General features: G+C 66.1%; 105 protein-coding genes (2 of these 105 cut by a window edge). 52 read left to right on the forward strand and 53 right to left on the reverse strand.

What is annotated here, in order from left to right; genetic code table 11:
- From ST3T6A_RS0109630 to ST3T6A_RS0109645, 4 genes are all read left to right on the forward strand, one after another.
- Positions 1–473, forward strand: partial view of an efflux transporter outer membrane subunit gene (locus tag ST3T6A_RS0109630; RefSeq protein WP_019832704.1) — the 3' portion only. The gene continues 982 nt to the left of window position 1, outside the view; the window shows 473 of its 1,455 coding nt (coding positions 983–1,455); the start codon falls outside the window, past its left edge; it ends in the stop codon at positions 471–473.
- Positions 474–572: 99 nt separating this feature from the next.
- Complete coding sequence (locus tag ST3T6A_RS0109635) at positions 573–1,526, forward strand: aldo/keto reductase (RefSeq protein ID WP_026359576.1); 954 nt, start codon at positions 573–575, stop codon at positions 1,524–1,526.
- A 254-nt stretch (positions 1,527–1,780) separates the two neighbouring features.
- Positions 1,781–2,167: a nuclear transport factor 2 family protein gene (locus tag ST3T6A_RS0109640; RefSeq protein WP_019832706.1), complete on the forward strand. Its 387-nt coding sequence runs from the start codon at positions 1,781–1,783 to the stop codon at positions 2,165–2,167.
- A gap of 450 nt (positions 2,168–2,617) precedes the next feature.
- Positions 2,618–3,250: a tyrosine-type recombinase/integrase gene (locus ST3T6A_RS0109645; protein WP_019832707.1), complete on the forward strand. Its 633-nt coding sequence runs from the start codon at positions 2,618–2,620 to the stop codon at positions 3,248–3,250.
- Between the two features lie 171 nt (positions 3,251–3,421).
- Here ST3T6A_RS0109645 and ST3T6A_RS21125 read toward each other — a convergent pair whose 3' ends face one another.
- The 6 genes from ST3T6A_RS21125 to ST3T6A_RS0109675 form a co-directional block, all read right to left on the reverse strand.
- A complete protein-coding gene (locus ST3T6A_RS21125) occupies positions 3,422–4,639 on the reverse strand; it encodes a DNA cytosine methyltransferase (RefSeq protein ID WP_019832708.1) in 1,218 nt (405 codons plus the stop codon).
- A gap of 87 nt (positions 4,640–4,726) precedes the next feature.
- On the reverse strand, positions 4,727–5,437 hold the full coding sequence (locus ST3T6A_RS0109655; RefSeq protein WP_019832709.1) for a hypothetical protein: 711 nt from the start codon (positions 5,435–5,437) through the stop codon (positions 4,727–4,729).
- A gap of 11 nt (positions 5,438–5,448) precedes the next feature.
- Positions 5,449–6,357, reverse strand: a complete 909-nt coding sequence (locus ST3T6A_RS0109660) for a hypothetical protein (RefSeq protein WP_019832710.1) — start codon at positions 6,355–6,357, stop codon at positions 5,449–5,451.
- Positions 6,354–8,195 (reverse strand): hypothetical protein, encoded by a 1,842-nt coding sequence (locus ST3T6A_RS0109665; RefSeq protein WP_019832711.1) that lies wholly within the window; start codon positions 8,193–8,195, stop codon positions 6,354–6,356. The genes ST3T6A_RS0109660 and ST3T6A_RS0109665 overlap by 4 nt, the downstream gene beginning before the upstream one ends.
- The gene (locus ST3T6A_RS0109670; RefSeq protein WP_083937434.1) at positions 8,195–8,650 is read right to left on the reverse strand and encodes a very short patch repair endonuclease; all 456 of its coding nucleotides are present in this window, start codon (positions 8,648–8,650) and stop codon (positions 8,195–8,197) included. The genes ST3T6A_RS0109665 and ST3T6A_RS0109670 overlap by 1 nt, the downstream gene beginning before the upstream one ends.
- A 5-nt stretch (positions 8,651–8,655) precedes the next feature.
- Entirely contained in the window at positions 8,656–8,880 is a 225-nt protein-coding gene (locus ST3T6A_RS0109675) for a hypothetical protein (RefSeq protein ID WP_037538288.1), read from the reverse strand.
- Between the two features lie 987 nt (positions 8,881–9,867).
- Between ST3T6A_RS0109675 and ST3T6A_RS0109680 the strand changes: the two genes are divergently transcribed.
- The 4 genes from ST3T6A_RS0109680 to ST3T6A_RS19805 all read left to right on the forward strand — a co-directional run bounded on the left by ST3T6A_RS0109680 (position 9,868) and on the right by ST3T6A_RS19805 (position 12,684).
- Complete coding sequence (locus tag ST3T6A_RS0109680; RefSeq protein ID WP_019832714.1) at positions 9,868–10,386, forward strand: hypothetical protein; 519 nt, start codon at positions 9,868–9,870, stop codon at positions 10,384–10,386.
- 16 nt (positions 10,387–10,402) lie between these two features.
- Positions 10,403–11,047, forward strand: a complete 645-nt coding sequence (locus ST3T6A_RS19800; protein ID WP_157602691.1) for a hypothetical protein — start codon at positions 10,403–10,405, stop codon at positions 11,045–11,047.
- A 2-nt stretch (positions 11,048–11,049) separates the two neighbouring features.
- Positions 11,050–11,541: a hypothetical protein gene (locus tag ST3T6A_RS0109690; protein ID WP_019832716.1), complete on the forward strand. Its 492-nt coding sequence runs from the start codon at positions 11,050–11,052 to the stop codon at positions 11,539–11,541.
- A gap of 354 nt (positions 11,542–11,895) precedes the next feature.
- On the forward strand, positions 11,896–12,684 hold the full coding sequence (locus tag ST3T6A_RS19805; RefSeq protein WP_235785765.1) for an AAA family ATPase: 789 nt from the start codon (positions 11,896–11,898) through the stop codon (positions 12,682–12,684).
- Positions 12,685–13,089: 405 nt separating this feature from the next.
- Here the strand turns inward: ST3T6A_RS19805 and ST3T6A_RS0109700 are convergent, their stop codons facing one another.
- The gene (locus tag ST3T6A_RS0109700) at positions 13,090–14,727 is read right to left on the reverse strand and encodes a hypothetical protein (RefSeq protein ID WP_019832718.1); all 1,638 of its coding nucleotides are present in this window, start codon (positions 14,725–14,727) and stop codon (positions 13,090–13,092) included.
- Positions 14,728–15,033: 306 nt separating this feature from the next.
- Here ST3T6A_RS0109700 and ST3T6A_RS0109705 point away from each other — a divergent pair, with 306 nt between their 5' ends.
- The 9 genes from ST3T6A_RS0109705 (at position 15,034) to ST3T6A_RS0109745 (ending at position 26,383) form a co-directional block, all read left to right on the forward strand.
- Positions 15,034–16,440: a sensor histidine kinase gene (locus ST3T6A_RS0109705; RefSeq protein WP_037538197.1), complete on the forward strand. Its 1,407-nt coding sequence runs from the start codon at positions 15,034–15,036 to the stop codon at positions 16,438–16,440.
- A complete protein-coding gene (locus ST3T6A_RS0109710; RefSeq protein WP_157602693.1) occupies positions 16,437–17,009 on the forward strand; it encodes a hypothetical protein in 573 nt (190 codons plus the stop codon). Before ST3T6A_RS0109705 ends, ST3T6A_RS0109710 begins: the two co-directional genes overlap by 4 nt.
- Positions 17,010–17,079: 70 nt before the next feature.
- A complete protein-coding gene (locus ST3T6A_RS0109715) occupies positions 17,080–17,757 on the forward strand; it encodes a response regulator transcription factor (RefSeq protein ID WP_019832721.1) in 678 nt (225 codons plus the stop codon).
- Complete coding sequence (locus ST3T6A_RS0109720; RefSeq protein WP_019832722.1) at positions 17,747–19,102, forward strand: sensor histidine kinase; 1,356 nt, start codon at positions 17,747–17,749, stop codon at positions 19,100–19,102. The genes ST3T6A_RS0109715 and ST3T6A_RS0109720 overlap by 11 nt, the downstream gene beginning before the upstream one ends.
- A gap of 138 nt (positions 19,103–19,240) precedes the next feature.
- The gene (locus ST3T6A_RS19810) at positions 19,241–22,468 is read left to right on the forward strand and encodes an efflux RND transporter permease subunit (protein WP_019832723.1); all 3,228 of its coding nucleotides are present in this window, start codon (positions 19,241–19,243) and stop codon (positions 22,466–22,468) included.
- Complete coding sequence (locus ST3T6A_RS0109730) at positions 22,458–23,621, forward strand: efflux RND transporter periplasmic adaptor subunit (RefSeq protein ID WP_026359578.1); 1,164 nt, start codon at positions 22,458–22,460, stop codon at positions 23,619–23,621. Before ST3T6A_RS19810 ends, ST3T6A_RS0109730 begins: the two co-directional genes overlap by 11 nt.
- 25 nt (positions 23,622–23,646) lie before the next feature.
- Complete coding sequence (locus ST3T6A_RS0109735) at positions 23,647–25,080, forward strand: efflux transporter outer membrane subunit (protein WP_019832725.1); 1,434 nt, start codon at positions 23,647–23,649, stop codon at positions 25,078–25,080.
- Positions 25,081–25,082: 2 nt separating this feature from the next.
- Positions 25,083–25,469, forward strand: a complete 387-nt coding sequence (locus ST3T6A_RS0109740) for a hypothetical protein (protein ID WP_037538200.1) — start codon at positions 25,083–25,085, stop codon at positions 25,467–25,469.
- A gap of 392 nt (positions 25,470–25,861) precedes the next feature.
- Positions 25,862–26,383, forward strand: a complete 522-nt coding sequence (locus ST3T6A_RS0109745) for a GNAT family N-acetyltransferase (RefSeq protein WP_019832727.1) — start codon at positions 25,862–25,864, stop codon at positions 26,381–26,383.
- 3 nt (positions 26,384–26,386) lie between these two features.
- Here the strand turns inward: ST3T6A_RS0109745 and ST3T6A_RS0109750 are convergent, their stop codons facing one another.
- Positions 26,387–27,628, reverse strand: a complete 1,242-nt coding sequence (locus ST3T6A_RS0109750) for a flavin monoamine oxidase family protein (RefSeq protein ID WP_026359580.1) — start codon at positions 27,626–27,628, stop codon at positions 26,387–26,389.
- 210 nt (positions 27,629–27,838) lie between these two features.
- The gene (locus ST3T6A_RS0109755) at positions 27,839–28,342 is read right to left on the reverse strand and encodes a hypothetical protein (protein WP_019832729.1); all 504 of its coding nucleotides are present in this window, start codon (positions 28,340–28,342) and stop codon (positions 27,839–27,841) included.
- A gap of 307 nt (positions 28,343–28,649) precedes the next feature.
- Between ST3T6A_RS0109755 and ST3T6A_RS20835 the strand changes: the two genes are divergently transcribed.
- Entirely contained in the window at positions 28,650–29,219 is a 570-nt protein-coding gene (locus tag ST3T6A_RS20835) for a hypothetical protein (RefSeq protein WP_157602696.1), read from the forward strand.
- A 9-nt stretch (positions 29,220–29,228) separates the two neighbouring features.
- Here ST3T6A_RS20835 and ST3T6A_RS0109765 read toward each other — a convergent pair whose 3' ends face one another.
- The 3 genes from ST3T6A_RS0109765 to ST3T6A_RS0109775 all read right to left on the reverse strand — a co-directional run bounded on the left by ST3T6A_RS0109765 (position 29,229) and on the right by ST3T6A_RS0109775 (position 32,916).
- Positions 29,229–29,993: a LytR/AlgR family response regulator transcription factor gene (locus ST3T6A_RS0109765; protein ID WP_019832731.1), complete on the reverse strand. Its 765-nt coding sequence runs from the start codon at positions 29,991–29,993 to the stop codon at positions 29,229–29,231.
- Positions 29,990–31,126, reverse strand: coding sequence for a sensor histidine kinase (locus tag ST3T6A_RS20840; protein ID WP_019832732.1), 1,137 nt, complete (start codon positions 31,124–31,126; stop codon positions 29,990–29,992). The genes ST3T6A_RS0109765 and ST3T6A_RS20840 overlap by 4 nt, the downstream gene beginning before the upstream one ends.
- A gap of 86 nt (positions 31,127–31,212) precedes the next feature.
- Positions 31,213–32,916, reverse strand: coding sequence for a cytochrome c biogenesis protein DipZ (locus tag ST3T6A_RS0109775; protein ID WP_019832733.1), 1,704 nt, complete (start codon positions 32,914–32,916; stop codon positions 31,213–31,215).
- A gap of 72 nt (positions 32,917–32,988) precedes the next feature.
- On the opposite strand from ST3T6A_RS0109775, the gene ST3T6A_RS0109780 reads away from it, so the two are divergent.
- Positions 32,989–33,696: a M24 family metallopeptidase gene (locus tag ST3T6A_RS0109780; RefSeq protein WP_019832734.1), complete on the forward strand. Its 708-nt coding sequence runs from the start codon at positions 32,989–32,991 to the stop codon at positions 33,694–33,696.
- Between the two features lie 8 nt (positions 33,697–33,704).
- Here ST3T6A_RS0109780 and pncB read toward each other — a convergent pair whose 3' ends face one another.
- From pncB to ST3T6A_RS0109830, 10 genes are all read right to left on the reverse strand, one after another.
- On the reverse strand, positions 33,705–35,009 hold the full coding sequence (gene pncB / locus ST3T6A_RS0109785; RefSeq protein WP_019832735.1) for a nicotinate phosphoribosyltransferase: 1,305 nt from the start codon (positions 35,007–35,009) through the stop codon (positions 33,705–33,707).
- Positions 35,010–35,032: 23 nt separating this feature from the next.
- Positions 35,033–36,622, reverse strand: coding sequence for a sensor histidine kinase (locus ST3T6A_RS19825; protein ID WP_019832736.1), 1,590 nt, complete (start codon positions 36,620–36,622; stop codon positions 35,033–35,035).
- Positions 36,623–36,651: 29 nt separating this feature from the next.
- Complete coding sequence (locus ST3T6A_RS0109795) at positions 36,652–37,002, reverse strand: response regulator transcription factor (RefSeq protein WP_162140523.1); 351 nt, start codon at positions 37,000–37,002, stop codon at positions 36,652–36,654.
- 120 nt (positions 37,003–37,122) lie between these two features.
- Entirely contained in the window at positions 37,123–37,755 is a 633-nt protein-coding gene (locus ST3T6A_RS0109800; RefSeq protein WP_019832738.1) for a response regulator transcription factor, read from the reverse strand.
- Between the two features lie 175 nt (positions 37,756–37,930).
- On the reverse strand, positions 37,931–39,157 hold the full coding sequence (locus ST3T6A_RS0109805) for an epoxide hydrolase family protein (RefSeq protein ID WP_235785766.1): 1,227 nt from the start codon (positions 39,155–39,157) through the stop codon (positions 37,931–37,933).
- A gap of 383 nt (positions 39,158–39,540) precedes the next feature.
- The gene (locus ST3T6A_RS0109810; RefSeq protein ID WP_202804584.1) at positions 39,541–40,686 is read right to left on the reverse strand and encodes an aldose epimerase family protein; all 1,146 of its coding nucleotides are present in this window, start codon (positions 40,684–40,686) and stop codon (positions 39,541–39,543) included.
- Positions 40,687–40,994: 308 nt separating this feature from the next.
- The gene (locus tag ST3T6A_RS21470) at positions 40,995–41,144 is read right to left on the reverse strand and encodes a lmo0937 family membrane protein (RefSeq protein WP_019832741.1); all 150 of its coding nucleotides are present in this window, start codon (positions 41,142–41,144) and stop codon (positions 40,995–40,997) included.
- Positions 41,145–41,225: 81 nt separating this feature from the next.
- A complete protein-coding gene (locus tag ST3T6A_RS0109820) occupies positions 41,226–43,526 on the reverse strand; it encodes a nitric-oxide reductase large subunit (RefSeq protein WP_019832742.1) in 2,301 nt (766 codons plus the stop codon).
- A 454-nt stretch (positions 43,527–43,980) separates the two neighbouring features.
- A complete protein-coding gene (locus tag ST3T6A_RS0109825; protein WP_019832743.1) occupies positions 43,981–45,042 on the reverse strand; it encodes a GSCFA domain-containing protein in 1,062 nt (353 codons plus the stop codon).
- On the reverse strand, positions 45,039–45,905 hold the full coding sequence (locus tag ST3T6A_RS0109830) for a WcbI family polysaccharide biosynthesis putative acetyltransferase (RefSeq protein WP_157602702.1): 867 nt from the start codon (positions 45,903–45,905) through the stop codon (positions 45,039–45,041). The genes ST3T6A_RS0109825 and ST3T6A_RS0109830 overlap by 4 nt, the downstream gene beginning before the upstream one ends.
- Positions 45,906–46,081: 176 nt before the next feature.
- Here ST3T6A_RS0109830 and ST3T6A_RS19830 point away from each other — a divergent pair, with 176 nt between their 5' ends.
- Positions 46,082–47,107: a LacI family DNA-binding transcriptional regulator gene (locus ST3T6A_RS19830; protein ID WP_037538207.1), complete on the forward strand. Its 1,026-nt coding sequence runs from the start codon at positions 46,082–46,084 to the stop codon at positions 47,105–47,107.
- A 72-nt stretch (positions 47,108–47,179) separates the two neighbouring features.
- Positions 47,180–48,331, forward strand: a complete 1,152-nt coding sequence (locus ST3T6A_RS0109840; RefSeq protein ID WP_019832746.1) for an acyltransferase family protein — start codon at positions 47,180–47,182, stop codon at positions 48,329–48,331.
- A gap of 15 nt (positions 48,332–48,346) precedes the next feature.
- On the opposite strand, the gene ST3T6A_RS0109845 is transcribed toward ST3T6A_RS0109840, so the two are convergent.
- From ST3T6A_RS0109845 to ST3T6A_RS0109865, 5 genes are all read right to left on the reverse strand, one after another.
- Positions 48,347–50,527: a glycoside hydrolase family 3 C-terminal domain-containing protein gene (locus tag ST3T6A_RS0109845; protein WP_019832747.1), complete on the reverse strand. Its 2,181-nt coding sequence runs from the start codon at positions 50,525–50,527 to the stop codon at positions 48,347–48,349.
- A 35-nt stretch (positions 50,528–50,562) separates the two neighbouring features.
- Positions 50,563–52,173 (reverse strand): family 43 glycosylhydrolase, encoded by a 1,611-nt coding sequence (locus ST3T6A_RS0109850; RefSeq protein ID WP_019832748.1) that lies wholly within the window; start codon positions 52,171–52,173, stop codon positions 50,563–50,565.
- On the reverse strand, positions 52,173–53,720 hold the full coding sequence (locus ST3T6A_RS0109855) for a GH39 family glycosyl hydrolase (protein WP_019832749.1): 1,548 nt from the start codon (positions 53,718–53,720) through the stop codon (positions 52,173–52,175). The genes ST3T6A_RS0109850 and ST3T6A_RS0109855 overlap by 1 nt, the downstream gene beginning before the upstream one ends.
- 116 nt (positions 53,721–53,836) lie before the next feature.
- A complete protein-coding gene (locus ST3T6A_RS0109860) occupies positions 53,837–56,746 on the reverse strand; it encodes a TonB-dependent receptor (protein ID WP_019832750.1) in 2,910 nt (969 codons plus the stop codon).
- Positions 56,747–57,036: 290 nt separating this feature from the next.
- Positions 57,037–57,933, reverse strand: coding sequence for a LysR family transcriptional regulator (locus tag ST3T6A_RS0109865; protein WP_019832751.1), 897 nt, complete (start codon positions 57,931–57,933; stop codon positions 57,037–57,039).
- A 118-nt stretch (positions 57,934–58,051) separates the two neighbouring features.
- Here ST3T6A_RS0109865 and ST3T6A_RS0109870 point away from each other — a divergent pair, with 118 nt between their 5' ends.
- Together ST3T6A_RS0109870 and ST3T6A_RS0109875 are read left to right on the forward strand one after the other, a co-directional pair.
- Positions 58,052–58,792 (forward strand): SDR family oxidoreductase, encoded by a 741-nt coding sequence (locus tag ST3T6A_RS0109870; protein WP_019832752.1) that lies wholly within the window; start codon positions 58,052–58,054, stop codon positions 58,790–58,792.
- A gap of 34 nt (positions 58,793–58,826) precedes the next feature.
- Complete coding sequence (locus tag ST3T6A_RS0109875) at positions 58,827–59,720, forward strand: SDR family oxidoreductase (RefSeq protein WP_019832753.1); 894 nt, start codon at positions 58,827–58,829, stop codon at positions 59,718–59,720.
- Positions 59,721–59,780: 60 nt separating this feature from the next.
- On the opposite strand, the gene ST3T6A_RS0109880 is transcribed toward ST3T6A_RS0109875, so the two are convergent.
- Complete coding sequence (locus ST3T6A_RS0109880; protein WP_019832754.1) at positions 59,781–60,767, reverse strand: L,D-transpeptidase; 987 nt, start codon at positions 60,765–60,767, stop codon at positions 59,781–59,783.
- A gap of 199 nt (positions 60,768–60,966) precedes the next feature.
- On the opposite strand from ST3T6A_RS0109880, the gene ST3T6A_RS0109885 reads away from it, so the two are divergent.
- The 7 genes from ST3T6A_RS0109885 to ST3T6A_RS0109915 are packed head-to-tail and all read left to right on the forward strand — an operon-like array spanning position 60,967 to position 67,285.
- Positions 60,967–61,629: a hydrolase gene (locus ST3T6A_RS0109885; protein ID WP_019832755.1), complete on the forward strand. Its 663-nt coding sequence runs from the start codon at positions 60,967–60,969 to the stop codon at positions 61,627–61,629.
- A gap of 58 nt (positions 61,630–61,687) precedes the next feature.
- Entirely contained in the window at positions 61,688–61,939 is a 252-nt protein-coding gene (locus ST3T6A_RS0109890) for a DUF1427 family protein (protein WP_019832756.1), read from the forward strand.
- 35 nt (positions 61,940–61,974) lie between these two features.
- Positions 61,975–63,819, forward strand: a complete 1,845-nt coding sequence (locus ST3T6A_RS0109895; protein WP_019832757.1) for an amidohydrolase — start codon at positions 61,975–61,977, stop codon at positions 63,817–63,819.
- Positions 63,820–63,866: 47 nt separating this feature from the next.
- Positions 63,867–64,772, forward strand: coding sequence for a hypothetical protein (locus tag ST3T6A_RS0109900; RefSeq protein ID WP_019832758.1), 906 nt, complete (start codon positions 63,867–63,869; stop codon positions 64,770–64,772).
- On the forward strand, positions 64,769–65,197 hold the full coding sequence (locus tag ST3T6A_RS0109905) for a DoxX family protein (RefSeq protein WP_019832759.1): 429 nt from the start codon (positions 64,769–64,771) through the stop codon (positions 65,195–65,197). Before ST3T6A_RS0109900 ends, ST3T6A_RS0109905 begins: the two co-directional genes overlap by 4 nt.
- Complete coding sequence (locus tag ST3T6A_RS0109910) at positions 65,197–66,579, forward strand: alginate export family protein (protein ID WP_019832760.1); 1,383 nt, start codon at positions 65,197–65,199, stop codon at positions 66,577–66,579. The genes ST3T6A_RS0109905 and ST3T6A_RS0109910 overlap by 1 nt, the downstream gene beginning before the upstream one ends.
- Positions 66,580–66,592: 13 nt before the next feature.
- A complete protein-coding gene (locus tag ST3T6A_RS0109915; protein ID WP_019832761.1) occupies positions 66,593–67,285 on the forward strand; it encodes a YoaK family protein in 693 nt (230 codons plus the stop codon).
- 3 nt (positions 67,286–67,288) lie between these two features.
- On the opposite strand, the gene ST3T6A_RS0109920 is transcribed toward ST3T6A_RS0109915, so the two are convergent.
- A complete protein-coding gene (locus ST3T6A_RS0109920) occupies positions 67,289–68,218 on the reverse strand; it encodes a LysR family transcriptional regulator (RefSeq protein WP_019832762.1) in 930 nt (309 codons plus the stop codon).
- Positions 68,219–68,334: 116 nt separating this feature from the next.
- On the opposite strand from ST3T6A_RS0109920, the gene ST3T6A_RS0109925 reads away from it, so the two are divergent.
- Positions 68,335–69,162: an alpha/beta fold hydrolase gene (locus ST3T6A_RS0109925; protein WP_019832763.1), complete on the forward strand. Its 828-nt coding sequence runs from the start codon at positions 68,335–68,337 to the stop codon at positions 69,160–69,162.
- Here the strand turns inward: ST3T6A_RS0109925 and ST3T6A_RS22230 are convergent.
- From ST3T6A_RS22230 to ST3T6A_RS0109940, 4 genes are all read right to left on the reverse strand, one after another.
- A complete protein-coding gene (locus tag ST3T6A_RS22230) occupies positions 69,081–69,590 on the reverse strand; it encodes a heme-binding protein (RefSeq protein ID WP_083937440.1) in 510 nt (169 codons plus the stop codon). The two genes, ST3T6A_RS0109925 and ST3T6A_RS22230, sit on opposite strands and share 82 nt — an antisense overlap.
- Positions 69,506–69,748: a hypothetical protein gene (locus ST3T6A_RS21700; RefSeq protein WP_162140519.1), complete on the reverse strand. Its 243-nt coding sequence runs from the start codon at positions 69,746–69,748 to the stop codon at positions 69,506–69,508. The genes ST3T6A_RS22230 and ST3T6A_RS21700 overlap by 85 nt, the downstream gene beginning before the upstream one ends.
- A gap of 32 nt (positions 69,749–69,780) precedes the next feature.
- Positions 69,781–69,957: a hypothetical protein gene (locus ST3T6A_RS21475; RefSeq protein WP_019832765.1), complete on the reverse strand. Its 177-nt coding sequence runs from the start codon at positions 69,955–69,957 to the stop codon at positions 69,781–69,783.
- Between the two features lie 98 nt (positions 69,958–70,055).
- Positions 70,056–71,342, reverse strand: a complete 1,287-nt coding sequence (locus ST3T6A_RS0109940; protein WP_019832766.1) for a lipase family alpha/beta hydrolase — start codon at positions 71,340–71,342, stop codon at positions 70,056–70,058.
- A 290-nt stretch (positions 71,343–71,632) separates the two neighbouring features.
- Between ST3T6A_RS0109940 and ST3T6A_RS0109945 the strand changes: the two genes are divergently transcribed.
- Both ST3T6A_RS0109945 and ST3T6A_RS0109950 read left to right on the forward strand, forming a co-directional pair.
- Positions 71,633–72,070, forward strand: coding sequence for a DUF2231 domain-containing protein (locus ST3T6A_RS0109945; protein ID WP_026359585.1), 438 nt, complete (start codon positions 71,633–71,635; stop codon positions 72,068–72,070).
- Entirely contained in the window at positions 72,067–73,386 is a 1,320-nt protein-coding gene (locus ST3T6A_RS0109950) for a PQQ-dependent sugar dehydrogenase (protein WP_019832768.1), read from the forward strand. Before ST3T6A_RS0109945 ends, ST3T6A_RS0109950 begins: the two co-directional genes overlap by 4 nt.
- A gap of 118 nt (positions 73,387–73,504) precedes the next feature.
- Here ST3T6A_RS0109950 and ST3T6A_RS0109955 read toward each other — a convergent pair whose 3' ends face one another.
- From ST3T6A_RS0109955 to ST3T6A_RS0109965, 3 genes are read right to left on the reverse strand one after another with little or no spacing between them, the layout of a single operon-like run.
- Entirely contained in the window at positions 73,505–74,866 is a 1,362-nt protein-coding gene (locus tag ST3T6A_RS0109955) for a Gfo/Idh/MocA family protein (protein WP_019832769.1), read from the reverse strand.
- A 14-nt stretch (positions 74,867–74,880) separates the two neighbouring features.
- Positions 74,881–76,032 (reverse strand): Gfo/Idh/MocA family protein, encoded by a 1,152-nt coding sequence (locus ST3T6A_RS0109960; RefSeq protein ID WP_019832770.1) that lies wholly within the window; start codon positions 76,030–76,032, stop codon positions 74,881–74,883.
- 12 nt (positions 76,033–76,044) lie between these two features.
- Positions 76,045–76,491, reverse strand: coding sequence for a cupin domain-containing protein (locus ST3T6A_RS0109965; protein ID WP_019832771.1), 447 nt, complete (start codon positions 76,489–76,491; stop codon positions 76,045–76,047).
- A gap of 293 nt (positions 76,492–76,784) precedes the next feature.
- On the opposite strand from ST3T6A_RS0109965, the gene ST3T6A_RS0109970 reads away from it, so the two are divergent.
- The 3 genes from ST3T6A_RS0109970 to ST3T6A_RS0109980 all read left to right on the forward strand — a co-directional run bounded on the left by ST3T6A_RS0109970 (position 76,785) and on the right by ST3T6A_RS0109980 (position 79,713).
- The gene (locus ST3T6A_RS0109970; RefSeq protein WP_019832772.1) at positions 76,785–77,933 is read left to right on the forward strand and encodes a PKD domain-containing protein; all 1,149 of its coding nucleotides are present in this window, start codon (positions 76,785–76,787) and stop codon (positions 77,931–77,933) included.
- On the forward strand, positions 77,930–79,306 hold the full coding sequence (locus tag ST3T6A_RS0109975) for a glycoside hydrolase family 28 protein (RefSeq protein WP_019832773.1): 1,377 nt from the start codon (positions 77,930–77,932) through the stop codon (positions 79,304–79,306). The genes ST3T6A_RS0109970 and ST3T6A_RS0109975 overlap by 4 nt, the downstream gene beginning before the upstream one ends.
- A 104-nt stretch (positions 79,307–79,410) precedes the next feature.
- Positions 79,411–79,713, forward strand: coding sequence for a hypothetical protein (locus tag ST3T6A_RS0109980; RefSeq protein ID WP_019832774.1), 303 nt, complete (start codon positions 79,411–79,413; stop codon positions 79,711–79,713).
- Positions 79,714–79,723: 10 nt separating this feature from the next.
- Here the strand turns inward: ST3T6A_RS0109980 and ST3T6A_RS0109985 are convergent, their stop codons facing one another.
- Positions 79,724–81,262, reverse strand: coding sequence for an MFS transporter (locus tag ST3T6A_RS0109985; RefSeq protein WP_019832775.1), 1,539 nt, complete (start codon positions 81,260–81,262; stop codon positions 79,724–79,726).
- Between the two features lie 86 nt (positions 81,263–81,348).
- Here ST3T6A_RS0109985 and ST3T6A_RS0109990 point away from each other — a divergent pair, with 86 nt between their 5' ends.
- Entirely contained in the window at positions 81,349–82,224 is an 876-nt protein-coding gene (locus ST3T6A_RS0109990) for a LysR substrate-binding domain-containing protein (RefSeq protein WP_019832776.1), read from the forward strand.
- A gap of 77 nt (positions 82,225–82,301) precedes the next feature.
- On the opposite strand, the gene ST3T6A_RS0109995 is transcribed toward ST3T6A_RS0109990, so the two are convergent.
- The 5 genes from ST3T6A_RS0109995 to ST3T6A_RS0110015 form a co-directional block, all read right to left on the reverse strand.
- Positions 82,302–83,189: a 2-hydroxy-3-oxopropionate reductase gene (locus ST3T6A_RS0109995; protein ID WP_019832777.1), complete on the reverse strand. Its 888-nt coding sequence runs from the start codon at positions 83,187–83,189 to the stop codon at positions 82,302–82,304.
- 18 nt (positions 83,190–83,207) lie between these two features.
- Positions 83,208–83,990 carry a 2-oxo-tetronate isomerase gene (gene otnI / locus ST3T6A_RS0110000; protein ID WP_019832778.1) on the reverse strand — a complete coding sequence of 261 codons (783 nt, stop codon included), beginning with the start codon at positions 83,988–83,990 and terminating at the stop codon, positions 83,208–83,210.
- The gene (locus ST3T6A_RS0110005) at positions 83,987–85,279 is read right to left on the reverse strand and encodes a glycerate kinase type-2 family protein (protein ID WP_026359586.1); all 1,293 of its coding nucleotides are present in this window, start codon (positions 85,277–85,279) and stop codon (positions 83,987–83,989) included. The genes otnI and ST3T6A_RS0110005 overlap by 4 nt, the downstream gene beginning before the upstream one ends.
- Positions 85,280–85,345: 66 nt before the next feature.
- On the reverse strand, positions 85,346–87,583 hold the full coding sequence (locus ST3T6A_RS0110010) for an alpha-amylase family protein (RefSeq protein WP_019832780.1): 2,238 nt from the start codon (positions 87,581–87,583) through the stop codon (positions 85,346–85,348).
- Between the two features lie 29 nt (positions 87,584–87,612).
- Complete coding sequence (locus ST3T6A_RS0110015; protein ID WP_019832781.1) at positions 87,613–90,402, reverse strand: TonB-dependent receptor domain-containing protein; 2,790 nt, start codon at positions 90,400–90,402, stop codon at positions 87,613–87,615.
- Between the two features lie 192 nt (positions 90,403–90,594).
- Here ST3T6A_RS0110015 and ST3T6A_RS0110020 point away from each other — a divergent pair, with 192 nt between their 5' ends.
- The 4 genes from ST3T6A_RS0110020 to ST3T6A_RS0110035 all read left to right on the forward strand — a co-directional run bounded on the left by ST3T6A_RS0110020 (position 90,595) and on the right by ST3T6A_RS0110035 (position 96,848).
- Positions 90,595–91,383, forward strand: coding sequence for an FCD domain-containing protein (locus ST3T6A_RS0110020; protein ID WP_019832782.1), 789 nt, complete (start codon positions 90,595–90,597; stop codon positions 91,381–91,383).
- Positions 91,384–91,531: 148 nt separating this feature from the next.
- Complete coding sequence (locus ST3T6A_RS0110025; RefSeq protein WP_019832783.1) at positions 91,532–93,139, forward strand: L-lactate permease; 1,608 nt, start codon at positions 91,532–91,534, stop codon at positions 93,137–93,139.
- Positions 93,140–93,390: 251 nt separating this feature from the next.
- Complete coding sequence (locus ST3T6A_RS0110030) at positions 93,391–94,872, forward strand: ATPase domain-containing protein (RefSeq protein ID WP_019832784.1); 1,482 nt, start codon at positions 93,391–93,393, stop codon at positions 94,870–94,872.
- 38 nt (positions 94,873–94,910) lie between these two features.
- Complete coding sequence (locus ST3T6A_RS0110035; protein WP_019832785.1) at positions 94,911–96,848, forward strand: ATP-binding protein; 1,938 nt, start codon at positions 94,911–94,913, stop codon at positions 96,846–96,848.
- Between the two features lie 78 nt (positions 96,849–96,926).
- Here ST3T6A_RS0110035 and ST3T6A_RS0110040 read toward each other — a convergent pair whose 3' ends face one another.
- The 3 genes from ST3T6A_RS0110040 to ST3T6A_RS0110050 all read right to left on the reverse strand — a co-directional run bounded on the left by ST3T6A_RS0110040 (position 96,927) and on the right by ST3T6A_RS0110050 (position 99,130).
- Positions 96,927–98,243, reverse strand: a complete 1,317-nt coding sequence (locus tag ST3T6A_RS0110040) for a chloride channel protein (RefSeq protein ID WP_026359590.1) — start codon at positions 98,241–98,243, stop codon at positions 96,927–96,929.
- 26 nt (positions 98,244–98,269) lie between these two features.
- Positions 98,270–98,788, reverse strand: coding sequence for a DoxX family protein (locus ST3T6A_RS0110045; protein ID WP_019832787.1), 519 nt, complete (start codon positions 98,786–98,788; stop codon positions 98,270–98,272).
- A gap of 69 nt (positions 98,789–98,857) precedes the next feature.
- Positions 98,858–99,130, reverse strand: coding sequence for a BufA1 family periplasmic bufferin-type metallophore (locus ST3T6A_RS0110050; RefSeq protein ID WP_019832788.1), 273 nt, complete (start codon positions 99,128–99,130; stop codon positions 98,858–98,860).
- 210 nt (positions 99,131–99,340) lie between these two features.
- On the opposite strand from ST3T6A_RS0110050, the gene ST3T6A_RS0110055 reads away from it, so the two are divergent.
- The 5 genes from ST3T6A_RS0110055 (at position 99,341) to ST3T6A_RS0110075 (ending at position 102,488) form a co-directional block, all read left to right on the forward strand.
- Positions 99,341–99,883, forward strand: a complete 543-nt coding sequence (locus ST3T6A_RS0110055) for a sigma-70 family RNA polymerase sigma factor (protein WP_019832789.1) — start codon at positions 99,341–99,343, stop codon at positions 99,881–99,883.
- Positions 99,880–100,521: a DUF1109 domain-containing protein gene (locus tag ST3T6A_RS0110060; protein ID WP_019832790.1), complete on the forward strand. Its 642-nt coding sequence runs from the start codon at positions 99,880–99,882 to the stop codon at positions 100,519–100,521. Before ST3T6A_RS0110055 ends, ST3T6A_RS0110060 begins: the two co-directional genes overlap by 4 nt.
- 73 nt (positions 100,522–100,594) lie before the next feature.
- Positions 100,595–100,861, forward strand: coding sequence for a BufA2 family periplasmic bufferin-type metallophore (gene bufA2 / locus ST3T6A_RS0110065; protein WP_019832791.1), 267 nt, complete (start codon positions 100,595–100,597; stop codon positions 100,859–100,861).
- A gap of 50 nt (positions 100,862–100,911) precedes the next feature.
- Complete coding sequence (bufB, locus tag ST3T6A_RS0110070; RefSeq protein ID WP_019832792.1) at positions 100,912–101,745, forward strand: MNIO family bufferin maturase; 834 nt, start codon at positions 100,912–100,914, stop codon at positions 101,743–101,745.
- Complete coding sequence (locus ST3T6A_RS0110075) at positions 101,742–102,488, forward strand: HvfC/BufC N-terminal domain-containing protein (RefSeq protein ID WP_019832793.1); 747 nt, start codon at positions 101,742–101,744, stop codon at positions 102,486–102,488. Before bufB ends, ST3T6A_RS0110075 begins: the two co-directional genes overlap by 4 nt.
- A 52-nt stretch (positions 102,489–102,540) precedes the next feature.
- Here ST3T6A_RS0110075 and ST3T6A_RS0110080 read toward each other — a convergent pair whose 3' ends face one another.
- Positions 102,541–103,170 (reverse strand): CGNR zinc finger domain-containing protein, encoded by a 630-nt coding sequence (locus ST3T6A_RS0110080; RefSeq protein WP_019832794.1) that lies wholly within the window; start codon positions 103,168–103,170, stop codon positions 102,541–102,543.
- Between the two features lie 140 nt (positions 103,171–103,310).
- On the opposite strand from ST3T6A_RS0110080, the gene ST3T6A_RS0110085 reads away from it, so the two are divergent.
- The 3 genes from ST3T6A_RS0110085 (at position 103,311) to ST3T6A_RS0110095 (ending at position 105,515) form a co-directional block, all read left to right on the forward strand.
- Positions 103,311–103,532 carry a hypothetical protein gene (locus ST3T6A_RS0110085; protein WP_019832795.1) on the forward strand — a complete coding sequence of 74 codons (222 nt, stop codon included), beginning with the start codon at positions 103,311–103,313 and terminating at the stop codon, positions 103,530–103,532.
- Between the two features lie 103 nt (positions 103,533–103,635).
- Positions 103,636–104,475: an alpha/beta fold hydrolase gene (locus tag ST3T6A_RS0110090; RefSeq protein ID WP_019832796.1), complete on the forward strand. Its 840-nt coding sequence runs from the start codon at positions 103,636–103,638 to the stop codon at positions 104,473–104,475.
- A gap of 68 nt (positions 104,476–104,543) precedes the next feature.
- Positions 104,544–105,515 carry a zinc-binding alcohol dehydrogenase family protein gene (locus ST3T6A_RS0110095; RefSeq protein ID WP_019832797.1) on the forward strand — a complete coding sequence of 324 codons (972 nt, stop codon included), beginning with the start codon at positions 104,544–104,546 and terminating at the stop codon, positions 105,513–105,515.
- 31 nt (positions 105,516–105,546) lie between these two features.
- Here ST3T6A_RS0110095 and ST3T6A_RS0110100 read toward each other — a convergent pair whose 3' ends face one another.
- The gene (locus ST3T6A_RS0110100; RefSeq protein ID WP_019832798.1) at positions 105,547–106,503 is read right to left on the reverse strand and encodes a cupin domain-containing protein; all 957 of its coding nucleotides are present in this window, start codon (positions 106,501–106,503) and stop codon (positions 105,547–105,549) included.
- A gap of 126 nt (positions 106,504–106,629) precedes the next feature.
- Between ST3T6A_RS0110100 and ST3T6A_RS0110105 the strand changes: the two genes are divergently transcribed.
- Positions 106,630–107,166, forward strand: a complete 537-nt coding sequence (locus ST3T6A_RS0110105; RefSeq protein ID WP_019832799.1) for a carboxymuconolactone decarboxylase family protein — start codon at positions 106,630–106,632, stop codon at positions 107,164–107,166.
- Positions 107,167–107,252: 86 nt separating this feature from the next.
- On the forward strand, positions 107,253–107,747 hold the full coding sequence (locus tag ST3T6A_RS0110110; RefSeq protein WP_019832800.1) for a YkgB family protein: 495 nt from the start codon (positions 107,253–107,255) through the stop codon (positions 107,745–107,747).
- Between the two features lie 37 nt (positions 107,748–107,784).
- Here ST3T6A_RS0110110 and ST3T6A_RS21480 read toward each other — a convergent pair whose 3' ends face one another.
- The 5 genes from ST3T6A_RS21480 to ST3T6A_RS0110130 form a co-directional block, all read right to left on the reverse strand.
- Complete coding sequence (locus ST3T6A_RS21480; RefSeq protein ID WP_019832801.1) at positions 107,785–107,958, reverse strand: hypothetical protein; 174 nt, start codon at positions 107,956–107,958, stop codon at positions 107,785–107,787.
- Between the two features lie 94 nt (positions 107,959–108,052).
- Entirely contained in the window at positions 108,053–108,457 is a 405-nt protein-coding gene (locus tag ST3T6A_RS21485; protein WP_157602710.1) for a hypothetical protein, read from the reverse strand.
- Between the two features lie 266 nt (positions 108,458–108,723).
- Positions 108,724–109,374, reverse strand: coding sequence for a hypothetical protein (locus ST3T6A_RS0110120; RefSeq protein ID WP_019832802.1), 651 nt, complete (start codon positions 109,372–109,374; stop codon positions 108,724–108,726).
- Positions 109,371–109,643, reverse strand: a complete 273-nt coding sequence (locus tag ST3T6A_RS0110125; protein ID WP_019832803.1) for a PadR family transcriptional regulator — start codon at positions 109,641–109,643, stop codon at positions 109,371–109,373. The genes ST3T6A_RS0110120 and ST3T6A_RS0110125 overlap by 4 nt, the downstream gene beginning before the upstream one ends.
- 104 nt (positions 109,644–109,747) lie before the next feature.
- Positions 109,748–110,869 (reverse strand): NADH:flavin oxidoreductase/NADH oxidase, encoded by a 1,122-nt coding sequence (locus ST3T6A_RS0110130; RefSeq protein WP_019832804.1) that lies wholly within the window; start codon positions 110,867–110,869, stop codon positions 109,748–109,750.
- Positions 110,870–111,189: 320 nt separating this feature from the next.
- Between ST3T6A_RS0110130 and ST3T6A_RS21805 the strand changes: the two genes are divergently transcribed.
- Positions 111,190–111,567: a hypothetical protein gene (locus tag ST3T6A_RS21805; protein ID WP_193378625.1), complete on the forward strand. Its 378-nt coding sequence runs from the start codon at positions 111,190–111,192 to the stop codon at positions 111,565–111,567.
- Between the two features lie 41 nt (positions 111,568–111,608).
- Here ST3T6A_RS21805 and ST3T6A_RS21135 read toward each other — a convergent pair whose 3' ends face one another.
- A protein-coding gene (locus ST3T6A_RS21135) for a TolB family protein (protein ID WP_162140524.1) crosses the window boundary here: on the reverse strand, positions 111,609–112,185 show its 3' portion. It continues 329 nt past the right edge of the window; 577 of the gene's 906 nt are visible here — the last part of the coding sequence; its start codon lies off the right edge, out of view; it ends in the stop codon at positions 111,609–111,611.

Genomic DNA, 112,185 nt, shown 5'->3' on the forward strand with positions numbered 1-112,185 from the left:
AGCTCTCGGCCTCGCTGGCCGCGGCGGGGCCGGGCATCGGCACGCTCTGGAGCGTCGCCGGCGGTCTTGCAGCGCCGATCTTCCATGGCGGCACGCTCAAGGCCAATCGCCGCGCCTCGGTCGACGGCTACAAGGCCTCGCTTGCCGACTATCGGCAGACCATCGTCCATTCGCTCGGCCAGGTGGCCGATGTGTTGCAGGCGATCAACCACGATGCCGAGGAATATGCCGCGCAGGAGCACGCCCTCAGCGCCGCCGAGGCCAGCCTCCGGCTGAACCAGGCGGGCTATCGCGCGGGCGAGATCGGCGTGCTTCAGGTGCTCGACGCCCAGCGCGGCTATCAGCGCGCGCTGCTCGGCGAAATTCAGGCGAGGACGGCGCAATATCTCGACGCCGTCCAGCTCTCGGTCGCGCTCGGCGGCAATTCCGATGGCGCCTTCGCACGGAGAACGGCATCCAGCGACGCCCGATAGAGTTCGAAGTCGCTGCAACCGGCCCGTTCGAGAGGCGGGCCACCCCACCGGGCAAACGTCACCCTTTGAGGCGGATGCCCCTGACGCAGGAGCATCACCATGTCCCCCTCTGAAGCCTTCCAACAAACACGGATTCCCTTGCATTCGGGCACGGGCAGCATCCCGGCCATCGGGTTCGGAACGCTGATCGCTGATCCCGCCGCCGCCAAGCAGGCCGTCAAGATCGCACTGGCGACCGGCTTCCGGCACATCGACACGGCGGAACTCTATCGCACCGAGCATGTCGTCGGAGAGGCGCTGCACGAGGCCTTTATCGAGGGCATCGTGCGCCGCGAGGATCTCTTCGTCACCGCGAAGCTGTGGAACAACAATCACCGCCCCGAGCGCGTCGGCCCCGCCTTCGAGGCGAGCCTGCGCCGCCTGCAGCTCGATTATGTCGACGCTTATCTGATCCACACGCCTTTCGCCTTCCCGCCGACCGACGAACAGCATCCGAAGGACGAGCAGGGCCAGCCGATCTACGACACCGGCGTGACGCTGGAGGAAACGTGGCGCGCGATGGAGCGCCTCGTCGACGAGGGCAAAGCGCGTTCCATCGGCCTGTCCGATATTCAGTTGGAGAAGCTGAAGGACATTGTGGGCATCGCCCGGATCAAGCCCGCCGCGGTTCAGGTCGAGGCGCATCCCTATCTGCCCGAATGGGAATTGCTCGAATATTGCCGGCGGCACGGGATCGTCTTGCAGGCGTTCGCGGCGCTCGGCCACGGGATGGAGCCGCGGCTGATCGAGGATCCGGTCATCACCGGAATCGCGCAGCGGATCGGCAAGACCCCGGCGCAGGTTGCTCTGGCATGGGCGGTGCAGCGCGGCACGGCCTTCCTCACCACGTCGGTCACGCCACACCGAATCCGCGAGAATTTCGACATCTCCCCGCTGCCAGAGGATGCGATGGCGGAGATCCGCGAGAATATCGGAATGAGCGTGCGGCTCAACCAGGTCGTGCAGACTGGCGTGCCCGGATTTGTCCCGCCTTCGCCTGGCTCACGGCCGTAGATCGCATCCCTACGCCGCGCTCCCCTCCCATGACCAGCAGGTCAAACAGGGAAGAGCGTGCGGCTGGCGCTTTGGTCGTGGAATGAACGGCTCCTCGCTTGCGAGAGCCGGCAAGTTCAAATTTCGGTCCTTCGGATACTGCGGGCTATAACCGGGGGATCGGGGTGATCCCAGTCTGCCAGACGGCATCGCACGCTGTTCTCTCTGGTGGCGATCCGACATTCTCCCGGTGGATAAAACTCAAGGAGAGAAGGATGGACGACCAGACCATCAGGCTAGCGCTGGAGCACCACTGGAAAGCGTCGGACGCCGGCGATTTCGAAGCCGAACATGCAATCTACCATGATGACGCCGTGCTTGATTATCCGCAGTCGGGCGAACGACTCCGTGGGCGCGACACGATCTGCATGAGCCGTTACCTCCAGCCCAGCAGAAAGCGCTTCAGCGTGCGGCGCATTCTCGGCGGCGATGACCTTTGGATCACGGAATTCACGCTCAGCTATGACGATGTGCCGTCCTACGCCGTGAGCATCATGGAGTTTCGTGCAGGTCGGGTTGTTCACGAGACGCAATATTTCGCTGATCGCTTCGATCCTGCGCCATCGCGAGCCCATCTGGTGGAACATGTGGCCGGCCAATGAAGCCCGTTCGCCGAAGCAGAGCCAACAAGGTGTCTGGACGCTCGAGCGGATGGAAGTTTGGTTTTGCCCGCCCGGGCGAGGGACGTGCGAAGGACAGCTTGTCTCGCGACGTCCCATCAGCCGTCCGTCCAGCGTCTATCAGAATTCCATCCGGTCCTGTTCAGCTGGCAAGGCTCGACTCTCCGGGTCGGCCGTCGCGAGCAGTATTCTCACACCATGAACGGACAGCAGCTCTCAGGCTGCTGGCTTTTCGGGGCATCGAATGGTCGGCATTGCGGCGCGAGCCTGTCCGCCCGCTCGATGCCGATCGAGTGGCGACTTCTGCCCCAACCAGACGTTCGCACGTTGGTCGAGCAATGGCGTGAATGGCGCGATATCTGTCCATCGGCGCGATCGCACTCCCATCTTTCTTTAGGCCGTTGTGGCCGTTGTGGCCGTTGGAGAAGGAAAATGGGAAAGGCACAATATGACCCCGTCGATGCAGGACATCGCGCTTGGAATGCGGGGCTAAAGGTCGGCGCGAAGCGGGCACTGAAGCCAAGGCAAGTCTGGGCAATCAGGTTCTTCCTCGACGAACATCGCCGCATTCGCGATCGGGCGCTGTTCGACCTGGCGATCGACAGCAAGCTGCGCGGTTGCGACGTCGTGAAGGTGAAAATTGGAGACCTTGTCCTAGGCGGGCAAATCCGCACTCGCGCGATCGTCATCCAGGCGAAGACCGGCAAGCCGGTGCAGTTCGAGCTGATGACCGACGCGCGCGCCAGCCTGCTGGCATGGCTGGAACGGCGCGGCGGTGCGCTGAACGACTATGTCTTCCCGAGCAGGATCGATCATACCGGTCACCTCAGCACGCGCCAGTATGCGCGGCTCGTCGACGAGTGGGTTGTCGGCGTCGGGCTTCGGCGGGAAGAGTATAGGACGCACTCGCTTCGGCGCACTAAGGCCTCGATCATTTACAAGGCCACCGGGAACCTGCGCGCGGTGCAGATTCTGCTTGGCCACACCAAGATCGAGAATACCGTTCGCTACCTGGGCGTGGACGTTGAGGACGCTCTGACATTGGCAGAGGGGACCGAGATTTGAACACTCCGGCTCCCCGCCGTTCGCGAGGAGCCGGTCAGGTCTGCGCCTAATCTCAGTCGTTCAGGGCGTCGAGTGCGGAGTTCGATACCGGTCATTCGTTGATCTTCACCGGCCACCGCGACTGGGCCTCGTCGTTTGGGGCGAAGTGAGGCGTTGTGGAGGGGCCGGCTTTTATGCCGCCGATCTCGCACCCACCCGGCTGGCTTCTTCTAAAGCCGCGAGTGCGGTCAGCGCCGCTGTGTATCCGAGAATCGGATGGACAGCGTCCCCGATCCATTTCGCCAGGTTCTTTCGCTTCAGCGGGAGGTCATTCGGCGCAAAGTCGAACCAATCGGGAAAGCCCTGAATACGAGCAGCTTCCCTCGGCGTGATCACTCGTCGCTGAAGCGAATGCACGTAGCGCCCTTGTCCCGGCGTGCCGAAGCCGGTCGTGATCGTTTGAGCGGGTCGATTCCAATGCAACCGGCCGTAAACGGCGGTGTAGGTCGTGCCGTTCTTGTGGCAATCCGGACGCTGATCGTCCGGGAGGTCGTGCAAATCGTTATCGAACAGATAGTCGATACGAGCGATGTTGACTGGTGTGAGGTTGGGTGCGGAGTCGAGCAAGCTTTCGCCTTCCCGATCGACTAGATCACCGATCGCCCATGAAAGCGGCATTGCGGGGGCCGCGAGCCGTTTCCCGGATTGCAGCAGATAATCCGGTTCCAACACGCGACCTTTGACCGCCAGCAGGAAGTGGCGTTGACGCCGCTGTGCGGCTCCCAACTCGTCGGCCTTGAGGACGGCCATCGACACGCCGTATCCGCAGGATCGCAACAGGCCCGCCGCTGTCGCAACGACGTCCGAGTGGGAATTCTGGACGGTCGGTACGTTTTCGAGAAGAACGACTTCCGCACCGAGAGCGACACCGAGCGCCACGGCGGTAACGTAAAGGTCGTTCCTGGGGTCTTGTCGTCGCGTGTGATTGTTGAGATTCGAGTGGCCTTGGCAGGGTGGCCCGGCAATGAACATATCCACTGTGCCGACCCTCCGCAGGTCGGAATGAACGATCTCCGGATCGTACCCGAAGTGCGCGGCCTCGCCGGTATCCACAACATGGAAATCGACCAGCGACGCCACGCTCGTTGCGAGATGCTTTCTCGCACCAAGATTATGCCGGTGGATATGGACGGCCGTCGCATCGGTATCGACGATCGCCGTGAAATCGACCTTGCGACCTACAGCCTCGGCGGCGAGCGCAACGCCAAGTCCGAGGCCGCCGGACCCGCAGAATGCGTCCACTATCTTGAGCGGTTTCGCATCCGTCTCTCCGGAAACTTGCTTGCCTCGAAGTATCGACTGCCAAAAAGCCGCCTCATCCGAAAGTTCGGTATCGGCGACGTCATCCACAGAGGTTTGATGAATAGATCCGTTTGAACGGACTTTTCTCACTATTAGACCATCAACTCTTTCGAACGATTGCTGCAACTGTCGATCTCACTCGGTGCTCTGCGCGAGACGCTCCCACTCCGATTCGATGAACTGGGTAGCCCGCGCCTCGGTCATTACCTCAAACATGAGGTTGGATCGAGCCCTTTTGAGGTGCTTCGCGAAATCCCGGATTTGCGCGATTTTAAGGCGAGGTTTGCGTTTTGCCTTGGCCGGAAACTGAAATTCCAGCAAGGCTCGTGCGAAGGTCCGGACGTCGCCGTAGCCCTGCCGGAACACGTGGCTGCGCCAGAAGTCGATATCGCCGAGCTTCGCCAAGGCGTAGTGATCTTTCGCATTCTGGTCGAAGGCGATCTCCGCCCGGACCCACAAGCGATAGGGCCAATTCTCGCCTGCTCCCCCGACCCCGAAGTTTTGCAGGTTCCGTTTTCCCGCGTAGCGGAGATCAATTGCCTCCTCGCAATGCGTCACGGCCAACCAGATCCAAAACTCCGCGTTCGCCAGCGCTGGATGAGACGGCAAAAGTTTGTGAACTTCGGGCGCGGCCAGAGCTTCGAAAGGACCGCCATCCGATTTGGACTTTACGGGATGCTTGTCCAACAGGGACAGAAGCACAGACCCGACCTCCGCGCCGATCGACTCCCAGTCGGCGTCCAGTCCCTCGTCCCCGAGGCGGGGCGTCGGCAAGCTCGGTTTGTTGTCGCCTTCGGCGAGAAGATATGGGCGGACTTCGGCCTTGCTCAATATCGGATAGGGCATAAAGCGGTCCCTTATAGTGCGCGGACAACCGAAAGACGATCTTGCAAGATCGCTCTCAGTTTAGACGGGCGGGCGCACAGTTTCTTAAGATCGTCGAGCCCTAAAGGCTCGGCATCACCGAGCTGCTTTGCGAGGGTGGCAAGCGGGCTGGACGAATCGATAGTTTCGAGATCCTTCCACTCGTCCACGCTGTCTAGCATTATCGACAAGATGATTTCCGCTGCGAGCATCGGTTGTAGCGCGTCGCCGATCGGCGAGCCGATCATCTTATTATGGGCATCGATATGGATATGGACGGTCGCGACGGAGCTTCCGTCCTCCATCTCACCGGCAATGCCACCGGCGTAATCGACGGCGAAGAACGTCTTGGCCGGATAGCCGGCGGCGATCCAGGCCTCGTCGGTCCTCGTCTGGAGATCGAACAGAGCCGGCATCGTCCGCGAACGGAGAAGAAAGGCCTTGCGGGCGAGCCAGTGGCCGGGAACGAAGGGGGTTCCCGGTGTCGGCTCGCGATCCGTCGAGAGACACAGAGCAAGTGTCAGGAGCAGGTTGCGACCACCGCCGAGCCGTTCGAGCAAGTCCGGCTGGACGGGAATGTCGGCCGGCAGCTCCCCTGAAAGCGGATAACGCGCTACGACTTCGGCACGTTTCAGAAACGAGTGGCGGCCGATCAACACCAGCTCGATGTCGTCAATGGACAGGCCTTCCGGCATCCACAGCGAGGGTTCGACGAGTGTGATATGTACACTCGGTTCGAGTTTCTGAAAATCGATCTCGTCGAGATCGAACGACGTGTCTTCGAACGTATCACCGTTGGCAAACAAGCGAATGCCGGAGTCGTCGAGCGCATTTTCCGCGTTCGCGGTTTCGAAGAAGGGGCGGACGTCCCTCGGTTCGGTCCGATGCCACGCAACGCTCATTGTTCGATCTCCACAGGCTCGACTTCCGGAACGAAGCGAACCGTCCAGAGAGGATCGTAGGCACCCGTTTCGCAATCGAAGTGCGCTCCGTCCGCTTGGGTCAGGTCGAAGACCTTCCAGCCGGGACGCGTCTCGTCTTCCGTCAACTCGACGTTCGCTGTCACGGCGACTTCAAGGGAATCACCGACTGCTCCATCTTCGATAACGGGGCATGTCACGCGGACACGAGCCTTGAGGCTATCGACGTTTTCTTCCGATTTCAGTTTGACGTCGAACGATGCTTTCAGCCGAAGAGAGTTGCCCTCGGCGCTTGCGCGCGGCTCTTGATCGTATGTCAAATGGATCGGTGCGGACGACGGCTCGGGGTTGGGCTGCGGCCCCTTTTTCGTGGGCGTGAGGAAGTTCGCGAGCGTCCTCTCCAATACGGACAGCCGCTTCGGCCGAGGCGGCGGCGGGGGAGAGGCCGTGCCTTGGCATTGCTTGATGGCCCGGCGCACCCCGCTCAGCACCTTATTGACGATTTCGCGTTTCCGACCGGTCTGATCCTGAAGGCGACGCGCATTCCGGTCCCAGCGATCGTGGGCCGGTGGCTCGGCAGCCCGGAGAATGTCGTCGATATCCTCCGCGCCCAAGAACGCTCCCGCCATCGCTGGGGTGCCGACGGACCACTGCCGATAATATGCGACGACCATCAGCGGGCTGCGGATGAGTGCGACCGCATCGACATGATCCTCGTCGACGAGAGGATTGTCCTTCTCATCGCGCTCAAGAACGACGAATCCCGACGTCCCGATGTTCGTGCCTTCCGACTTGTTGAAAGGCCGGTGGAAGGTCCGCCTTCCATCGGGCGGCGATTTTCCGATCGCTGTTTCGAAGGCTTCTAGGAAGGGTTTGAGATCCTCCCGCTTACGCGGGCGCGGGAAAGAAATGTCGCCCTTCGTATCGACGACGCGGATGTCGAGGAGGTTCGAAAGCAAGCGGGGCCACCACCAGTCCTCAATGCCCCGAAGAATTCCAGCGGCATCGACGGCAGCATCCACGATCAGCACCGACGTGCCGAAATCCTCGTCTCCGCGCACGTCGAAGCCGAGCTTGGCCGCGTGCGCGTCCGCCTCGTCATCGCGCAGCGGCTCGACAATCTGATGCGCGTTCGGGCCGTCCTCAGTCACGTCGCGACCGAACCAAGCGCGCCCCGTGAAACCGGCATCGTCATGCTTATGTTTGCGGTAATAGCCGCACCCGAAGAGGATCGACGTCGGGTTGCCGTCGCCATCGGACGTCCGGCTGTAGGCGTAGATAGTGAGGATCGCCGAGTTCGAGCTGTAAACCGACTTTCCGAAGCCGTAGGAGCCGCCCGTTCCGTGCTCGGTATGCTCCTTCCCGCCGTCACCCAAGGACAGCAAGAACCGCGCGAATTTCGAATCCGTATCGCTCGGATCACCGGCCAGGCCGGTGGTGTTGTAGTCGTTCACGAAAAGAAGCGTCATGGGCTTCTTGCCGTTCTGGAGATCGGCGATGCAGTTCGGCTCTTTGAAGCCGAGCTTGGCCTCTCGCTGCGCGATGGCGGTCAAGCCGGCGGCGGCGACGAAAGCCGTCTTATCCTTTCCCGTTATGGCCTTCGCGACGAACTCGACACGCACCTTCTGTTCGCCTTCGGCATGGGCATCGACGCTGTTCTGGATCGCTTCTCGGGCCAGCACCGACGCGGGGGCCATGCCGGACGACGCAAGCGTGTTGGTGAACGCTTCGCCGGTAGCTCCCCCCATCGGCGGATTGTTTTCGAACACCCAATCGCTCGTCGGAAGCGCCGCCTTCAGCTTGATTACGCCCTTCGCCATCACACTCCCTTTTCGACATCCATAGGGCGGGTTTCCACGAGCGCTGCTTCGCCCCGAAGAAAATCCTCCATCTCGACCAGCAGCCTATCAGGCTGCTTCAAACTACACTGCCACACCGTCAGGACCCGCCATCCACTGCCGGTCAGCTCCGCCGCCTTCCTCGCATCGCGTTCCCGATTGGCCGAAATTTTCGCCGCCCAGAATTCCGTTCTCGTCTTCGGCAAGCGCCCCAAACGGCACGAGTGCCCGTGCCAGAAACAGCCGTGTACGAAAAGCACCGCTTTCCGACTGCCGAAAACAAGATCGGGCGTCCCGGGCAATCCCTTCTTGTGAAGCCGGTAGCGCCAGCCTGCGGCATGGAGCAAGCTTCGAACTATCCATTCCGGCTTCGTGTTTTTCGGGCCGACACGCGCCATCAGCGTGCTCCGCTTCTCGGGCGATATCGTGTCAGCCACGGCTCTTATTCGAGACTGAAAGTCTGATCGGACGTTCCGCCGGTCTCAGCGAAGCGCGTTTTCGTGCCGTCGACTGCCTTCTGGAGCGCTTTGACGATCTTTTTGATGTCTTCGTCGGTAAAATCGTATGCCGCACGGTTCGAAAGGTTTCCGATCAGACGAATTTGATCGATCGCCTTCGTAACCCTCTGATTTGCAAGCTGTACGAACTTCTCTCGCTTGTCGCGCATGACCGTCTCCGTGATTCTGTAACGCATAATCCTAAAACCTGCGTCATGAGTCAACGATTTGGCTCAGGATATTTGTCACATTTGTAGAATGTGCTATACATTCTGCAAATGTACTATCTGGACATGGGTGTTTGTGCCATTCTGCCTACGCCGCTTTGCGTGTGGGTGGCCCATCACGATCACGACGACATACGTCGACCATCGATCGGACGGGTGTGTCGGAATCCGATGCCAAAAGGACATCAACCTGTGGATCGTCATCCGCTCACCGCCCCGAGTGACGTTGTGCCATTCGCACGCTGGTTTCCACGAAGCGAGGGAGGCATTGTCGAGCCAGCCTTGGTGTCAACTCTGCACGTCGCCCCCTCGGAGAATGCAGAAGGCTTCGACCCGGCTTTTAAGCTCCGGCTTCGATTGCAGAGTTTGTTCGCTGCCTGAAGCGCCTTGATGGCGCGCATCAGGCTATATTCTTCGCTCGGATGGGGAAATTGACAGAGCGCCCTATGCAATGAGCATCATTAACATCGAAGCGTAATGCTCCCGAGGAGTGTGCTCCTACCGCCAAGACAAAAACTGGAGCGGCAGCTTTCGGCCTGGCTTTCGCGATGAGTAGTGGATCCTTTGTCATCAGCGGCTAACTTAACGAAGGGCGGCTCACCGCGATTGCCTGCCTGAAACCCGCTGGTCGGCAAACGGCCAAGAGCGGACGATCCCTGCGATGGGTCAAACCGCCGATCGGTGGCAAGTTGATGTCCGCTTCAGCGGATGCTCTGCCTAATATTTCCGATCGATGACTGCCCGATCTGAATGGTACGTTGTCACTGACAATTCGGTCGTTGGCACTAATAAAGCCAAGATGTGCCGTGAGGTAATGTGTTTATACCGGATTAGTGTAGGATAAATGAAGTCTATCCCGTTAAATGAAAAAGGGGATGGACCTGAACCGACCCGCTGCGGCTCGGGGATTTCTCCTGACCAAGGTTTTTCATGTTCAACATACAGAGTGCCATTGATGGCGCGCTCACGTCAGCGCGCCTCATCCAGCTGCCGCTCGAAGCGACGGATGCTATCCCTGAACTTTTGACAGGTTCTGTCGGCATGCCCCGCTGTTCGGTTTGCTTGCCCGATCTGCATCTTGTCTTGGCAGCTACCGCAGACGACCACGCAGGACGGTTTCGCGACGCAGTGCGGGTGGCCGCGAACGCGTTCGACAGCAACGTCCTGATGATAGCTCATGGGAAGTGGCCAGAGAGGCTTAATCCGGTCCAGATCTCAGCGCTGCTCAAGTTGAGTAGCGGCCATCTGCTGCTCGACAATCTGCTCTTTTATCGAGATCGCGAAGACGGGCTGTGGTTCATCCCAGCGAACGGTCGAGGCCCTTGGCTCGCCATTGGGCCCGACGGGCTGCATCTCTCGATGACGGCGCCCTACATCGACCAGGATGAGCGGTCGGACGGCCTGTGCCGGGCTGCGGCTCAAATCGTTCGCCTGTGGGGCAGCTACTGAGATGGTACGTCACTCCGTGCCCGCGAAGTTCGCGGGCGGCGCATTTCGCCCAAAGCTTTCGGAGGATGATCCGTTGAGCTGGCTGTATCTCAATCCGGCGATCGAAGGGTTTGAGGCGGCATCAGGATATACGTTCGGCGTGCTTCGTCGCACATTTCGCGGCCGCACGAACAGCGCAGCCGAATTCTGCCGCCTGAAGGCGCAGCCGACCCCGCCTGCGGAGAAAGCAACAGCCATTCCCTGGCCGGTCACCGCGGAGAAAATCGAGGTCTTGCTTCCAACGGGCGCGGATGATCGCTTCCTCGATCCACGATTGCTGGTTGAGGAGATCGATGCCCGCTCGGTGGAGAGCGGGCAGGCCTTGCTCACCTACGTCACCCTCGGCTTTCCCGATGTATGTCGGATCCACGAGGCTTGGGAGAAAACGCGGGCCTTCGTCCGATCAAGCTTTGTCCGGCGGCGCAAGCTGCCTGTGATCCTCGTCCTCCATGTCCCGGCGCGCGCCGGTTCGGACGGCGACGTGCATTGTCATCTGCTGATCTCGCCTCGGCAAATGGATGGGATCGGCCTGCGCGGCTTCGAACGGCGGCTCTGTCACGATGAGGGGCAAGCCATCATCCATGCCGAGTGGCTCGACCATGTTTCGAACTGGGAGGCGTGACGATGGACCAGATCGAACGTGTGGCCCGTATCACGGCAACCAAGGGCTGGGTTGAGGTCGCGAAGCTGCGTGCCATCATCGAGCGAGCCCAAGCCCTACTCGACGAACCGGCCGCCATGACGCGCGCGGCGTCGGACCAGGTTTGTCGTTCCGCCGCTTATGACTGGGAAAAGCAGGAATTGTTCGCGGTCGGGCAGGGCAGGCATCTCTATCGGGGCAGTGTCGCGGACTTTGCGACGGGGGAGGGGCTGACCCAGATCTTCCATGCCAGCTATGCGCGATCCGAGCGCGAATTCCGCCGGATCATGGCGAAGGAACTCCCCGGTTGGCTGGTTGACGGCGCCGTCGTCGCTCGGGACGGGAACACGAAAATCGCCGGCGAGGATCTATTTCTATCGCCAGCGCTTCGTCGCCTTCTCTCGACGACGGAGAATGGGGAGGGGAGTTTTGCTGTCCTCTCGTTCCAGGCGCGCCTCCATACGAACTCGTCGTGATGCGCGGCAACCTGCACGCCGCACAAACTTGAGCGGTTTCCCATTGCAGCCAGGGCGGGCGACCGACCAGTCGGCATTCGATTGCAGCAGACATGCTGCGCATTTCCAGGGCTGCTCTGTGGGGCGGCCCTTCTGCATTTTTTCGGAGTATCCATGGATTTCGACCCTTTGTCACTGGCTCGCCCGGGCCGGCTCCCTCGCGTCCCAAAACGGCTCCCAACAACGGTTTCGGTGACCGTCTGTCCGCGATCTGGCCGTGGGGGGCGGCCTCGCGTCCATGGCGAGCCAACAATCGACACAAGATGGGAAAAGCTCTTTGAGCCTGTCGAGCTGGGCGGCCGACGTTCCATGCGCGTGTCGTCAGCCGACCGCTTCCCTCGCCTCGATGAACTTGTTGCGGGGGCTCCGTGGGCCGAACAGCTTGTACGCGACGTCGAACGCCAATTGCGCACGCAACTGGCGCTTGGGCGCCCCTGGGTGGCGATCGAGCCCGTTCTCCTCGTCGGGCCGCCCGGCGTGGGGAAGACGTGGTTCGCACGTAAACTGGGGGCGGCGCTTGGCATCGCCACGCTGGTGGCGGAGCTCTCTACCATGTCCGACGATCGAATGCTGAGTGGGACAGCAAGCGGATATCAAAGCGCACAGCCCGGCTGGCCGCTTGTCGCAATCGCCGGCACGGGCATCGCCAATCCGCTTCTCATACTCGACGAGATCGACAAGGCAGGCGGCTCGAAGGCTAATGGCCGACCGCACCAGACTCTGCTCTCGATGTTGGAGCCGGCTTCCGCAAAATCTTGGTATGATCAGTGCCTGCTCACTGCGTGCGACATCTCTCACGTCAATTGGATGGCCTGCGGCAATCGCACGGACACGATCCCGGCACCTCTCCTCTCGCGATTCCGGATCGTAGAGGTGCCGCATCCGAAGCCGGCCGATTTCGAGGCCATCCTCGTCTCTCTGATCCGCGACCTTGCCTCCGCCTGGGAGGTGCCACCGAGCCTCCTTCCTGACCTGCCACCGACCGTGCTTCGGTTGCTGCGCCATGCGTTTTTGAGCGAGCCGTCCGTTCGTGACCTTGCTCGAAACGTCCGCGCCGTGTTCGGGGCGCTGTTCGCGGACGGCCATGGTCCGCGCCGGCAGTGAGAGCAGAGCTGGCTCGGCCACCAGCGGCATATGCGGCATCGCTCTCGGCGAAGGGAGCGGCGTCAACATCATGCTGGTTGACTTGGTCCCCAGCTTTCCTCCAGCTGACGCTATCCGTCACCGTCGTGGACACTCCGACGTACAATATGGTGGTACAAAGGTAGGAATATTCAGCAAGAAGGCGCTGCCTAAGCTATTGAATTTGCGTGCTGCATTCGAGAAGTGACGGCTCCCGTTGGGGTCACCATTTCCGGCTTCCCTCGCTTAAAGCCCACCATCCGGTTTTCACGCATTTGCCGATGCAGCGGAGTGGTTATGGCTTGCCTCGACGCGGCTGGAATCCAGGATCGCCGGGAATCAGAGGTATAGGCACGCCGACGCCGTGGCGCCGACGTGCCCCATCGATCAGAACGGATAGTAGCGGAAGCTCAGGAAGCCCATGTTCTGGCTGACCTGCGGCATGCCGCCCACGCCCGCGAAGAGCTGGCGCTGCGTGTAGCTGTACTGGATGCCCACCTGCGCGCGGCCGTAGGAGCCCTGATAGAGCTTCTCCCAGAAACCGGCCGTGAGCTGGCGGATGCGACGGGTGTTGCCGGCGCAGGCGCCGCCTTCGATGAAGCAGCCGCTGTTGTTGGCGGTCGGCAGGCCGACGCCATAGGTGCCGCCGCTCAGGACCTTGCGATTCTCCTGCTCTTCGCCGGCGAAGGCGTAGACATCGAGCATCTTGGTCGCGTGCAGGGTCGCGCCGCCGAGCAGCATGAACTCGTTCAGCGGGTGGATCTGCCCGTCGGCCGAGAAGGTCACGTCGGGCAGGCCGGCCGAGCCATAGCGCCCGATGCCCTTGCCGCCGATGCCGGAGAATTGCGCATCGAGCACGCCCGGCACGATCTGCGCCACGATGCTGCCGCCATAGCCGTAGCCGGTGGCCGTATTGTTGCCGGCGCCGTTCAGGTGCGCGTCGAAGCTGCGCACCAACCCGAAGCCTTCGACATGCACCGCATTGCCCGCGATGTGCGTGTCGTAGGCGACCTTGGCGATGCCGTCCGGCAGATGGTTGAGCGACAGCGTGTTGGCGGCGTCGAAGCCCGAGCCGGCCTGCTGGTTGTTGGTGACGTTGGGCGGCACCGTGCCGGCGAAGGTCGTCTGCGGGTTTTCGGCCGCCACCGCGATCCAGAGCTTGTGATCGAGGAAGTCGCCGGCGAGGCGGATGCCCGGTTGGCGCGCCCAGGCGAAGCCGGGGACGTACTGCGCGTCGATCTGCGGCGGGGTCAGCTCGGCGCGCGGGACGATGCCCTTGGCGTTGGTGGTGAGCAGCGACCAGTTCTGGCCGGCCAGCAGGTGCCAGCCATGATCGCCCTCGTTCCAGTCGATCGTGCCGTAGAGGGTGCGGATGCGCGGATTATAGCTGTTCGACTGGTTGGAGTTGGCGGTCTGCGCGCCGCCCTGGAAGTCGAACTCGCCATACATGCCGAGCTGCACATGCGGATTGACCGCGCCTTCCGCGAGGAAGGAGAGGCGGCTCTGGCGCGCCGAGAAGCGGCCTTCCGAAGTGTGGCTCGCGCGGTTGTTCGGGAAGGGGATCGAGAAGCTCGACGAGATGTCGTTGCCCTGGAAATGCTGGCGGTAGATGCCGGCAAGCTCGAGATAGCCGCCCGGCGTGATGGTGATGCCCTTGAAGTAGAGCTTGCTGTTGTGGTGCTCCTTGTCGATCGCCGAGGCGATCTGGGTGTTCACCTGCTCCTTGGTGACCGGTGGCGTGGCGGCGACCTGCGTCTGCACCGCCTGCACCTCGGTGCGGGTGGCCTGGAGCGCGCTGTTGGTCGATTCGACCTGCGCCTGCGTCGCGACCTGCGAGGTCTTCTGCGCGCCGATCTCGCTGCGCAGCGCCTCGACCTCCTCCTGAAGCGCCTTCACCTGCGCCTGGAGCTGCTGATTGCCTGCCGGCGCCTTGTGGCGCGGCTTGTGCGCGGTGGCGGCGCCGGCGGTGCCTGCCACCAGGATGTTCGCCGCTGCGGCAGCGAGAAGCGCTGAACGCAATTTCATGAAATTTGCCCCTTTGGATGAGTGAACCGGAAGGGGCGCTAGGTAGATCGCATGACTCTTATATTACATGAGAGTCGATGTAAGAAGTGGATTGGCGGAAATCCTCAGTTTCTCGTGATTTTTGATGGAGTGAAATTAATTTCACTTTGCAAGTGCGGATGATTTGAGATGATTGGTGATCTCTAAGTCGAGACTCCATTTCGACTGGCATGGAAATTCATATCGGTGATGGGCATTTTCATGTCTCGCCAGAATCGAGTCATGGGCTGATGCGTGGGGCCGATCCGATCCGGTGCGCGCGCCGTCATGCTCACTGAGCCGCTGCGCTTTCAGGACGTCCGCAACACCAGCACCTTCCGGCTGACGCTGGTGTTCGGTCTGGTCTTCGCGCTCGGCGTGGCCGTGCTCCTGGGGCTGATCTACGAACTCTCCGCCCGCGAGCTGACCAGCCGCAGCGACCGTATCCTCCGCACCGAGGCAGGGCTGCTGAGCGCGGTGCCGGCCGACCAGCTGCCGGATCGCATCCGTACCGAGATCAGCCGCAACACCAGCGGGCTCAACTATTTCGAGCTGAAGGCGATCGACGGCGAGCATGTCGCCGGCAACATCCGCATGTCGCGCGATCCCGCGCCCGATCATGCGAGCGACATCGCCGCCGGTGTGGTGGGGGATCGGCCGATCCGTCTGCTGGCGGTGCGCATGCCTTCGGACGAGACGCTGCTGATCGGGCGGGACATCAGCCCGATCGTCGACCTGCGGCATCGCGTGCTGGCGATCCTGATCTGGAGCGGGCTGGCCACGGCGCTGTCGGTGCTGGTCAGCAGCTTCGCGCTCAGCCTCGCGCCGCTGCGCCGGCTGCGGGATCTGCAACGGGCCAGCCGCGTGATCGCCGCCGGCAATCTGGAAGCGCGGATGCCACTGATGGGGCGTGGCGACGAACTCGATCTGTTCGCCGGCACCGTCAACACGATGGTGGAGGAGGTGGGCCGCGTCGTCGCGCAGGTGAAGGGGGTGACGGACGCCGTCGCCCATGATCTGCGCACGCCGCTCACCCGCGTCCGCAGCCAGCTCTATCGCGTCCGCCAGTCGCCCGGCGTCGAGACGCAGGCGGCGGCAATGATCGAGGCTGCGACCGAGGATCTGGATGTCGTGCTCGACCGCTTCGCCGCGCTGCTGCGCATCTCGGAGCTGGAGGCGCGGGGGCGCCGGGCGGGCTTCGGCGCGATCGACCTCGGCCGCCTCGCGCGTGACGTCTGCGACCTCTACGAGCCGCTCGCCGAGGAGCGATCGGTATCGCTGGAGCTGCTCTCCTCGCCGGAGACGGAGGTGCGGGGCGATGCCAAGCTGCTGTTCGAGGCGGTCAGCAATCTGGTCGACAATGCCATCAAGTTCGTGGCGGAGGGCGGGCATGTGGCGGTGACGGTCGCGGCCGGCCCTCATGGCCCGGTCATCGAAGTTTGCGACGATGGCCCCGGCATCGCCCCGGACGAGCGGCGTGCAGTCCTCCGGCGCTTCCATCGCAGCGCCGACGCTACCGATATTCCCGGCACGGGGCTTGGCCTCAGCGTCGTGGCCGCGATCGTGCATCTGCACGGCTTCGGGCTGGAGTTCGACGATGCGGAGCCCGGCCTCGTCGTCCGTATCCGCTGTGCAGAAGTGCTGGATGGCCGTGAAATTCATTTCACTCGCCAGCCGATGAAAACAGGACGATGAAATCGTCGCTGGTTCATTGTCGAATGGAAGGGCGGTCTTCTTCGGCGTGTCAGCGATCTATCGCCGATTTTATCGACGAACATACGAATGAGATCATGACGAGATCAGGGTGGGAGCGATTCTGCCCGAAGGAGATCATTGTGCGCAAAATCCTTGTGATCGGTGCGATCGCTTCGGCGGCGTTTTCCTTTTCGGCTTATGCGTCGGCCGGCCATGCGTCGGGGCTGAGCTTCCGGGAACTGGAATATCAGGCGCCGCGCGACCCGCTGCTGCCATCCAACGCCGCGATCGGCGACCTGCACCACACGCCTGCCGCCGATCTGGCCCCGGCGGCCGAGGCGCTGAACCAGGCGATCCCGGCCGGCACCTCCCGCGCGGACGCCGAGGCCATGCTGGGCAAGGCCGGCGCGAAATGCCGCGCCGATGGCGCTTCCAGCGAGCGGTGCAGCTATTTCGACGTCGCCACCCGCGACGAATATGTCGATGATGTGCACTGGAACGTGAAGCTCGATCTGGTCAACGACAAGGTCGCCAGCCTCGCGGTGGATCGTCTTTGGTCGCGCCATTGATCGGCTGAAGACGGGAGCCTGATCCGGTTCGGTCCCTTGCCCCCGCCGGCTCAGGCTCTATCCTGCATCCATGGCCCGTATCCTCGTCATCGAAGATGATGTCGCAACCGCACAGGAAATCGCCACGGAGCTGACCGCCCACGGCCATGCGGTGGCGCAGGTGCATGACGGGCAGACCGCGCTCGAAATGGCGATGCGCGAGCCGTTCGATGCGATCACGCTCGATCGCATGTTGCCGGGCATGGATGGCCTCGCCCTCGTCGAGCAGTTGCGCGAGCGGCGTGTCCTGCTGCCGGTGCTGATGATCAGCGCGCTCAGCGACGTGGACGACCGTATCGCGGGCCTGCGCGCGGGCGGCGACGATTATCTCATCAAGCCCTTCGCCTCCAACGAGATGGCGATGCGCGTCGAGGTGTTGCTGCGCCGCCGCCAGCAATCCTCCGAAAGCGCGATCCTGCGCGTGGGTGGCATCGAGCTGGACCTGATCCGCCGCAAGGTGCGTGTGGAGGGCGAGCCGGTGCGGCTGCTCCACATGGAGTTCCGCCTGCTCGAATTCCTCGCCCGCAATGCCGGCGACGTGATGAGCCGGCGGATCATCTTCGAGCAGGTGTGGGGCTATTATTTCGATCCCGGCGCGAATCTCATCAACGTCCATATTGGCCGCCTGCGCAAGAAGCTCGATCGCCCGGACAAGCCCTCCGCCATCGTCACCGTGAAGGGCGAGGGCTATCGGCTCGATGCTGTCTGACCGGCTGCGCTTCCGGGATATCCGCAACACCAGCACCTTTCGGCTGACGCTGCTGCTGGGGCTGGTGGCGGCGATCGGCGTGGTGGCGCTGCTCGGGCTGATCTACGGCCTCTCCGCCCGCGAGCTGGATGCCCGCAGCGATCGCATCCTGCGCGCCGAGGCCGCACGGCTGGAGGGAACGCCGCGCGATCAGCTGCCCGATCGCATCCGGGCGGCGATCCGGCACAGCGTGAGCGGCCTCAACTATTACGGCCTGCTCGATCCCGCGGGGCGGCCGCTGGAGGGCAATCTCAGGGGCTCGTCTGGCTTCGTGCCGGGACATGTGCGCGAGATCGCCGGGCGGCCGGGGCGGCATGGCCCGGTCCGTCTGCTCGCCGAGCGGACCGCGGCGGGCGAGACGATCCTGATCGGCCGCGATATCACGCCTCTGGTGGACCTGCGCCGGCGCGTGTTCGAGGTGCTGACCTTCAGCGGCGTGGTGATCGCGCTGCTGATCCTGATCGCGGGCACGCTGCTGAGCTTCGCGCCGCTGCGCCGTCTCGGGCGGCTTCAGCGCTCCGCCCACAGGATCGCGGCCGGCCATCTGGAGGAACGGATGCCCATCCTCGGGCGCGGCGACGAACTCGATCTGTTCGCCGGCACGGTCAACACGATGGTGGACGAGGTGGGCCGCGTCGTCTCGCAGGTGAAGGCCGTCACCGATGCGGTGGCGCATGATCTGCGCACGCCGCTCACCCGCGTGCGCGCCCAGCTCTACCGCGCCGGCCAGCAGCCGGACATCACGCCGGTGCTGGCGGGCAAGGTGGAGGCGGCGCTGGCCGATCTCGACATGGTGCTGGAACGCTTCGCGGCGCTGCTGCGCATCTCCGAGCTGGAGACGGGGAGCCGTCGTGCCGGCTTCCGCGCCGTCGATCTGCCGGCCCTGGCGCGCACCGCGCTCGATCTCTACGAGCCGCTGGCCGAGGAGCGTGGGATCGCGATGACGCTGGAGGCGGCCGATGGCGCGCAGGTGTTCGGCGACGACAAGCTGCTGTTCGAGGCGGTCGGCAACCTCATCGACAATGCCATCAAGTTCGCGCCGGCCGGTGGCCATGTGGACGTCCGCGTCCTGCGGGCCGGGGATGAGGTCTGGATCGAAATCAGGGACAATGGGCCGGGCATCCCGACCGATCAGCGCAAGGCCGTGCTGCGACGATTCCATCGTGGCGCGGGAAGTGAGGGGATCGAAGGCTCCGGTCTGGGCCTCAGTGTTGTCGTCGCGATCGCGCATCTTCATCAGTTTTCCTTGGAGTTCGATGACGCGAAACCCGGCTTGATTGCGCGGCTTGGCTGCTCAAGCCGCTGATTTTACGCGATACAGTGAAAATCATTTCACTCGCCATTCCCGCCGCGGGGGGCGAATAGGCCTCCCGTCGGCGTTGCGGCGCGGCTCTTAACCCCGCCGTCACGCAGCGTCGGCACCCAGACATCCGCCGGGAAGTCCATGCTTCAGCTCGTCAAGCTTGCGCTGAGCAAGCCGTACACCTTTGTCGTGCTCGCGATCCTGATCCTGCTATCGGGCTCGATCGCGTGGGTGAAGACCCCGACGGATATCTTCCCGGACATCAAGATCCCGGTGATCGCCGCCGTGTGGACCTATCGCGGCCTGCCGCCGCAGGACATGTCCGGCCGCGTCGTCTATTATTACGAGCGGCAGCTCTCCACGACGGTCAACGACATCGACCATATCGAGAGCCAGTCGCTGAACGGCATCGGCATCGTGAAGATCTTCTTCCGCCCCGGCGTCGACATCCGCACCGCGACCGCGCAGGTGACGTCCGTCTCGCAAACGGTGCTGAAGCAGATGCCGCCGGGCATCACGCCGCCGCTGATCCTGAACTACAACGCCTCGACCGTGCCGATCCTTCAGCTCGCGCTGTCCTCGAAGGACCTGTCGGAGCAGAAAATCTTCGATCTCGGGCAGAACTTCATCCGCCCGTCGCTCGCCTCGGTGCAGGGCGCCGCCATCCCGTCGCCTTATGGCGGCAAGGAGCGCCAGATCCAGATCGATCTGAACCCGGCCGCCCTTCAGGCCCGCAAGCTGTCTGCCACTGATGTCGGCCTGGCGCTCGCCGCGCAGAACCAGATCGTCCCGGCGGGCACCACCAAGATCGGCCAGTACGAGTACAACGTCCGCCTCAACAACAGCCCTGAGGTGGTGGACGACCTCAACAACCTGCCGATCAGGACGGTGGACGACACCACCGTTTATATGCGCGACGTCGCCCATGTCCGCGACGGCTCGCCGCCGCAACGCAACGAGGTGCGCGTTGATGGCGGCCGCGCCGTGCTGATGACGGTGCTGAAGTCGGGCTCGGCCTCCACCATCGCGATCGTCGATCAGGTGAAGGCGCTGCTGCCCAAGCTCAAGGAAACGTTGCCGCCGAGCCTCCATGTCCAGCCGCTATCGGACCAGTCGCTGTTCGTGAAGGCGGCGGTGTCGGGCGTGATCCGCGAGGGCGTGATCGCCGCCGCGCTCACCTCGCTGATGATCCTGCTGTTCCTCGGCTCGTGGCGCTCGACCGTCATCATCGCCGCCTCGATCCCGCTGGCCATCCTCGCGGCGGTGGCCGGGCTGTCGGTGGTAGGCGAGACACTCAACATCATGACGCTGGGCGGGCTCGCGCTCGCGGTCGGCATCCTCGTCGACGACGCGACCGTCACCATCGAGAACATCAACTGGCATCTGGAGCAGGGCAAGGCCGTCCGCCAGTCGATCCTCGACGGCGCGGAGCAGATCGTCCGCCCGGCCTTCGTCTCGCTGCTCTGCATCTGCATCGCCTTCGTGCCGATGTTCTTCCTGCCGGGCGTCGCGGGCTTCCTGTTCGCGCCGATGGCGAAGGCGGTGGTGTTCGCGATGATCGCGAGCTTCATCCTGTCGCGCACGCTGGTGCCGACGATGGGCAACTACCTGCTCCGCGACCATGCGACCGAGCACACCGCCGAGATCATGGCGAGTCATGACGCGATGGCGGGCCGCCCGAAGAGCCGCAATCCGTTCCGCCGCTTCCAGCAGGGCTTCGAGGTCCGCTTCGAGAAGGTGCGGGCTTATTATCTGGCGATCCTCGACTTCGCGCTGGCGCGGCGGCGGGCGTTCGTGCCGGCCTTCCTCGCCGTCGTGCTGTTGTCCTTCGCGTTGATCCCGCTGCTGGGGCGCAACTTCTTCCCGACCGTCGATTCCGGCCAGATCAATCTCCACGTCCGCGCGCCGGTTGGCACCCGGATCGAGGAGACGGCGGCGTTGTTCGATCATATCGAGGATCGCATCCGCGGCACGATCCCGGCGGACGAGCTGGGCTCGATCGTCGACAATATCGGCCTGCCGGTGTCGGGCATCAACCGGGCCTATTCCAACACCGGCGGCGTCGGCCCGCAGGACGGCGACATCCTCATCACGCTGACCAAGGATCACCATCCGACCGCCGGCTATGTGAGGGCGCTGCGCAAGGCGCTGCCGGATGCCTTCCCCGGATCGACCTTCTCCTTCCTGCCCGCCGACATCATCAGCCAGATCCTGAACTTCGGCGCGCCGGCGCCGGTCGACGTGATGGTCACGGGGCCGAACGTGAAGGCCAACGAGGCCTATGCCCATGAGCTGGTCGAGAAGATGGGCCATGTCGCGGGCATCGCCGACGTCCGCCTCCAGCAGGCGAGCGACTATCCCGAGCTGGCCTTCGATGTGGACCGCACGCAGGCCGACCGGCTCGGCATCACCGAGAACGACGTGACGCACAGCCTTGCGGTCAACCTCGCGGGCAGCTTCCAGATCGCCCCGGCCTTCTGGCTGAACCCGAAGAACGGCGTCTCCTACCCGATCGTCGTCCAGACCCCGCAATATCGCACCGACACGATGGCGGCGATGAACAACATCCCCGTCACCGGCTCCAAGCCGGGCGATTTCCAGGTGCTGGGCGCGCTGGGCACGATCCATCGCGAGCCGTCGCCGGCGGTGATCTCGCACTATGCGGTGCAGCCGGCTTATGACGTCTACGCCGCGACGCAGGGCCGCGATCTGGGCGCGGTGGCGGGCGACATCCAGAAGATCCTCGACGCCACCAGGGGTGATCTCCCCAAGGGCGCGACCGTCGCGCTCCACGGGCAGGTCGAGACGATGAACACCGCCTTCACCGGGCTGATCCTCGGCCTGCTCGGTGCAATCGTGCTGATCTACCTGCTGATCGTCGTGAACTTCCAGAGCTGGGTCGATCCGGCGGTGATCGTCTCGGCGCTCCCGGCGGCGCTGGCGGGGATCGTGTGGATGCTGTTCGCGACGCACACGCCGCTCTCGGTGCCGGCGCTGACGGGCGCGATCATGTGCATGGGCGTCGCCACCGCCAACTCGGTGCTGGTGGTGAGCTTCGCCCGCGAGCGGCTGGAGGCTGTCGGCGACGCGATGAAGGCGGCGGCCGAGGCGGGCGCCACCCGTTTCCGCCCGGTGCTGATGACCGCGCTCGCGATGATCATCGGCATGGCCCCGATGGCGCTCGGGCTGGGCGAGGGCGGCGAGCAGAACGCGCCGCTCGGCCGCGCAGTCATCGGCGGTCTGATCTGCGCCACCATCGCCACGCTCGTCTTCGTGCCCGTCGTCTTCTCGATCGCCCACCGCAAGCATCGTCCCGCCGACGAGCCCGCGGCCGGCATCGCTCCCGAAGGTTTGGTCTATGCAGAATGAAGCCGTTTCCCATGCCCCGGCCGCACCGCGGGGGTTGAAGATCACCGGCGTCGTGGCGGCCGTCGTCGCGGCGGGCGTGGTCGTGGCGGGCGTCGTCAGCCGGTCGAGCGACGCGCATGAGGCGCAGCACTGGTCCGACGCGCGATCGGTGCCGACCGTCCATCTCGTCGCGGTGAAGACTTCGGCCGCGTCCGACGGGCTGACGCTGCCCGGCACGATGGAGGCATGGAACGCGGCGCGGCTCTATGCGCGCGTCGGCGGCTATGTGAAGGGCTGGTACAAGGATATCGGCGCCGACGTGCCCGCCGGCACGCCGCTCGGCTCGATCGAGACGCCGGAGCTGGACCAGCAGATCGCGCAGGCCCGCGCCGCGCTCGCCAGCGCGCGCGCCGATGCCGCGCTTGCTAGGTCGACGGCGGCGCGGTGGAACGATCTGCTGGCGTCCGCCTCGGTCTCCAAGCAGGAAGCGGACGAGAAGAACGGCAATCTCGCCTCCAAGAATGCCGACGTTCAGGGCGCGGAGGCCAATCTCAACCGGCTGCTCGCGCAGAAGGCCTACGCTACCGTCCGTGCGCCCTTCGCCGGCGTGGTGACGGCGCGCAACGCGGACATCGGCGATCTCGTCGGGCCGGGCGCGAGCAACCAGCAGCCGATGTTCGCTGTCGCCGACGTGCACCGCATCCGCCTCTATGTGAACGTGCCGCAGGCCTATTCCGCGGCGATGCGGCCGGGGCTGGGCGCGACGCTCGGCGTGCCCGACTATCCGGGACGCAGCTTCGACGCGCATGTGATCGGCACCTCGGGCGCGATCGACAGCCGGACGGGCACCTTGCAGGTCCAACTCGTCGCGGAGAACCCCGGCGAGGTGCTCAAGCCCGGCGGCTATGCGCAGGTGAAGTTCGCGGTGCCGGGGCAGGCGGGGACGGTGACGATCCCGTCGAGCACGCTCGTCTTCCGCGCGGCCGGCACGCAGGTGGCGATGGTCGGGCCGGGTGATCGCATCCGTCTCCAGCCGGTGACGCTCGGCCGCGATCTGGGCGGCACGGTGGAGGTGGTGTCGGGCCTCGCGTCCGCTGCGCGTATCGTCGACAATCCGCCGGACTCGATCGCACAAGGCGAGCTGGTCCGCGTCGGCGAGGGTGGCCGTGGCTAAGCGTCGTCGCCTTGTCGCGGGGCTGATGCTGGCGGGCCTGGGGGGCTGCTCCTTCGCACCGGCCTATCATCCGCCATCCGCCCCGGCACCCGTCGCCTACAAGGAGCAGGGGCCGTGGGCGCCCGCCGAACCCGCCAGCCTCTCGGCCGCAGGCGACTGGTGGACGCTGTTCGGCGATGCCACGCTCGACGGCCTCGAACAGCGCATCGGCACCGGCAACCCGACGCTGGCCGGCGCGCTCGGCCGCTATGACGAGGCGAGCGCCTATCTGCGCGAGGCGCGGGCGGGGCTCTTCCCCCATATCGGCCTCGACGCGGACATCACGCGCAACCGCCAGTCCGACAACCGCCCGTTGCGCGGCTCCAACCAGCCGGATCTCTATCCCGCCGACACGGTGGGCGGCGAGGCGGGCTATGAACTCGATCTGTGGGGCCGGGTGCGCAACTCCGTCGCCGCCGGGCGCGCCGAGGCCGAGGCGAGCGCCGACGATCTCGCCGCCATCCGCCTCAGCCTTCAGGGGCAGCTCGCCTCCGGCTATATCGCGCTGCGTGGCTATGATCGGCAGATCGGCCTGCTTTCCGCCACCGTCGATGCCTATGCCAAGGCCGATGCAATGACGCGCCGCCGCTTCGCGGGCGGCATCGCGACGGGCATCGAGACGGGCCAGTCGGGCGCCCAGCTCGCCGAGGCGCAGGCCCAGCTCGCCGACCTGCGCAACGCCCGCGCGCTGACCGAGCATGCCATCGCCAGCCTCGTCGGCACGCCCGCGTCGGACTTCTCGATCAAGGCTGCGTCGACCAGCCTGACCTTGCCGCAGATTCCAGCCGGCCTGCCCTCGACGCTGCTCCAGCGCCGGCCCGACGTCGCCGCCGCCGAGCGCCGCATGTATGCCGCCAACCGCGAGATCGGCGTAGCGCGGGCGGCCTTCTTCCCCTCCATCTCGCTGAGCGGGCAGGGAGGCTTCCAGAACACCGGCCTGCCGGGGCTGTTCACCGCCCCCAACATCTTCTGGTCGGTCGGGCCGAGCGCGGTGCTCAACCTGTTCGACGGCGGCCGCCGTCGCGCGCAGGTCGCCGTCGCGCGGGCCAACTGGACGCAGGCCACGGCGGACTATCGCGGTCATGTCCTGAAGGCGTTTCAGGATGTCGAGGACGGTCTCTCCCAGCTCCACCATCTGGGCGACGAGGCGGTGGCCGAGGATCAGGCCGTGACCCAGGCCGCGCAGGCCGAGCGGCTGTCGCTCAACCGCTATGTGAAGGGCGCGGTCGACTATCTCGACGTCGTGACCGCGCAGACCACGGCGCTGCGCACCCGCCGTCAGGCGATCCAGCTCGAGACGCTCCGCCTTCAGGCGAGCGTCGGCCTCGTCAAGGCGCTGGGTGGCGGCTGGCAGGGCGGTGCCCAGACCGCCGGCACGCAGACATCCCCTTCCCGCACGACCCTTTCGACAGGAGCATGACGATGCCGAACCCCTCCGCCCTGCTGGGCCTCGCCTGCGCGCTCGCCTGCTCGTCGGTGGCGGTTGCGCACGTCCCCGTGCCCGGCTTCGGGGAATTGGAGGGCGGCTATGCGAAAAGCGGCGGGACGGGTGAGGCCCAGCGCCGCCTTGCCGAAGCGATCCCGGTGGGTATGGGCGTCGGCGACGCGCAGGCGATGCTTGTCGGTGCCGGCGCCACATGCCGGAGCGAGCATCGCGCGCCTGATGTGCGGCACTGCCTCTTCCACCAATATTCGCTGGCGGATGGCGCGGCGGATGACATTCGCTGGGCGGTCCGCCTCGATGCTCCGGGTGGCCGTGTACGGACGGTCTCGGTCGATCGTTCCGTCGACCGGCATGGTCCGAACTGACCCGGACGCCGATATTCGCCGTGAGTTTCGCCACCACCGGTCCAGGGACCGGCGGTGACGAGACCTCGCCGATGAGCGGATCGGCGACCCAGCATATGGGGCCGAACGCACGGGGAATGGCGGGGTTAAGGCCATGCCGGCGTCCGTTCGGCCCGCTGATGATGCGGTCATGGCGTTGGGCTGGCTAATGAAATGAATTTCACTCCCCTCGCCACGAAGTCGTACCGTGTCGACGGGGACATATTCGGCCATCCGGCATTAACATTCGTCTGGTGCAGGCAGGGACGAGGCGGGATGGCGGGGAAGATGCACGGGATTTCCGGATCGGTTCATCCTGCGGCAGACTGCGGCGCTCCTCGCGGGCGCCGCGTGCCGTTGCCGGTGGCATCGCAATGATCTTTGCCGAGAGCATCGCGCTGGGGCCGATTCTGCCGGTCGACCTGCCGACCCTGTTTCAGTGGGCGGACAACCCGGACACGGCCCAGTTCAACGAGCCTTATCATCCGCCCAACTGGCAGCGGCAGGAGGCATTCTGGCTCAATACAGAGGAGGATCGCAGCCGCGTCTTCTTCGCCATACGATCGCGGGAGACGACCGACATCGTCGGTTATGTGCAGATCATGCAGATCCACGCGATCCATCGATCCGCGGTTCTCGGCGTCCTGATCGGCCATCCTCGCGATCGCGGAAAGGGCAAGGGGCGCGAGGCGCTGGGGCTGGCCGTCCGCTATTGCTGGAGCCATCTCAATCTCAGCCGGCTGGCGCTGAGCGTCTTCGCCGGCAATGATCGCGCCCTGGGGCTCTATAAGGCGCTCGGCTTTCGGGAAGAGGGCCGGTTGCACCACGCCTATTTCATCGATGGACGGTGGACCGACGTGATCCTGATGGGATTGCTCCGCCCCGATCGCGCGTAACGATCACGACCTCTTCTCCTGCCTCAGGCCCTGCTCGATCCAGTCAGCCGCCTCCAGACCGCTTTTCCAGGCGCCGTGGGCCGTGGAGAAATCCGTGGCGGAGCAAGCCTCGCCGGCGAAGCACAGCCGCTCGTTGACCGGGGTGCGGAGCACCCTTCGGGCATCGGCGCGGCCGGGCAGGGCATGGCTGTAGGAGCCGCCGATCGTGGGCTCATGCGCCCAGCGCGTCGCCCTGATCGGCGTCAGGCCCCGCGCGAAATCGGCGCCGAGCAGGTTGCGCAGCTCCTCGATCGCGAAGGCGGCCGCAGCGGCCTCGCCCTCATTCTCCAGGGCCTGCGCATGGGCGCCGCCGAGGAAGGTCTCGATCACGGGTCGGCCCAGCGGCCGGATATAGTGGCTGCCGGTCGCCGCGCGATCCAGCCGCCCCAGCAGATGCGACTCCGGCGGCACCGAATCCGGGTCGGCGATGGACAGGAACAGCTTGTCGGCCAGCCCGAGCGGCAGGCCGGCGGCGGCATGGAGATGATCGTCCACCGCCGGGGCGAAGCGGATCGCGCCGCGCGCGAGCATGGTGGTCGGCACCGCCACGATCGCGGCGCGGGCGACGATCGGCCCGCCATCGGTCTCCAGCGTCACGTCCCGGCCCTGGACGATCGAGGTCACGCGGGTGCCGAGCGCGATGGGCAGTCCGTGGGCGAGCGATATGATGAACGCCCCATAGCCGCCGGGCAGGCGCCAGTTATTCTCGCTGGCCGCGTCGTCATAAGCGAGGAAGTCAGCGACCGAGAGCCGCTCCAGCTCGGTTCCGTTCATGAAGCTGCTCAACCCGTCGATGAACGGCCGCCAGCGGCCTGCGGCGGCGAGTGCATCTCCGGCCCGGTCGCTCGGCGGCGGCTCGCGACGCAAGGCTTCTCCGAAGCGCTCATAGGCGGCCCAGGCGTCCTGCTGCTCCCTGGCCGGGATGCCGAGATCGCGGAGCTGCTTGTGCCAGGCGCTCTTCCGCCGATCGAGGGGCTCGCCCCTTGCGTCCGCCAGCGCGGCGAGGGGGTTGCGCTCAGCGGAGTGGAGCCAGCCGCAGCCCAGATCGAGCGGCATGCCCGCGATCATGTCCGTGTGCGCCCGCCCGCCGAGCCGGGGAAGGGCCTCGATCAGCAGGATCGAGCGGCCATGCGACGCGAGCCTTCGTGCGGCCGCGATGCCAGCCGCGCCGGCGCCGACGATGGCGACATCCACCCGATCGCTCATGCTGAAGCCACCTCGCCACCCGTCTTCCTGCATCGAGCTTCCATGATGGCGATTTCGGCGCCGATTGCGATACGGTTGAGACATGGACGGCCATGTCGCGTTCCGGTTCGACCTCCACCGCGACCAACGGCTCCTCCCCCCTCGCCAGTCGCGGCGATTATAAGGGCAGGGGCTTCCCTCCAACAATGCTCAAGAAGGCTGAGTGCCCGCTCAGGCCGCCACCGGCGTGCTGCCCGCCGCCTGCGGCGGAAGGCCCTGCTCGATCATGCGGCGCCAGTTGGGGATCGTCACCGCCGAGAGATATTCGCGCTGCATTTCGGCGCTGAGCACCTCCACCATCTGGCAGCCTTCGATCCAGATCTCGACGACCCTGAACTTGCCGCCCCGGTGGCAGATCTTGGCCGGCCAGTTCTCGCGCCGCGCGATCGCCAGCACCTGCCCGGCCTCCAGCGACGTCGCCATCGCGAAGTGGGTGCTGCCGAACCGGCGCCGTTCGCCTTCGATGCCGATGGCGTCCGCCTCCCCCTCGGCCGGGTGCAGCTCGGTGCCGCGCGGATAGACCTCGATCATGGTCGCGCGATCGTCGCCGGCGAAGGCCACCCAGGAGCCGATTCCCACGGGCGGAAATGGCATGGCGGTGCCGCCCCAGAACTCCGCGAGCACCTCGGCGACATGGCTCGGATGATCGGCCTCGATCGAGACGTGAAAGAGCATGATCTTCTCCATTCGGTGGGACGCGCGCGCCGATGGGCGGCGCTGCTGTCGCCAGTGAGCAAAGCCGTGTGCGCCCGTGCCGTCGCGCTCCGTTCGGCGGGGCCGCCGCTTTCGTCGACGAAAATCCGGTGAGGGTGGTCCCGAGAGGTGCCTCGATCCGATCCTGCATCTTGGTCGCAGCCGCGATCATGTTCGTCGCACCGACGCGGCGCCCGCCGGCCCGGTCGCACCCGGGCCGACAGGCGGGGCGTGGATCGCCAGATGCATCCGGGACGACGCCGGCAATGGGCCCGCGCGGAATCCGACGATGGCAGATATGGCGCATTACGATCCCCGTCTTTCGATCGAGCATCCCCGGCTCAGCACGGCATCGCTGGTGGTGCGGACCACGACGCTGGGCCGGCTGGAACGCGATATCGTGTGGCTGTCGCGGTCGGACCCGCGCTCCAGCCTGCGCCCACCCCATTTTCTCGATCGCCTGGCCGAGCGCCTCTTCGGCATCCGGCGGACCAATCCGCTGGCCGATACCCGTCTCGAGGCGTTGCGCCGATATGCGGTGCTGCTGCGCCACGAGGGCCGGATCGGCGAGGAGGAGCATCGGCTTCTGGAGAGCGGCTTCACGCCCGAGCAGTTGGGCGACGTGCGGCGTCTCGTCGCCGCCGGGTGGACGCGGCCGCTCACGACCGCCATTCGGCGCCGCTACATCGCGCTCGCCTGCCTGGTGTTCGCGGTCGAGGTCGGCCTCTATCGTCTCTGCGCGGCCTATCTGAACGACGGCCTGCTGGGGCTGGTCGGCGCGCTGCTGCCGCTCCTGTCGGCGACGCCGCTCGTCACCTTCTTCCGCCGCGACCGGAAGGTCGTGCCGGCGAGGCCCTGACGGCCGGGCTCAGCCGAGGCCGAGCGCCGTCTCCACCGCGGCGACATAGCTCGGCCCGACCTGCACGCTGGTGCCGTCGGTGAGCACGAGGGTCGTGCTTCGGTCGGCCCGCCGGATTTCCGTCACCTTGCTGGGGCGGACGAAGGCGGAGCGGTGGACGCGGATCAGCGGCGTCGCCGCCAGCTTCTCTTCCAGCGCCGACATCGTGATCCGCAGCATGTAGCTGCGCATCTCGGTGTGGAGCAGAACATAGTCGCGCGCGGCCTCGATCCAGTCGATGCAATCGATCGGCACGCGCCGCTGGCCATGCCGCTCGGGCACCCAGATTTCGGGCTCGCCGGCAGCCGTGGCGCGCTCCGCCCGCAGGCTTTCCATCTCGCTTTCGAGCATGCCGACGCGTTGGGCGTCCCTCTGGAGCTGACGGCGGCGGCGGGCGCGATCGGTCGCCTGGCGCAGCCGGTCGAAGCGGACGGGCTTCAGGATATAGTCGGCCGCCTCCAGATCGAAGGCATCGGGGGCATAATGCTCGTGCGCCGTGATGAAGACGATCTCCGGCCGGGGATCGACGCTGATCTGCGCCGCCGTCCACAATCCGTTGCGGCCGGGCATCTGGACGTCGAGGATGACGAGATCGGGCTTCAGCTCGTTGATCCGGGCGAGCGCGGTTTCCCCGTCGCCCGCCTGCCCGACGATCTCGACGTCGTCGATGTCGCCGAACAGCACCGTCAGCCGGTCGAGCGCCAGCGATTCGTCGTCCACGAGCAGCACCCTCATCGGGCAACCTCCCGGTCATGCGGTTCATAGTGTATCGGCAGCCGCAGCGTGACGATATTATCCTGATGGCGGCCATCGAGGAGAGGGCTGGCGCCTCTCCCGTAGAGCGCCCCCAGCCTCGGCCCGATGCATTGGTTCGCCATGTCGAGCAGCCGCGGCGCGCTCCCCAGATCATGGGAGACGTCGACGTGCAGGGCCTCGCCGTCCGCCCATGCCGCGATCATGATGCGCACGCCGCCGGCATTCGAGGTGGCGAAAGCGGTCTCCACCAGCTTCTCGACCAGCGGCTGGATGAGCAGGGGCGGCATGAGCAGCCCCGCCGCAGCGGGATCGCACGCGATGCTGACGCGGACGCGCTCCCCGAAGCGGAGATGCTCGATCCCGGCATAATGCTCGACGGTCGCCAGCTCCTCCTCGACCGGGATCGGCGTCATCGCCTCATGGTTGAAGGAAGCGCGGAGGAAGGCCGAAAGCCTCTCGACGAGGAGATCGGCCTCCTCGTTGCGGCGCGTGACGACCATCGCGGAGATCGCGTTCAGCGTGTTGAAGAGGAAATGCGGGTTGAGCTTGAAACGCAGCGCGGCAAGTTCGGCCTGCTGCTGCGTGGCCAATATGTCGGCGAAGCGGCGTTCCTCGGCACCGCTCCTGCGGCGCGAACAGGCGAACTGGAACAGGGCGAGGTTCACCCCGAAGACGCTGATATAGTTGATCATCGCACCATAGCCGCGCGCCAGATCACGCGGCAGCGCCTCCCAATGCGCTTCCAGATTGTGGGCGACCCAGGCGGTGAAGAGCAGGTCGAAGATCGACTGGATGATCGCGATCACCAGCACGGCCCCCACGAGCAGCGGGACACGGAGGGCGAGAGGCTGGCCGATCGTCGTGCGGAACAGCCAGAAGATCGGCATCGCGAACAGCATCGACACGAAGACGGTCGACCCGTCGAGCGCGACGCTGACGGCTCCCTCGCCGGAATGGCGCTCGATGATGATGGGAAGGTAGATCAGCAGCACGAACAGCCAGAGCGCGATCGTGACGCCGGCCGCGTCGCTCCAGCGCGCCGGGTCGCGCCCGTCGTCTTGATCGAACGGCGTCGCGACGATCCGCGAGGGCGCCTCTCGGGGGAATTCCATCCGCTCTGTCAAACGCAGCGGGCGGCAGGGCACCAATGCGGCGGGACGAAGCCGACGAGCTGCGCGACGAAATTGTCGCGGGCGCCCTAGCCGAAGGTGAAGCTGTAGGCCTCCACGCCCGGATCGAGGAACTCGATGGCGAACAGATGGTCCGCCGCCGTGCTCTTCAGGCGGACGAGCTGGTAGAGCCGCTGCCCGTCGACCATGCCGTTGCCGGCGGCGTCGATGTCGGTGCCATGATCCTCGCCCGGCGCCTTGCTGTCGATGGTGACGCGGAAGCGGATGGGGCGCCCGTCCGCGCCCGGCCCCAGCACCAGATGCAGGTCGCGCGCGTGGAAGCGATAGAGGATGCGGCCGCCGGCCCTGTCCAGCGTCGCATGTTCGGCACCGACCGTCCACGCGCCCGCCAGGCCCCACTCGTTGAGCCCGGCCGGGTGCGCGTCATAGACGGTGGGCTGCCCGCGCACCGTTTCCGGCTGCGAGACGGAGCGCTCCGCCCGCGCATATCCGATATAGGTCTCAGGCGAGGCCACATCGTCGCTGGCGACCGCCTCGACGCCCTTGCCGGCGTCCGTCACCATGCCGCCGAAGCTCTTGCCGGGATGCGCCTCGGCGAGGAGCTGCTGGATGATCCGCTCGGACCCGGCATAGTCGCCTTCGCCGAAATGATGGTGGCGGATGCGGCCCTTCGCATCGATGAAATAATGCGCCGGCCAGTAGTGATTGTCGAAGGCGCGCCAGATCGCGTAATTGTTGTCCACCGCCACCGGATAGTCGATGCCCAGATCGCGGACGGCCTTGCGGACGTTGGCGACGTCCTTCTCGAAGGCGAACTCCGGCGCGTGGACGCCGATCACCACCAGCCCGTCGGCGCGATACTTGTCGGCCCACGCCTTCACATAAGGCAGCGAGCGCAGGCAGTTGATGCAGCTATAGGTCCAGAAGTCGACCAGCACGACCTTGCCCTTGAGCGCCTCCGCGCTCAGCGGTGGCGAGTTGAGCCAGGTCACCGCGCCGTCGAGCGGAGGCATTGCGCCTTCGTCGGCGAGGTCGCTGCGCTCCGTTTTGTCCGCCATCTGGAAGCGGTCGAGCAGGCCCTGCTCGACGCCGTTGGTGCCGGCGAGCGAGGCGCGCGACAGGAAGCCGGTGTCGACGCCCAGAGCGATCACCGCCACCGCCACCAGCACCGCCGCGCCGATCGCGCGCCGCACCCACTCGCCGAGCCCAAGCGAGCGCTTCATCGCCTTGAACAGCCGCCCGCCGATCAGCAGCGCCATGCCAAGCGAGGTCGCCGCCCCCAGCGCATAGGCGAGGAGCAGCAGGCTCGTCCCCACGCTCGCGCCCTGAAGCGCGGCGCCGGTCAGCACCAGGCCGAGGATCGGCCCCGCGCAGGGCGCCCAGAGCAGGCCCGTGGCGATGCCGAGCAGCAGGGATGCGCCCAGCCCCGACCCTTGCGCATCCGCCCGCTGGGAAAGCCGCGCGCCGAAGCCGACCAGCGGCCGCATCAGCCGGTCCGCGAAGGTGGGCAAGAGCAATGTCAGGCCGAACAGCGCGAGCAGCACCAGCGCCACGGCCCGGCCATATTGGTTGGCCTCCACCGCCCAGCCGCCGCCCAGCGCCGCCAGCGTGGCGATGGCCATGAACATCAGCGCCATGCCGACGAGCATGGGCAGGCCGTTGGTCAGGAACGGCCGATCCGCCCGCGCGAACACGAAGGGGAGAACCGGCAGGATGCACGGGCTGATGATGGTCAGGGCGCCGCCGAGATAGGCGATGATGTAAAGCAGCACGGATGGGGTCTCTTGTCAGCGGAACCTGACTCATTTTCGTGCAAGAGGGGGCTGAGGTTACAGCGAGGGCTCATGACAGACATGCCGACCGCCGATGAGGAGCGCGAACGCCACCGGAAGCTGATCGCCGCCGAGGCGAGCGCGCTGGTGCTGCTCGATGCGATCGAAGCGGAGGGGCTCATCGCGCCCGGACGCAGCGAGCGCGAGGTGGAGCAGGATATCCTTCGTCTCGCGGAGGAGCGGTTCGGTGTGGAGAAGCACTGGCACAAGCGGATCGTGCGCGCCGGCGCCAACACGCTGGCCATCGCGGGCGACAATCCGCCGATCCGCATCATCGGCGAGGACGACATGGTGTTCGTCGATCTCGGGCCGGTGTTCGAGGAGTGGGAGGCGGATGTCGGCCGGAGCTATGCGGTGGGCGGCGATCCGCGCAAGGAGGCGCTGGTCGCGGCACTGCCCGTCCAGTTCGAGGCGGTGAAGCGCCATTTCCTGGAGCGGCCGGACATCAGCGGCGCGGACCTTTATGCCTTCGCCTGCCGATCGGCGGAGGGGGCGGGCTGGCGCTTCGGGGGTGCGATCGCAGGCCATCTCGTCGGCGAATTTCCCCACGCCCGCTGGCCCGGCATCAAGCATCACGGCCATATCCGCCCCGAAAACCCGACGAGGATGCGCGATCGGGACGGTTTCGGCCGCGAGCGGCACTGGATCCTGGAAATCCACCTCCTGTCGCCCGACGGCGCGTTCGGCGGCTTCTACGAGCGGCTGCTCCTCGGCGCCTGAGCGGCCGCTCAGACGAGGACCGGGGAGGCCATGTGATCCTCCGCGCCGAAGACACGCAGGTAGCGCGCGATCTCGGCGGGATCGCCCGTTGCCTTGGCCGGGTTGTCGGAGAGCTTCACGGCGGGGCGGCCATTGGCGCTCGTCACCTTGCAGACGAGGGATATCGGCTCGAGCCCCGCCGAGCCGTCCGGGTCGCAGCCGCGGAAATCGTTGGTGAGATTGGTGCCCCAGCCGAAGCTCAGGCGCACCCGCCCGTGGAAATGGCGATAGGTCTCTTCGATCGTGTCGATGTCCATCCCGTCGGAGAAGATGAGCAGCTTGTCCTTCGGGTCGCGGCCGCGCTCCCGCCACCAGCGGATGATCTGCTCGCCGCCTTCGATCGGAGGCGCGCTGTCGGGCCGAAAGCCGGTCCAGTCGGCGACCCAGTCCGGGGCGTCCTTCAGGAAGGCGGTGGTGCCGAAGGCATCGGGCAACACGATCAGCAGGTTCCCGTTATAGTGCTGCCGCCATTCCTCCAGCACCTGATAGGGCGCGCGGGCGAGCGCCCCGTCTCCCTCGGCGAGCGCCGCGGCGACCATCGGCAGCTCATGCGCATTGGTGCCGATCGCCTCCAAGTCGGCATCCATGGCGAGCAGCACGTTGGACGTGCCGATGAAGCGCCGGCCGAGGCCTTCCTTCAGCGCCTCGACACACCAGCGCTGCCACAGGAAGCCATGCCGCCGCCGCGTGCCGAAATCCGAGAGCACGAGATCGGGCAGATCGCGCAGCCGCTCGACCTTCTCCCACAGCTTGGCCTTGGCGCGGGCATAGAGCACGTCGAGCGCGAACTTGCCTTTGTCGCGCATCGCGGCGCGCGAGCGGAGTTCGTTGATGATGGCGAGCGCCGGGATCTCCCACATGGTCGTGTGGGTCCACGGGCCTTCGAAGCGCAGCTCATACTGGCCGTCGACCCTGCGCAACTCATAGTCGGGCAGGCGGAAGTCGGCGAGCCAGGCGATGAAGTCGGGGCTGAACATCTGCTGCCGCCCGTAGAAGCTGTTGCCGGCGAGCCAGATCAGTTCCTTCTTCGAGAAGCGCACCGTGCGGGCATGGTCGAGCTGGGCGCGGAGTTCGCCCTCGTCGATGATGTCGGCGAGCCGGACCGATTTCGTGCGGTTGATGAGCGAGAAGGTCGCCTGCACGTCCGGGTGGATGTGACGGATCATCTGCAACATCAGCAGCTTGTAGAAATCGGTGTCGAGCAGACTGCGGACGATCGGGTCCAGCCGGAAATTATGGTTGTAGGTGCGGGTCGCGATGTCGGTGACAGCCATGGCGTGACTCTTAGCGGATCATGTCATGGAAGGAACGGTGGCTCCGCGGCGGGAAGCGTGAAGGTGAAACGGGCGCCCGTCCGGCCGTTGTCGGCGGCGATGTGCCCGCCATGGGCCTCGATGATGGTGCGGCAGATCGACAGGCCGATGCCGAGGCCGTTCGGCTTGGTCGTCACGAAGCTGTCGAACAGCCTGTCCGCCAGATCGGGCGGAATGCCCGGCCCGCTGTCCTCGATCTCGACCGCCACGCCGCCGCCCGCAGGTGCGGTGGCGCGGATCGTGAGCCGCCGGTCCTGCACGCCATGCTGCCCCATCGCCTGCTGCGCATTGACGGCGAGGTTGATCAGCACCTGCTGAAGCTCGGTCCGGTTGCCGTCGATGAGCGGTATCCGTGGGGCGGCGTCGAAGGTGACGCGAACGTCGTGCGCGTGCAGGTCGCGGCGGAGGAAATCCAGCGTCTCGGCGATCACGTCGCCCACCGCCAGCCGCTCGCGCCCGGCGGACTGGCGGGTCGCCATGCTGCGGATGTGGCGGATCACATCGGCCGCGCGCCGTGCATCGGCCACCATGCGGGAGGCCAGCTCGCGCGCTTCCCCGACATTGGGCTCGGCGCGGCTGAGCCATCTCAGGCTTGCCTCGCCATTGGTCGCGATCGCGGCGAGAGGCTGGTTGACCTCATGGGCGATCGACGCGGTCAGTTCGCCCAGCGTGGCGACACGCGCGGCATGGATATAGTCCGCCTGGATCTGCTGGAGCCTGCGCTCCGCGTTGAGCCGGTCGGTGATGTCGAGCACCCCGAGCGTGACGACACCGCGCTTGCGCGTGTCGGGCGACCAGGCGACCGTGAACATCACGTCGAGGCGGTTGCCGTGATGATCGATAAGCGCGGTTTCGCGCACGAAGCTCGGCTGCTTTTCCAGCGTCGCTACGAGGGAGTCGACGAACACCGGATAGTTTTCCTCCGGCCAGTAGCGCGCGGTGCCATGGCCGACGATCTCGTCCTTCGCGGCGGCGCCGAACATCTCCAGCGTCTTGGCGTTCACGTCGAGCACGCGCGTCGCCTCCATCATCTCACGCACGAACGCCGGCCGTGTGGCGAGATAGGAGCGCAGGTCGGCCACGCCCTGATCGCGCAGCGGAAGGAACATCGCGCCGACGGCGTTGAAGTCGATCTCCCAGAACGACACCGCCATCGCCTCGAACAGGTTTCGGAAACGATATTCGCTGAGCCGGACCGCCTCCTCGTTGGCGTGCTGCTCCGTCACGTCGCGCCCGGTCTCGATGATCCGGCGCGGTGTGCCGTCCTCGCCGCGCTCGATCGACCAGCGCACCTCGATCCGCCTGTCGCGCCCATGCCTGTCGCGGCGGACGAGTTCGCCGGCCCATACGCCATGGGAGAACAGCTCGGCCTTGATCTGCTCCAGATGCTCGGGGGAGCGGCAGGGCAGCAGCTCGTCCAGCCGCCGGGTCAGCGCCTCGGCGCGCGACCAGCCATATTGCGCTTCCGCCGCCGCATTCCATTGCAGGATGGTGCCGTCCAACGCCCGGATGATGATGCTGTCGTGGACGAGATCCAGGATTTCCAGGGCGCCGTCCCCACCGGTTCCGTCCATGGCATGCTCTCGAGCCTGAAGGGCACCCATCATGCGCCGAGAGCGCGGTCCAGACAATCGAGCAGGGCCTGCATCTCGAACGGCTTGTGCAGGAGGCACAGCACGCCGTTCGCTTTCGCTTCCATGGCGCATTTCTCGTCGTCCCGCGCGGTGATGAGGATCACCGGCACGTCATCGCCGCGTTCGCGCAGCCGGCGCGTCATCGCGATCCCGTCCATCCTGGGCAGGTGAATGTCGGTGATGATGCAGGCGGTGGCGCCGTCCCGCTCGGCCAGGAACTCCTCCGCCGAGCCATAGCCGCGGGCTTCCTTCGCCATCGAACGGAGAAACCCGATCAGCGCGTTGCGGAGCGACTCATCGTCCTCGACAATCGAAATCACCTTTTCGGGCGGCACGGACAATAAATCCTGCATTACACATCCGACTAGACTGCCGCAGATGCGCGCCTTGTGCGATTATACGAGTGCCGTCCGCTAGTATACGAACGTATGGTCGGCGGCTCAGGGGCGCTTGATCTGGAGCGCCTCGGCCATGCGGACCAGATCGGGCAAGGTGCGTGCGCCCATCTTGCGCATGGCCGCGCCGCGATGGACCTTGACCGTGATCTCGCTGAGATCGAGATCCCCGGCGGCCTGCTTGTTGAGCCGCCCGGCGGTCACCAGCGCCATCACCTGCTGTTCCCGCGGCGACAGGCTATCGTAACGGTCCCGCAGCGCCTTGAGCGCGGCGCCGGCCTGGCGCGCCTGTCGGTCGTTATCGATCGCTGTCATCACGGCGTCGAGCATGTCCTGATCGCGGAACGGCTTGGGGAGGAAATCCACCGCGCCCGCCTTGATCCCGCGCACCGACATCGGGATGTCGCCATAGCCCGTCATGAAGACGACCGGCAGGCCGATGCCGAGGCTGGCGAGCTGATCCTGGAAATCGAGGCCGTTGATGCCGGGCAGACGCACGTCGAGCACCAGGCAGCCAGGCAGGTCGCCGCGATCAGCCTCGAGAAATTCGCGCGTCGATCCATAGCTGCCGACGACGAGGCCGACCGACCGGAACAGCGATTCCAGCGCAGCACGCAGCGATACATCGTCGTCGACGATGTAGACGATAGCCTGATCGCATTCCGCAGCCGTCGCCACAGGCCGATCTCCCCCGAAAGCGACTGGAAAATGCCATTGCCGGGCCGTTCCGGTCAATCGCATTGGATGCCGGGCGATCCACCCGAAGAGGCACGGCTCATCGGCCGCGTCTTTCGATGAAGCCTATGGCCCGGACGATGGGGGAGGGGGGGCTTGATCGTCCGGGCCGCCGAACTCAGCGCAGCGTCTTGAAGCTGGCGCGGAGTTCGGAAACGAAAAGGGCGGGCTGTTCCCAGGCGGCGAAATGGCCGCCTTTCGGCATCCGGTTATAATGGATGAGATTGGGATAGGCGTGCTCCGCCCAGCTGCGGGGCGCCGTGTAGATCTCATCCGGGAAGGCGCTGATCGCGGTCGGCAGTGTGATGCCCTTGGGCGCGAAGAAGGGGAGCTTGCTCTCCCAATAGAGGCGCGCTGAGGAAACGGCCGTGCCGGTCAGCCAGTAGAGGGTGATGTTGTCGAGAATGTCGTCGGGGGAGAGACCCTCCGGCTGCCCCGCGAAGGAGCGGGCGATCATCCGGTAGCTGCGGATATCGTGATCGAGCATCCATGCGGCGAGACCGATGGGCGAATCCTCCAGCGCATAGAGCGTCTGCGGGCGGTTCCCCATCTCCTGCGCGTAAGCGAGGCCATGCTTGTAGAAATCGTCGAGCTGCTTCCACGCATAGCTCTCGTCGGCCGAGAGGCCGGCGGGGGCAGGCTCGCCATATTGCAGCGCCCGCGCAATGTCGGCGGGCAGCGTCGCCGGCATGTTGGTATGGATGCCGATCAGCCCGGCGGGCTTCAGCAGCGCCATCTGCTCGGTGACGGCATTCCCCCAGTCGCCGCCCTGCGCCACATAGCGCTGGTAGCCGAGCCGGTTCATCAGCACGGTCCAGGCACGGGCGATGCGGATCGGGTCCCAGCCGAGTTCGGCCGGCTTGCCGGAGAAGCCGTGGCCCGGCAGCGACGGGATGACGACATGGAAGGCGTCGGCCGCGGTACCGCCATGCGCTTCCGGGTTGGTGAGAGGTTCGATGACCTTCATCTGCTCGATGATCGATCCCGGCCATCCGTGCGTGATGATGACCGGCAGCGCCTCCGCATGGCGCGAGCGGACGTGGATGAAGTGGATGTCGAGCCCGTCGATCTCGGTCATGAACTGCGGCAGCGCGTTCAGCCGCGCTTCGAGCCGGCGCCAGTCGTAGCCCGTCGCCCAGCGGCGGGCGAGCGTCTGCATGGTCGCGAGCCGGACACCCTGCGTATCGTCGGCAACCACCTCCCGCGAAGGCCAGCGTGTCGCGAGAATCCGCCGGCGGAGGTCCGACAGTGCCTCGTCGGGGAAATGGACCCGGAACGGGCGCAGCCCTTCGCCACCGGCCGGCAGCGCGGCTGTGGCGGATGCGTCGAACCCTCCGTTCGCCATCAAGAGGAGCGTGCCAGCCGATGCTGATGCAGCGATCATCTCGCGACGGCTGGGGCGCGACAATTCGGTTTCCACCTGTCATCTCCTGCTGCATGGGCGGGCGGAGCGATCCGTCCGGCAGAGCCGCTACTTGGATCGAAGAGAGGCGGGCTGCCAGTGTACCCTCGTATAATGATACTTAGGTATCATTGGACGCATGCAGCTAACGTAACTTCCTCCAGATGCTGGATATTTGGAAACTTATCCGCACGATTGATTTTGCATGCGCCTGCGGATTTCTTTCGAGACGGCGATGATAGGCCCGTTCAGCTTCCGGGTACGCGCGGATGTGCCCGGAGGGCCGCGCCGAAGCCGGAGCAGCCCTCCTGTCGCCCGAGAGCGCTTCAGCGTGCCTTGGCGCCGGCCGAGAAGCGGAAGGTGATGTGGTTGGTGTAGGCCTGCCCCGGATCGAGGCGGACCGAGCCGAACGCCGGATGGTTGGGCGTGTCCGGGAACATCTGCGGTTCCAGCACGATGGCATCGCCCTCGCGATAGATATGGCCGGACTTGCCGGTGATCGTGCCGTCGAGGAAGTTGCCCGAATAGAACTGGATGCCCGGCTGCTCGGAGAGCACCTCCATCACGCGGCCCGAGACCGGATCTTCCACGCGCGCCATCACGCGCGGCGCGGCCGCCGCCTTGCGGCTCACCACCCAGTTGTGGTCGTAGCCCCGGCCATAGCGGATCTGCACGTCCGAGGCGTCGCGCACGCGGTCGTTGATCGCGGCCGGCTTGCGGAAGTCGAACACCGTGCCGGCTACCTTGCGGAACTCGCCGGTGGGGATCGCGGTGGCGTCGGTCGGGCTATATTCCTCGGCCGGGATGGTGAGGAGTTCGCCCAGCGCTCCCCGTGCGGAGCCCTCGCCGGCGAGGTTCCAGTAGGTGTGGTTGGAGAGGTTCACCACGGTCGGCTTGTCGGTGGTGGCGCGATAGTCGACCGAAAGATCGCCCTTCTCGTTGAGCGAGTAGGTGGCCGTGGTGGTGAGCGTGCCGGGATAGCCCTGATCGCCGTCCGGGCTCACATAGCGCAGCACCACCTTGGCGACCGGCCCGGAGGAGACGGACACGACCTCCCACACCACCTTGTCGAAGCCCTTGGTGCCGCCATGGAGCGAGTTCGGCCCGTCGTTGACCGGCACCTGATAGGCCTTGCCGTCGAGCGTGAATCGGCCCCTGGCGATGCGATTGGCGACGCGGCCGACGGTCGAGCCGAAATAGCTGGGCTTGTCGAGATAACCCTTCAGGTCGGCATAGCCGAGCACCACGTCCGCCTTGCGGCCCCTCGCATCCGGCACGATGACCGACTGCACCGAGGCGCCGAGCGTGAGCACGGTGGCGCTCATGCCGCTGGCGCTGGTCATGGTCAGCGCCTCGACGGGCTGGGCGTCGGGCATGGTGCCGAAGACGTGGCGCGACACCGTCACCGCGAGCGCGGGGCTGGACAGGGGGGTGGCGATACAGCCCAGCATCGCCAGCGTTCGAAGTCTCATCACACTCCCTCTCATTCTGTTTTCGGCGCCCGCCTGTCCGTTGGACGCGGCCCCACCATCCCGGAAGGCGGTGACAATTGCACCCCATTGCTTGGCGGTCGATGTCGATCATCGAGCCCGAGTCGAGGCAGTCGAGCGCTGGCGAGAGGATTCAGGCGGCCGAAATCAGGCCGGCTGGTCGGCCTGAAAGAAGCGTGCAGGGAGCGGAATGCTGTTTGGGCACGCGTGGCCACGAGGCAGGCGGACGCGTACCGCGCCCGCGCCCTCCATAGGGGGCCGCCGTGACGCGGCCCCCGCTGGTCAATCCGTCACAGGCTTCGGCGGCCGCTGACGAGCTGGACGATCACGACGATGATCGCGACCACCAGCAGCAGGTGAATCAGGCCGCCCGCGACGTGGAAGGCGGTGAAGCCCAGCAGCCACAGAATGACGAGGATGACGGCGATCGTCCAAAGCATCCAATCTCTCCCGTATTATGATTGCGGGAGCCAACCCTTCGCCGCGCGGCGAGTTCCGCGGCGAAGGGTTGGTGCGTCCGATCAATCGGCGGCGCGGAAGCCGTCGATCCACGCCTTGAGCGTCGCGATCACCAGCGGCAGCGCGCCGAACAGGATGAACACCACGTCGCCGGGCATCCGCATCCATTCGAGGAAGCGCGCCTCGGCCCCGCCCGTATAATCGAGGCTGCGGGCATGCCAGTAGCCGGACTGGGTGACATCCCACACCTGCATCACGCCGCCGGGGAAAAGGCTCAGCACCACCATCAGCGCGAGGCCGATGTTCGCACCCCAGAAGCTCGTCTTGATGAAGGGCTCGATCTTCGCCCAGCGCTCCTCGTCGCTGGTCTGGCGCAGCACGAAGCTGGTCAGCGCGATCGCGAGCATCCCGAACACGCCCATCATCGCGGCATGGCCGTGGTTGGGCGTGAGGATGGTGCCGACCTCGAAATAGCTGACGATCGGCAGGTTGATGAGGAAGCCGAAGACGCCCGCCCCGCAGAAGTTCCAGAAGCCGGTCGCCATCAGGAAGTAGAAGGTCCATTTGTGCGGCAGGTTGATCGGCTTGCCGCAGGCGTCGCACTCTCGGCGCGTGGTGCGCACGAAGTCCCACGCATCGAGGGTGAGCAGCGTCAGCGGCACCACCTCCAGCGCCGAGAACATCGCCGAGAGCGCCATGTTCACGTTGGTCTGGCCGGTGAAGTACCAGTGATGCCCGGTACCCATCAGGCCGCCGAGGAAATAGAGGATGGCGTCGAGATAGATGACGCGCAGCGCCGTGTTCCGCGCGGTCAGCCCGAGCTGGTAGAAGAGCAGCGCCACCGTCGTGGTCGCGAAGAATTCGAAGAACCCCTCGACCCACAGGTGGATGATCCAGAAGCGCCAGGTGTCGACCACCGTGAAGTTGGTCTTGGCGCCGTAGAAGAGCGCGGGGACGTAGAACACCGGAATGGCGAGCGCCGCCAGCAGGAAGAGCCGCGCCAGCGGGCGGGCGTTGCTGTCGGGGACGGAGCCCGGTCGCACCGTGTAGAGCAGCAGCGCGAACCAGGCGAACAGCCCCGCCACCAGCAGATATTGCCAGAAGCGGCCGATCTCCAGGAACTCCCAGCCCTGATTGCCGAGCAGGAACCACCAGCGACCGAGCAACCCCGTCATCCCCGCCCACTCGCCGAGCATGCTCGCGCCGATCACCACCGCGAAGGCGCCGAAGATCAGGTTGATGGCCAGCGTGAAGCCCTTGGGCTCGGCGTCGCGCAACGAGCGACCGAGGAAGAGCGCGGCCGCCACATAAGCGGTGGCGATCCAGAAGATGGCGGTCTGGAGGTGCCACGTCCGCATCAGGTTGCTGGGGAAGATGCGTTCGAGCTGGAAGCCGTAGAAGTCGCCCGGCTCCGCCCGATAATGGGCGGTGGCGCCGCCGACGAGCGTCTGCACGAGGAAGAGCAGCGCCACCACGACGAAGAACTTCACCAGCGCACGCTGGCCCTGGCTGGCGGCGCCGGGGATCAGGTGCGGGTGGACATGCGAACGGTTGCTGATCCAGCCGAGATGCTCATAGCGGCCGAAGGCGAGCAGCACGGTGGCGATGCCGCCGAGCAGCATGATGAGGCTAAGCCCGCTCCACAGGAGCGCGCCGCCCGTCGGCGTGTTGCCGACGAAGGGATCGAAGGGGAAGTTGTTGGTGTAGGAATAGGTCGTCCCCGGCCGCCGCGCGACCGACGCCCATGCCGCCCAGCTAATGAAGGCGGAGAATTGGCGCAGCTCGGTCGGGTCGGTGATGAGGTCGGCCTTGAGGCCGCCATTCTTCGCCGGATCGTGGAAATAGGCCTGCCAATAGGGGATTTGCTGGCGATAGGAGGCCGCTTCGGGGGCGGTCAGCGTCAGCGTGTCGGTGGCGGGGTCGAAGCGGTTGGTCTTGAGCGCCTCGGCGGTGGCACCACGGATCGCGCTCTGCCGGACGGCGTCGAGCGCGGCATAGTCCTGCCCATATTGCTGCCGGGCCATGGCGTCGGCCGTGTCGAGACCGAAGCGATGCAGCGCGGCCGCCCCATAATCCGGGCCGAGATAGGCGCCGTGGCCCCAGACCGAGCCATTGTCCATCAGGCCGTATTTGAGGAAGATCTCCTGCCCTGCGCCGATATCGTCACGTGTGAAGAGCAGTTGCCCGCGATCGTCCACCACCTGCGCGGGCGTGGGCGGCGCGTTGCGATAAGACAGCATGGTCACGCCGATCAGGCCGGCGAAACCGATGATCATCACGATCAGGACGGTTCGCACCCACCAGGGCGAGAGAGGCGGGTCGGTAACGTCTGCCTCGGCCGGGATGTCGACAATATGGCTCATATGCTCCTCGCGCTGGCTGTCTGTCGCAGCGAAGCCCAGACTAAAACAAAAGATGAAGATGTGATAGTGTAAGATGGGTGTCTGTATATCGCCCATCTGCATTATCATAGAGCGCTAGATGCTCATTCCATTTGGAGGAATGTATGCATCAAGATCGAGATGACGCATACAATAGCCTTTCCTGGATGGAGCCGACCAATGTCGGCTATCATATCCGGCCGGTCTTCTCTTGATGTGTTCGGGCGTCTCTTGTCGGAAATTGCCATAATCCGACCGCCGCCGGCCGATCATGGAGCGGAGCAGCCAGCGGGAATTTTCCAATCCCCGAAGTGGGTTATGAATGGGGCGATCCCCAACCCGAGGATGATGGTTGGCGATACACGGGCGTCGACAGCCCGGTCGGGGAGGACGCTATGGTCCCGCCGGGCTGGATCGCGTTCCAGCCGAAGAGCGATCAGCCTTCGCCGGAGCGGGCGGCGTCCATCCGTTCCTCGTCGCAGATGACGCCGCTCTGGGGCAGCGCTACATGGCCGAGCCGCGTCAGCGCCTCTTCGCGCGCACCGGCGCCTTCCACATAATGGCGGGTGAAGAGGCGCATCACATGCGCGACTCCGAGCGGGCTCACCGCGCGCCGGTCCTCCTCGAAATAGAGGCCGCCGGTCGGGCTTGCGGTGATGACTTCGTAGGATGGGAAATAGTCGATCCAGTCGTGGCGGCGGACCAGTTGCTCGGCCGCGACGCGCAGCACCGCCTTGGAGTAGGACGTCGAGACGGCGACGTGCCGGGGCTCGTAGGTCGCCGCGAGCGGGACCGGCGAGACGGTGAGGATCACCCGGAGGCTGGGATTGCGCGCCCGCGCCGCGAGGAGGACATTCTCCAGCGCTTCCTCCGTCTCGCCGGCGGAGAAGTTGACGAACTCATGCCGGGTCGGGTCATGTTCCCCGCCCGCGACGCCGGGCGCCAGCGGATAGACCGAGCCATCGGCGCGCGAGCGCCACGCCTCTGTCAGGCCCAGCGTGAAGACCAGATAGTCGGCCGTCTCGAACAGGCTGCGCACGGCGGCGAGATGCTGGGCGCGGTCCCCGGCGACCTGTTCGGCGCTTTCAAAGCCATCGGGCTCCACCGACGGGCGGAAGGGGTCCACCCAGCGGCCCTGGCGATTGCGCCAGGCGCGGTCGTTGGGCTGCCGCTCGCCGAACGCCTCCTGCCAGAGCTGCCAGAGCTGCATCGGCGTGTAGATATTGCCGTACCGGGCGGAGAAGAGGCCATATTGCCGCGCCTCGCGCTCGGCCGGCGGGAGATGCTCGCCGCCTTCCGCCAGCAGGAAGTTGTCCCCCATCGCGCGCAGCCGGCGCGAGATATGCTGCGCGAAGCAGCTCCCGGCGGTCGCCACCCGGTCGCCCGGACGGATCAGGAAGCGCGGCCCGGAAACGGGATCGAACAGATGGCTTTCCACGGCCGCGACGCCGCGGCTCCAGAACTGGCGATCGGGCAGGCCGGCATAGGGATGGCTCATGCGATCTCTCCCCGCATCACCTTGCGGATGGTCTGGAGCCGTGGCTGGTCGGAGGCGAAGGCCCGCAGCCGATGCTTCTCCCATTGCGAGAAGAAGGTGAGGCTGCGCTCCAAATAGTCGACCAGCTCGAACGGCTTGTGCAGGTTGGCGGGCTTGAAGAGATAGCTTCCGGCGACCGCCAGCCGCTCGCCGATCTCGGGATAGACGGGCCAGCTCGTTGCCGAAAGATTGTCGGGCGGCAGCACCACATTCTCGAACACGGCCTTCCCCCGTGCGACGAGCAGGGCCCGCGCCACCTCGAACAGGGCGGCGATGCGGGGATGGTCGATCGTGTGCATGAAGCTGGCGCCGCGGCCCACGACGCGGAACAGGCGGGAGAGATCGATGCCGCACGCGCGATAGCTGTCGAGCATCAGCTGCCGCTGCACGGGCCAGTGCGCGAAATAGCCGGCATGAGCGTAGGTCGTCGCATTGAACCAACGGGAAGCCTCGCGCGCGTCCATCCCTTCCTTGTAGGCGGCGAGCGCGATCATCGAATGATAGGGGCCGACGACGGCGCCCGAAACAGGCTCGCCATCGAGCAGCACATAGCAGCAATCGGGGTGATAGCCGCTGAACTGGAGCGGCGGCAGGATTTCGAAGGGGGGCATGTTCGCGGCGTCGAAACCCGGCAGGGCGACCGCCTCGCCCATCGCGATGATCCGATCGTACGACCGCCAATGTTGGAGGCTCTCCGTCTCCAGCGCCCTGCCGAAGGACCAGATGTCGAGCGCCTCGCATTCGATGTCGCGCGCGAGGGTCTGAATGCAGTTGGAGAGGCCGAAGGACTGGCAATTCCACACCACTAACCAGCGTTCACGCAAGACGTCGCCTCCAGGCCCACTCATCGCCGGCAACCTCGCTAAACGCCCTTGGCGGCGAGCGCCATGCCCGACATGATCCCATCGGCTCTGCCAGCGCGCTCCAGTGGGGATACGCTTGCCCTGACCGGCGCGACAGGGCATCGACACCGGCCAGACCAAGGGATCGCAAGAGCGGCATGGGACGCCCCCGGCAACAGAATGAGCGTGTGACGATACAGGCCGTCGCCCGGCGGGCGGGGGTCTCGACCATGACCGTGTCCAACGTGTTCAACCGCACCGGCAAGGTGGGCGAGGCGACCCGCGCCCGCGTGCTCGCCGCGATCGAGGAGCTGGGCTACGTCCCCAACCAGGCCGCGCGGAGGCTGGGCGGCTCGGCGGTGGCGCGGATCGGGCTGATCTACTCCGACGTGGAGAGCATGTTCATCAACGCCACGCTCGCCGCCGTCGCGGTGGTGGCGGCGGAGAAGGGGCTCCAGCTCCTGATCCGCTCGGCACAGGCCGCCTCGGCGGAGGAGGTGGTGGATCATGCCCGCGCGCTCGTGCGCTCGGGCGCGCAGGCGCTGCTGCTCATCCCGCCCTTCGCGGAGATGCTGGGGGATTCCCCGGCGCTGGCCGGCCTCGGCGTGCCCGCCGCCGCCATCGCGACGGCACTGCCTTTCCCGGCCATCACGACCGTGCGGATCGACAATCGCGCCGCCGCGCGGGATGTGACCCGGCGCCTTCTGGCGCGGGGCCGTCGCCGCATCGCGGTGGTGGCAGGGCCGGCGAGCCACTCGGACAGCCTCGCCCGCCTCGACGGGCATCGCGATGCGCTCAGCGAGCATGGCCTGCCCTTCGCCGCCGAGCTTTGCATCGAGGGCGACTTCAGCTTCGCGTCGGGGCTGCGGGCGGCCGAGCTGCTGCTCGATCTCGATCCCCGCCCGGATGCCATCGTCGCCGCCAATGACGACATGGCTGCCGCCATCCTCTGGGCAGCCCATCGGCGCGGGCTGGACCTGCCGGCCGATCTTGCCGTCACCGGCTTCGACGACACGCTGGTGGCGACGCGGGTGTGGCCCGCGCTGACGACCGTCCGCCAACCCATCCGCGCCATGGCCTCGGAGGCGATCGATCTGCTCGCGCAGGCCGTGCGCGACCCGGAGGGCTATGGCGCGCGCGATGTCGTGTTGCCCTTCACGCTGGTGGAGCGCGCATCGGGCTGAGTATGTCAGCGCTTGAGGTTTATCGATAAATCTATCACAAGAGCCGCCGATATCGCGGGAGAGGGGAACGCTGTGGCGGATGTGGCGGAACGGATCGCCCAGGTGACGACATCGGGCGGAGGCGACGCCTCGCCCGACCGGACGGCCACGGGCAAGCCGCATTTCGAGGTGCTTGACGGGTTGCGCGGCGTCGCCGCCCTGCTGGTCGTGCTGTTCCACATCCAGGGCATCACGGTGAACTGGGACGGCGCCAAGGTCTTCTTCCACCACGCGCCGCTTGCGGTGGACTTCTTCTTCGCGCTCTCGGGCTTCGTGATCGGCTATGCCTATGACGACCGCTGGCCCCGGATGACGGCGGGCCGCTTCTTTGCGCTCCGGCTGATCCGGCTGCACCCGATGGTGATCGTGGGAACGCTGCTGGGTTTCGCCAGCTATATTCTCGATCCCTATGCGGGTGCGGCGCAGGTGGTGTCGTCGGGGGCTTTGCTGATGGCGCTCGTCTTGGGGCTGCTGGCGCTGCCGTCGGGGTCGCTGCCCAATCGGTGGACCGACACGCATCCGCTGAACGGGCCGTGCTGGTCGCTGTTTCAGGAATATCTCGGCAACATCGCCTATGCCCTGGTGCTCCGCCGGCTGCCGACCTGCGTTCTCGGTCTTCTCGCGGCGCTCAGCGCCGTGGTGCTGGCGGTCTGCGCCGTCCATTTCGGCACGCTCGACTGCGGCTCGGGCTGGGATCATCTGTGGATGGCGCCCGTGCGCCTCAGCTTTCCCTTCCTGACGGGGCTCTGGCTCTATCGCGTGCGGGATCGGCTGCCGCGCGTGTCGCTGGGCTATCTGCCGCTCACCATCCTCCTCATCGCGATCGTGGTCTTTCCCACGCTTCCCGAGATCGGCGGCTTCAAGCTCAACGGCGCCTATGAAGCCCTGTGCGTCATCCTGCTGTTTCCCGCGATCATCGTCGCGGGCGCGCATTCCGACGCCGGGCGGGGCCTGATGGGGCTGTGCAAGGCGAGCGGGCGGCTATCCTATCCGATCTACATCACGCACTTCCCCTTCCTGTACGTCTGGATGAACTATGTCGCCAACGCGCACCATTCGCCGCAGCGGATGCTGGTGATCGGCGCGGCGCTGGTGCCATTCCTGCTGCTGGTCGCCTGGGTGGCGCTCACCGTCTGGGACGAGCCGGTCCGCGCCCGCCTGCGTGCCGCCCTGAGGCGTGGCTGAGAGCGGTCAGGGCGGTCAGCGCACCTCGATATCCTGCCGCAGGCGGATGTCGGCGGACGAGCTGCCCGCCATGAGCTGGATGATGCCGGGCTCGACGACGAGGGCTTTCCGCCCCTGATCCCAATAAGCGAGCTGCATGGCCTTGAGCGGTACATGGACCGTCCTCGTCTCGCCGGGCGCCAGATGGACGCGGCGGAACCCGGCCAGTTGCAGCGCCGGCCGCTCGACCCCGGAGTGCGGGTAGCGGACATAGATCTGGGGCACGGCGTCGCCGGCGCGGTGGTCGGTGTTGGTCACGTCGATGGCGACATCAATCCGGCCGTCACGAGCGAGGGTGGCACGATCCGTCCGAAGATGGGCGAAGCGGAAGCTGGTGTAGCTGAGGCCCCAGCCGAAGGGATAAAGCGGCTTCTGCTTCGCATACATGTAGGTCCGGCCGTGGCGGATGTCGTAATCCATCATCGGCGGCAGGTCGGCCATCGATGCGGGCCAGGTGACGATCGTGTGGCCGCCCGGATTATACGCCCCGAACAATACCTGCGCGAGCGCCCAGCCCTCGTCCTGCGAGGCGTGCGCCATGTTGAGGATCGCCGGCACATTCTGCTGCGACCAGTTGATCGTGTAGGGGAAGCTCGACACCAGGACCATGACGGTGTGCGGATTGGCCGCCTTCACCTTCCTGACCAACTCCTCCTCTGCGAGCGTCAGCGTGACGCGGTCGCGTCCTTCGCGGCCGTCGCCGGGATCGGCGCAGGGCTTGGTGCCGGAATCGTCCCATTCGGTGGCCATGTTGGGGCCGCAGGTGGGGTCGTTGCCGACGACGACGATCGCGACGTCCGACGCCTTGGCCGCGGCGACCGCGGCGCCACTCGCATCGTTGGCCGCGTAGTTGACCTTCACCGTGGGGCCGACCGCGTCGCGGATGCCCTGAAGCGGCGTCGTCGCGTGGGGCGGGTGGCCGCCATACCAGTCCCAATGCACGCTGTCGGCGAGCGGGCCGACGACCGCGATCGACTTCAGCCGATCCTTGCGGAGCGGCAGGGCATTGTCCGCATTCTTGAGCAGGACGATCGATTCCAGCGCCAGCTTGCGCGAGACGGCCTGATCGGCCTCGCCGTCCCACGGGGCGGGGCCGTCATGCACAGCGGCGTAGGAGACGCGCTCGGGCGGATCGAGCAGGCCGAGCTTCAGCGTGATGCGGAACTTGCGGCGGAGCGCCTCGTCCAACTCCGCCTCCTTGACCGTGCCATCGCGGACCGCCGCGTGCATCTCGTCCTTATAGGTGTCGAGATACTGGTTGATGCCTGCCTTGAGCGTCGCGACCACGGCATCCTTCTGCGTCGCGAAGCGCTTGTGCGCCGTGACGAGCAGCTTCACCGCCCCGCCGTCGCTGGAGACGACGTTCACGCCCCACAGGTTGATGACGACATCGCGGAGCACCGGGTTGATCGCCATCGGCGTGCCGTTCCAGGCGTTGTAGGAGGCCATCACCCCGCTCGCGCCGGCGTCCTGAAAGGCCATGCGGAAGGGGACGGAATAATATTCCCAGAAGAGCCGCTCGTCGAAATTCGAGCTGGTCGAGGTGCGCTGGTTCTCGTTCGAGTTGGCGAGGAAGTGTTTCAGCAGCGGCGCCGCCTGCCAATATTTCGGATCGTCGCCTTCCAGCCCGCGCGCGAAGGCGGTGGCCATCGTGCCGTTGAGGAAGGGGTCTTCGCCATAGACCTCTTCTGTGCGGCCCCAGCGCGGATCGCGCGCCAGATCGGCCTGCGGGCCCCACAGCATCAGGATCTGGCGGCCATAGCTGGCCGTCTGGGTGATGTAGCGCGCCTCATGCCCCTCGACGCCGCCCGCCTGCCGGACGAGATCGGGATCCCAGCTCGCGCCCATGCCCGGCGGCTGCGGGAATTGCGTGGTGGGGATCGGCGACAATTGCTTCTTGTCGGAGCCGCGCTGGACGACGCCGTGAATCCCCTCGGACGAGCCGAAATTGGGGACGCCGAGGCGCGCCACGCCGGAATTGGTGCTGAGCGCGTCGATCTTCTCGTCGACCGTCATGCGCGACAGGAGGTCGGTGATGCGCTGCTCGGCGGGGAGGTCGGAGTTGCGGAAGGCGGGGGCGGTCTCAGCGATCGCGGCCGTGCCGGCGAGCAGCATCGCCGCGAACCCGATCCCGATGCGCCGTGCGGTCGTCTTCATCCTGCGCCCTTTTCCGTTGGAGATGGATCCGCCCTTCAGGCGAGGATTGTTTCCGCCACGCGCGGCGGGTTGGCCCGATAGCGGAAGTCTCGCAGCCGCACCTCGCCCGAGCCCGCGGCGTAGAGGCCGACGCGCAGGCTGAGAAAACCGCCGAACACATTGTGATGGAGGCCGGACACCTCCATGCGCGTGTCGTGGCGCTGCCAGGTCCGGCCTTCGTCGTAGGAATAATGCCAGGTGACGACATGCTCCTCGTTGCGGAGGCGCAGGCGGAGGCTCCGCGTCTTGTGGGGCTTGCGGCCCCAGGGAAGCTCGTCCGAATATTCGAAGATCTTGAGGGTCTCGGGCGTGAAGCCGAGCCCGACGAACGCCTTCTGGTTGTAGAAGAGCAGCAGGCCGCCTTCGGCCTCGCCGATCAGGTCGAGCGAGATTTCGACCTCGTAGGAACGATCCCCCACGATGCAGGTGAGCGGCGAGGAGTCGGCCGGCGACGTCCCCCGCGCGGCGATGTGGAGGCCATCCGCCCGGTAGGTGGCGCGCGTGGCCTCGTTGGCCTTGGGCTCGTGGAAGGCCCATTGGAGCCCGAGACGATCGGTCGAGAAATCGTCGGAGAGCGGCGGACGCGGCCTGCCCGGCTTGCCGCCCCGCGGCTTGCGGAGCGGGTGCGAGAGATCGCCGCCGAGCGCGCGGAACCAGCCGTCCTCGGTCCACTCGATCGGCTCCAGCAGCGTCTGGCGGCCGAGCGTGCGGAAGCCGTTCTCATAGCCGTGATAGACCATCCACCAGTCGCCGCCCGGCCCCTCGACCGGCGTCGCATGGCCGCGCGACCACCAGGGCTCGGCGGCCGAGCGGGTGCGCACCAGCGGGTTGTGCGGGCAATGCTCCCACGGCCCGTGGACCGAGCGCGAACGCGCGGCGATGACCATGTGGCTGGTCGGTGGACCCGCCGTGCCGCCGACGGCGGTGACGAGATAGAACCAGCCGTTGCGGTGGAGGAGCTTCGGCCCCTCGGGCGCGAAATTCTCGACCACCCAGTCGTCGGGGTAGCGCCACGGCGCATAGGCCTGCTCGAGCGGGCCGTCGGTGGCGAGGCCGTCGTCGGTCAGGCGGATCTTGCGGATGCCGTTGGTGAAGAGATAGCGCCGCCCGTCCTCGCCCACGACATGCCCCGGATCGATGCAGCCCCGGATGCCGAGATCGACCGGATCGCTCCACGGCCCGCGAATGTCGTCGGCCCAGATCGCGTAGATCGACCAGCCGTCCCCCTTCGGATCGGCCGGGATGTAGATGAAATAGCGGCCCTTGTGGCGGACGAGATCGACCGCCCAGATCGGCCCCAGATTCTGGTGCAGCGCCGGGCCGATCGGGGCCCAGTTCACCAGATCGGTCGATTCCCAGATCACCAGCGCCGGATAGGAGAGGAAGGAGGAGAAGGTCATGTAATAGACCTCGCCATCCTTCAGGATCGTCGGATCGGGATGATCGCCCGACACGATCGGGTTGAGGAAGGTGCCGTCGCCAAGGTCGGCCGTCGCGGGGCGCGTGAGGGGGGCCTGCTTCCCCTTGGCCACAGAGCCGGCGAGGGCCGGTGCGGCGGCGGTGCCGGCGAGCAGCCCTTGCATCAGATGGCGGCGGGTGAACGGCATCACTGCGCCGCCCGGTCCATCGAGACGAGCACCACGTCGTTGCTGCGCATCGGCAGCTCGACGCTCGTGCGCCCGTCCGCGCCGACCTCTACGGTGCGGTCGATCTCGGGCGTGTCGCGCGTCAGATCCTGCAACTGGCGGAGCTGCTTGGCGTCGAGGTTCTTGGGCATCCCCATGTCGATATAGGCCGAATAGGCGTCGTTGTGGCGATAGCCGGTCCGGTAGGCGCGCAAATGGTAGCGGCCGGGCGCGAGGTGCGCGAAGGCGAGCTTCGCCGTCGGCGCGGGCGCGTTGGGGACGAGGTGGGTGTAGAAGGGGCGGTTGCTGACCGACTGCTTCGGCTGCTGCCAGTCCCAGACGAGCGCGGTGGTGCGCGTGCCATCGGTCGCGGCCATCACCTGCGTGTCGGTGACGGGAATGGCGCGGCCCTTGATCGCGTTCAGATATTTGTAGGCGAAGAAGGCCGGCTTGCGGATGCCCTCGCGGTTCAGGAGGCCGAAGCCGCCATGGAAGGGCGTTGGCGGCGGGCCGGGCTCCTCGAACAGGTCGGTGTAGGTCCAGTAGCTCATGCCCTGCGCCACGCCCTCCACCGCCTTGAGGCGCGAGAGGATATAGGGGGCGCTTACATAGCTGTCGTGGACGGCGTCGCGCGGGGTGTAGCTGGTGCTCCACTCGGTGAAGTAGAGCGGCAGCGTCGGGAAGGCCGACGCCGCAATCTGGGCGCGCACCTTGCGGACGTCGGAAATCACGGCCTGCGGATCGGCGGAGAGCTTGGTGTCGCTCTCGCCCTTCTCGTCGAGGAAGCCGCCGTCGACGCCATAGCTGTGGGTGGTGACGAAATCGATCGGCGCGCCGGATTTCGCGACATGCGCGAGGAACTCCGGCACCCACGCCGCGCCCGCCGTGGACGGGCCGCCGACCTGGAGATCGGGGTCGATCGCCTTGATGGTGCGGGCGGTCAGATCATAGAGGTCGAAATAGGCCTTTTGGTCGCCACCTTCCCAGAAGCCGCTGAGATTGGGCTCGTTCCACACCTCGAAATACCAGCGGCGCACCTCGTCCACGCCATAGCGCTGCTGCTCACGCCGGACGAAGGCGTCGACCAGCGCGCGCCACGCCTCGGGCTTGGGATGCGAGGTGTTGCCCTTCCAGTAGAAGATGCTGTTGGACGAGGTGGCGAGCGCCTGCGGGGTGAAGCCCAGCTCCACGAAGGGGCGGATGCCCTTGGAGAGCAGATCGTCGTAGAGTTCGTCGATCTTCGTCCAGTCATAGCGGGTCACGCCATTCTCGACGCGCACCGTGCCCAGCACGTCGTGGAAGATCGCGTGGAAGCGGAGATAGCGGAAGCCGAGCTCGTCCACCGCCGTCTTGAGCTGGGCCTGCGAGTCCGGCCGGATCAGCGTGCCCGGATAGTCCGAGCCGACGGAGAGATCGTAGAAGCGGTCGACCGGCTTCTGCGCGCGGGCGACGTCGATGTCGATCGCACGTTCGGCGGGCGCGGCCATCGCAGGCGAAAGGGGAAGCAGCGCGGAGGCTGCGAGCGCCATTCGCCAGACCCGATGATGTGCCCCCCGGCCGCGCTGATCCCGCATATATTCTCCCGTTCGATGATGGAGCGGCGGCGGCACGCCCCGAACGGGACGGCCGCCGCCGGAAGCCGGCCTCAGAAGGTGAGGCGCACCGTCGCCGTGTAGCGGCGGTCGGAGACGAACCAGGCGCGGCCCATCAGGCCGATCGACTGCTTCATCAGCACGCGGTTGGTGGCGTTGGTGAGGTTCTGCGCCTCGACGCCCATCGAAATCTTGTCGTTCAGGAACTTGAAGAAGATCGATCCGTCAAGCTGGCCGTAGGCGGCGTTGTAGACCGGGAGCCCCCACACCACGCAGTGCGCGTTCGCCGCCGTGTCGCACTGCACGCCGTTCGGTGTGATCGGCGAACCGTCCGAACCCTGCGTGCCGTTGACGTTGGTCGAGAGCAGGTAGCGGCTGCGCCAGTTGTAGGCGAGACGCAGCGAGACGATGGCCTTCTCGTAATAGCCGGTCAGGTTGTAGCTGTACTTCGACAGGCCTTCGAGCGGCAGCCTGCCGAAGATCGCGCCGTTGGTGTCCACGCCGTTGGCCGACACGAACGCCGCGCTGTTCGACTGGAGGCTCGACAGGTTCACCTTGGTGCTGCTGTCCACATAGGTGAAGTTCGACGTGATACCGAACCCGCTCAGCCAGCCGGGCAGGAAGGTGAAGGCCTGATTGTAGCCGAGTTCGAGGCCCTTGATGTTCGCCGTGCCGACATTCTGCGGCGCGGTGAGATTATAGGTCACGCCTGCGAACTCGTACGGCGTGGTGACGTTGCGGATGATGTTCGTCAGATGCTTGTAGAACACCGTGCCCGTCAGCGAGCTGGCCTTGCCGAAATACCATTCCAGCGCCCCGTCGAGCTGGGTCGATCGGGTGGGCTTGAGGTTCGGATTGCCCGAGGCCGTCGAGTTGAAGGTGTAGTTGCCGGTCGTCTGGTCATAGGCGGCCGACAGCGGCGTGTAGGCCTGCAAGGTGTTGAAATCCGGCCGGGTCATCGCGCGGGCCGCGGCGAAGCGGGCCTGCAGGGTCGGCGTGATCTTGTAGAGCAGGTTCAGGCTCGGCAGGAAATCGTCATAATGGTTTTTGGCGGTGATGGCCTGCGCCGTGCCGTCGAACACGGGGCCGCCCGGAGGCGCACCGGTGATGGGCGGCGGCTCGACCACGAAGCCGCTGGCGTTGTTCGTCGTATGGACCCAGCGCAGGCCGACATTGCCGCTCAGCGGTATATTGAGGCTGTCGAAGTCGAACTTCAGCGAGCCATAGGCCGCATAGGTCCGCTCGCGCTGGAAGTTGCGCTGCGCGTCGCCGAAGGCGGAAAGCGCGAAGGCCGGGCAGGCGGAGGCCGGGTTGATCTGCTCGCAGAGCTGCGTCGCGATGTCGTGGAGCGCGTAATAGGTGCCCGGATAGCCATTGGCCTGAGACGCCGCCGGGAAGATGACGCTCATCGGCACATTGGCGCCGCCATGGTAGAAATTGCTGCCGAAGTTGAAGTCTTGGCTCGCCAGCGGGAACTGGTCGAGATAGGCCAGCGTCGGGAGCTGCCAGCCGAGCTGCCAGGTCTGGCTGATCGCCTGCCAGTTGTAGGGTGCCTGCTGGTTGTCGGCGTTGGTCCGCGTGACGCGGCCGCCGAAGTGGAAGCTCTTCAGGATGCCGCCGGTGTCGAGGTCATAATCGGCATCGGCGCGCCACGCCCACTCGTTCGCGACGTTCTTGGTGCGCTCGTCCATCGTGAACGCCCAATAATAGTTGGCCGCGTTGTCCAGATAGTTCTGGTCGACCGTGACGCTGGGCACGCCGTGCGTCAGGTCCACCGTCTGGCCGGGCAGGTTCACACCAGTCGCGACCGTGGAATCGAGGCCGTTGTTGGTGGCGTGGACATGCTGCATGTCGAACCGCAGCGTCAGGCGCTCGGTCGGGCGCCACTTGATGTTGCCCGAGATGTCGGTGGTGTTGGAGCGCTGGTCGGCGCTGCGCACGTCGTCGTTGAACGGCATTCCGCCGTCCGCCGGGTTCGGATCGGTCTCGTCGCCCTTCTGGAAGACGCCGTTGTCGTCGAACTGGAACTGCGTGCCGGCGGCCGGCACGATGTTATACGGGTTGGTCTGCGCGAAGATCGCGTGCTCGTCCCAATGGAATTTGTAGCGCGACTGGAAGAAGGTGGCGGACACGTCGAGATTGTCGGCCGGCTTCCACTGCACCGCGCCATAGGCGCCGAAGCGCTGGCGGGTGAAGTCGAGCTGGCGCCAGTCGATGCCCTTGGGGATGTAGACCGTCTTGCCGTCCACGAGATCCTGACGCGGATAATAGGGCTCGACCTGGATGCCGTCGGTGCGCGTCGCGCTGCGGGAATAGGCGACGTCGGCCAGCACGCCGATCTCGCCGATCGGGGTCTGCCAGCGGTTCGAATAGAGCGCGGAGAAGGACGGTTCGAGCTGGTTGCGCAGATCGCCCAGCGTGCCCGAGGCGGAGACGCTGAACACCTCGCCCTTGCTGTCGAACGGCATCCGCGTGCGCAGGTTGACGAGGCCGCCGATGCCGCCCTCGATCAGATCGGCCGAGGGGTTCTTGTAGACGTCGACGCCGGCGAGCAGCTCGGGCGGCACATCCTCGAAGCTCAGCGTGCGGCCGCCATTGGCGCTGAACGCGTCGCGGCCGTTCAGCTCGGAGCGCACGAAGGTGAGGCCGCGCACGTTCACGCCCGAGCCTTCGACCGAGAAGTGATCCGGGTCCGCGCGCGAGATGAAGTGGTCGATGGTGACGCCGGTGATGCGCTGGAGCGTCTCGGTCACGCTGCGGTCGGGCAGCTTGCCGATGTCGTCCGAATTGATCGAGTCGACGATCTGGTCGGCATGGCGCTTGATGCCGAGGGCAGAGTCGATCGAGGCGCGCTGGCCGGTGACGACGATCTCGCTCTGCGTCGGCTGGCCGCCGCCCTGCGGCGTGGTGGCAGCGCTGTCAGTGGATTGGGCGAGAGCGGTACCAGGAAAGCACGCGGCCACGACGGCAATGGAGGCTCCCGCACGCAGCAGGCTTCGCGGCGATCGCGTCCAAAGGGCGCGCGCAAAACTATGAGTATTCATCGATTCTCCCCTCCTCTGTGTTTTCATTTTTAAAAGCCACATTTGTCAGACTTTATTGAGGGTATTGATAGCGCTATCAGCTATCGTGCTGTCAAGGGGTTAGGGCAAAGTCCGGGCCAAGGCGGATTTATCAGCTTATTTGAAGGATTTGTCAGTCATAACTGGACTAGCGTCGCGGCGATCGACTTGGAGAAATGTCGCCGCGTCGTTCAGAAAGCGCGATGACCGGCAAAGCGACGCGCGACCCAGTCGATGAACAGACGCACGCGCGGGGAAAGCTGCCGGTTGCGGGGATAGAGCACCGAGACGGGGGCGGAAGGGACGGGATAAGTTTCCAGAACGCGCACCAGCCGTCCTTCGGCGAGATCGCGCTCGATATGGAACAGCGGCATTTGCGCGAGGCCCAGCCCGAGCAGGACGCCGTCGCGGAAACTCTCCGTGCCGGTCACCGAGAAAGGGGCGGGGACGTTGATCCGCGCCAAGCCGCCTCGCTGCTCGAATTCGAATGGTGTCAGCGCGCCGGTCGTGATCGCGCGAATGCCGACGGTGCGGTGGCGGACGAGATCCTCCGGCGTCTGCGGTGTGGCGTGGCGTGCGAGATAGGCGGGCGCCGCGCAGGTGATCCGGCCGAGCGTCGTCACTGTGCGCGCGACAAGATCGCTGTCGGGCAGCGCGCCATAACGCAGCACGCAGTCGACGCCCTCGCGCACCACATCGACCCAGCGGTCGCTCTCGCTCATCGCGATCTCGATCCCCGGATGCTGATCCAGGAAATCGGGCAGGCCGGGGATGACGAAATGGCGCGCGATCGTGCCCTGCACCTCGATCCGCAGCATCCCTTTCGGGACGGCTCCGAGAAAGGCGCCCTCCGCATCCTCCACATCGTCGAGGATCGCGATGCAGCGCTGATAATAGGCCTCGCCGTCGAGCGTAGGCCGGACCGTGCGCGTAGTGCGCTGGAGAAGGCGGACACCGAGCCGCTCCTCCAGCTGCCGGATCACCTGCGTCGCCGTCGAGCGCGGGACGTCGAGATCGTGCGCCGCCTGCGTGAAACTGCGCCGGTCCACCACCCGCGTGAACAGCCGCATCGCATCCAGCCGGTCCATCTATTATTCCATATTTGCGAACAGTGTCGCTGCTTCTAGCGGGATTATCTTTCCGTCTCCAGAGGGCATCTGGGTCACGTCGATCGGCGGGCGATCGATGCGAACCAGGAGAACGGCCATGGATACGGGCAAGAACAAGGTTGCGATCGTCACCGGCGCCTCGCGGGGCATCGGCGCGGCGATCGCGGAGCGGCTGGCGGCGGATGGCTTCACCGTGGTGGTCAACTATGCCGGCAACGCCACCGAGGCGGAGGCGCTCGTCGCCCGGATCGAGGCGGCCGGGGGCAAGGCGATCTCCGCTCAGGCCGACGTCAGCGATCCGGTCGCCGTCGCGCGCCTGTTCGACGCGACGCAGGCGGCGTTCGGGGGCGTCGACGTGCTGGTCAACAATGCCGGCATCATGAAGCTCGCGACCCTTGCCGACAGCGACGATGCGCTGTTCGACACACAGGTGGCGATCAATCTCAAGGGCGTGTTCAACACGCTGCGCGAGGCGGCCAGGCGGCTGCGCGAGGGCGGACGGATCATCAACCTGTCGTCGAGTGTGGTCGGGCTCCGGCCGGCCTCCTATGCGGTCTATGCCGCCACCAAGGCGGGCGTCGAGGCGATGACGCATGTCCTCACCAAGGAGCTGCGCGGCCGCAACATTACGGTCAACGCGATCGCGCCGGGGCCGACGGCCACCGCCCTGTTCCTCGACGGCAAGCCGCAGGCGGTGATCGACACGCTGACCAAGGCCGCCCCACTCGAACGGCTCGGCCAGCCCGAGGACATCGCGGGCGCCGTCGCCTTCCTCGCCGGCCCGGACGGCGGCTGGATCAACGGCCAGGTGCTGCGCGCGAACGGCGGGATCATCTGAAGCCTCCCCTCCTCATGCCGAAAGGATTTTCCCCATGTCGAACAAGATCATCCTCATCACCGGCGCTTCCAGCGGCTTCGGCCGCCTGACCGCCGAAGCGCTCGCGCGGGCGGGGCACACGGTCTACGCCTCGATGCGCGACATTGCGGGCCGCAACGCGGCGAACGCCGCGGAGATGGCCGCGATCGAGGGCAGCGACCTGCGGCCGATCGAACTGGACGTCCAGTCCGAGGCGTCCGTCGAGGCGGCGGTCGCCCGCATTATCGCCGCGAGCGGGCGCATCGACGTGCTCGTCCACAATGCCGGTCACATGATGTTCGGCCCGGCCGAGAGCTTCACGCCCGAGCAGTTCGCCCAGCAATATGACGTAAACGTGCTCGGCACGCAGCGCGTCAATCGCGCGGTGCTGCTCCATATGCGCGCGGCGAGGCGGGGGCTTCTGATGTGGATCTCCAGCTCCAGCTCGGCGGGCGGCACGCCGCCTTATCTGGCGCCTTATTTCGCCGCCAAGGCCGCGATGGACGCGCTGGCGGTGCAATATGCGCGGGAACTCGCCCGCTGGGGCATCGAGACGACGATCGTGGTGCCGGGCGCCTTCACCAGGGGCACCAACCACTTCGCCCATTCCGGCAGGCCCGCGGACACCGAGCGCCTCAACGCTTATGAGACCGGCCCCTACAAGGGCTTCGGCGAGCAGATACAGGAGGCGTTCGCGGCAATCGTGCCCGACGATGCCGATCCGGCGGACGTCGCGGAGCGGATCGTCGAGGCGGCCGGTATGGATTTCGGAACCCGACCGTTCCGCATCCATGTCGATCCGAGCCAGGATGGCGCGGATGTCGGCTTTACTGTGCTCGACCGTCTGCGCGCCGAGATGCTCCACCGGGTCGGGATGTCCGATCTGCTCCATCCGGCTAGGCTCGCCTGAACGGGGCTGTCGGCGGCGGGGGTTCGCGGATGCGGCCCCCGCCGTCGTCGTCTGCGCGGATCAGGGTGTGGGGGCGATCGCGTCCATGATCGTGATCCGCTGGCCCTCCGAGGCGCCGACGCTGGACGCGGTGACGAGAATGGTCGTGCCCGGCCGGAGCGCCGCCCTGACGGCCGCATAGAAGGCGCGGGGCACGCGGACGCGGTTGATCGTCGCCTCGTCGAGCATGCGCCCGGCATCCTCCTCATGCCCCGGCAGGCCGAGATAGATCCACTTCGGCTTGCCGTCCCGCGTCGAGGACAGGGTGATGACATGCGAGCCCGGATCGTCGTCGTCGATGATCGCCTTGCTGCGGCCGATCTCGATCCCGTTGCGCAGCACGACGATGCGCTGATCCTTCTTGGCGACGATGATCGTGAGCGGGCCGCCGGGCGCGCGTTCCGGCTCCCAGCGATACTCCAGATCGCTGAGATCCTTCACCGCGGTCGGGTTGCCCTTCGCGTCGATGGGAGCGAGCAGGCTGGCTTCGCTGGTGCGGACGTGATCGACGGCGTCGCCCATCACCACCACCGTCGCGCCGAGCGTCGTGATCGCGAACAATTGCTTGGAAAAGCCGAAGGGCAGGTGCACGCAGCCATGGCTTTCCGGGTAGCCCGGCAGGCCGCCCGCGTGGAGCGCGACGCCATCCCAGGTCAGCCGCTGCTGAAAGGGCATGGGTGCGCTGTTGTAGAGGCTGGAGCGGTGGTTGGCGTCCTTCTGGAGGATGGTGAAAACGCCCGTCGGCGTCTCATGGCCGGCCTTGCCCGAGGAGATCGTCGACACCGCGATGCGGACCCCGTTGCGATACACCGTGGCGATCTGGCGTGAGAGGTCGACATAGACGAGCAGCGGCCCTGTCGGCGCGACCTCCGGGGCCCAAACCCACTCGCCGGGTTTCAGATGTTCGGCCTTGCGCGCGAACTCGGGCGGCGAACTCGCGGTCGCGCCCTGGGCATGGGCGATGGCTGGCAGGGCGAGCGTGGCGAGAATCGTGAGAGCGTAACGCATGGCCGCACTTTTCGCGGGAGAGCGGATGCGATCAATCCTCTTTTCGCGGGAAGGTGGAAACAAACCTTTCAAGATATCTGAATGAGACAGAGGATTTTATCCCGGTATTCCATCAGAATAACGACCCCTACCACTGAGGCCACGGCGAACGGGGGCGCTGCTCACCGGGCTGCCGGAGCCAGAAACAGTGGAGATTCCGATGTCCATCACCGCCACCCCGACCCCCGGCAAGTCGCTGCTCTCGCCGACCGATCACGCGCTCATCATGATCGACTTCCAGTCGCAGATGGCGTTCGCCACCAAGTCGATCGACCCGACCATCCTGCGCAACAACGCGGCGCTCGTCGCCAATGCCGCCGCCGGCTTCAAGGTGCCGACGATCCTCACCACCGTCGCCGAGAAGAGCTTTTCCGGCCCGATGTTCAGCGAGGTCACCGCGCCTTTCCCCGGTCAGAAGCTGCTCGACCGCACGTCGATGAACACCTGGGAAGACGCCGCCGTGATCGAGGAGGTCAACCGCATCGGCAAGGAGCGCCTCGTGTTCGCCGGCCTGTGGACGTCGGTCTGTATCGTCGGCCCTGTCGCCTCGGCGATCGATCAGGGCTTCGATGTCTACTTCATCGCCGATGCGTGCGGCGACATCTCGGCCGAGGCGCATGAGCGTGCGGTGCAGCGCATGATCCAGCTCGGCGCGAAGCCGATGACCTCGCTCCAGTATCTGCTCGAGCTGCAGCGCGACTGGGCGCGCACCGAAAGCTACGAGTTCACGACCGGCGTCGCGAAGACGTGGGGCGGCGCCTACGGCATCGGCGTCACCTACGCCAAGACGATGTTCGGCGCCTCCGAAGGGGCGCACGGCTGAAGCCTCCCGCGGGGGCGGTGGACCGCCCCCGCATCCACATCCGACACGGAGGCCCTTCATGAAGCCCTATCTCCTCTCGCTGGCCGCCGGGATATTGGTCGGCGGCATCTATGCCCTGCTCGGAGTGAAGTCCCCGGCGCCGCCGACGATCGCATTGATCGGCCTGCTCGGCATCCTGCTCGGTGAGCAGGCCGTACCGGTGGCGAAGAAGCTGATCCACGGCGAGCCGGTGCTGGCCTTCATCAAGACCGACTGCGCCCGCGAGATTCTTGGCCCGCAGGCCGGGCCGACCCCCAGCCGCGACGCCTGATCCTTTCTCCTCACCTTATCGTCCGGGAGATTCCGATGTCCGATCTCATCCTCGTCAACGCCAAGGTCACCACCCTCGATCGCGCCAACCCCAAAGCCGAGGCGGTGGCGATCCGGGACGGCCATATCCTCGCCGTCGGTTCCGAGCAGGAAGTGCGCGCCGCAGCACCCGAGGCGACCGTGGTCGATGCGGGCGGCCGCCGCCTGATCCCCGGCCTGATCGACAGCCACATCCATGTCATCCGTGGAGGCCTGAACTATAATATGGAGCTGCGCTGGGAAGGCGTCCCCACGCTCGCCGATGCGATGGCCATGCTGAAGACGCAGGCGCAGAATACGCCGGCGCCGCAATGGGTGCGCGTGGTGGGCGGCTTCACCGAGCATCAGTTCGCTGAAAAGCGCCTGCCGACCATCGCCGAGATCAACGAGGCGGCGCCCGACACGCCCGTCTTCATCCTCCACCTCTATGATCGCGCGCTGCTCAATGCGGCGGCGCTCCGGGCGGTGGGCTACACGAAGGACACGCCCAACCCGCCGGGTGGCGAGATCGTCCGCGATGCCGCCGGCAACCCGACCGGGCTGCTGCTCGCCCAGCCCAACGCCACCATCCTCTACGCGACGCTCGCCAAGGGGCCGAAGCTGCCGCAGGAATATCAGCTCAACTCCACCCGCCAGTTCATGCGCGAGCTGAACAGCCTCGGCGTCACCTCGGTGATCGATGCCGGCGGCGGGTCTCAGAATTATCCCGACGATTATGAGGTGATCGAGAAGCTCCACAAGGATGGAGAGCTGACGCTGCGCATCGCCTACAATCTCTTCACCCAGAAGCCGAAGGAGGAGCTGTCCGACTTCGCCAACTGGTCGAAGCAGATCAAGCCGGGCGACGGCGATGACAGCTATCGCCACAATGGCGCGGGCGAGATGCTGGTCTATTCGGCTGCCGACTTCGAGGATTTCCGCGTCGCGCGGCCCGACATGCCGCCGGAGATGGAAGGCGATCTGGAGCCGGTGATCCGCTTGCTCGCCGAGCGTCGCTGGCCGTGGCGGATGCACGCCACCTACGACCAGACGATCGGCCGCGCGCTCGACGTGTTCGAGAAGGTGAACCGCGACATCCCGCTCCAGGGGCTCAACTGGTTCTTCGACCATGCCGAGACGATCTCCGAGCGCAACATCGACCGGATCGCGGCGCTCGGCGGCGGCATCGCGGTCCAGCATCGCATGGCCTATCAGGGTGAATATTTCGTCGAGCGCTATGGCGCCAAGGCGGCGGAAGCGACGCCCCCGATCAAGCGGATGATGGCGGCGGGCCTGCCGGTCGGCGCCGGCACCGATGCCACCCGCGTGGCGAGCTACAACCCGTGGGTCTCGCTCTCCTGGCTGGTGACGTCGAAGACGGTGGGCGGCCTGCGCCTCTATCCGGTCGCCAACCGGCTGGACCGCGAGACGGCGCTGCGCCTCTGGACCGAGGCCAACACCTGGTTCTCGAACGAGCAGGGCAAGAAGGGGCAGATCAAGGCCGGCCAGCTCGCCGATCTCGCGCTCCTCTCGGACGATTATTTCGGCGTGCCCGAGGACGAGATCGTCCACATCCGATCGGTGCTCACCATCCTCGGCGGCAGGATCGTCCACGGCAATGGCGATTACGCGAAGCTCGCGCCGGACCTGCCCAGGCCGATGCCGGACTGGTCCCCGGTGGCGACCTTCGGCGGCTATTGGCAGGCGCCCGCCAGCCGCCAGAAGCTCGCCTCGGCCTGCGGTTGCCACTCATCCTGCTCGGTCCATGGCCATGACCATGCCGCCGCGCTCGGCGCCGACGTGCCGTCCGCCGATCCCCAGAGCTTCTGGGGGGCGCTCGGCTGCGGCTGCTGGGCCGTCTGATCCTCGCTTTCCTTCCTGACATTTCCTCTCATGCAAGGATGATCCTCATGATCCGCTTCCGGAACCTGCTTGCCGCCTCCGCCCTCGGCCTCGCCATGCTGACCACCCCGGCGACCGCCGCCCCCGCCGCCGAAGCCGCGAGCGGCTATGCGGTCGGCCCGCAATATGACACCACCCATGTCTATGTGCCCGAGGATCAGTTCGACAGCTTCGTCACCAGCTTCTCGGCCACCTTCGGCGGCACGACCAGCAAGCAGGGCGTCTTCCAGGTGACGCCCACGACAAGCCAGACCAAGTCGCAGCTCGTGCTGACGCCGGCGGGCACCGTTTCGGTGTTCGGCTTCAAGACACCGATCCCCTATCCCTTCGGCGCCGAGCGCACCGGCTATCTCGTCACCGACATGGATGCCGCCGTCGCCTCGGCGGTGAAGAACGGCGCGACGCGGCTCATCACCACCTTCCCCGATCCGATCGGTCGCGACGTCGTCGTGCAATGGCCGGGCGGCGTGAACATGCAGCTCTACTGGCACACAGCCAAGCCCAACTACGCCCCGCTCGCCACCGTGCCCGAGAACCGCGTCTATCTGACGGCCGATGCCGCCGATGCCTTCGTCCGGCACTGGCTCGCTTATTCGCACGGCAAGGTGACGGCGGATGACCGCAATGTCTCGGGCGCCGAGATCGGCCAGCCGGGCAAGACGATCCGCCGGATCGCGATCGACAGCGGCTATGGCAAGATGCTGGTGCTCGTCTCCGACGGCCAGCTTCCGTGGCCCTATGGCCGCGACATGACCGGCTATCAGGTGAGTGACCTCGCCGCCACGCTGGACAAGGCCAGGGCGGCGGGCGTCGAAACGCTGGTGCCGACCTATGACGCGCTCGGCCGCAAGGCGGCGATCGTGCGCTTCCCCGGCGGCTATATCGCCGAGATCCACCAGGCGGCGGCACGATGAGCCCGGCCCGCACCCCGCGCTTCGTCGAGGCGATCCTCGGCTGGCGCGGGACGGGCTTTGCCGCCCGGCTGGTATTGTGCGGCGCCTATCTGCTGGGCGGCCTCGTCAAGCTCTCGGACTTTCCGGGCGCGGTCGCCGAGCAGGCCCATTTCGGGATGCCGATGCCGGCGCTGTTCGCGGCGCTGACCATCGCGGTGGAGCTGATCGGCCCGGCGCTCATCCTCTCCGGCCGGCTGGTGTGGCTGGGGGCGGGGATGCTCGGCGTGTTCACCGGCTTCGCCGCGATCACCGCCAACGCCTTCTGGACGATGCACGGGCAGGATCGCTTCATGGCCACCAACGCCTTCTTCGAGCATCTGGGGCTCATTGGCGGCTTCGTGCTGGTCGCCATGCTCGCCCTCCGCGCGGACCGGAAGGCCGCCTGATGCGCAGCCTCGCCGCCCTCCTGCTCGGACTGGCGCTGCTGCCCGCCCGCGCGGTGGCGGCCGAGGCGTGGCAGCCGCCGGTGCTCACCACCGAGCGCTATAACGAGGATTGGTCGAACCTCGCCGATCCCGCCAACCGGACCGGGCACTGGACCGAGGGCTTCAAATATATCCCGCTCGACGGTTCGGGCGCCGACTATCTCACCACCGGCGTCGAGATCCGCCTGCGCGACGAGGATTATCACGGCAACTGGACCAACCCGGATGCCCCGAACGACGGCTATCTCTGGGTGCGCGCCATGCCTTATGCCGACCTTCATGTCGGGCAGGTGCGCGCCTTCGTGCAGCCGATCCTGGCGTATGCGGCGGGCGTGCGGCCCTCGGCGAGCCCGATCGACCAGACGCGCACCGATCTGCTCCAGGGCTTCGCGGATGTGGCGTTCGACGTCGGCTCTGGCGCGACGTTGCGACTGCGGGCGGGCCGCGAGATGATCGGCCTCGGCACCGAGCGGCTGGTCGGCACGCGCTATGGCCCCAACGTGCCGCTCGCCTTCGACGGTGGCCGCGCGATTCTCCACAGCGGGCGACTGACCGTGAATGGCTTCTACCTGATGCCCGTTGAGCCGGGGCAGGGGACGTTCGACGATCGCACCTCGTCCAGCCGCGCCTTGTGGGGCGTCTACGCCACGAGGCTGATCGGCGGCGCGGGGGTGGACCTCTATTATCTCGGCTATCGCAACGATCATGCTCGCTTCGAGCAGGGCAACGGCCATGAGCTGCGCCACACGATCGGCGCGCGCTTCTTCGGCAAGGGCGACGGCTGGCACTGGAATTTCGAAGCCATGGGCCAGTTCGGCCGCTTCGACGGTGGCAGCATCGGCGCCTGGTCGATGGCGAGCGAGGTCGGGCGCGGTTTTGCGGCGCTGCCGCTGAAGCCCGATCTCACCGTCCGCTTCAACGTGGCGAGCGGGGACAAGTCGTCGGGCGACCATAAGCTCGGCACCTTCAACGCGCTCTTCCCCAAGGGCAAATATTTCGGCGAGCTGTCGCCGGTCGGCCCCTATAATCTCGTCAATCTTCAGCCCGTGCTGGCGTTCGACCTTGGCGGGGGCGTCTCAACCAGCCTCGCGGGCGCGGCTTATTGGCGCCAGTCGACCGGCGACGGCGTGTACGACATTCCCGGCCACCTGCTGCGCGCCAGCAGCGGCAGCACCGCGCGCTTCGTCGGCAAGGAGGTGGAGGCCAGCGTCGAATGGCGCGCGACCGCTGAACTCACCCTCGGCGCCTCGCTCTCCTGGTTCCAGTCGGGCGCCTTCCTGCGCGAGACGGGCACCGCCAGCAATATCCGCATGACCGGCCTCGAGGCCAATTTCCGCTTCTGAGAAGGACGATCCGATGCCATCCCAGCGTTCGCCGCTTCCCCTGCTCCTGCTGCTCCTCTCGCTGACCACCGGGCTGGTCGATGCGATCAGCGTGCTCGGGCTCGGCAAGGTGTTCACCGCCAACATGACCGGCAACATCGTCTTCCTCGGCTTCGCGGCGGTGGGGACGCCGGGCTTCCGCGTCGCGCCCTATTGCGTGGCGATCGCGGCGTTTCTGATCGGCGCGCTGGTGGCCGGGCGGATCGGCAAGGCCCATGCCGGGCGGCCGCTGCGTCGCTGGCTGATCGCGGCGGCTTCCATCGAGGCGGCGCTGCTGTGGGTCGCCGCGCTCGTCGCGACCGGCTTCGACGTTGCCCGGCAGACCCCTGACGTCCGCCTGTTCGGCATCATCGCGCTGACGGCGGTCGCGATGGGCTTCCGCAACGCCACCATCCGCCAGCTCAAGGTGCCGGACCTCACCACCACCGTGCTCACCCTGACGCTCACCGGCCTCGCCGCAGATTCGAGCGCGGCGGGTGGCGCCAATCCCAACTGGGGGCGTCGCGTCGCCAGCGTCGTCGCCATCTTCGCGGGTGCGGGGATCGGCGCCACGCTCGTGATGCAGGGCGGCCTGATCCCGCCGCTGTTGCTGGCCGGCGCGCTGATCCTCGCCGGCACGCTCGCCTGCGCGCTGCATCCGGAAGCGGGGGAGCCGCACGCGGCCTGAGCCTCAGATATCGGTCATGCCGCTTTCCTCAACGTCCGCCTCGCCCAGTTGCACAAACTGTTCGAGCAGCCACGAGGCGGCGGGGCCGGGGGGCGTATCCCGCCGCCACACGCCGGCGAAGCGATAGGTGCCGCCTGGATGATCGGGCATATGCAGCCGGGTCAGCGTGCCGCCCATCAGATCGCCCTCGATCATCGGCTTGGGCATATTGCCCCAGCCGATCCCCTCGCGGAGCAGTGCGTGCTTGGCGCCGAGATCGGCCAGTCGCCACGTCCGCGGGCTCATCACCGCGAAATCCTGCCCCTCGGTGAAGCGCGAGCGGTCGGTGAGCACGAGCTGGGTATAGTCGCGGCCCGCGCCGGGGGCGATGCGCTCCATGCGCGCGAGCGGGTGGTCGGGCGCCGCGACCGGCACCATCGGCACCGACCCCGCCGACCGGCATTCGACGCCCTCCACCCCGGCGGCCAGCGGCCCCGAGATGCCGATCACGGCGGTACCGTCCAGCACCATCGCGGTCACAGCGCCCAGCGCTTCGGTGTGGAGGCGCAGCGAGACGGTCGGGAACAACTGCGCGAATTCGCGCAGGACGCGCCCCAGCCGGGCGGCCGGCAGCATCACGTCCACGGCGAGATCGACCTCGGCTTCGAGCCCGTCGAGCAGGCCCTTCACCTTGGCGCGCAGGCCGTCCATCCCCTGATGGATCGCCCGAGCCTCGGCGAGGAGCGCGCGGCCGGCGGTGGTGAGCTTCGGCTTGCGAGAGCCCTCCCGCTCGAACAGCAGCAGGCCGAGCTGCGCCTCCAGATTCACGATCCCATAGCTGATGACCGAGACGGCACGGTTGAGCCGCCGTCCGGCTGCGGCGAAGCTGCCCGAATCCACGACCGCGAGAAAGATGCGCAGCTGATCGAAAGTCGGCATCCCCGGATTGGCCATCATTCAACTCCCTGGAACATTTTGGCGAATTTAATCAGGGTAATCTTGAAAGATGGCACTGGCTAGACCGGCTTTACCCCGCAGGCCTGCGGGGGCCTCGAACAGGGAGAAGCATCATGCCGACGATCACCACCAGGGACGAGACCGAGATCTTCTACAAGGACTGGGGGCCCCGTGACGCGCAGCCGATCATGTTCCACCACGGCTGGCCGCTCAGCTCGGACGATTGGGACGCGCAGATGATGTTCTTCCTACAAAAGGGCTTCCGGGTCATCGCGCACGACCGGCGCGGCCATGGCCGCTCGACCCAGTCCGCGACCGGCCATGACATGGACACCTATGTCGCCGATGTGATCGAACTCGCCGACGCGCTCGATCTGAAGAATGCCATCCATGTCGGCCATTCGACCGGCGGCGGCGAGGTCGCGCGCTACGTCGCCCGCGCCAGGCCGGGCCGCGTCGCCAAGGCGGTGCTGGTGAGCGCCGTCGCGCCGATCATGGTCCGGACCGGGAGCAACCCCGACGGCGTGCCGATGGACGTGTTCGACATGGTGCGCGAGCAGACCGCGGCCAACCGCTCCCAGTTCTTCTACGACTTCACACTGCCTTTCTTCGGCTACAATCGCGAGGGTGCCGAGGTGAAGGAGGCGGTGCGCCTCAACTGGTGGCGTCAGGGCATGATGGGCGGCGCCCTCGCGCACCATCTGGGCATCGCCGCCTTCTCGGAGACGGATTTCACGGCCGATCTCAAGGCGATCTCCGTGCCGACGCTCGTCATGCACGGCGAGGACGATCAGGTGGTGCCCTTCGCGACGACCGGAAAGATGGCGGCCGCCCTCGTCGAGGGTGCGGAGCTGAAATCCTATCCGGGCTTCCCGCACGGCATGCCGGTCACCCATGCCGACGTCATCAATGCGGATCTCCTGGAATTTGTCCGTCGATAATCGGCGGCGAAAGGGACGAAGGTCGCCCGGCACGTGTCGCCCGACGGAATTGCTCGAACCGCTCGGGCGACATGCCATGCATCGCTTCGACGAACGCCACGACATCCGCCACCCGGGTATCGGGTTCGATGTCGCCTCAGGCGGGCATCGCCGTCATCTTCACGCCATTGTGGACGATCCGGAACAGCTCCGCATGGTTCCAGCGCGCGGACGCGTCGATGAGGAAAGGCGGCGTCGGCAGCATCGCGCTCGCCCAGCGTGCGGATGGCGGCGGTCACCTCGATGTCCTGATCCACCGTGCCACCGCTCGCGCCCACGGCGCCGGTCACGACATCGCCATGCTTCACCGGAGCGCCGCCGCCGAAGATGACGACCTTGTCGTCATTGGTGTTCTGGATGCCGAACAGCGGTTTGCGAAGGGCGTCCAATGCCCGGCCTTGCCGTCTTTCGCGGGAGCGCTCGACGCCGGCTTGATCCGGTTGTCCGCCATGGTGTCCGAGACGTTCGCGCGCTTCTGGTCCTTCGGGCGCTTGCCTCGATTGCTGCCTTCCATCGGCAGACGGTCGGTGGGATGTTTATTGGCCATAGCGGCCTCCTTGGGCGTCCGATGGGGACGGATCAGGTTTGGCCCGTCTTCGATGCGGCAGCCGCGAGAGCGTCGGCTCTGGCGCGTTCGCGTTCGTCGGTCTTGCTCTTCGCCGCCGCGCGCTCGACATCGGCCGATTTCTTCTCGGCGGCCTCCCGAGGATTTCTGCCGGCTTCGATGTCGGCCGCGTAGGTCCGTTGCTTCGACATGACCCTGCTCCTCACAAAGGGAATCAACGACTTGTGAGGAGAGAGGTTGCCTGCGCCCCGAGTTTATCGCCTGCCGGAACGGGGCGACGGTCTCGAGGTCAGGGACGCACGATCATTGCCCGGGCGGTCGAATCTATCCCGTCCTTCGAATGGAACTGCACCTGATACTGCCCGGCGGCCAGTGGCGGGCCGTTCAGCGAAAGCGATTTCTGACCCGCCGCCTGGACCGTCACCGGCAGGACGGCCGGCGATCCCACATTCTTCTTGCCCGACCATTGCTGGATGGTGATCGAGCCATCGATCGTGCCGCCGCTGCCGGGCTTGATGACGATCTCCCACGGGTCCCCGGCGGCGAGGAACTGGCGGCTCACGCTGAGCGTGGGCGTGACGGGCACGGCGAGCTGGAACGCCCACTTGTTGGGAACGAGACCGAGGAGTTGGAGCAGAAAGGCGTGGGTGTCCTCGGATTGGCTCACTCCGATGTGGTTGGCGGTCACGAACAGCGTCTGGCAGTTGAGCGCGGTCGCGCTCTGGATCGGCACGGTGCCGTCGCCGGAGGTCGGGTCCTTGTGCGCATCATAGGCGGGGTTCGTCCCCGTCGGCAGAATCCGGACGATCGTCTCATGGGCGGCGCTGACGACGGCGACGTAGCGGCGGTCGGCCGGACGAGATGCCGGGTTCAGCAGTTTCCGGAAACCGGTGAGAAGCGGCATCGCGCTGAGGCGAAGCCCCAGCGCCGTCCAGGTCGCGTTCGATCCGAAGGGCTGCACCGCGTCTCCGGGGCCAGACCAGAAGATCGGCGCGTCGAGAGGCGGCAGCAACTGATAGGCGGCCGGGAACTTGTTGTTGCTGTTGAGACGGACGGTCTGCGCCTTGGTGAAGCCTGGGGCGGCTTCCAGCCCGGTCACTTCGGCCAGCGCATCGGTCGCGCCGTCGTGCGGGGTGGCCAGGAAGACCGCCATCTTGACCTTCGCTTGCCAGGAGGCCGCCTTGTTGGCGGGGTCCTCCAGCGCGCCGCGCACGATGAGGCCGCCCATGCTGTGGGCGATGAGCACGATCTCGTCGCCCGCGGCGGTGATCGTGGCGAGTTGCGCGGCGAAGTCCCTCGATATGTCGATGAGATTGCGCCGCCAGTCGTAGGGCCACAGGACGAGCGTTTCGTTCGGTTTGCCGTCCGTCGCCGCGGTGAGGGCGTCGATGATCGGCCCGTAGATGTCGACGGGGCCAATCGACGAGATGATCGGCCCCGGAACGACGTCGTCGCTCATAAGGGCATCGACCTCGTCGTCGGAGAAGACCTTGCAGAGGGAGGGCGGCCAGACCGTCTTGCCGTTGAGCTTGAGCTTGGTCCCGAAAATGCCGGGCACGAAGAAGATATGCCGCATCGGCTGTCCCCCTCCTTTTCGTCATGCATCCCGACCGCGACAGGCGGATCGATGCGCGCCGATGCCGATCATAGCGAAGGAAGGGCGGCCTCGACACGGCATATGGAAGGCGTCGGCCGGAATTAAGAACCAAAATGGATGAGGTGATGGCGGCGTCCTCTAGAGCGCAGCCTTCGCGACGCGGCCCGATCGCATCCCGGGCGGAACAGTGCGCAGCGATCTGCGTTCCTAGGCCTCATAACGAGCCCGGAACAATGCCGCTCGCGTTTGACGCCGGACGGGAGAATCGCATGGCGACGCCAATGGGTCCAAGCCGCATTCCGAAACCGCTTCATCCCTTCTTCGTAGGATTGGGCGGCGCGCTGCTGATGGCGGCGCTCTTCACCGACTTCATGTATTCGAGCAACTCGCTCATGCAGTGGGCCAACTTCTCGGCCTGGCTGATCACGGGCGGGCTGATCCTGGCGCTGATCTCCGCCATCGTCCTGATCATCGACTTCGCCCTCGGGTGGGTTGGCCCGATCCGCTGGCTCGATTTCGGCCTGCTGGCCGCCGCCGCCGTGCTTTCGATCTTCAACGTCTTCATCCATACCCGCGATGCCTGGACGTCGGTCGTCCCGAGCGGGATCACCATTTCGGCCATCGTGACGATCCTGCTGGCCGTCGCGGGCCTTCGTGGCTGGTGCGTCACCGCCATCCCCTTCGCCGGCCGCGGAGACGTCGCATGAGCGCCCAGCCGATCCGCGCCGCATGCGCGCTCACGGTCCTTGCGATGGTCGCCGCCTGTAGCGGCAAGGGTGGCGATCCTTCGAGGCAATACGGGCCGAACCCGGATTTGCCCGAGGCCGGCCAATATCTGCTGCCCCCGATGAGCGTTCCGAAGGCGATCGGCTGGAAAGCGGGCGAGACTCCCACCGTCCCGGCCGGGATGCACATTCAGGCGATGGCGACCGGCCTGATGCACCCGCGCATCGTCTATCCGCTGCCGAACGGGGACGTGCTCGTCGTCGAGAGCAACAGCCCCGGCACCAAGCCCTTCCGGCCCAAGGATTATATCCAGGGCAAGGTGAAGGCGCGGGCCGGCGCGGCCGACAAGGGCGGCAACCGCATCACGCTGTTGCGGGACGCCAACGGCGACGGCACGCCCGAACTCCGCACGATCCTCCTCGACCACCTGCATTCGCCTTATGGTGTCGCGTGGGTGGCGGGCACGCTCTATGTCGCCAACACGGATGCGATCCTCGCTTTCCCCTTCACGCCGGGGCAGACGAAGATCACGGTGCCGGGAACGAAGCTCATGGACTTGCCGGCCGGCCCGATCGACCATCACTGGACCAAGTCGATGGTCGCGAGCCCCGACGGGTCGAAGCTCTATGTCGGGGTCGGCTCCAACAGCAACATCACCGAGAACGGGATGGACGTCGAGGAAGGCCGAGCGGCGATCTACGAGGTCGACCGGCTGACTGGCGCGAAGCGCATCTACGCGACCGGCACGCGCAACCCGACCAACCTCGCCATCCAGCCGGGGACAGGCCAACTGTTCGCCGTGGTCAACGAGCGGGACGAGATCGGCCCGGATCTGGTTCCGGACTATCTCTCGTCCATCAGGGACGGGGGGTTCTACGGGTGGCCATACAGCTACTGGGGCCAGCACGTCGACGAGCGCGTTCACCCGCAGAAGCCGGAGATGGTCGCGAAGGCGATCAAGCCGGATTACGGGCTCAGCTCGCACGTCGCGGCGCTCGGCGTCACCTTCAGCCAGGGCGAGACGCTCTCCCCGCAATTCGCCGACGGTGCGTTCGTGGGAGAGCATGGGAGCTGGGATCGCGATCCGCTGAACGGATATCAGGTGATCTTCGTCCCCTTCGTAAACGGCAGGCCGAGCGGTGCGCCGATCCCGGTGGTCACCGACTTTCTGGCATCTGACAAGAAGACGGTCCGCGGCCGCCCCGTTGGCGTGGCGCTCGATCGGACCGGCGCCCTGATCGTGGCCGACGATGTCGGCAACACCGTCTGGAGGGTCAGCGGCACCGCCGGGCACTAGCAGGTGCCAGCATTCCTATCGGGCGGTCTCCGGGCAGGCAAAGGCCGCTTGTTGCCGATCGGCCGATCCGCGCCGCGGGCAAGCGGGTGTTCGCATCTGACCGCCGCCGAGGCCGGGGTCAGATCGCGTAACGCGCCCTTTGCGGCCGGCTGAGCATCGCGTTGGCCTCATCGTCGCCGATGAAGCGTTCGGCGGCGGGGTCCCAGTGGAGGCGGCGGCCCGTCTTCATCGCGATCCAGTGGACGAGGCAAGTCGAGCAGGCGCGGTGCCCGATTTCGGCGGGCGCGGCGTTGGGCGCGCGTGTCCGGATCGAATCCAGCCAGTTGCGATGATGCTCGGGGCTCTGCATCAGATGCACTTCGTTCGGGCCGATGACGCTCGTCAGGATTTTGGGATCGCTGGCTTCCAGCGGCGGGCGGGTATTTGCGCCGGAGGGATCGGACGCCGTGACCGCGCCGCTGCGCGTGACGAAGATCCAGCCATCATCCCCGATGAAGCGGACGCCGTTTGGGAGCGCGCCGGAGATCGTCATCTGGATGCCGTTCGCATAGCGCCCGTGCGTCTCGAACGGGCCATGGACGTCCCACAGCCCGCTCTTGGGAAATTCGGCATGGCCCCACACCTCGATCGGGCCGGTCAGCTCGGTGTCCATGCCCCAATGGGCCGTATCGACATGATGAGCCCCCCAGCCGGTGATCATGCCCGCGCCGAACTGCTCGCAGCGCAGCCAGCCCGGACGATTTTCCAGCGAATGCTGGGGATGGACGCGCATCTCCGTATAATAGACCTCCGGCGTCGAGCCGAGCCACGCGTCATAGTTGAGGTTGGGCGGCACCGGCATGGGCGGCGCCGCAGGCCCCGACGGATCGCCCGGCAACCCGACCTCCACCCGGCGAAGCGTGCCGACGCGGCCGTTGCGGACCAGCTCGCAGGCGCGGTGGAATTGCGGCCACGGGTCCATGCCGCGCTGCTGGGAACCGATCTGGACGATGCGGTCCGATGCCTTGGCGACGTCGGCCATCTTGCGCCCCTCCGCGATGGTGAGCGAGGCGGGCTTCTGGAGATAGACGTCCTTGCCTGCCCGGATGGCGTCGATCGCGAGCCTCGCATGCTGGTGGTCGGGCGTCGAGATCAGGACGGCGTCGATGTCCCGGTTGGCGAGCAGCGCGTGATGATCGCCATAGATCCGCGTGCCGGAATAGGGGCGGCCGGTCCGTGCGGCATAGGCCTCGTCGACCAGACGCTGGCCCGCCGCCAGCCGCACCGTATCGAGATCGCACACGGCGACGATATGGGCGTCGTCGTGCTTGAGCACCTCCTTCATGTCGTGCCCCCGGCTGATCCGGCCGACGCCGATGGCGCCGACGTTGATCCGCTTGCTGGGGGCCGTGGCGCCAAGGACGCTGGCCGGAACGATGGCGGGAAACCCCGCCGCTGCCGTGGCCTTGATGGCGGTGCGTCGGGTGATGGTCCGCTGCATCGATGCGCTCCTGCTCAGGACAAGACGGGGCGGGTGGCGTTCTTCTGGGCGAGCAGCACCAGCTCGGCGGCGAGCAGCGCGCCGTCCTGATCCTGCGCGACGGAGGTGCGTTCGACGATATCCGTCACGAATTGCGGGCCGAAGGGCAGGTGGACCTTGCCGCAATCCATGTAGCGCACGCTTTTGCGGTCGGCGATGAAGAGATGGTCTCCGCCGGGACGGCCGGCGATGTCCACATATTTGCGCAGCTCGATATAGCCCTCCGTCCCGAGCAGGAAGAGGCGGCCGTCGCCCCATGTCGGCAGGCCGTCGGGCGTGAACCAGTCGACCCGGATATAACCCGTGCCGCCGTCGCCGCTCAGCATCATGTCGCCGAAATCCTCGAACGCCGGATGATCCGGGTGCGCGAGATTGCCGGTCTGCGAGGCGACGACATGCGCCTTGGTGGTGCCGGTGTAATAAAGGAACTGATCGGCCTGATGGCTGCCGATGTCGGTGAGGATGCCGCCATAGCGCGCCTTGTCCCAGAACCAGGCGGGGCGGGACGGGGCGCTGATCCGGTGCGGCGCGATGTTGACGGTCTGCACCACCTTGCCGATCGCGCCCTGACGGACCAGCTCTCCCGCCATCACGGCGGCGCGAACCTCGAGCCGCTCCGAATACATGATGCCGAACTTGCGGCCGGTGGCCTGGATGGTCCGCCGCACCTCGGCGAGCTGATCGAGGCTGGTGATCGCCGGCTTGTCGCTCAGATAATCCTTGCCCGCCTGCATGACGCGGATGCCGAGCGGCGCACGCTGATCCGGGATCGGTGCGCCGGCGACAAGCCTGATCGCTTTGTTCTCGAGGATCTCGGTCTCGCTCCGGGCGAGCTTCACATCACCATAGCGTTTGCGGAAGGTCGCGATCTGCGCGGGGTCGGTCGCGTGGAAGGCGGTCAGCACGCCGCCGCCCCGGATCATGGCGTCGGTCATCGCATAGATATGCGCATGGTCGAGCCCGATCACGGCGAAGGGCACGCGATATTTGGCCTCCGGCTCGGGCGTCACAGGTGCGGCCACCTCCGACACGGCGTTGCCCTGCGACAGCGACTGGGCGAGGCCTTCGGCGGTCAGCCCTGCGGCGAGGCCCGCACCGAGCAGGGCGCGGCGATCGATGGGGTTCATCGCATTCCTCCGTCAGTGGGCGGGTGTCGTGGCGCTCTTCCAGTTGATGACGTGATATTGCGCGGGCGTGGTGCCGACATTGCGTAGCGCGTGCAGCGAATTGGACGCGTTGAAAATCACGGAGCCCGGCCCGACCCGTTTCCATTGACCGTTGGACAGCGTCTCCACCGTGCCGCGATCGATGATGACCAGCTCTTCATTGGGGTGCCTGTGCGGAGGATGCGACGCGACGCCCGGATTGAGCGTGGTGACGTGCATCTCCAGCTCGTCCAGCGTGGCGGTCGGCTGCTTCACGATGGAGCGGACTTCGCCGGTTGCGTTCTTGGTGGCGGCCATGGCGTTCCAGTCGAACACCGCAGGCCCCAGGACGGGCCGTCTCTCTTCAGCCCAGGCCACCACCGAACAGCAGATAAGCGCTGCTGTGGCGGTGAGGATCGCACCCTTGACGGCGAGCCGCATCCCTCTCTCCCATAACCATGACTTCCTGTGTCTTCATGGCGGCGCGGTTATTGTTAGCGCTCTCACCACCAAGGTTAGATTTGATGCTGGCCATGCGTCAATGGCGAAGCTCCAGCCGGGTCCAGATCAAGTCCGGCTTCCTGCGGCAATCCCGGCATTCCCATGCCGCTCCCTGCACGAGAAGAAGAGGATTTGATAGCATGCCACATTATGACATATGATGCTATCAAATGGAATGACTGATCGAAGGGAGGGACATGGGAAAGGGTTGGCGACGAGCGTTCGGCCGGGACATGCGCCCTTCGAAGAAGAGATGGTTCTGCGATGTCGGTGTCCCGGCGCTGGTCCTGGCGTGGGCATCGCCCTCGCTGGCCGCGGAGTGTCCGTCACAGGGTTATCGGGTCTTCCAGTTTCCCGCCAACGCCATCCCCCGGATCGATGGCGACGCGAGCGATTGGGCGATGGTGCCGCCCGCTTATGTCATCGGCGGGGATCGACTCACCGCCGATGACGGATCCGGCGCCCATCCCGATCCGCGCAGTCTTCAGGTCGCGGTCAAGGTCGGCTGGGTGAAGGGCCTTAACCGGCTTTATTTCCTCTACGAAGCGACGGACGATGTCTGGGATTTCGGAGAAGCTGGCCTCCACAACGACACATTCGAATTGATCGTCGACGGCAATCGCTCCGGCGGGCCGCTGATTTCGCGCTTCCATCCCTTCAAGCCGCCTCACGCCACAGCGCCGGCGGATACGGGACCGGGGATCGATGAGCAGACCGCCTGGTTCGACTTTCAGAATGTCGATGCCCAGAACTACCACATTTTCATGCCTGCCCTGAACAAGGACTGGGCGATGGCGTGGGGGCCGCAGGCCGCCTGGATCAAGCGGCTGCCCTGGTCCAACATCGCCTACCACTATGACTTCAGGCCGGGCCAGTCCGGCCGGCTGGTCGCCGAGTTCTGGATCACACCCTTCGATCATGCGGATGCCCGGGGCGGGGCTTATTCGGTCGAGAGCCAGCTTTCCGAGAACAAGGTGATCGGCATGTCCTGGGCGGTCATCGACTATGACGGACCCGGCGGCGCCCACCAGTTCTGGAACCTGTCCCCTCATCACACCATGTACGGGCAGGCATCCGAACTGTGCGGCTTCCGGTTGATGCCGCTGGAGCCGGAAGAGCGCCCGGCGATGAAGGCGGATTGGTCGTTCACCATCCTCGACAAAGCGCAGCGGACGGTCGCTTTCCATGACGACTCGCTTGGCCCCGCGACCGCCTGGGCCTGGGATTTCGGCGACGGCACGCACGCGAGCGAGCAGCATCCGGTTCACCGCTATGCCACAGCCGGCAAATTCGTCGTGACCCTGCGCGTGAGCGGGCCGAAGGGTCAATCGACGCTCTCCAAGGTGTGGGATGTCTCGTTTCAAGGGGATCCGGCGCGATGATCGATCGCCGCGCGATGCTCGCCGTCGGTGCCCTCGCTGCCGGTGGTGGCCTGACACCCGATATTCTTGCCGCCCGGCGACCCGTCCTCGATATCCGCGATTTCGGCACGGTCGGCGATGGCGTGACGCTCGCCACCTCCGCCTTGCAGCGAGCGATCGATGCGGCAGGGCCCGGTCGCTGCGTTCTGGTGCCCGCCGGCCAGCGTTTCGTGATCGGCCCGGTCGCGCTTGCGGGGGGCATCGAATTGCGCATCGACGGCGTCCTGCTCGCGAGCACGGACCCGGAGCATTATCCCGACAGGACTGCGGGCCTGCTCCATGCCAAGGGGGCGGACCGGCTGACCCTCTCGGGAAGCGGGACGATCGATGGCCGCTCCCCGCAGTTCATGGATCATTATGACGCGGAGAACGAATGGTATGTGCCCAAGCCGTTCCGTCCGCGATTGCTCGTGCTCGAGGATTGTGCGGACCTCGTGATCCGCGATCTTGAGATCCGCCAGGCGCCCTCGTGGACGATCCATCTGTTGGGCTGCCGGCGCGTGCTGGTGGACCATGTGAGGATCGACAACCAGCTCGACGTGCCCAACTGCGACGGCATTGACCCCGATCATTGCCAGGATGTCGAGATCCGCAACTGCCATATCCGCTGCGGCGACGACGGAATCGTCATCAAGACAACGCGCGGCGGCGAGCATTTCGGCCCCTCACGCAATATCCATGTCCATGACTGCGTGCTGGAGACCCAGGACTCGGGCCTGAAGATCGGCACGGAGACGGTGCAGGATATCCGCGACGTGGTTTTCGAGCGATGCATGATCGTGAACGCCTGTCGCGGTCTGTGCATTCAGTTGCGCGACGCCGGAAATGTGTATGGGATCGTCTTCCGCGACATCCGCTTCACGGCCCGGCATTTCTCGCCGCCGTGGTGGGGACGAGGCGAGGCGATCTCCTTCACGGCTATTCCTCGCAGGCCCGACGCACCGCTCGGTAGCCTTCATCATGTGACGGTGGAGCGTGTCACGGGCCGCGCCGAGAACAGCGTGCGGATCGAGGGCAGCCCGCAAGCGCGGGCGCACGACATCATCCTGCGTCAGGTGGACCTGACTCTGGGGCGGTGGACGCGCTATCCCGGAGGGGTGTTCGACAACCGCCCGACGCAAGCGGCGGAGCCTTTGGAGCCGCACGACACACCGGGCTTTCACATCCGCCATGCGGACCGCGTCAGCCTGGATCATTGTCGCCTGCGATGGGAGGCCAATCCACCGGCCGAGTTCAGCCATGCGGTCGAGGCGGTCGATGTGACGGGGCTTGCCATGCCCGGTTTCATCGGCACGGCGGCTCATGGTGGCCAGGAGGTGATCAGCCATCGATAATGCGTAGAAGAGAGACGTCGCATAAAGCTGCCCGAGGGGCTGCCCAAAAGGATTTCGTGCCGAATGCGCAAAGCCGCATATGACCGCTCTGTCGTGAGGTTGTCATGGTGATCCGGGATCCGCGTCTCGCCCTGGAGACTATCGTCGCCTATCTGCGCCTCGCCGTGCGCGAAGGCGGTCTTCCGCTCGATGTGCCGGGCGGGCGGGCTTACACGCAAGACCTGCGCGCAATGGTCGAGCGTGGCGACCTCGCGATGATGCGAGCGGCCCGGGGGGTCAATCGCCCGACTATTCTCTATGCCACCGCTCAGGGGATCGACCGGCTGTCCGGGCTGCTGGAGCGATATGGGGAGGACTTCGGACCAGTCTCGGTTCTGGGCCGGATTGAAAATGTCCGGCGCCGGTAGGGGCGGTGGCCTATATAGCCGGACGCCGAACGGCGATCAGCCTGTATACAAGGAGGGATGATAGCCAGGCGATCGCCGCGGCGGCTCCCAGCGCGATGGAAAATCCCCAGGAATAGGCATGATGTGCGGTCGCGAGCGCGGCCCGGGCGGCAGGGCCGGATAGCCCCGCGACGACGGAGTTGATGTTGCCTGCTGCAACGGCATCCGCCAGATCGCGCGCCGATGCGGGCGTGAGCGAGCCCGTCCGGATCGCCGAACTGGCGGCGGATGCCATAACGCTGCTCAGCAACGCAAAACCGAGAAGGATGCCCGAGAAGCGAGCCGTCGTGCTGATGCCGGATGCCATGCCCGCCCTGTCGCGCGGAAGATTGTTCATGATGGCCTTCTGGGTTTCGCCGTTGAGCAAGCCGCCGCCGCTGCCCAGCACCGCCATGCCGACGAGAATGATGGGCCAGCTTCCCGATATCGCGCCCCATGCCGTGAGCGCGTTGCCCAATCCCGTCAGGGCGAGGCCGGTTGCCAGGATGGCCGCCGACGTCATTCCCCGGCCAAGGAGACGCCCGATCTGGGGAAAGATCAGCATCGCAAAAGCGAAAGGCAGCATGGCAAAGCCGGCGTGGATCGCCGTCAGCCCCAGGCCGTTCTGGAGGAACGGCGGGAGCAGGGTTGCCATGACCTGCGCGCAGGCCGCGTAGGCGAACATCGCCCATACAGACCCGATCAGCCGGCCGTTGGTGAACAGCCTCAGATCCAGCATCGGCCGATCCTGGGCTCGCTCGATCGCCACGAACGCAACCAGCGCGACAGCTCCGCCGATCAGCCCGGCAAGACATCTGGCCGAGCCCCAGCCATGCGCCGGTCCGCTGATCAGGCCCCAGGTGAGTGCGAACATCGCCACGGCAAACGAGAGAATGCCGCCCGGGTCCAGGCTTCGTGCGGCCTCGTCCCGCGACTCCGGCACATATCTTCGCACGGCACCGCCGAGCGCGATGCAGATCGGAACATTGACGTAGAAAGCCCAGCGCCAGCCAAGCAGATAGGCGATGAGACCGCCGGTGATCGGCGCGAGCACCATCGTCAGCCCCATAATGGCGCCCCAGAGCGCCCAGGCGCGATTGCGCGCAGCCTCCTCATGGAAGCCGTGCGCGATGATCGCCAGCGCCGACGCCAGCAAAAAGGCGGCGGCTCCCCCCTGCAACGCGCGCGCGAGATAAAGCAGGGGTGCCGAAGGCGCCATGCCGCACAGCAGAGAGGAGAGGGCAAAGCCGGCGATGCCGAAAAGGAATACCCGCCGCCGTCCGAAACGATCTGCAATCGCGCCTGCCGGGAGCAGCAGCGATGCGAAGCAGAGAACATAGGCGCTGACGACCCATTCGATATCGGCGAAGCTGGCCCCGAGATCTCGGGCGATGGCCGGCAGCACCACGGCGACGATATTGGCATCGAGGACCGTCATCGCGCAGCCCGCCGACGCGGTCAAAAGCAGCAAAAGCTCCGGGAGCGAGGCCTTCGCATTGGCGGTCGGGCGCATGTTTCGATGGAAGTCCATGCCTCTTCCCATGCCTCTCGCTAGCTTGATCGTCATTGTTGCATTTTGGTATTTCTATTAGACGGAACCTAACACGGAGAGGATGGATGGAGCTTCGCCATCTGCGCTATTTCACGGTGCTCGCAGAGGAGCTTCATTTCGCCCGTGCGGCCGAAAGGCTGAATATCGCTCCGCCGACGCTCACGGTGCAGATTCAGGAGATTGAGCGGCGGCTGGGCACGCCCTTGCTCGTCCGGACGCGCCGGTCGGTTGCGTTAACCCAGGCCGGGGCGATCTTCCTGCGCGAGGCGCAGGCGGTGCTCGCCCGCTTCGAGCGGGCGGAAACGGTCGGACGCCGGGCCGCACAGGGCCAGATCGGACGCCTCGATATCGGCTATGTCGGGTCCGCTGCCTATTCGGGCGTGCTGCAGGAGCAGGTGCGGCTGTTTCGGCGGTCGCATCCGGACGTCGATGTCCATACGCGCGAGCTGGTGATGGAAGAATTGCCGAGCCTCGTCCGAGCGGGAGAGATCGATGTGGGCTTCGTCCGTCTTCCGATGGCCTTGCCCGCGGGCCTGGTCGGCCGCACCGTGCTTCACGATCATTTTTGCCTCGCGCTTCCGCTCGATCATCCGCTGGCGCGACAGGCAAGGAATCCGTCGCCACGCCAGCTTGCCGGTGAGCCTCTGGTTGTGCCCGAGCAGCTTGCCGGAACCCATGAGATCGCCCGTCGGGGAGGATTCACGCCCGTCATCGTCGCTCGTCCGGGACGGATGTCGGCGGTCCTCATCGAGGTATCGCTCGGGACCGGATTGTCGATCGTCCCGAGCAGCGTCCGGGATGTCCTCCGGCTGCCTCATCTGTGCTTCCGGGATATCGCGGGCAAGCCCATCCCCTCCGAGGTCGCAGCGATCTTCCGCGCCCATGGCACAGTCATCAGCGAGATGTTCGTGGAGCAGCTTGGCGATCACGGGAAACGGTGATGGATGGCCGCGGGAACGGAAAGCGGCCAACCATCGGATATATCCGGCGCAGGGAAGCGGGCCCGCTTGCGCCGGAATTATCCGTCCTTCACCGGATGGTCGGCCAGCATCTCGATCGCCCGAACCATCGCCGAATGGTCCCAGCCCGCACCGCCCTTGGCGACGCAGGCGCTAAAAAGCTGCTGAGCGGACGCTGTATTGGGAAGCGCCATGCCGAGCGCACGCGCGCTGCCCAGCGCCAGCCCCAGATCCTTCTGGTGCAGTTCGATGCGGAAGCCCGGATCGAAGGTGCGCTGGATCATGCGCTCGCCATGTACCTCCAGCACCCGGGACGACGCGAAGCCGCCCATCAGCGCCTCGCGCACCCGGGCGGGATCGGCACCGGCCTTCGATGCGAAGGTGAGCGCCTCGGCCACCGCCTCGATATTGAGCGCGACGATGATCTGGTTGGCGACCTTGGCGACCTGCCCGTCACCCACGCCGCCGACGAGGGTGATATTCTTCCCCATTCGCTCCAACAGCGGCCGCACGCGTTCGAAGACCTCAGGCTTGGCGCCGCACATGATGGTGAGCGCGGCGTTCCTGGCGCCGACTTCCCCGCCCGATACGGGCGCGTCGACATAATCGCAGCCCAGCGCCTCGATCTTCTCGGCGAAGCGGCGGGTAGCGATCGGGTCGATCGAACTCATGTCCACCACGCACTGGCCCCGGCCGAGGCCCTGCGCGACGCCGTTCTCCCCGAACAGGGTGCGCTCTACGTCCGGCGTGTCCGGGAGCATCAGGATGATGATCTCGGCGTTTTCCGCCGCCTCGCGTGCGCTGGCGCATGCTCTGGCTCCGCCTGCCAGCAATTCCGGGGGCAGGGGGGAGCGGTGCTGCACCAGCAGCAGCTCGTGTCCCGCAGTCTGGAGGTGGCCCGCCATCGGCCGGCCCATGATTCCTACCCCGATGAATCCGATCTTCATATGCGCTGCTCCTGGCAATCAGACGAGATAGGGCTTGGCCCAGCCGAGGCCGGCGGCGGTGTCGCCGGCCGGCTTATATTCGCATCCGATCCAGCCGTCGTAGCCCAGTGCCTCCAGCCGCCCGAGCAGCCAGGGATAGTTGATCTCACCCGTGCCAGGCTCGTTGCGGCCTGGATTGTCGGCGAGCTGGATGTGGCCGATCCGGGGCAGCAGCCGCTCGATCGTGCGGGCGATGTCGCCCTCCATGATCTGCATGTGGTAGATGTCGTAGAGCAGCTTGACGTTCGGGCGATCCGCCGCGTCGATGATCTCCAGCGCGGCGGCCGTGGTGTCGTAGAAATAGCCGGGGATGTCGATCTTGGTATTGATCGGCTCCAGCACCAGCGTGATGTCGTCCGTCGACATCGCATCGGCAGCCAGCCGGATATTGTCGATCAGGGTGCGCGTACAGGCGACGCGATCGGCGTCGGCGGGGATCTTGCCGGCCATCAGGTGCAGTGTCCTGCATCCTGTCGCGCGGGCATAATCCAGTGCGACCTCGATGCTGTTGCGAAACTCGTCGGTGCGGGCCGGATCGGCGCCATATCCCCGATCGCCCGCGGCCCAATTGCCCGGCGGCATGTTGAAGAGGGCGGCGGCAAGGCCGTGACGCTCGAGGCGGTCGGCCACCTCGGTCGCCGGGGCGACATAGGGCTCGACGCATTCGATCGCCTTGAAGCCGGCCGCTGCTGCCGCGTCGATGCGCTCCAAGAAGGGCAGATGCGTGAACAGCATGGTGAGATTGGCGGCCAATCGGGTCATGAATTGCCTCCTTGGGGCAGGATGAGAATGGCTCGGAAATCGTTCACGTTGGTGCGTGTCGGCCCGGTGACGAGCAGGTCGTCGATCCCGGCGAAGAAGGTGCCGCTGTCGTGGCGATCGAGATGAATTGAAGGATCGAGCCCGGCCGCCCAGGCGCGGGCCAACGTGTCAGGCGCGGTGATGGCGCCTGCCGCGCCGCCGTTCGCGCCGTCTTCGCCATCGGTGTCGGCGGACAAGGCCCATATGCCCGGATGGCTGTCCACCGCGCAGGCGAAGGAGAGCACCAACTCTGTATTGCGTCCGCCGCGTCCCGTCGGCCCGCCGGCCAGCGTCACGGTGGTCTCCCCGCCGGAAAGCAGGACCGTCGGGCGATCGACGGGATGCAGGGCCTTCGCCGCCAGCTCGGCGCCCAGCCGCCGGCTCTCGCCCTCCAGGTCGTCGCCCAGGATGATCGGCGTGATTCCCTCCATTCGTGCCGCCGCCGCCGCGGCTTCCAGCGCGGCGGCGGGCGTGCCGATCAGGCGGAATTCCTGCCGCACCGGAGTCGGCGGCCGGACGGGCCGCTGGAGGAGCCGATGTATGGCGGCTTCCGGCAGTTGGTCGCCGAGCGCACGCACCACCTCGTCCAGATCGGCGTCGGCATTGGGATCGGGAACCGATGGACCGGAGGCGATCGATGCCACGTCATCGCCCGGAATGTCGCTGATGCCGAGGGTCACGACGCGCGCCGGCGCGGCGGCTTCGGCCAGCTTGCCGCCCTTGATCGCGGAGAGGCGGCGGCGAACGATGTTCATCGTGCGGATATCGAGGCCGGAGGATAGCAGCACGCGATTGACCGCCTGCTTGTCCGCCAGCGTCAGGCCTTCCGCCGGCAACGCCATGACCGAAGATCCGCCGCCCGAGATCAGCACCACCACGAGGTCGCTCGGTGTGAGGCCGGAGACGGCGGCCAGTATCTCGCGCGCGGCCGCCTCGCTGTTGGCGTCGGGCACGGGGTGGGCCGCCTCGCGCACGACGATGCGCCGGGTCGGCATGCCATAGCCATAGGGCGTGACCACGACGCCCGACAGCGGCACGTCGGGCCACGCAGCCTCGAGGGCGACCGCCATCGACGCCGCAGCCTTGCCGGCTCCGACGACGACGCAACGCCCTTCCGGCGGCGGGGGCAGGTGCGCGGCCAGAATCCGCGCCGGATCAGCGCTGGCGATCGCCGCGTCGAGCATCGCCCGCAGGGCGAGGCGCGCGCGTTGGTCGGTCCAGGCGCGGGGTGTGTCGATGAGGGCCGTCATGCCGAGGCCGACGGATGCGGCGGGGGCCGAAGGCAACGATCTTCCATGGGTGCTTGGATCCTCTGATCAGGCAAAGTCGACAGCGACGACCTCATGCATCTCCAGTCGTGGCACTTGCACCACGATGCGGTCGCCGTCGCGCCGTGCCTCGACGTCGCGGCCGGCTTCCAGCAGGCGAACGCGCTTCGGACTGGCACCAGGCGGCAGTTGCAGCGCCACCTCGAACGGACCGGCAGGCAGAATTTCCCGCATGAAGCCTTTCATCGCCATGGGATTGGTGAGGTTCACCAGATGCGCCGCCACGGATTTTTCCTGCCGCCAGTAACTGATGTCGACCATGCCCGCGCCGGAGACGGTCATTGGTTGCGGCTCGTTCGCGGCCCACAGCACAGCGTTGCGCAGCAGCGCGAAATGATCCTGGTTGGCGCATTCCCAGAAGGTCCGGTCGAGATCGAACGGGAAATAGACGACCCGGCCCTTACCAAAGGGTCTGGCATAGACCATCGGTATGTCGGTCTGCGCGATGGTGGGGAAGACATTCTCCATGGGCAGGTCGGGATAGCTCGGCACCAGCGTCAATGCCGGCTTGCCCAGTCCGGCGTGCGGCGTGACCGAGACGAGGCGCGTGCCCGCCATGATGCGCGGCGTGTCGTCGAAGCCGATCGTCATCGGGCCGGGTCCGTGCACCGTCATGTAGGAGTTCTGCACGCGCGGATCGACCTTGCCCGCGAAGTCGCAGCCGAACAGATCGGCGAGGGCGAAGTTCGTGCGACGCTTGCCCCACTCGTCGTAAAGCGAGGTTTCGTCGGTCGCGACGATCGCGCCGCCGCGGTTCACATAATCGCGGATCTGCGCGCACTGCTTGTCGGAAAGCGCGGCGATGTTGGCCAGCACCAGCACCTTGTAGCGGCCGATATATTCGGGTTCGAGCTGCCGCTCGTCGGCGAAGCTGAAGGGAATGCGGGATTCGACCAGCGCCTGATAATAGCCGTTCGCCGCATCGTCCGCGCCGGTGTGCAGGGACTGGACGTCCTGCGGGCCGGCGCCGCCCGTGTCGGCCGGAGCGTTCGCGCGATAATAGGTGGAGGTCTGCGCCGACTGGAGCATGGCGACGCGCGCCAGATTCTCCGTGTTGCGGAAATAATCCTCATTCTCCGCGTGCCAGACATAGGCCTTCTCGACCGCCGGCACCCAGCGCTTGTCGAACACCTCCGCCTTGAACTTGGTCATCCAGGGGCGGAAGCCCTGCGCCAGCCCGTCGTGCAGATAGGCGCTGATCTCCGGGTTGGACTGCACCGAATCCATCCAGCGATAGGGCGTGGACGTCTCGCCCACCGCGAAGATGCCGCTCATCGGCCTGTCCTGCATCAGGCAGTAGGTTTCCTTGGCGCTGCGCCCGTTGAGCCACGCGGCGTTCTGCCCGCTGCGCCCCTGCCGATCGGCATAGATGGAGCGGATCGTCTGGCGCAGCCGCTTGGGGTCCAGCCGGCCCCAGCTTCCCGGCGTGAAGAAGGCCTGCGGATTGACCGCGCTGACCGTATCGCCCCAGAGCTTGAGCTGCGCGTAGCGTTTCTCGTCGTCCCAGACGAGATAGGCGCGCACCACCCTATCCTGCGGGTCGGCGAGCGAGCGCGGGATGTCGAAGCCGCTGGCGCGCCTGAAATCCGCCTTGCAGACGTCGCAGTGGCAGATGCCGGCGCTGCCCGCCCAGCGATTGCCGAAGATCGCATCGACCGGATAGGTGCTGACGATCTCCTTCAGGATCTGCGGCATCCATTCGAACGTCACCGGGCCGTTGGGACAGGTGAGGTAAAGCTCCGGGTCGGTCGGGTGTCGCTTGGGCTGGCCGTCGGCGCTGCGCGCCACCCATTCCGGGTGAGCGGCCAGCGCATCGGCCCGCATGGCGTGCGGATCGACGCGCCCCAGCACCCGGATGCCCATTTCCTTACAGGAACGAGCGAGGTCGCCGAACATGTCGCCCGAGCCGAGATAGGGGCTGCGATGATGATAGGGCACCTTGGTCGGATAGAAGGCGGTCACGCCGCCGGCGCTGAGGCACACCCCCTGCGTCCGCGTGCGGCGCAGGAAATCGATCCAGAACTGCTTGTCGTAGCGGGCCGGATCATCCTCCGTCGCGCAGATCTGCACCCAGCGCATCGGGCCCCATTCCCAGCCCTTGCCCGATGGCGGCGCGGTCCTGGCCGCGGCACCCGCCGCCGTCAGCGGCAGCCCGGCGGCGAGGCCGGCCGCCGCCATGCCCGCCATCATCTCACGCCGGCTCGGCGCCATGTGGTTCTCGGTCATGCCCTCTGTCCTCCCCTGCTGTTCGCGCATCACCAGCGGATCCGCGCGCCGACGCCGAAATCGCGGCCGACGAGATCGTAGAAGCTCGATGCCGATGCGGCGCCGGCACGGACGATGGTGTTCTCGGCCAGCAAGGGCGGGTCCTTGTCGAACAGGTTTTCGATCTTGGCGTAGATCTGGAAATGCTCGTTGATGCGGTACTCCGCCGACAGGTCGACGTAGAAAATGCCCTTGTAGTGATCCTTGTTGAGATCGAGCGGACCATAAGTATTGTCGTAATTGCCGCCGCCCACATAGTTGCCCAGGATGCGGAAGAGCGCCGGACCCTTCTCGAAGATCAGGGTGGTGGCCGAACGCCACTTGGGCACGGCATTGGTGCCGGTCAGCTGGCCGGCCGTGTCGACGGTGACGCCGTTCGAGACGGTGATGAGGTGGGCGACATAGGTCGCGACCTCCGAGAGGCTCAGATCCGCGCCGATCCCGTCGAGCGGGATATGATAGGACGCCGCCATATCGAGGCCGCGGGTCTTGAGAACCTGCGCGTTGAAGGTGGTCGTCTGCACCTGCGTGATCGTGCCCGCCCCGTTGCGCGTGACCGCCGAGCAGAATTCCGATGCACCGGCCGCGCAACGATCGAGCACTTCCTGCGCTCCCAGCGTGGTGATCGCGCCATCCAGCTTGATGTCGAAATAATCGACGGACGCCTGGAAGTTGGGAATGAAGCTCGGCTGGAGCACCACGCCGACGGTGAAGGTGTGCGCCACCTCCGGCTTCAGGTCCCGGTTGCCGCCCGAACTGGTCGCTACGACGACGGACTGGTTGTTGGTTCGGTCGATGACGGCCGTGCCCTGTCGGATGGTGGTGGCGGCGAACAGTTCGTTGATCGTCGGTGCGCGGAAATCGCGTGAATAACTGCTGCGGAAGCGGATCGAGTCATTCACGGCCCAGGTGCCGCCGACCTTCCACACCCCTGTGCTGCCGCTGGTGCTGTAGTCCACATAACGGCCGGCCAGATCGAGCTGGACCTTCTTGGCGAACGGCAGGTCCCTGAGCAGCGGAACGCCCATCTCGAGATAGACTTCCTTGACAGTGACGGCCCCGTGATAGGGCGCGGAACTCGCCTGCCGCCAACCGTTGATGGCGGAAATCGGGTCCGAGTTGAGGTGCACCGTCTCCCGCCGGGCCTCGGCGCCCACGGCTGTTGCCACGGGGCCGGCCCAGGTCTCGAAGAGATTGCCCTTGGCGTTCAGGTTGCCGTCGATCTGCGTCGAGATCGCGCGGATGAACGAGGTGCCGGTGACATAGGCGGCCGCCTCAGGCGAGACGCTGTTCAGGCCGAAGGGGTTGGCCGCCACGCAGCCATTGTTCGGATTGGTCAGCGTCGACCGGCAGATCGGCGTCCCGCCCGGACCGATCACCGAGTCGAGCGCGTTCGTCCAATTGGCGTTGATGCGGTTGTTGAGGCTGACATTGCTATATTTGGCCCAGGTGTAATTGACGTTTCCATCCCACGACCAGTCGCCGAACAGCCCGCCCTTCAATCCGCCGGATGTGCGGATGTAGGTGTCGGTCGTCGTGTTGTCGTCTATGCCGGTTTCCTGATTGAGCCGGCCCATGTTGAACGATTTGATATTGTTGGCGACCATGATGTCGCGGATATTGGCGGGCAGGAAGGCATTGTCCTGCTGGATGACGATGTCGCCGTTGTTGTAATTATAGTTGTTGGTCTGGTGTTGCTTGGTGCGGGCCGCCAGCACGTCCAGATGGCCTTGCAGGGCGGGCGAGAAATCATAGGTCGCCCGCGAATAGCCGTTGATCCGCTGGGTGGAGGGCTGGAGCACGGCGAAATCCGGTTGCAGCTCCAGCCCTTCGCCGCCCTGCATCCACACGGAGCTGGCGTTGGTGCCCTGGACGAACTGGCTCTGCGCGCCGTTGACGCCGAACTGGATGTTCTTGAGCGGGCCGTTGCTGGTGATGACGCCGCCATAGGTCATCGACGACAACCGGACATCCGGCACGATCAGCTGGCGAAATTGGCCGTTGGTGGGCGTGTAGGCAGAGTTCGGGATCAGCGTGATGCCTTTGGACCCCCAGGCCCGGTTGCCCTGATAAAGAATGTCCGGTTGATCGAAATAAGAGCCGGCAATCACGAAGTGGCCTTTGTCGCCGGCGAAACGCGTTCCCCAGGCGGCGTTGACGGTATAGTTCTGCGCATCGCCGTGCTGCGAGATGTTGTTCTGACCGTCTACCTTCAGGCCGGTGAGATTGCCGTCCAGGAAGACGTTGACCACGCCGCTGACCGCGTTGGAGCCATAGACCGAGGACGCGCCGCCGGTCACGATCTCCATGCGCTGAATCAGCGGCGCCGGCAGCAGGTTGACGTCGAAGCCGCCCGTCGGGCTCGAATTCATCACCCTCTGGCCGTCGATCAGCACCAGCGTGCGGGTCGCGCCGAGCGAGCGGAGATCGAAGGTCGCGGTGCCGACGTCCGTCGCCGAGCCATTGTTCCGGTTGGGCCGCAGGGAAGGCAGGTCGCGCAGCAGGTCGATCACCGTCGGCGCGGCCTTGGCCTCAAGCTGCTTCTGGCTGATCGCGGTGACGGGCGTCGGCGTCTCGAACGGCGATCGGGCGATCCGGCTGCCGGTGATGACGATCTCCTGGCTGGCCGGTTGACCGCCGCCTGCCGGGGCGGCTTGAACCAGGGCCGGCGGCGGAGGTGAAGCGCCTGCTGCAGCCGTGATCTGGGCCATGGCGGGTGTGGTGAACGCGACGATGCTGATGCCGGCCAGAAGCCCGGCCAAACGATGGGCCTTCTCCATCTCTCTCCCCTTTGCAGTACGACGTACCGCTCCCCGAGTGCTGCCGAGCACCGGCTCACATTTTTGGCTTTCGACGATTGGCTAACATTTATGACCGAGAGTCGCAATGGGCAAAAATGATGACCGAGATTGACCGGGTTTCAGCGAAATGAGAGATGCTGATGCGTGGGAAAACATGAGGTTCGAGAAGACATGTCGTCGATCAGGCCGGCCAAGCTGGCGGATGCAATTGCCGAGCATATCCAGCAACTGATCCTGGAGGGCGCCCTCCAGCCGGGCGAGCGCTTACTGTCGGAGCGGGAGCTGTCCGCGAAGCTCGACGTCTCGCGCCCTTCGCTGCGCGATGCCCTCGACAAGCTCGTCGGCCTCGGGATGCTGACGACGGACGCCAGCGGCGCCTCCTATGTCAGCGAATCGATCGGCAAGTCGCTTCGCGACCCGCTGGTGCTGCTGATGGACGATCCGGAAGCGCGGCTCGACTGTATGGAGTTTCGCCTGGTGGTCGAGGCCGCCGCCGCCGCCTATGCTGCTGAAAGAGCATCGGAAATTGACCGCGATACGATCGTGGAGCGGTACGAGTCGATGATCGCCGCGCATGAGAAGCATGATGTCGACGAGATCGCGCGGGCCGACGCCGAGTTTCACTTCGCCATCTACGAGGCGAGTCACAATCTGATGATGCTCCACTTCATGCGGAGCCTCGAGAGCCTGTTGCGGTCGAACGTCTATCTCAACCGCAAGAATCTGTTCGAGCACCGCACGGAGGGCGATTCCCAAATCGCAGAGCATCGCGCGATCTTCGATGCGATCATGGCGCGCGACCCGGAGGCTGCGCGCGCCGCTGCACAGGCGCACATGATCTCCACGATACGGACGCAGCGCGCCATCCATGAGGCGGAGCGCCGTCGTGAGGCTTCGATTCGGCGACTGGCCCGCAACGATCTGGTGGCTCCGCGAACCAGAAAGGCCCGAAAAGCCTGATCCCGGCGCCGATCGGAGGCCTCTTTCCCCGGTTCTCATAAGGTCCGCGAATTTTACCGGTTGATTGGACCGGCGGTCCAGAATATCGATTGGTAAGAAAAAATGACCGCAGTCGGCATGCGCGGGCTGTGCACCGGGGAGGTGCCGAATGTTTCATCAACTCGTCGAACCCGTCAGCGGCAGCCTTGCGCTCTCTTTTCTGGTGGCTGCGGTTCCTATCGCGATCGTGCTCATATTGTTGGGTGTCCTGCGGCGGCCGGCCTGGCAGGCTTCGGCCGGAGGATTGATCGTGGCGCTGGTGCTGGCGGTGACGGTCTGGAAACTGCCCCTCCGTCTCGGACTGGACAGCATCGCAGCCGGCGCCACGTTCGCCCTGTGGCCTGTCATGTGGATCGTCTTCAACGCGCTGGTGCTCTACAATGTGGCCGTGAAATCCGGATGCTTCGATGCATTCAGGAACTGGCTGGTCGTGCATCTCCCCAATGACCGCCGCGTCGTCCTGGTGGTGATCGGTTTCTCCTTCGGCTGCCTTCTGGAAGGGGTGGCCGGTTTCGGCACGCCGATAGCGATTACCAGCGCCCTGCTGATCGGACTCGGCTTTCCGGCGATCGAGGCTCTGGTCTTCACGCTCATCTTCAACACGGCGCCCGTTGCCTTCGGCGCGCTGGGCGCACCGGTGACGACGCTCGCGGCCGTCACCCAGCTTCCGGACCAGATGCTGGGGGCGATGATCGGTCGACAACTGCCCGTCATTGCGCTGCTTCTGCCCTTCTATGTGATCGTCGCTTATGGGGGGCTACGCGCGCTGCGCGGTGTGTGGCCGGTGCTGCTGGTGGCAGGAGGATCGTTCGGCATCGCCCAGTTCCTGTCCGCCAACTATCTCGGCTATGCCCTGACCGACGTGCTGTCCTCCCTGATCTCGCTGGCCGTCACGCTGGGGTTCGTGCGGATATGGCGGATGACTCCCGATCCGGCTTTCGCGCTCGCCATTCCTCCCCAGACGGTTGCAACCCGGGCGAACGGGGTGGGGACGTGGCGGGGCTGGACGCCCTGGTTGGTATTGTCCGTCACCGTCATCGTCTGGCTCCATCTGAAGCTGCCGCTCCTGGGGCAGGTGCAGGTGGAATGGCCTGGGCTACACAACGCGGTGTTCATCACCACTTATGGAAAGCCCTATGCCGCGGTCTGGTCCTTCCAGCCGCTCGCCGCGGGCACCGCCATATTGCTTGCCTCGGCCATCACCTGTCTTCTGGTCGGGCTGGGCGCGGCGGAGTTCGGGCAGGCGATGTTACGGTCGTTCCGACAGGTGAGGCTGCCGGCCATCACCACCATGCTGATCGTCGGACTCGCCTATCTTATGAACTATTCGGGCATGGCCTACACGCTGGGCGTGGGGATCGCGTCGGTGGGGGCGCTGTTCCCGCTGGTTTCGGCTTTTCTGGGGTGGCTGGCGGTGTTCCTGTCGGGCAGCGACACCTCCGGCAACGCCTTGTTCGGCAATTTGCAGGTGGTTGCCGCGCGGCAGCTCGACCTCAGTCCGATCCTCATGGCGGCGACCAACTCCTCCGGCGGCGTGATGGGCAAGATGGTCTCGCCGCAGAATATCTGTACGGGAACCGTCGTCACCGATCTGAGCGGCAGGGAAGGGGAAGTCCTGGCGCGGACCTTCAAGCACAGCATTGCACTGACATTGCTGCTGGGTCTGCTGGTGCTGCTCCAGCAATATCTGTTCCCCGCGATCATCCCCCACCCGTGACAGAGCCGCTTATGGATGGCGGGCGGAGGCGGAATCATCGGTGTGGCTTGGTCATGCGCAGAGAAATGCAGGGGCCGCGCGATCGGAGGCATCGGATGTCCATGCCGGTTCTGGCTGTTGTGATCGAGGAAAGCCGCAAGCCGCGCGCCGCTTGGGAACGACGAATGCCACGGCGAGTTGGTGTTCCGGGAGCGAAGCATATCGTCCGGTGAGGCTGAGACCATCCGCTCCATTCCGGGATGGAGACGAGGATGGCGGGAGGAGAAGCGGTCGGCACCGGTGTGGCGGGGCTCGACGATATCATGACCGGCGGCTTCGAGAATGGCCGCGTCTTTCTTCTCGAAGGCCATCCCGGCACCGGCAAGACGACGATCGCGCTCCAGTTTCTGTTGGCGGGCGCGGAAGCCGGGGAGACCGGGCTCTATATCACGCTGTCGGAGACGGAAGACGAGTTGCGGGCCAGCGCGCGGTCGCATGGCTGGTCGCTGGAAGGAGTCGACCTCTACGAGCTGGCGCCGCCGGAGAGCATTCTCGACGAAGGGCAGCAGCAGAGCCTGCTCTATTCCTCCGATCTGGAACTCGGCGAGACGACCAGGCGCATCTTCGAGGCGTTCGAGCGGATAGCGCCGAGGCGCGTCGTGCTCGACAGCCTGTCGGAGATCCGGCTGCTTGCGCAGGGCTCCTTGCGTTATCGACGCCAGATTCTGGCGCTCAAGCATTATTTCGCAGGACGTGGCGCGACCGTGCTTCTGCTCGACGACCTCACCACCGACCATGCCGACAAGACCGTGCACAGCATCGCGCATGGCGTCCTCATGCTGGAGGAATTGTCCCGCGATTACGGTGCCGAGCGGCGCCGGCTGCGTATCACCAAATATCGCGGGCGCAAATATCGCGGCGGCTATCACGATTTCGTGATCGAGACCGGCGGCGTCCATGCTTTCCCCCGCCTGATCGCCGCGGAGCACGAGACGGGCTTTGAGCGCCATCCTATCTCGACGGCCATTCCCGCACTCGACGCCCTGCTCGGCGGAGGGGTCGACCGTGGCTCCAGCGTCCTCATTCTTGGACCTGCGGGGACAGGCAAATCGTTGCTGGCGCTCACGTTCGTGGCGGCGGCGGTGGCGAAGGGCGAAACAGCGGCGATGTTCGTGTTCGACGAGGAGCTGGACCTTCTCATCAATCGCGCGCGCGGGCTCGGCATCGACATGCAGGCGATGGTGGATGCCGGGATGCTGGTGATCGAGCAGGTGGACGCCGCCCAATTGTCGCCGGGCGAACTGTCCGAACGGGTGCGGCGCTCCGTCGAGCAGCGGAACGCGCAGACGGTGGTGATCGACAGCCTCAATGGATACCAGACGGCGATGCCCCAGGAGAATGCGCTGGTGCTCCACATGCACGAGCTTCTCCAATATCTGAACCGGCAGGGTGCCACGACCTTCCTGACCGTCGCCCAGCACGGCCTTTTCGGCGATATGAAGTCACCGGTCGATGTCACCTATCTCGCCGATACCGTGATCCTGCTGCGCTATTTCGAGGCCCAGGGGCGGGTACGCCGGGCGATATCGATCGTGAAGAAGCGCACCGGTTCTCATGAGGACACGATCCGCGAATATCGCATCGGCTCGGAGGGGATCATCCTCGGCGAGCCGCTCACCGCATTCCAGGGCGTGCTGCGCGGCGTGCCCGCGCTGGTCGGCGACGTTCCGAAGCTGCTCGAGGACCCGCGTTGATCCCCGCATTCTCCGAGCGGGCACTCGTCCTTGCCCCGATGGGACGCGATGCGGGCATCGCGATGGGCATTCTCGCCGAAGCCGCGATCAACGCGGTCCAGTGCGCTACCGTCGAGGCGCTTGTCGAAGGCATGGAACGCGGGGCCGGCTTCGGGCTGGCCACGTCGGAAGCGCTGGAGAGCGCCGATCTCCATCATCTGCGCGCCTGGATCGACAGCCAGCCCGAATGGTCGGACTTTCCCTTCATCCTGCTCACCCGGCGCGGTGGCGGCCTCGAGCGCAATCCCGAGGCGAGGCGCCAGCTCGAGGTCCTGAGCAATGTCGCCTTTCTCGAGCGGCCCTTCCATCCGACGACCCTGATCAGCCTGGCCCAATCGGCGCTGCGAGGCCGCCGTCGCCAATATGAGGCGCGTGCGCGATTGCAGGAGCTTCATGCTCTCGCGGGCTCCCTCGAACGGCAGGTCGAGCAGCGCACGGCGGATCTGCGCCGCAGCGAGGCGCGGCTCCGGGCGATCTTCGAAACCAACTACCAATATCAGGGCCTTCTCGCGCCCGACGGAACGGTGCTCGATGCGAACAGGACGGCCCTGGAAGGCATCGGCGCGACGCTGGTCGACGTGGTCGGCAGATATTTCTGGGAAACGCCCTGGCTGACCGGCGCGGCCGGAATGAAGCAGGCGATGCGGCGGGCCGTCGCAAGAGTCGCGGCTGGCGAGACCATCCGTCAGGAAGCCACCGTCCCGCTCCCTACGGGGCTACGCATATTCGATTTCGGCATGCGTCCCGTGCGGGGGCCGGACGGCAGTGTCATATCCATCGTTCCGGAGGCGGCCGACATCACCGAGCGCCGCCAGGCGGAAGAGGCTCTCCGTCAGGCGCAAAAGCTGGAGGCCATGGGCCAGCTCACCGGCGGCGTCGCCCATGACTTCAACAATCTGCTCACCCCGATCGTCGGCGGGCTCGACATACTCCAGCGGAGCTGCCTCGGCACCGACCGGCAGCGTCGGCTCATCGACGGAGCGATCCGGTCCGCCGAGCGCGCCAAGGTGCTGGTCCAGCGGCTGTTGGCCTTCGCCCGGCGTCAACCACTCCAGCCGACCGCGGTCGACGTCGCGAGTCTGGTGAAGGGCATGGCCGATCTCGTCGCCACAACCACGGGCCCGCAGATCAGGGTCATGACCTCCGCCCCGGACGATCTGCCTCCCGCCCATGCGGACGCCAATCAACTCGAAATGGCGATCCTGAATCTCAGCGTGAATGCGCGCGACGCCATGCCGGAAGGCGGCACGTTGCGGATCACGGCGTCCGAGGAGTGTCTGGAGCCAACCCACCAGAGCCGATTGCCGGCCGGGCGCTACATCCGGCTCTCGGTGGCCGACACGGGTACGGGCATGGACGAGGAGACGCTGGCCCGGGCGATCGAGCCCTTCTTTTCAACCAAAGGCGTCGGCAAGGGCACGGGGCTCGGCCTGTCGATGGCACATGGGCTCGCCTTGCAGCTCAACGGAGCACTGACGATCTCCAGCAAGCCGGACTATGGCACGAACATCGATCTCTGGCTCCCGCTCGCAAGACAGCCGGTCAGGCGGGACGAAAGGAACATGCCGTCGACGGCGGAGCATCAGGAGGGGGTTGCCCTGCTGGTCGACGACGAAGAGCTGGTCCGGGCCAGCACCGCGCATATGCTGAGTGAGATCGGCTATGCGGTGGTCGAAGCGGGCTCGGCCGAGGAGGCTCTGGCGCTCGTCGATCAAGGGCAGCCGTTCGATGTGCTCGTGACCGATCATCTGATGCCGGGGCTTTCGGGCGTCGACCTGGTGCGCACATTGCAGCTCCGAAGGCTCGAAGCGCCTGCGCTGATCATCTCCGGTTATGCCGACGCCGCGGATATCGCGCCCGATCTGCTGCGGATCACCAAGCCGTTCCGTCAGGAGGAACTCGCAGCGGTTCTGAGCAGGATCGTCGCTTCTGGCTAGCTTCGTATGATCGGGCTCGGGGGAACTACCGCGATACAAACGTGGGGACGTGACTGAAAGCCCTCCGGCGAGACGGCCTCAGTCGCCGTGCGAGGCGGGCAGGAAACGCTGCGACAAGCCATGATAGAGGCGCTCGCGCGAAATGGTCGATGCCGCGACTTCGGCGATCAGCGCGGTCGCGAGGAGGGGCATCATCAATCCGCGGCTGCCGGTCGTCTCGGAGATGATAATGACGGAGGTCAGCGGCGCCCGCACGACTCCGGTGAAATAGGCCACCATCCCGAGCAGCACGATGGCGCCGGTGGGCTCGGCGGGGAACAGCGCGTGGATGCCGTTGCCGAGCCCCGCGCCCGTGGCCAGCGTCGGCGCGAAGATGCCTCCGGGCAGGCCCGCGGCGGCGGTCGCGAGGGTCGCCACGAATTTGGCGGGGCCGAACCACAGCGGGGCATTGTCACCGGCGATGATGCCGCGTGCGGCCGAATAGCCCGTGCCCCAGGTCAATCCGCTGGCGATGCCGACGCCTGCGACGATGAGGCCGCAGGCTGCGGCGAAGAGGATGGGCCGCCCGCGCGACAGCATGCGCGTGCCGCCTCGCGACAACCACAGCGTGGCACGCGAGAACAACGCCCCGGTGATCCCGCCCGCGATGCCAGAGAGCGGCGCCACCACCAGCGTCGAGCGCAGCGACAAGGTCTGCCCGACCACGCCGAAATAGACATAGTCGCCCGCGAGCCCGAGGCTGATCATGCCCGCGATCAGCACGGCGGTCATCACCAGCAGCGTCATGCGCTGCTCATAGGCGGCGGCCAGTTCCTCGATGGCGAAGGCGACGCCGGCCAGGGGCGTGTTGAACGCCGCTGCGACGCCGGCCGCCGCTCCGGCGACGAGCACGGATGCGCGCACAGGCACGCGCATCAGTCGATGGGCATAGGCCATCACCGTCGCGCCGACCTGCACCGTCGGTCCTTCGCGGCCGACGGAGGCGCCGCAGGTCAGCGCGCCGGCCGTCAGGATCACTTTCAGGATGGCGGTCCGGGCGGAAGCCAGCGCGCCGGTCGCCCGCTCGGGATCGGCCTTGGCGGCGATGATCTGGGGAATGCCCGATCCGCCCGCCGCGGGCGCCAGCCGCGCGGTCAGCCATGCGATGGCCGCGAAGCCCGCCGGGGTCAGCAGCAGGGGTAGCCACCATATCCGCATGACCGTTCCGGCGAACAGTTCGCTGGCCATGTCGGCGATCCGTGCGAACAGGATGGCGACGAGCCCGACCGCCACGGCGCCACCGAAAATGGCGGTGCGCCGCCGCCACGAGTGCGAGGTGGGGCCGTGCCGGCGGAGCAATATCTTTCCGCGGCGGGCATGATGGCGGATGGGGGCCTGTTCGGAAGGGCTGGTCATGTCGCCCCGTCTCTAGCGGGAGACGATCAGGCTCGCATCCTTTCTGTGACAGGTCCATCCGCCGAAGCCGCCGGCCCCTTCCGGGAGGCCGGGCGGGCGGCAGGCAGATCCAGCCCCGTCAGCCCATCGAGCGACCAACGCCCGCCACCCAGCGCGATGAGCGGCAGCAGCAGCCCGGCCCAGCTCAGATGCGTCGGCCAGGCATCGGGATAGACGAAGATCTCGATCACGCTCGTCATCCCGAACAGGGCGAGCGCGGCGGGGCGGGTGAACAGGCCGAGCACCAGCAGGATCGGGAAGAGATGCTCCGAATAGGCCGCGACATGGGCGGCGATCACCGGGTCCATGAAGGGCAGGGCATAATCGGTGCGGAAGAGTTCGTAGGTGGAATCGGTGATGGTCAGCAGCCCTTCCACCTTGGTCCGCCCGGACTGGAAGAACACCGCCGCGATGCCGAGACGGGCGACGAGCAGCAGCAGGTCTTGCGGCAACAGGCGCGCGGCGAGGCGGCCGGCATGGCGATAGACGCGGATCGGCGAGAGCATGGCGGTTCCCTCTTCGGACGATAGGAGCGTCCCGCCGCTGCCCGGCGGACGGCGGCGGGTACGCATGGCTCAGGCCTTGGGGGTGAGCGAGCCGAAGCCCTTGGGCGTCTTGATGCTGGTGCAGGTGCCGGCCTTCACCAGCTTCCACGCATTGCCCTGATAGTTGACTTTGGAGGTGCCCGCGCAGGTGGTGCCGGCGCCGGCCTTGCATTCATTCTTGCCGGCGAGCGCCACGCCGTAGCATTTTTCCATCGGGGCCTTGCCGGCGTCGGCGGCATGGGCCGCGCCCGCCGCGAAGGTGAGCGCGAGGGTGGCGGCGAGAGCCGCGTGAGTCTTGGTCATGGCGTTCCTCAGTCGAATGCCTCTCGCGCGGCGGCCGCCTGTGGGGGATGGCCGGCCGCCGCACGGTGACCGCGGGGAGGCGTGGGGGTTCCGGGTCACGATGGGGTTACGCGGCGGTCCCCTGGCCGGTTACAGGGGCCGCTCGAGGAAAAGTTCGGCGGACCGTGTAACCGCCCGCCCGTGCGGCGCGTAGCCCTTGCCGGAGGGCGAATGCAGGCCGGCGAGGAACAGCTCAAGGCATGGATGGTGGCGGGGCTCGACGGCGATGCCGCGGGCCATGCCTGCCTGTTGCGTGCGCTCGTTCCGATGCTGCGCGGATTTTATCGTCGCCGGTTGCGCGGTGCCGAGGATGATATCGAGGATCTGGTGCAGGAAACATTGATCTCGGTGCACACCAAGCGTGAAAGCTATGACCGGGATCGCCCCTTCACGGCCTGGCTCTACGCGATCGCGCGCTATCGCCTGATCGATCATTATCGCCGCCGGAAGGTCGTCGTGCCCATCGAGGATGTCGAGGCGATCCTCGTCGCCGAGGGGTTCGAGGAAGCGGCGTCGGCGCGGATGGACGTCGATGCGCTGCTCTCGACGCTCTCCCCCAAGCAGGCGCGCGCGATCCGCCATACGCATATCGACGGGCTCAGCGTCTCGGAGGCGGCGGCGCGCGCCGGCATCGGCGAATCCGACGTGAAGGTTTCGGTGCATCGCGGCCTGAAGGCACTGGCCGCCCGCCTGCGCGGGGAGGATCGGCGATGAACACCGACGATCTCATCCGGACGCTGAGCCGGGACGTGCCCCGCGTGCCGCGCCGCGTGCTGGCGCGGCGGCTGGCGATCGGCATGGCCGGCGGCGGGATCGTCACCATGATCCTCGTCACCGCCATCCTCGGAATCCGGCCGGACCTGCGCGTGGCGATGCACGGCTTCTCCTTCTGGATGAAGTGGACCTACACCCTCTCGCTGGGCGTCGGCGCGATCTTCGCGGTGTCCCGGCTTGCACGGCCGACTCCAGTGTCGCTGCGCTGGCTCTGGCTGCTGGCGGTGCCGGTGCTGCTGCTCGCCGGCATCGGCATCGGGGAGCTGGTCGACACGCCCTCTCGCGACTGGCTCGCCATGTGGCTGGGCGGGAGCTGGAAGGTCTGCCCATGGCTGGTGTTGACGCTCGCGATGCCGATCTTCGTCGGCCTGCTCTGGTCGTTCCGGCGGATGGCGCCGACGCGGCTGCGTGCCGCCGGAGCGGCGGCCGGTCTCGCGGCGGGCGCGTGGGCTGCGACGATCTACTGCCTCCATTGCCCGGAGGTGTCGGCCCTCTTCGTGCTCACCTGGTACAGCCTCGGCATCGTGCTCGCGGCCGGCGTCGGCGCGCTGATCGGCCCGAAGCTGATGCGCTGGTGAGCGCTGTAACCGGGCCGGCGTCGGCGGCGTAGGAGGGGAGCCATTCCGGCACATCCTTTCGGGAGAGACCAAGATGACCCCTTCGAAGACCGCCGTCAGCTTCGCCGCCGCCGCCGCGCTCATCGCCCTTTCGGGCGCGAGCATCTCCAGCCCGGCGCTCGCCAAGGGGGCCAAGGTTGCGGCCTGCTATGGCGTCAACGCCTGCAAGGGTCAGTCGGACTGCAAGTCCGGCAACCATGACTGCAAGGGCCAGAATGATTGCAAGGGGCAGGGCTTCAAGGACCTGACCGCCAAGGCCTGCGCCGCGCAGGGCGGCAGCCTGACCGCTCCGGCCAAGTGATCCCTCGGGGGCCGGCCCGCGCGGCCGGCCCCTCCTCAAGGAGGCCTGGCATGTTCGACCGGCACCAGTTCGGCCTCGGCCTGCGCAAGCCGCATTATGGCGATTTCCTTGACGGCGATGCGGCGGTGGCCGTCGATTTCGTCGAGGTGATCTCGGAGAATTTCATGGTCGACGGCGGCCGCCCGCTCGACGTGCTGCGACGCGTGCGCGAACGCCACCCCGTGGCACTCCACGGCGTGTCGATGTCGATCGGCTCGGCGGACGGGCTGGACGCGGACTATCTCCGCCGCCTGTGCGCGCTGGCCGATGCGGTCGACCCGCTGTTCGTCTCCGACCATCTGAGCTGGTCGCGGATCGAAGGCTTCAACTCGCACGACCTGCTGCCGCTGCCCTATACCGGCGAGGCGCTCGACACGGTGTGCGCCAATATCGCGCACGCGCAGGACGTGCTGGGCCGCGCCATGCTGATCGAGAATCCGTCGAGCTATATCGCCTTCGCCGGCGAGATGAGCGAGTGGGAGTTCCTCGATGCGCTGTGCGCGCGGACGGGCTGCGGGCTGCTGCTCGACGTGAACAACATCGTCGTCAGCGCGAGCAATCATGGCTTCGATCCGATCGCCTATCTGGACGGCATCCCCGCCGCGCGGGTGCGGCAGATCCATCTCGCAGGGCACAGCCAGGGCGAGGCGCTGCTGATCGACACGCACGACAAGCCGGTGCCGCATACGGTCTGGTCGCTCTATGCGGCGGCGCTCGACCGGCTGGGGCCGGTCGCCACCATGATCGAGCGCGACGATGCCATCCCGCCGCTTGGCGACCTGCTCGCAGAGTTGGACATTGCGCGCGGCATAGCCGGCGTGGATTTGCGAAAGGCGGCGGCATGAGCCTGCTGGCGCTCCAGCGCGATTTCCGGGGCTGGCTCGCGACGGAGGATGCCGGCGTCGCCGCGCGCTTCGGGGAGCCCGCGCAAGCCGGCCTCGCCGTCTATCTCAACAATTATCGCGGGCAGTTGATGGCGTGCCTCTCGGAGAGTTTCGAGACGGTGCGGGCATGGATCGGGGATAACGCCTTCGAAGGCGCCGCCGCCCTGCATATCGACCGCCTGCCGCCGCATAGCTGGACGCTCGATGCCTATGCGCTCGATTTCCCGGAGACGCTGGACCGGCTCTACCCGGAAGACCCCGAGGTCGGCGAACTGGGGCGGCTGGAGCGCGCGCTGGGGTTGGCCTTCGTCGGGCCCGACGCCGCGCCGATCGAACCCGCGAGCCTCGACGGGATCGACTGGGACCGGGCTGTGCTGCGCCTCGTGCCGACCTTCGCTTCCTTCTCGGCGGCGACCAACGCCGGCGCGATCTGGTCGGCCCTGTCCGGCGGGGCGCAGCCTCCGGCCGCCAGCCTCCTGCCGCAGCCCGCGTCGATCATGGTCTGGCGTGCCGGGTTCGCGCCAGCCTTTCGGACGCTGGAGGCCGCCGAAGCCGAGGCGCTGGCCCTCGTGGCGGAAGGACGGGACTTCGGCGCGCTGTGCGCCAGCCTCGTCGCGCGCTTTGGCGAGGAGCAGGGGCCGGCTCTGGCGGGCGGATTCCTCGGGCAATGGCTGGCCGACGGGCTGATCGCCTCCGTTTCGTGAAGTAAGGGATTCGGGGCCCCCACGGGGGGGCTGCACCTTCCAGCAGGTGCGGCTATGCCCGGTGCCGCGCCCCGGATTCCTTCTGGCGGCTGCGATGGGCGGCGACCTTGGCGCGATTGCCGCAGACGCTCATGCTGCACCAGCGGCGCGCATGGCCGCGGGTGTGATCCGCGAAGAGAAGCGTGCAGCTCTGCCCCTGGCAGGCCTTCACATGGGTGAAGTCCTCCTCCACGACGGCGCGGGCCAGCGCCTCGCCGATGGGGATGAGCAGCGATTCCGGCGAGCGCCAGCGGCGGGCTGTCTCCAGCGTCAGACGCCCCCTTTCGTGCGACACGATGCGGTCATAGGCCTCGTCGCGCTCCAGCAGGCGGTTGAGCGGCGCGAGATCGGCGATCGCATCGGCCGGCAGCGGCTGGCCCATATGGCTCTTCACGAAACCCCGGAACCATTCGCGCAGGTCGCGGGCCTGATCGGCGACGCGATCCAGCTCGCCCGGCATGGCCCGCTCCGTCAGCTCATCGAGCTGGCGGTCCGGCACCAGACCGGCCTGCCGCAGCCAATCGACCAGCCCCGCGCCATCGCGCAGCCAGTCGACCGCCTCCTCCGCCGGCGTGGCGATCGAGTTGAGGAAATCAATCCCCCGGGCGTCGGCAATGAAGAAGGCGGGCATGTTCGCAGCCATGGTGTCGCAATCCGTCGATGATCCTTGTCCGATCGATGTAACCATCAAAATGGCAATTGACAAGTTACAATACGAGTCGTAACCATCATGCCGTCGCTTGGATGGTTTCATCATCCGGCTGTCATCGAGGAGGGTCCGGCATGGCCGCGCATCGCAGGATTGTGGCGTTCGCCCGGAACGCCTGGGCCCATGGGTTGGAAGGGCGGAGCGTGGAACCGGCGAAGCATCCGGTCCATTCTCTGCATGGAATCCCGGCGTTCGCGGCGAGGCTGATCGAGGCCGCGCTGCCCGATCTGGGTTTCCTGCTCATGTGCGGAGCGCTTCTCGTCCAGTCGCGTCCCCGGATGATCCGGGGCTTTTGAGGCCGGTTCGCCGCGAAATTTGAAACCCTATTAGTTGGGTAATGGAAGTTAGTTCGTTAGGGCAAGGTGCCCCGGTCGCTCATTTGCAAGCAGGAGGAATGCGATGATTGCCAACACATACCGCACCGTCGACGTGGACGGGATCGAGCTGTTCTATCGCGAAGCGGGGACGGCGGGTGCGCCCAAGCTGCTCCTGCTCCATGGCTTCCCCAGCTCCAGCCATATGTTCCGCGATCTCATCCCGCTGCTGGCGGATCGCTTCCATATCATCGCGCCGGACCTGCCGGGCTTCGGCCAGTCGGGCGATCCCAAGGTCAACAGCTTCGATTCCATCGCCGACACGATCGAGCGCTTCACCGAGATCGTCGGCTTCGATCGCTTCATCGTCTATGTGTTCGACTATGGCGCGCCGACCGGCTTCCGTCTGGCGATCCGCCACCCGGAGCGTGTCGCCGGCATCATTTCCCAGAACGGCAATGCCTATGTGGAGGGGCTGAGCGACGGCTGGAACCCGATCCGCGCCTATTGGGAGGATGCCTCGCCAGCCAATCGCGACGCGCTGCGCATGATGCTGAAGCCGGAGACGACCTACTGGCAATATGCGCACGGCGTGGCCGATCCTGCGGCGATCTCGCCCGACGGCTACACGCTCGACGATCATTATCTCGCGCGGCCGGGCGCGGACGACGTGCAGCTCGACCTGTTCGGCGACTATAAGAGCAATGTCGCGCTTTACCCCGCCTTCCAGGACTATTTCCGCACGCACAAGCCGCGCTTTCTGGCGGTGTGGGGCAAGAACGACCCCTTCTTCCTGCCGCCGGGGGCCGAAGCCTTCCATCGCGACATTCCCGAGGCGCGGGTGACCTTCCTCGACACCGGCCATTTCGCGCTGGAGACGCACGCCGCCGAGATCGCGGCGGAGATCCGCGGCTTCTTCGCCTGACCTCCCCCCGGGGCGCGGGCTTCTCCCCCCGGCTCGCGCCCACCCCCCCATCGTTTCAGGAGACGATCATGCGCGCCATCGTTCTTGACGGTTTCGGCGGCCTCGAAGCCCTTTCCTATCGCGACATTCCGGAGCCGGGGCCGCTCGCCGGCCATGTGGTGATCGAGATCAAGGCGTTCGGCATCAACCATGCCGAAATGCACATGCGGCGTGGCGAATGGGCCGAGGCCGCGCCGGTGTCGGGCATCGAATGCGTCGGCATCGTCAAATCCTGCCCCGGCGGCGAATTTCCGGTCGGCGCCAAGGTGGCGGCGCTGATGGGCGGCATGGGCCGCACCATCAACGGCAGCTATGCGGAGTTCACCCGCGTGCCGGTCGGCAATGTCGCGCTGATCGAGGCGGATCTGCCCTGGGCGGAGTTGGCGGCCATCCCCGAAACCTATGCGACCGCCTGGACCTGCCTGTTCCGCAACCTCGAGCTTCGGGCGGGGCAGTTGATCGTCATCCGGGGCGCGACCTCCGCCTTCGGTCAGGCTGCGGTGAAGCAGGCGGTGAACGCCGGCGCCCGCGTGATCGCCACCACCCGCCAGCAGGAGCGCTTCGCGATGCTGGAGGCGCTGGGCGTGGAGCGCTGCGAGATCGAGCGGCCGGACCTGTCGAAGCATATCGCCGAGGCCGGGGAGATCGACGCCGTGCTCGATCTGGTCGGCAACAGCGTGGCGCTGGATTCGCTGGCGATGTTGCGCCGGGGCGGCCGCTCGTGCCTGGCCGGCTGGCTGGGCGGGCTCGATCCGATCCCGGATTTCAACCCGCTGCTCCAGATGGCGAGCGGCGTCTATCTCACCTTCTTCGGCAGCTTCGTGTTCGGCACGCCGGGTTTCCCGCTCTCCGACGTGCCGCTGGGCGAGATCGCGCGCGATGCCGCCGCCGGCCGGCTCGACGTCAGGCCGAAGCGCGTCTTCGGCTTCGAGGAGGTGCCGGAAGCCCATCGGCTGATGGAGGCCAATGCCGCCGGCGGCAAGATGGTCGTCGTCCTTTGACGGCCTCCCCGGAAGGCCGGCGGAGGCGGACTCAGCCGGCTTTCCGGGCCTCCCGGCGATATTGCGCGGGCGTCGCGCCCATATGCTGCTTGAAGGCGCGCTGGAACGCCGCCTCGGACTGATAGCCGACATCCTCGGCGACTGCGCCGGTCGAGGCGGAGGAGGTGCGTAGCTGGTTCGCCGCGATCGTCATGCGGATGCCGGTGAGCAGGTCGGCCGCCGAGCGCCCGAGGCTCTGCTGGAACTGGCGGATGAAGGTGGCGCGCGACATGGCGCAGAGCGCCGCCAGCTCCGGCAGCGTCCAGGCGCGGGCAGGCTCGTTGAAGAGCGCGGTGAGGGCAGGGGCCAGCCGGGGATGACCGGCCAGCGCGAGCAGCCCGTCCGGCGCCCGCTCAGCCTCGCTGGCGAGGCGCAGCACCAGCGCGAAGGTGGCGGTCGAAAGCGCGTCCAGCATGGCGCGGCCGCCGAGATTCTCGCTCGCGGATTCCAGCCGCATCAGCCCGACCAGGCTCGCGAGCTGCGCGCTCGTTCCCGGCCGCGCGGTCGCGGCGGTGTGCTCGCCCGCACTGACCACCAGCTGCGCCGGCAGATAATCTCGGATCAGCCGCTCATGGGCCGCGGACAGCTTGAAGCGCCCGCACAGGATGTCGAGCCGCTCGCCCGGCCCCTCATTCTCGTCGATCGTCAGCGTGAGGCCGTGGCGCTTGTGCGAGGGCGCGGGCTCCGCGCCGCTGCCGTCGTTCAGGATGTGCGCGGAGCCATGCGGCAACAGCACGATATCCCCGGCCGTCAGCCTGCGTGACGGCGCGCCGGACGGATCGTCCAGCGTCGCCGATCCGGCCAGCACGATATGATAGGGGATTTCGCCCGGCCCGGCCGGCTCGAAGGCGAGCTGCCACGGCGCGCCGAAGAAGCAGCGATGCTCGACCCTCCCACTGACCGGCACCAGCGCGAGCAATCGGCTCAGCCAGTCGGTTGCGTCAGCCATGCTCAACTCCATCGATGATACGATGGAGCATATTATTGAGCCTATGGCGAATTAGCAATCTCGCCTTGTGGGTTCATACGACACTCAACGTCCGAACGGGACGCCTCAACAGCAAGGAGTGTCATCATGTCTCGCATTGCTACCCCCGCTCTCGACACCGCGACCGGCGCGACCGCCGAGGTCTATGCCCAGATCCGGAAGGCCGCCGGCAGCGTGCCGAACACCTACGCCGCCATAGGCGCCCATGGCCCGGCGGCGCTCAAGGCGGTGCTGGCCGCCGAGGGTGTGCTCGCCTCCGGCTCGCTCGACAAGCAGGATCGGGAGACGATCAAGCTGCTGGTGAGCGCGGTCGCCGGCTGCGACTATTGCGTCGCCGCGCACAGCCTGCTCGGCAAGATGACGGGCCTTTCGCAGGATGCGCTGAAGCATATCCGCGCCGGAGAGCCGACCGGCGACGCGAAGCGCGATGCGCTGATCCGCTTCGTGAAGCTGCTCGCCGGCACCAGCGGCACGATCGCCGCCGAGGAGTTCGCCGCGATCAAGGGGGCCGGCTACACCGATGCGCAGATCGTGGACATCAGCCTCGCCATCGCGCTGACCGGGTTCACCAACGTCTTCAATCGCATCAACGACACCGCGATCGATTTTCCGGCGGTCGACTGACCAGCCGGACGAGCGCCGCCCTTCCTGCCCCCCTCCCCGGGGCGGCGCTCCCCCCTTCATCGTCACGCCCGCAACAGGAGGACATCATGAACTTCATCGTTGATATGCTCGGCCGCTCGGGTCTGCTCCGGCGCGATCTCGATTATCATCTGCTCCGTGCCGCGATGGTGATCATCTTCGCATGGTTCGGATACGACAAATGGTTCGAGGCGGAGATCAGAGGGCTGCTGCCCATCATCACCCATGGCCCGTTTATCTTCTGGACGATCCCGGTCCTGGGCATTCGCGGCACCGCCATTTTCCTCGGCGCCTCGGAATGGACCTTCGGCACGCTGCTGTTCCTGGGGTTCTGGAACAGGAAGGCCGGCATATTGGGTGCCCTCGGCTCGACCTTCACGTTCATCGCCACCGTTACGGTCCTGCCGTTCGTTCCCGATGCGTGGGACGCCGGCGCCGGAGGGTTCCCCGCGATGACGATCAATTCGGCCTTCCTGCTGAAGGATCTCGTCCTGCTGGTCGTCTCGGTCTATCTCCTCAAGCAGGATGTCGGGCGACTGATCGAGGCGCGGGAGGTCCGTTGACCTCCTCTCGCCCCCGATCCGCCGCTCGTTTCCCGGCTCAGCTATCGAAGGTTTCGGCCAGATAGGTGATCAAGGCCCGCGCCGACGGCTTGGCGGCGCGGGCTGCCGGGAACACGGCATGCATGTCGAGGCGAGCAGCGCGCGGGGCCATCTGAAGAGCTTGCGCGCCGTTTCGATCGAGCAGCGGACTTTCGCTGCCATGGTCGGCCAAGCCGATCCTGAGGATGTCAACTCCATCGCCTGTCAGCGGCAAAAGGCAGCGTGGTGCTGGCCATAGCTCACCCTGCCGACATTGTGTGGCCGGCTTAGGGACGATCAGCAGTCGTGCGCGTGAAGGTGACGCCTTCCTTTGCCCACGCGGCCTCGCTCTGGCAGCGCAATTTTCCGTCGACGGCAATTTCTCTGATGCAATAGCTGCCGCCTCTCGTGATCCAAACCTTCAGGCCCTTCGTCATAATCGGGCCGTCATCATCATCATTTCTCTTCGCCTGACTTGCGTCATTCTTATTCGCTTTGGCCTCGCCGCTTGGCGAGACGGCGTGCCCTTGTTGGGCCGCGCGGCATCTGGATGCGCCGTCTCTTCCAGCATCACAGTCAGGCCTTGGGGCGGTGGTCGCAACAGGCCGTGCCTCCGCCCTCAAAGGCGCGGGCAGCGTGCCGATCGAGGCAAACGCCGGAACAAGCAAAAGGTGGATGCGGCGGAATTGCATCGAGATCCTCCAGGGTTTGCTCTTGCGAATGCGGGAGATGCAGGCCGGGGGCGTTTCATGAGGGAAGCATCGAGCCATGCCTTATGGCAACATATGTAGATTTAAGAGTCAAGCCGGATCGAGGGAAGTTTCCTCGATCCGATATCAACGAACCAATCGAGGCTCGAGTGAATGGGTTTGGCGAGGGAAGTCAGAGGCTTGGGCGCTTCGTCGCCGAGCCATGCTAACCAAGCTGGTTGCGATTTGCGGCCTCTGGGCCTTCTTCTCTAGTATCGCCAGCCGGGCTTCGACATCACGACGCCCGGGAAAAGCCGGCCATGCCAACGCGCGACGGCGAGAATGGTCGTCAGCTCGATCGCCAGCGTAATGGTTTCCAGGAATACGGGCGCGGCATCGAGAAGCAGCACCGTCATGAAGACGGCAAGCGTCGCCGTGACCGCCGCCATCAAGGCGCCCATACTGACGACGCATGGCCAGTCGCATTCCACCAGAGCCCAGGCAAGGCGAAGATGGGCGACGCCGAGCAATAGCCAGAGGGTCAAGAGAGACGGGGCGGCAGCCATGTGGGCCGTGATCCAATACGGCCCCTGCGCGTTGGCGGCGGCCAGCGTGCCATAGAGACCCGTCGGCCCCGTGAAAAAGTCCGGAAAGCCTATGGCGCACAGGCATTGCAGGGCCGCCATCGGGATCAGCACCCCTAATGCGAGAGCGTAGTTCGCAAGAACAAAGCGCCCTTCCTCGGTGACCGGCATCTCTCGCCAGGCGGCTATCAAGCAGCCGGCCGCGAAAGGCAGCGCCCTCCCGTCTTCGAGGGCGACCGCGAACTCCCCTTCCATCGCCCATGCCCATTCGCGGCGGCTTTCGCCGAAGCAGCGCGCGGCCAGGTGCATCATCGTCCTTGGCAGGACGGCCGTCATGCGAGGGAGGCCTTCAAGGGAAGAACGGTCGTGTGGCTGGCCGTTTCCTGCGCGAGGATGATCCCTGCGGCCGTCAATCGATAAGCATGGCGCGCAGGCCGGCCGGGTTGCGCCGGCTCACGCCATTCGGCTTCCACAAGCCCTTGATCCGTCATCCGCATCAGCAGCGGATACAGCGTGCCCGACTGGAGACCTGTCTCCTTCATCAAGTCATAGCCATGGCGCCATTGCTGGGCGCGAACAGCCAGCGCCTGCAGGAGCAGGAGCATTTGCTTCGATGGTCGCCGGTTACGAGCCATGTCGCCATCCAACATATGTAGAATAGATAGTCAAGACGAACTCGATAGGCGCCCCGTCATGCGGCACCGGCGATTCAGCCCTCCGCGCTGCCGTCGACGTCGAACAGCGTCTTATATTGCCGGGGTTGCGAACGGAGATACTGCTCGGGGGCATGAATGCGGCTGCCGAGATGCGCGGCGGCATGCCAGGGCCAGCGCGGATTGTAGAGCATCGTGCGCGCCAGTGCGATCAGGTCGGCATCGCCGGTGCCGACGATGGCTTCGGCCTGATCGAAGTCGTTGATGAGCCCCACGGCGACCACCGGCATGGCGACGGCTGCCTTCACCTGGCGGGCGAGCGGGACCTGGTAGCTCGGGCCGACCGGAATCCGCTGACGCGGATCAAGGCCACCACTTGAGACATGGATGGCCGCGCAGCCGCGCTTTTCGAGTGCCTGCGCGAACGCGACCGTCTGCAGGATGTCCCAGCCGCCTTCCACCCAGTCCGTACCCGATACCCTGACCGTAACCGGCTTCTCCGCGGGGAAAGCCTCGCGCACCGCATCGAAGACCTCGAGCGGGAAACGCATCCGGTTCCCCAGACTCCCGCCATAGGAGTCATCGCGCTTGTTGGAGAGAGGGGAGAGGAACTGGTGCAGCAGATAGCCGTGTGCGCCATGGATCTGCACGGCATCCAGGCCAAGCCGTGCCGCCCGTCGCGCGGCATCGGCAAACCCGCGCCGGATGCGGGCGAGGCCGGACGTGTCGAGCGCCACGGGCGCGTGCTCCCCGTCCTGGAAGGGCAGAGCGGAAGGCGCCATCGTTGGCCAGCCGCCGATCGCGTCGGGCGGGAGCTGGGCCCCGCCCTTCCAGGGCACCTCGGTCGAGGCCTTCCGGCCGGCGTGCCCGAGCTGGATCGCGATCCCGATGCTTGAATGGGCCCGGATGCTGTCGAGCGTGCGCCGCATGGCCTCTTCGCAGTCGTCGTTCCAGAGCCCGACGTCGGCGTAGGTGATCCGCCCCTCGGGCTCGATCGCGGTCGCCTCGATGGTCAGGAGACCCGCGCCGGACAGGGCGAGTTGGCCAAGATGGATCAGATGCCAATCGGTCATGCAACCGTCGATCGCGGAGTACTGGCACATCGGCGCGATGACGATGCGGTTGGCCAGCGTGAGGCCACCGACGGTGATCCGCTCAAACAGTCGGCTCATGCTCATGCCCTTTCCGATCCGGCGGCTCGCGAAGCGCGGGCTGCTGCACGACGTCGCATCATACGGACTGCCGGGCCTTCGGTCTTCCCCGTTGGGCAGGCGGAGGTTGCGATGATCACTTTCGTCGATCGCATGGCGCGCCGCGTTTCCGGTTGCCCGGATGGAACGAGGTTTCGCTGGCGCTCGAGGATTTTGTGGTGGCGGGTGAGGCACCCATCGCTAGTCTGGGCGCGCGAGCAGGCGGCGCGTCGATTTACGAACGACGCGCCTCTCTGCGGACCCTCCCGGAGTTCCGATTGTTGGGGAGGCATCAGTACGGGAAGAATATGATGGCGAAGCGGGACAGATCGAAAGACGACAACGACTCCGGAAAACCGACCGCGAGCATGATCAAGCCGGCCGTGGGGATCGCGGCGGGAGCGGTCGTCGGTTCAGCCGCGATCGCGGCGGCGCTCATTTTCTCCGGGCGTCTCAGGAATCCCTTTGTCGACGCACCCTCCCAGAGCGGCCGTCGCGGCTTCTTCAACCGGTCACGCAAGGCGCCGGCCGCGTTCGCGAGCGATGCCGGCGCGGAGGGCGCTCTCGCCCCGATCCGGGATGCGGGGCCGGAGAATATCCGGGACCCGGAGCCCGGTCGCGAATGGAGCCGTGAGGACCAGGCATCGGACGAATCCTTCCCGGCCAGCGATCCGCCCGCGCGCTGATCAATCCTGTCCGGCAGGGCCGAGCGGTTCCGGCGGGCTTTCTATGATGAGGGCCCGCAACGGCCCGACGGCAAATCGGAACCCCGACGGCGGCCGGTAGCGCTGGCCGGTGTGCGCTTCGAAACCTTCCGCAAGCTCGCGATCATCAACTCGCCGGAAAATTGGCCCCCGAGGTCGCGGGAGAAGACGAAACTGCGTCCATTATCGACGATCAACGGCCCGATTTCCGAGCCGTTGGCGTTTACGTCCGGCCCGAAGCGGTATGCGCGTCGCCAGCTACCGCCTTTACGTTCCACCATGAAAAGACCCTCTGAGGTCGAGAGTATCCCCCATCTGCCATCGGGCGCCGGCTCGAACTCATATTCCGCACCGGCTGAATTCAGGCCGGCGCCGGCATTCTCGACCTTCCAACGGCCGTTGGCGGTTGGCCGCGCTCGCCAGATGTCGTCCTTCCCGAACCCTCCCGGGCGGCGCGAGCCGAAATAGAGCCACCCGTCCGACGCCGGTCGGGGAAACCACTCCGCTTCCGTGGAATTCACCGGCGCGGGCAACCGCTCGATCGCGGTCCACGCTCCTTCAGCCGTTCGCCGCGCTCGCCAGATGTCGAGGTCTCGGCTC

Origin of the sequence: Sphingomonas sp. PR090111-T3T-6A (assembly GCF_000383095.1) — a bacterium.
GTDB lineage: Bacteria > Pseudomonadota > Alphaproteobacteria > Sphingomonadales > Sphingomonadaceae > Solisphingomonas.

Bases quoted from the DNA above. Each gene is read 5' to 3' on its own strand.
- ST3T6A_RS0109640 (WP_019832706.1), top strand. From the start codon at position 1,781: ATGGACGACCAGACCATCAGGCTAGCGCTGGAGCACCACTGGAAAGCG.
- ST3T6A_RS21475 (WP_019832765.1), bottom strand. From the start codon at position 69,957: ATGTCGAAGCAACGGACCTACGCGGCCGACATCGAAGCCGGCAGAAAT.
- ST3T6A_RS0109700 (WP_019832718.1), bottom strand. From the start codon at position 14,727: ATGAAATTGCGTTCAGCGCTTCTCGCTGCCGCAGCGGCGAACATCCTG.
- ST3T6A_RS0109715 (WP_019832721.1), top strand. From the start codon at position 17,080: ATGGCCCGTATCCTCGTCATCGAAGATGATGTCGCAACCGCACAGGAA.
- ST3T6A_RS0109940 (WP_019832766.1), bottom strand. From the start codon at position 71,342: ATGCGGCATATCTTCTTCGTGCCCGGCATTTTCGGGACCAAGCTCAAG.
- ST3T6A_RS0109970 (WP_019832772.1), top strand. From the start codon at position 76,785: ATGCGCCCTTCGAAGAAGAGATGGTTCTGCGATGTCGGTGTCCCGGCG.
- ST3T6A_RS19825 (WP_019832736.1), bottom strand. From the start codon at position 36,622: ATGGACGGAACCGGTGGGGACGGCGCCCTGGAAATCCTGGATCTCGTC.
- ST3T6A_RS0109660 (WP_019832710.1), bottom strand. From the start codon at position 6,357: ATGAGCGTTGCGTGGCATCGGACCGAACCGAGGGACGTCCGCCCCTTC.
- ST3T6A_RS0109745 (WP_019832727.1), top strand. From the start codon at position 25,862: ATGATCTTTGCCGAGAGCATCGCGCTGGGGCCGATTCTGCCGGTCGAC.
- ST3T6A_RS0109710 (WP_157602693.1), top strand. From the start codon at position 16,437: ATGAAATCGTCGCTGGTTCATTGTCGAATGGAAGGGCGGTCTTCTTCG.
- ST3T6A_RS0110120 (WP_019832802.1), bottom strand. From the start codon at position 109,374: ATGACGGCCGTCCTGCCAAGGACGATGATGCACCTGGCCGCGCGCTGC.
- ST3T6A_RS0110060 (WP_019832790.1), top strand. From the start codon at position 99,880: ATGAACACCGACGATCTCATCCGGACGCTGAGCCGGGACGTGCCCCGC.
- ST3T6A_RS19810 (WP_019832723.1), top strand. From the start codon at position 19,241: ATGCTTCAGCTCGTCAAGCTTGCGCTGAGCAAGCCGTACACCTTTGTC.
- ST3T6A_RS0109645 (WP_019832707.1), top strand. From the start codon at position 2,618: ATGGGAAAGGCACAATATGACCCCGTCGATGCAGGACATCGCGCTTGG.
- ST3T6A_RS0109750 (WP_026359580.1), bottom strand. From the start codon at position 27,628: ATGAGCGATCGGGTGGATGTCGCCATCGTCGGCGCCGGCGCGGCTGGC.
- ST3T6A_RS0109680 (WP_019832714.1), top strand. From the start codon at position 9,868: ATGTTCAACATACAGAGTGCCATTGATGGCGCGCTCACGTCAGCGCGC.
- ST3T6A_RS0109850 (WP_019832748.1), bottom strand. From the start codon at position 52,173: ATGCCGTTCACCCGCCGCCATCTGATGCAAGGGCTGCTCGCCGGCACC.
- ST3T6A_RS0110090 (WP_019832796.1), top strand. From the start codon at position 103,636: ATGATTGCCAACACATACCGCACCGTCGACGTGGACGGGATCGAGCTG.
- ST3T6A_RS0109945 (WP_026359585.1), top strand. From the start codon at position 71,633: ATGGCGACGCCAATGGGTCCAAGCCGCATTCCGAAACCGCTTCATCCC.
- ST3T6A_RS0109720 (WP_019832722.1), top strand. From the start codon at position 17,747: ATGCTGTCTGACCGGCTGCGCTTCCGGGATATCCGCAACACCAGCACC.
- ST3T6A_RS0109950 (WP_019832768.1), top strand. From the start codon at position 72,067: ATGAGCGCCCAGCCGATCCGCGCCGCATGCGCGCTCACGGTCCTTGCG.
- ST3T6A_RS0110005 (WP_026359586.1), bottom strand. From the start codon at position 85,279: ATGACGGCCCTCATCGACACACCCCGCGCCTGGACCGACCAACGCGCG.
- ST3T6A_RS0110020 (WP_019832782.1), top strand. From the start codon at position 90,595: ATGTCGTCGATCAGGCCGGCCAAGCTGGCGGATGCAATTGCCGAGCAT.
- ST3T6A_RS0109990 (WP_019832776.1), top strand. From the start codon at position 81,349: ATGGAGCTTCGCCATCTGCGCTATTTCACGGTGCTCGCAGAGGAGCTT.
- pncB (WP_019832735.1), bottom strand. From the start codon at position 35,009: ATGGCTGTCACCGACATCGCGACCCGCACCTACAACCATAATTTCCGG.
- ST3T6A_RS0109905 (WP_019832759.1), top strand. From the start codon at position 64,769: ATGAGCCCGGCCCGCACCCCGCGCTTCGTCGAGGCGATCCTCGGCTGG.
- ST3T6A_RS0109735 (WP_019832725.1), top strand. From the start codon at position 23,647: ATGCTGGCGGGCCTGGGGGGCTGCTCCTTCGCACCGGCCTATCATCCG.
- ST3T6A_RS0109755 (WP_019832729.1), bottom strand. From the start codon at position 28,342: ATGCTCTTTCACGTCTCGATCGAGGCCGATCATCCGAGCCATGTCGCC.
- ST3T6A_RS0110030 (WP_019832784.1), top strand. From the start codon at position 93,391: ATGGCGGGAGGAGAAGCGGTCGGCACCGGTGTGGCGGGGCTCGACGAT.
- ST3T6A_RS0109870 (WP_019832752.1), top strand. From the start codon at position 58,052: ATGGATACGGGCAAGAACAAGGTTGCGATCGTCACCGGCGCCTCGCGG.
- ST3T6A_RS0109890 (WP_019832756.1), top strand. From the start codon at position 61,688: ATGAAGCCCTATCTCCTCTCGCTGGCCGCCGGGATATTGGTCGGCGGC.
- ST3T6A_RS0110100 (WP_019832798.1), bottom strand. From the start codon at position 106,503: ATGGCTGACGCAACCGACTGGCTGAGCCGATTGCTCGCGCTGGTGCCG.
- ST3T6A_RS0109675 (WP_037538288.1), bottom strand. From the start codon at position 8,880: ATGCGCGACAAGCGAGAGAAGTTCGTACAGCTTGCAAATCAGAGGGTT.
- ST3T6A_RS0109880 (WP_019832754.1), bottom strand. From the start codon at position 60,767: ATGCGTTACGCTCTCACGATTCTCGCCACGCTCGCCCTGCCAGCCATC.
- ST3T6A_RS0110035 (WP_019832785.1), top strand. From the start codon at position 94,911: ATGGGACGCGATGCGGGCATCGCGATGGGCATTCTCGCCGAAGCCGCG.
- bufB (WP_019832792.1), top strand. From the start codon at position 100,912: ATGTTCGACCGGCACCAGTTCGGCCTCGGCCTGCGCAAGCCGCATTAT.
- ST3T6A_RS0109995 (WP_019832777.1), bottom strand. From the start codon at position 83,189: ATGAAGATCGGATTCATCGGGGTAGGAATCATGGGCCGGCCGATGGCG.
- ST3T6A_RS21805 (WP_193378625.1), top strand. From the start codon at position 111,190: ATGATGGCGAAGCGGGACAGATCGAAAGACGACAACGACTCCGGAAAA.
- ST3T6A_RS0109845 (WP_019832747.1), bottom strand. From the start codon at position 50,527: ATGAAGACGACCGCACGGCGCATCGGGATCGGGTTCGCGGCGATGCTG.
- ST3T6A_RS0109875 (WP_019832753.1), top strand. From the start codon at position 58,827: ATGTCGAACAAGATCATCCTCATCACCGGCGCTTCCAGCGGCTTCGGC.
- ST3T6A_RS0109980 (WP_019832774.1), top strand. From the start codon at position 79,411: ATGGTGATCCGGGATCCGCGTCTCGCCCTGGAGACTATCGTCGCCTAT.
- ST3T6A_RS0110110 (WP_019832800.1), top strand. From the start codon at position 107,253: ATGAACTTCATCGTTGATATGCTCGGCCGCTCGGGTCTGCTCCGGCGC.
- ST3T6A_RS0109985 (WP_019832775.1), bottom strand. From the start codon at position 81,262: ATGGACTTCCATCGAAACATGCGCCCGACCGCCAATGCGAAGGCCTCG.
- ST3T6A_RS0109895 (WP_019832757.1), top strand. From the start codon at position 61,975: ATGTCCGATCTCATCCTCGTCAACGCCAAGGTCACCACCCTCGATCGC.
- ST3T6A_RS0109925 (WP_019832763.1), top strand. From the start codon at position 68,335: ATGCCGACGATCACCACCAGGGACGAGACCGAGATCTTCTACAAGGAC.
- ST3T6A_RS0109730 (WP_026359578.1), top strand. From the start codon at position 22,458: ATGCAGAATGAAGCCGTTTCCCATGCCCCGGCCGCACCGCGGGGGTTG.
- ST3T6A_RS0110015 (WP_019832781.1), bottom strand. From the start codon at position 90,402: ATGGAGAAGGCCCATCGTTTGGCCGGGCTTCTGGCCGGCATCAGCATC.
- ST3T6A_RS0110010 (WP_019832780.1), bottom strand. From the start codon at position 87,583: ATGACCGAGAACCACATGGCGCCGAGCCGGCGTGAGATGATGGCGGGC.
- ST3T6A_RS21700 (WP_162140519.1), bottom strand. From the start codon at position 69,748: ATGGCCAATAAACATCCCACCGACCGTCTGCCGATGGAAGGCAGCAAT.
- ST3T6A_RS0110025 (WP_019832783.1), top strand. From the start codon at position 91,532: ATGTTTCATCAACTCGTCGAACCCGTCAGCGGCAGCCTTGCGCTCTCT.
- ST3T6A_RS0109635 (WP_026359576.1), top strand. From the start codon at position 573: ATGTCCCCCTCTGAAGCCTTCCAACAAACACGGATTCCCTTGCATTCG.
- ST3T6A_RS0110105 (WP_019832799.1), top strand. From the start codon at position 106,630: ATGTCTCGCATTGCTACCCCCGCTCTCGACACCGCGACCGGCGCGACC.
- ST3T6A_RS0109885 (WP_019832755.1), top strand. From the start codon at position 60,967: ATGTCCATCACCGCCACCCCGACCCCCGGCAAGTCGCTGCTCTCGCCG.
- ST3T6A_RS20835 (WP_157602696.1), top strand. From the start codon at position 28,650: ATGGCAGATATGGCGCATTACGATCCCCGTCTTTCGATCGAGCATCCC.
- ST3T6A_RS0109955 (WP_019832769.1), bottom strand. From the start codon at position 74,866: ATGCAGCGGACCATCACCCGACGCACCGCCATCAAGGCCACGGCAGCG.
- ST3T6A_RS0110080 (WP_019832794.1), bottom strand. From the start codon at position 103,170: ATGGCTGCGAACATGCCCGCCTTCTTCATTGCCGACGCCCGGGGGATT.
- ST3T6A_RS0109820 (WP_019832742.1), bottom strand. From the start codon at position 43,526: ATGAGCCATATTGTCGACATCCCGGCCGAGGCAGACGTTACCGACCCG.
- ST3T6A_RS0110075 (WP_019832793.1), top strand. From the start codon at position 101,742: ATGAGCCTGCTGGCGCTCCAGCGCGATTTCCGGGGCTGGCTCGCGACG.
- ST3T6A_RS0109765 (WP_019832731.1), bottom strand. From the start codon at position 29,993: ATGAGGGTGCTGCTCGTGGACGACGAATCGCTGGCGCTCGACCGGCTG.
- ST3T6A_RS0109655 (WP_019832709.1), bottom strand. From the start codon at position 5,437: ATGCCCTATCCGATATTGAGCAAGGCCGAAGTCCGCCCATATCTTCTC.
- bufA2 (WP_019832791.1), top strand. From the start codon at position 100,595: ATGACCCCTTCGAAGACCGCCGTCAGCTTCGCCGCCGCCGCCGCGCTC.
- ST3T6A_RS0109825 (WP_019832743.1), bottom strand. From the start codon at position 45,042: ATGAGCCATCCCTATGCCGGCCTGCCCGATCGCCAGTTCTGGAGCCGC.
- ST3T6A_RS0110055 (WP_019832789.1), top strand. From the start codon at position 99,341: ATGCAGGCCGGCGAGGAACAGCTCAAGGCATGGATGGTGGCGGGGCTC.
- ST3T6A_RS0109855 (WP_019832749.1), bottom strand. From the start codon at position 53,720: ATGGCGCTCGCAGCCTCCGCGCTGCTTCCCCTTTCGCCTGCGATGGCC.
- ST3T6A_RS0109975 (WP_019832773.1), top strand. From the start codon at position 77,930: ATGATCGATCGCCGCGCGATGCTCGCCGTCGGTGCCCTCGCTGCCGGT.
- ST3T6A_RS0110130 (WP_019832804.1), bottom strand. From the start codon at position 110,869: ATGAGCATGAGCCGACTGTTTGAGCGGATCACCGTCGGTGGCCTCACG.
- otnI (WP_019832778.1), bottom strand. From the start codon at position 83,990: ATGACCCGATTGGCCGCCAATCTCACCATGCTGTTCACGCATCTGCCC.
- ST3T6A_RS0110045 (WP_019832787.1), bottom strand. From the start codon at position 98,788: ATGCTCTCGCCGATCCGCGTCTATCGCCATGCCGGCCGCCTCGCCGCG.
- ST3T6A_RS0109665 (WP_019832711.1), bottom strand. From the start codon at position 8,195: ATGGCGAAGGGCGTAATCAAGCTGAAGGCGGCGCTTCCGACGAGCGAT.
- ST3T6A_RS0109810 (WP_202804584.1), bottom strand. From the start codon at position 40,686: ATGAGACTTCGAACGCTGGCGATGCTGGGCTGTATCGCCACCCCCCTG.
- ST3T6A_RS0109910 (WP_019832760.1), top strand. From the start codon at position 65,197: ATGCGCAGCCTCGCCGCCCTCCTGCTCGGACTGGCGCTGCTGCCCGCC.
- ST3T6A_RS0109960 (WP_019832770.1), bottom strand. From the start codon at position 76,032: ATGAACCCCATCGATCGCCGCGCCCTGCTCGGTGCGGGCCTCGCCGCA.
- ST3T6A_RS0109805 (WP_235785766.1), bottom strand. From the start codon at position 39,157: ATGGCGAACGGAGGGTTCGACGCATCCGCCACAGCCGCGCTGCCGGCC.
- ST3T6A_RS0109780 (WP_019832734.1), top strand. From the start codon at position 32,989: ATGACAGACATGCCGACCGCCGATGAGGAGCGCGAACGCCACCGGAAG.
- ST3T6A_RS21485 (WP_157602710.1), bottom strand. From the start codon at position 108,457: ATGCAATTCCGCCGCATCCACCTTTTGCTTGTTCCGGCGTTTGCCTCG.
- ST3T6A_RS0110050 (WP_019832788.1), bottom strand. From the start codon at position 99,130: ATGACCAAGACTCACGCGGCTCTCGCCGCCACCCTCGCGCTCACCTTC.
- ST3T6A_RS21470 (WP_019832741.1), bottom strand. From the start codon at position 41,144: ATGCTTTGGACGATCGCCGTCATCCTCGTCATTCTGTGGCTGCTGGGC.
- ST3T6A_RS19830 (WP_037538207.1), top strand. From the start codon at position 46,082: ATGGGACGCCCCCGGCAACAGAATGAGCGTGTGACGATACAGGCCGTC.
- ST3T6A_RS0109965 (WP_019832771.1), bottom strand. From the start codon at position 76,491: ATGCGGCTCGCCGTCAAGGGTGCGATCCTCACCGCCACAGCAGCGCTT.
- ST3T6A_RS0109705 (WP_037538197.1), top strand. From the start codon at position 15,034: ATGCTCACTGAGCCGCTGCGCTTTCAGGACGTCCGCAACACCAGCACC.
- ST3T6A_RS0109920 (WP_019832762.1), bottom strand. From the start codon at position 68,218: ATGGCCAATCCGGGGATGCCGACTTTCGATCAGCTGCGCATCTTTCTC.
- ST3T6A_RS0109900 (WP_019832758.1), top strand. From the start codon at position 63,867: ATGATCCGCTTCCGGAACCTGCTTGCCGCCTCCGCCCTCGGCCTCGCC.
- ST3T6A_RS0109865 (WP_019832751.1), bottom strand. From the start codon at position 57,933: ATGGACCGGCTGGATGCGATGCGGCTGTTCACGCGGGTGGTGGACCGG.
- ST3T6A_RS0110125 (WP_019832803.1), bottom strand. From the start codon at position 109,643: ATGCTCCTGCTCCTGCAGGCGCTGGCTGTTCGCGCCCAGCAATGGCGC.
- ST3T6A_RS0110085 (WP_019832795.1), top strand. From the start codon at position 103,311: ATGGCCGCGCATCGCAGGATTGTGGCGTTCGCCCGGAACGCCTGGGCC.
- ST3T6A_RS0110095 (WP_019832797.1), top strand. From the start codon at position 104,544: ATGCGCGCCATCGTTCTTGACGGTTTCGGCGGCCTCGAAGCCCTTTCC.
- ST3T6A_RS0110040 (WP_026359590.1), bottom strand. From the start codon at position 98,243: ATGACCAGCCCTTCCGAACAGGCCCCCATCCGCCATCATGCCCGCCGC.
- ST3T6A_RS0109690 (WP_019832716.1), top strand. From the start codon at position 11,050: ATGGACCAGATCGAACGTGTGGCCCGTATCACGGCAACCAAGGGCTGG.
- ST3T6A_RS0109915 (WP_019832761.1), top strand. From the start codon at position 66,593: ATGCCATCCCAGCGTTCGCCGCTTCCCCTGCTCCTGCTGCTCCTCTCG.
- ST3T6A_RS20840 (WP_019832732.1), bottom strand. From the start codon at position 31,126: ATGGAATTCCCCCGAGAGGCGCCCTCGCGGATCGTCGCGACGCCGTTC.
- ST3T6A_RS0109740 (WP_037538200.1), top strand. From the start codon at position 25,083: ATGCCGAACCCCTCCGCCCTGCTGGGCCTCGCCTGCGCGCTCGCCTGC.